This window comes from Streptomyces monomycini, assembly GCF_022271435.1.
Lineage (GTDB): Bacteria > Actinomycetota > Actinomycetes > Streptomycetales > Streptomycetaceae > Streptomyces > Streptomyces monomycini.
Genome location: NZ_JAFIQY010000002.1, coordinates 114,758 through 229,201, shown reverse-complemented (window position 1 = coordinate 229,201; position 114,444 = coordinate 114,758). Strand labels below are relative to the sequence as shown.

General features: G+C 71.9%; 99 protein-coding genes and 4 tRNA genes (2 of these 103 only partly in view). 70 read left to right on the top strand and 33 right to left on the bottom strand.

Annotation, left to right across the window (positions count from 1 at the left end):
- A protein-coding gene (locus JXZ78_RS03660; RefSeq protein ID WP_238782648.1) for an AfsR/SARP family transcriptional regulator crosses the window boundary here: on the top strand, nt 1-2,481 show its final stretch. The gene continues 2,979 nt to the left of window position 1, outside the view; 2,481 of the gene's 5,460 nt are visible here — the last part of the coding sequence; its start codon lies off the left edge, out of view; its stop codon occupies nt 2,479-2,481.
- Nucleotides 2,482-2,515: 34 nt separating this feature from the next.
- Here JXZ78_RS03660 and JXZ78_RS03655 read toward each other — a convergent pair whose 3' ends face one another.
- On the bottom strand, nt 2,516-3,349 hold the full coding sequence (locus JXZ78_RS03655) for an alpha/beta fold hydrolase (protein ID WP_030018285.1): 834 nt from the start codon (nt 3,347-3,349) through the stop codon (nt 2,516-2,518).
- 166 nt (nt 3,350-3,515) lie between these two features.
- Between JXZ78_RS03655 and JXZ78_RS03650 the strand changes: the two genes are divergently transcribed.
- Nucleotides 3,516-4,685: a cysteine desulfurase family protein gene (locus JXZ78_RS03650; RefSeq protein ID WP_030018286.1), complete on the top strand. Its 1,170-nt coding sequence runs from the start codon at nt 3,516-3,518 to the stop codon at nt 4,683-4,685.
- An 85-nt stretch (nt 4,686-4,770) separates the two neighbouring features.
- Here the strand turns inward: JXZ78_RS03650 and JXZ78_RS03645 are convergent, their stop codons facing one another.
- A complete protein-coding gene (locus tag JXZ78_RS03645; RefSeq protein WP_238782647.1) occupies nt 4,771-5,412 on the bottom strand; it encodes a hypothetical protein in 642 nt (213 codons plus the stop codon).
- Nucleotides 5,413-5,470: 58 nt separating this feature from the next.
- A complete protein-coding gene (locus JXZ78_RS03640; protein ID WP_030018288.1) occupies nt 5,471-6,160 on the bottom strand; it encodes an N-acetylmuramoyl-L-alanine amidase in 690 nt (229 codons plus the stop codon).
- A gap of 54 nt (nt 6,161-6,214) precedes the next feature.
- Here JXZ78_RS03640 and mnmA point away from each other — a divergent pair, with 54 nt between their 5' ends.
- Nucleotides 6,215-7,336 carry a tRNA 2-thiouridine(34) synthase MnmA gene (gene mnmA / locus JXZ78_RS03635; protein ID WP_030018289.1) on the top strand — a complete coding sequence of 374 codons (1,122 nt, stop codon included), beginning with the start codon at nt 6,215-6,217 and terminating at the stop codon, nt 7,334-7,336.
- A gap of 65 nt (nt 7,337-7,401) precedes the next feature.
- Here the strand turns inward: mnmA and JXZ78_RS03630 are convergent, their stop codons facing one another.
- Nucleotides 7,402-8,460, bottom strand: coding sequence for an aldo/keto reductase (locus JXZ78_RS03630; RefSeq protein ID WP_030018290.1), 1,059 nt, complete (start codon nt 8,458-8,460; stop codon nt 7,402-7,404).
- A 208-nt stretch (nt 8,461-8,668) separates the two neighbouring features.
- Here JXZ78_RS03630 and JXZ78_RS03625 point away from each other — a divergent pair, with 208 nt between their 5' ends.
- The gene (locus tag JXZ78_RS03625; protein ID WP_030018291.1) at nt 8,669-9,448 is read left to right on the top strand and encodes a VC0807 family protein; all 780 of its coding nucleotides are present in this window, start codon (nt 8,669-8,671) and stop codon (nt 9,446-9,448) included.
- On the opposite strand, the gene murJ is transcribed toward JXZ78_RS03625, so the two are convergent.
- Nucleotides 9,414-10,982, bottom strand: a complete 1,569-nt coding sequence (murJ, locus tag JXZ78_RS03620) for a murein biosynthesis integral membrane protein MurJ (RefSeq protein ID WP_030018292.1) — start codon at nt 10,980-10,982, stop codon at nt 9,414-9,416. The genes JXZ78_RS03625 and murJ overlap by 35 nt on opposite strands.
- Before the next feature lie 338 nt (nt 10,983-11,320).
- On the opposite strand from murJ, the gene gdhA reads away from it, so the two are divergent.
- The 10 genes from gdhA (at nt 11,321) to gatB (ending at nt 23,803) form a co-directional block, all read left to right on the top strand.
- Nucleotides 11,321-12,703: an NADP-specific glutamate dehydrogenase gene (gdhA, locus tag JXZ78_RS03615; RefSeq protein WP_050502109.1), complete on the top strand. Its 1,383-nt coding sequence runs from the start codon at nt 11,321-11,323 to the stop codon at nt 12,701-12,703.
- A gap of 82 nt (nt 12,704-12,785) precedes the next feature.
- Entirely contained in the window at nt 12,786-13,328 is a 543-nt protein-coding gene (locus JXZ78_RS03610) for an LOG family protein (protein ID WP_030018294.1), read from the top strand.
- Between the two features lie 102 nt (nt 13,329-13,430).
- Entirely contained in the window at nt 13,431-14,120 is a 690-nt protein-coding gene (locus JXZ78_RS03605) for an SDR family oxidoreductase (protein WP_030018295.1), read from the top strand.
- A 225-nt stretch (nt 14,121-14,345) separates the two neighbouring features.
- A complete protein-coding gene (locus JXZ78_RS03600) occupies nt 14,346-15,308 on the top strand; it encodes a methionine synthase (protein WP_050502121.1) in 963 nt (320 codons plus the stop codon).
- Nucleotides 15,309-15,339: 31 nt separating this feature from the next.
- The gene (ligA, locus tag JXZ78_RS03595; protein ID WP_030018297.1) at nt 15,340-17,556 is read left to right on the top strand and encodes an NAD-dependent DNA ligase LigA; all 2,217 of its coding nucleotides are present in this window, start codon (nt 15,340-15,342) and stop codon (nt 17,554-17,556) included.
- Between the two features lie 156 nt (nt 17,557-17,712).
- A complete protein-coding gene (locus tag JXZ78_RS03590) occupies nt 17,713-19,830 on the top strand; it encodes a putative bifunctional diguanylate cyclase/phosphodiesterase (protein ID WP_033037166.1) in 2,118 nt (705 codons plus the stop codon).
- A 405-nt stretch (nt 19,831-20,235) separates the two neighbouring features.
- Complete coding sequence (gatC, locus tag JXZ78_RS03585; protein WP_003984986.1) at nt 20,236-20,532, top strand: Asp-tRNA(Asn)/Glu-tRNA(Gln) amidotransferase subunit GatC; 297 nt, start codon at nt 20,236-20,238, stop codon at nt 20,530-20,532.
- Between the two features lie 5 nt (nt 20,533-20,537).
- Nucleotides 20,538-22,031 (top strand): Asp-tRNA(Asn)/Glu-tRNA(Gln) amidotransferase subunit GatA, encoded by a 1,494-nt coding sequence (gene gatA / locus JXZ78_RS03580; RefSeq protein ID WP_030018299.1) that lies wholly within the window; start codon nt 20,538-20,540, stop codon nt 22,029-22,031.
- Nucleotides 22,028-22,270: a hypothetical protein gene (locus JXZ78_RS03575; protein WP_030018300.1), complete on the top strand. Its 243-nt coding sequence runs from the start codon at nt 22,028-22,030 to the stop codon at nt 22,268-22,270. Before gatA ends, JXZ78_RS03575 begins: the two co-directional genes overlap by 4 nt.
- A 24-nt stretch (nt 22,271-22,294) precedes the next feature.
- A complete protein-coding gene (gene gatB / locus JXZ78_RS03570; protein ID WP_030018301.1) occupies nt 22,295-23,803 on the top strand; it encodes an Asp-tRNA(Asn)/Glu-tRNA(Gln) amidotransferase subunit GatB in 1,509 nt (502 codons plus the stop codon).
- Nucleotides 23,804-23,874: 71 nt separating this feature from the next.
- Here gatB and JXZ78_RS03565 read toward each other — a convergent pair whose 3' ends face one another.
- Entirely contained in the window at nt 23,875-25,644 is a 1,770-nt protein-coding gene (locus JXZ78_RS03565) for a chitinase (protein WP_030018302.1), read from the bottom strand.
- 343 nt (nt 25,645-25,987) lie between these two features.
- Here JXZ78_RS03565 and JXZ78_RS03560 point away from each other — a divergent pair, with 343 nt between their 5' ends.
- The gene (locus tag JXZ78_RS03560) at nt 25,988-27,661 is read left to right on the top strand and encodes an FAD-binding oxidoreductase (protein ID WP_030018303.1); all 1,674 of its coding nucleotides are present in this window, start codon (nt 25,988-25,990) and stop codon (nt 27,659-27,661) included.
- Nucleotides 27,662-28,099: 438 nt separating this feature from the next.
- Here JXZ78_RS03560 and JXZ78_RS03555 read toward each other — a convergent pair whose 3' ends face one another.
- A complete protein-coding gene (locus tag JXZ78_RS03555) occupies nt 28,100-28,375 on the bottom strand; it encodes a hypothetical protein (protein WP_238782646.1) in 276 nt (91 codons plus the stop codon).
- 238 nt (nt 28,376-28,613) lie between these two features.
- Between JXZ78_RS03555 and JXZ78_RS03550 the strand changes: the two genes are divergently transcribed.
- The 4 genes from JXZ78_RS03550 to JXZ78_RS03535 all read left to right on the top strand — a co-directional run bounded on the left by JXZ78_RS03550 (nt 28,614) and on the right by JXZ78_RS03535 (nt 35,434).
- Nucleotides 28,614-29,816, top strand: coding sequence for a helix-turn-helix domain-containing protein (locus tag JXZ78_RS03550; protein WP_030018305.1), 1,203 nt, complete (start codon nt 28,614-28,616; stop codon nt 29,814-29,816).
- Between the two features lie 190 nt (nt 29,817-30,006).
- Nucleotides 30,007-32,139 (top strand): phosphocholine-specific phospholipase C, encoded by a 2,133-nt coding sequence (locus tag JXZ78_RS03545; RefSeq protein WP_030018306.1) that lies wholly within the window; start codon nt 30,007-30,009, stop codon nt 32,137-32,139.
- A 256-nt stretch (nt 32,140-32,395) separates the two neighbouring features.
- A complete protein-coding gene (locus tag JXZ78_RS03540; protein WP_030018307.1) occupies nt 32,396-34,651 on the top strand; it encodes an MMPL family transporter in 2,256 nt (751 codons plus the stop codon).
- 165 nt (nt 34,652-34,816) lie between these two features.
- Entirely contained in the window at nt 34,817-35,434 is a 618-nt protein-coding gene (locus JXZ78_RS03535; protein ID WP_030018308.1) for a hypothetical protein, read from the top strand.
- 61 nt (nt 35,435-35,495) lie between these two features.
- Here the strand turns inward: JXZ78_RS03535 and JXZ78_RS03530 are convergent, their stop codons facing one another.
- The 3 genes from JXZ78_RS03530 to JXZ78_RS03520 form a co-directional block, all read right to left on the bottom strand.
- Entirely contained in the window at nt 35,496-35,729 is a 234-nt protein-coding gene (locus tag JXZ78_RS03530) for a DUF6191 domain-containing protein (protein WP_033037167.1), read from the bottom strand.
- Between the two features lie 117 nt (nt 35,730-35,846).
- Nucleotides 35,847-37,022, bottom strand: coding sequence for a PQQ-dependent sugar dehydrogenase (locus tag JXZ78_RS03525; RefSeq protein WP_030018310.1), 1,176 nt, complete (start codon nt 37,020-37,022; stop codon nt 35,847-35,849).
- A 146-nt stretch (nt 37,023-37,168) separates the two neighbouring features.
- On the bottom strand, nt 37,169-38,161 hold the full coding sequence (locus JXZ78_RS03520; protein ID WP_033037168.1) for an aldo/keto reductase: 993 nt from the start codon (nt 38,159-38,161) through the stop codon (nt 37,169-37,171).
- An 87-nt stretch (nt 38,162-38,248) separates the two neighbouring features.
- Between JXZ78_RS03520 and JXZ78_RS03515 the strand changes: the two genes are divergently transcribed.
- The 8 genes from JXZ78_RS03515 to JXZ78_RS03480 all read left to right on the top strand — a co-directional run bounded on the left by JXZ78_RS03515 (nt 38,249) and on the right by JXZ78_RS03480 (nt 50,365).
- A complete protein-coding gene (locus tag JXZ78_RS03515; RefSeq protein WP_030018312.1) occupies nt 38,249-39,211 on the top strand; it encodes a 2-hydroxyacid dehydrogenase in 963 nt (320 codons plus the stop codon).
- Between the two features lie 333 nt (nt 39,212-39,544).
- Nucleotides 39,545-42,568, top strand: a complete 3,024-nt coding sequence (locus JXZ78_RS03510) for a putative bifunctional diguanylate cyclase/phosphodiesterase (protein WP_033037169.1) — start codon at nt 39,545-39,547, stop codon at nt 42,566-42,568.
- Nucleotides 42,569-42,776: 208 nt separating this feature from the next.
- Entirely contained in the window at nt 42,777-44,642 is a 1,866-nt protein-coding gene (locus JXZ78_RS03505) for an acetolactate synthase large subunit (RefSeq protein WP_030018314.1), read from the top strand.
- 45 nt (nt 44,643-44,687) lie between these two features.
- A complete protein-coding gene (ilvN, locus tag JXZ78_RS03500) occupies nt 44,688-45,212 on the top strand; it encodes an acetolactate synthase small subunit (RefSeq protein ID WP_030018315.1) in 525 nt (174 codons plus the stop codon).
- Nucleotides 45,213-45,327: 115 nt separating this feature from the next.
- Nucleotides 45,328-46,326 carry a ketol-acid reductoisomerase gene (gene ilvC / locus JXZ78_RS03495; protein WP_030018316.1) on the top strand — a complete coding sequence of 333 codons (999 nt, stop codon included), beginning with the start codon at nt 45,328-45,330 and terminating at the stop codon, nt 46,324-46,326.
- 299 nt (nt 46,327-46,625) lie between these two features.
- The gene (serA, locus tag JXZ78_RS03490) at nt 46,626-48,218 is read left to right on the top strand and encodes a phosphoglycerate dehydrogenase (protein WP_030018317.1); all 1,593 of its coding nucleotides are present in this window, start codon (nt 46,626-46,628) and stop codon (nt 48,216-48,218) included.
- 251 nt (nt 48,219-48,469) lie between these two features.
- The gene (locus tag JXZ78_RS03485; protein ID WP_030018318.1) at nt 48,470-49,450 is read left to right on the top strand and encodes a PRC and DUF2382 domain-containing protein; all 981 of its coding nucleotides are present in this window, start codon (nt 48,470-48,472) and stop codon (nt 49,448-49,450) included.
- Between the two features lie 273 nt (nt 49,451-49,723).
- Entirely contained in the window at nt 49,724-50,365 is a 642-nt protein-coding gene (locus JXZ78_RS03480) for a TetR/AcrR family transcriptional regulator (protein WP_050502111.1), read from the top strand.
- Nucleotides 50,366-51,043: 678 nt separating this feature from the next.
- On the opposite strand, the gene JXZ78_RS03475 is transcribed toward JXZ78_RS03480, so the two are convergent.
- A complete protein-coding gene (locus tag JXZ78_RS03475; protein ID WP_030018320.1) occupies nt 51,044-52,357 on the bottom strand; it encodes a helix-turn-helix domain-containing protein in 1,314 nt (437 codons plus the stop codon).
- Between the two features lie 265 nt (nt 52,358-52,622).
- Between JXZ78_RS03475 and JXZ78_RS03470 the strand changes: the two genes are divergently transcribed.
- Nucleotides 52,623-53,549 carry a proline dehydrogenase family protein gene (locus tag JXZ78_RS03470; protein ID WP_030018321.1) on the top strand — a complete coding sequence of 309 codons (927 nt, stop codon included), beginning with the start codon at nt 52,623-52,625 and terminating at the stop codon, nt 53,547-53,549.
- Nucleotides 53,550-53,659: 110 nt separating this feature from the next.
- Entirely contained in the window at nt 53,660-55,291 is a 1,632-nt protein-coding gene (pruA, locus tag JXZ78_RS03465) for an L-glutamate gamma-semialdehyde dehydrogenase (protein WP_030018322.1), read from the top strand.
- Nucleotides 55,292-55,357: 66 nt separating this feature from the next.
- Here pruA and JXZ78_RS03460 read toward each other — a convergent pair whose 3' ends face one another.
- Entirely contained in the window at nt 55,358-56,014 is a 657-nt protein-coding gene (locus JXZ78_RS03460; RefSeq protein ID WP_030018323.1) for a Uma2 family endonuclease, read from the bottom strand.
- Nucleotides 56,015-56,374: 360 nt separating this feature from the next.
- Here JXZ78_RS03460 and JXZ78_RS40110 point away from each other — a divergent pair, with 360 nt between their 5' ends.
- Nucleotides 56,375-56,506 (top strand): hypothetical protein, encoded by a 132-nt coding sequence (locus JXZ78_RS40110; RefSeq protein ID WP_274535863.1) that lies wholly within the window; start codon nt 56,375-56,377, stop codon nt 56,504-56,506.
- A gap of 70 nt (nt 56,507-56,576) precedes the next feature.
- Here the strand turns inward: JXZ78_RS40110 and JXZ78_RS03455 are convergent, their stop codons facing one another.
- Nucleotides 56,577-58,148, bottom strand: a complete 1,572-nt coding sequence (locus JXZ78_RS03455; protein ID WP_030018324.1) for a purple acid phosphatase family protein — start codon at nt 58,146-58,148, stop codon at nt 56,577-56,579.
- A gap of 129 nt (nt 58,149-58,277) precedes the next feature.
- Between JXZ78_RS03455 and JXZ78_RS03450 the strand changes: the two genes are divergently transcribed.
- Nucleotides 58,278-59,318, top strand: coding sequence for a 3-isopropylmalate dehydrogenase (locus JXZ78_RS03450; protein WP_030018325.1), 1,041 nt, complete (start codon nt 58,278-58,280; stop codon nt 59,316-59,318).
- A gap of 318 nt (nt 59,319-59,636) precedes the next feature.
- Nucleotides 59,637-60,722, top strand: a complete 1,086-nt coding sequence (locus tag JXZ78_RS03445; RefSeq protein WP_030018326.1) for a branched-chain amino acid aminotransferase — start codon at nt 59,637-59,639, stop codon at nt 60,720-60,722.
- A 112-nt stretch (nt 60,723-60,834) separates the two neighbouring features.
- On the opposite strand, the gene JXZ78_RS03440 is transcribed toward JXZ78_RS03445, so the two are convergent.
- Entirely contained in the window at nt 60,835-61,248 is a 414-nt protein-coding gene (locus JXZ78_RS03440; RefSeq protein WP_033037170.1) for a hypothetical protein, read from the bottom strand.
- A gap of 8 nt (nt 61,249-61,256) precedes the next feature.
- Entirely contained in the window at nt 61,257-62,009 is a 753-nt protein-coding gene (locus tag JXZ78_RS03435; protein ID WP_030018328.1) for a hypothetical protein, read from the bottom strand.
- A gap of 344 nt (nt 62,010-62,353) precedes the next feature.
- Here JXZ78_RS03435 and JXZ78_RS03430 point away from each other — a divergent pair, with 344 nt between their 5' ends.
- The 5 genes from JXZ78_RS03430 (at nt 62,354) to cimA (ending at nt 68,856) form a co-directional block, all read left to right on the top strand.
- Nucleotides 62,354-63,403 carry an agmatine deiminase family protein gene (locus tag JXZ78_RS03430; RefSeq protein ID WP_030018329.1) on the top strand — a complete coding sequence of 350 codons (1,050 nt, stop codon included), beginning with the start codon at nt 62,354-62,356 and terminating at the stop codon, nt 63,401-63,403.
- A gap of 17 nt (nt 63,404-63,420) precedes the next feature.
- A complete protein-coding gene (locus JXZ78_RS03425) occupies nt 63,421-64,041 on the top strand; it encodes a TetR/AcrR family transcriptional regulator (protein ID WP_030018330.1) in 621 nt (206 codons plus the stop codon).
- 170 nt (nt 64,042-64,211) lie between these two features.
- Nucleotides 64,212-65,432 (top strand): TolB family protein, encoded by a 1,221-nt coding sequence (locus JXZ78_RS03420; protein WP_050502112.1) that lies wholly within the window; start codon nt 64,212-64,214, stop codon nt 65,430-65,432.
- Between the two features lie 149 nt (nt 65,433-65,581).
- Nucleotides 65,582-66,919, top strand: a complete 1,338-nt coding sequence (locus tag JXZ78_RS03415; protein ID WP_030018332.1) for an MFS transporter — start codon at nt 65,582-65,584, stop codon at nt 66,917-66,919.
- A 320-nt stretch (nt 66,920-67,239) separates the two neighbouring features.
- Nucleotides 67,240-68,856, top strand: a complete 1,617-nt coding sequence (cimA, locus tag JXZ78_RS03410) for a citramalate synthase (RefSeq protein ID WP_030018333.1) — start codon at nt 67,240-67,242, stop codon at nt 68,854-68,856.
- 88 nt (nt 68,857-68,944) lie between these two features.
- Here the strand turns inward: cimA and JXZ78_RS03405 are convergent, their stop codons facing one another.
- Nucleotides 68,945-69,580 carry a YceI family protein gene (locus JXZ78_RS03405; RefSeq protein WP_030018334.1) on the bottom strand — a complete coding sequence of 212 codons (636 nt, stop codon included), beginning with the start codon at nt 69,578-69,580 and terminating at the stop codon, nt 68,945-68,947.
- 238 nt (nt 69,581-69,818) lie between these two features.
- Between JXZ78_RS03405 and JXZ78_RS03400 the strand changes: the two genes are divergently transcribed.
- The 4 genes from JXZ78_RS03400 (at nt 69,819) to JXZ78_RS03385 (ending at nt 75,321) form a co-directional block, all read left to right on the top strand.
- Nucleotides 69,819-72,263: a polysaccharide lyase 8 family protein gene (locus tag JXZ78_RS03400; RefSeq protein ID WP_030018335.1), complete on the top strand. Its 2,445-nt coding sequence runs from the start codon at nt 69,819-69,821 to the stop codon at nt 72,261-72,263.
- 260 nt (nt 72,264-72,523) lie between these two features.
- A complete protein-coding gene (locus JXZ78_RS03395) occupies nt 72,524-74,107 on the top strand; it encodes an acyl-CoA carboxylase subunit beta (RefSeq protein WP_238782644.1) in 1,584 nt (527 codons plus the stop codon).
- Between the two features lie 106 nt (nt 74,108-74,213).
- Nucleotides 74,214-74,423 carry an acyl-CoA carboxylase epsilon subunit gene (locus JXZ78_RS03390; RefSeq protein WP_030018338.1) on the top strand — a complete coding sequence of 70 codons (210 nt, stop codon included), beginning with the start codon at nt 74,214-74,216 and terminating at the stop codon, nt 74,421-74,423.
- Nucleotides 74,424-74,655: 232 nt separating this feature from the next.
- Nucleotides 74,656-75,321 (top strand): DUF4360 domain-containing protein, encoded by a 666-nt coding sequence (locus tag JXZ78_RS03385; protein ID WP_030018339.1) that lies wholly within the window; start codon nt 74,656-74,658, stop codon nt 75,319-75,321.
- Here the strand turns inward: JXZ78_RS03385 and JXZ78_RS03380 are convergent.
- A complete protein-coding gene (locus tag JXZ78_RS03380; RefSeq protein WP_078624004.1) occupies nt 75,314-76,642 on the bottom strand; it encodes an MFS transporter in 1,329 nt (442 codons plus the stop codon). The genes JXZ78_RS03385 and JXZ78_RS03380 overlap by 8 nt on opposite strands.
- A 245-nt stretch (nt 76,643-76,887) precedes the next feature.
- On the opposite strand from JXZ78_RS03380, the gene JXZ78_RS03375 reads away from it, so the two are divergent.
- Nucleotides 76,888-78,672 (top strand): dihydroxyacetone kinase family protein, encoded by a 1,785-nt coding sequence (locus JXZ78_RS03375; protein WP_030018341.1) that lies wholly within the window; start codon nt 76,888-76,890, stop codon nt 78,670-78,672.
- Between the two features lie 77 nt (nt 78,673-78,749).
- Here the strand turns inward: JXZ78_RS03375 and JXZ78_RS03370 are convergent, their stop codons facing one another.
- The 4 genes from JXZ78_RS03370 to JXZ78_RS03355 all read right to left on the bottom strand — a co-directional run bounded on the left by JXZ78_RS03370 (nt 78,750) and on the right by JXZ78_RS03355 (nt 84,094).
- Entirely contained in the window at nt 78,750-79,346 is a 597-nt protein-coding gene (locus JXZ78_RS03370; protein ID WP_030018342.1) for a GTP-binding protein, read from the bottom strand.
- A complete protein-coding gene (locus JXZ78_RS03365) occupies nt 79,327-79,737 on the bottom strand; it encodes a DUF742 domain-containing protein (RefSeq protein WP_030018343.1) in 411 nt (136 codons plus the stop codon). Before JXZ78_RS03365 ends, JXZ78_RS03370 begins: the two co-directional genes overlap by 20 nt.
- Before the next feature lie 97 nt (nt 79,738-79,834).
- Nucleotides 79,835-80,248 carry a roadblock/LC7 domain-containing protein gene (locus tag JXZ78_RS03360; protein ID WP_030018344.1) on the bottom strand — a complete coding sequence of 138 codons (414 nt, stop codon included), beginning with the start codon at nt 80,246-80,248 and terminating at the stop codon, nt 79,835-79,837.
- Nucleotides 80,249-80,257: 9 nt separating this feature from the next.
- Nucleotides 80,258-84,094, bottom strand: coding sequence for a sensor histidine kinase (locus tag JXZ78_RS03355; protein ID WP_238782643.1), 3,837 nt, complete (start codon nt 84,092-84,094; stop codon nt 80,258-80,260).
- 611 nt (nt 84,095-84,705) lie between these two features.
- Here JXZ78_RS03355 and JXZ78_RS03350 point away from each other — a divergent pair.
- From JXZ78_RS03350 to gltX, 3 genes are all read left to right on the top strand, one after another.
- Nucleotides 84,706-84,960, top strand: a complete 255-nt coding sequence (locus JXZ78_RS03350) for a hypothetical protein (protein ID WP_033037172.1) — start codon at nt 84,706-84,708, stop codon at nt 84,958-84,960.
- An 87-nt stretch (nt 84,961-85,047) separates the two neighbouring features.
- A complete protein-coding gene (locus JXZ78_RS03345; protein WP_030018347.1) occupies nt 85,048-85,809 on the top strand; it encodes a fumarylacetoacetate hydrolase family protein in 762 nt (253 codons plus the stop codon).
- On the top strand, nt 85,802-87,280 hold the full coding sequence (gene gltX, locus JXZ78_RS03340; protein WP_030018348.1) for a glutamate--tRNA ligase: 1,479 nt from the start codon (nt 85,802-85,804) through the stop codon (nt 87,278-87,280). The genes JXZ78_RS03345 and gltX overlap by 8 nt, the downstream gene beginning before the upstream one ends.
- Before the next feature lie 87 nt (nt 87,281-87,367).
- Here the strand turns inward: gltX and JXZ78_RS03335 are convergent, their stop codons facing one another.
- The 3 genes from JXZ78_RS03335 to JXZ78_RS03325 form a co-directional block, all read right to left on the bottom strand.
- Nucleotides 87,368-87,607: a hypothetical protein gene (locus JXZ78_RS03335; RefSeq protein WP_030018349.1), complete on the bottom strand. Its 240-nt coding sequence runs from the start codon at nt 87,605-87,607 to the stop codon at nt 87,368-87,370.
- Complete coding sequence (locus JXZ78_RS03330) at nt 87,604-87,936, bottom strand: DUF6247 family protein (protein WP_030018350.1); 333 nt, start codon at nt 87,934-87,936, stop codon at nt 87,604-87,606. The genes JXZ78_RS03335 and JXZ78_RS03330 overlap by 4 nt, the downstream gene beginning before the upstream one ends.
- Before the next feature lie 143 nt (nt 87,937-88,079).
- Entirely contained in the window at nt 88,080-88,379 is a 300-nt protein-coding gene (locus JXZ78_RS03325; RefSeq protein WP_050502114.1) for a hypothetical protein, read from the bottom strand.
- A gap of 154 nt (nt 88,380-88,533) precedes the next feature.
- Between JXZ78_RS03325 and JXZ78_RS03320 the strand changes: the two genes are divergently transcribed.
- Genes JXZ78_RS03320 through JXZ78_RS03310 form a run of 3 tightly spaced genes read left to right on the top strand, consistent with a single transcriptional unit; the run spans nt 88,534 to nt 89,788 of the window.
- Entirely contained in the window at nt 88,534-89,373 is an 840-nt protein-coding gene (locus JXZ78_RS03320) for a helix-turn-helix domain-containing protein (protein ID WP_030018352.1), read from the top strand.
- On the top strand, nt 89,370-89,585 hold the full coding sequence (locus JXZ78_RS03315) for a DUF397 domain-containing protein (protein WP_308280969.1): 216 nt from the start codon (nt 89,370-89,372) through the stop codon (nt 89,583-89,585). The genes JXZ78_RS03320 and JXZ78_RS03315 overlap by 4 nt, the downstream gene beginning before the upstream one ends.
- Before the next feature lie 8 nt (nt 89,586-89,593).
- Nucleotides 89,594-89,788, top strand: a complete 195-nt coding sequence (locus tag JXZ78_RS03310; RefSeq protein ID WP_030018354.1) for a DUF397 domain-containing protein — start codon at nt 89,594-89,596, stop codon at nt 89,786-89,788.
- A gap of 87 nt (nt 89,789-89,875) precedes the next feature.
- Here the strand turns inward: JXZ78_RS03310 and JXZ78_RS03305 are convergent, their stop codons facing one another.
- The 3 genes from JXZ78_RS03305 to JXZ78_RS03295 form a co-directional block, all read right to left on the bottom strand.
- Nucleotides 89,876-90,094: a hypothetical protein gene (locus JXZ78_RS03305; protein WP_030018355.1), complete on the bottom strand. Its 219-nt coding sequence runs from the start codon at nt 90,092-90,094 to the stop codon at nt 89,876-89,878.
- 56 nt (nt 90,095-90,150) lie between these two features.
- Nucleotides 90,151-90,942, bottom strand: coding sequence for a hypothetical protein (locus JXZ78_RS03300; RefSeq protein ID WP_050502115.1), 792 nt, complete (start codon nt 90,940-90,942; stop codon nt 90,151-90,153).
- Nucleotides 90,943-91,418: 476 nt separating this feature from the next.
- Nucleotides 91,419-91,730, bottom strand: coding sequence for an alpha-amylase inhibitor (locus tag JXZ78_RS03295; RefSeq protein WP_030018357.1), 312 nt, complete (start codon nt 91,728-91,730; stop codon nt 91,419-91,421).
- 123 nt (nt 91,731-91,853) lie between these two features.
- Here JXZ78_RS03295 and JXZ78_RS03290 point away from each other — a divergent pair, with 123 nt between their 5' ends.
- The 5 genes from JXZ78_RS03290 (at nt 91,854) to JXZ78_RS03270 (ending at nt 93,051) form a co-directional block, all read left to right on the top strand.
- Entirely contained in the window at nt 91,854-92,579 is a 726-nt protein-coding gene (locus JXZ78_RS03290; protein WP_030018358.1) for an HAD family hydrolase, read from the top strand.
- Nucleotides 92,580-92,667: 88 nt separating this feature from the next.
- Nucleotides 92,668-92,739 (top strand) — tRNA-Gln (locus JXZ78_RS03285).
- A 39-nt stretch (nt 92,740-92,778) separates the two neighbouring features.
- Nucleotides 92,779-92,851, top strand: a tRNA-Glu gene (locus JXZ78_RS03280).
- 16 nt (nt 92,852-92,867) lie between these two features.
- Nucleotides 92,868-92,939 (top strand) — tRNA-Gln (locus JXZ78_RS03275).
- A 39-nt stretch (nt 92,940-92,978) separates the two neighbouring features.
- Nucleotides 92,979-93,051 (top strand) — tRNA-Glu (locus tag JXZ78_RS03270).
- Between the two features lie 77 nt (nt 93,052-93,128).
- Here JXZ78_RS03270 and JXZ78_RS03265 read toward each other — a convergent pair.
- Nucleotides 93,129-93,779, bottom strand: coding sequence for a MerR family transcriptional regulator (locus JXZ78_RS03265; RefSeq protein ID WP_030018359.1), 651 nt, complete (start codon nt 93,777-93,779; stop codon nt 93,129-93,131).
- 84 nt (nt 93,780-93,863) lie between these two features.
- Between JXZ78_RS03265 and JXZ78_RS03260 the strand changes: the two genes are divergently transcribed.
- Nucleotides 93,864-94,346 (top strand): DUF4188 domain-containing protein, encoded by a 483-nt coding sequence (locus JXZ78_RS03260; protein ID WP_208870108.1) that lies wholly within the window; start codon nt 93,864-93,866, stop codon nt 94,344-94,346.
- 101 nt (nt 94,347-94,447) lie between these two features.
- On the opposite strand, the gene ndgR is transcribed toward JXZ78_RS03260, so the two are convergent.
- Nucleotides 94,448-95,164 carry an IclR family transcriptional regulator NdgR gene (gene ndgR, locus JXZ78_RS03255; RefSeq protein WP_030018361.1) on the bottom strand — a complete coding sequence of 239 codons (717 nt, stop codon included), beginning with the start codon at nt 95,162-95,164 and terminating at the stop codon, nt 94,448-94,450.
- A gap of 172 nt (nt 95,165-95,336) precedes the next feature.
- On the opposite strand from ndgR, the gene leuC reads away from it, so the two are divergent.
- From leuC to JXZ78_RS03230, 5 genes are all read left to right on the top strand, one after another.
- Nucleotides 95,337-96,773 carry a 3-isopropylmalate dehydratase large subunit gene (gene leuC, locus JXZ78_RS03250; RefSeq protein ID WP_030018362.1) on the top strand — a complete coding sequence of 479 codons (1,437 nt, stop codon included), beginning with the start codon at nt 95,337-95,339 and terminating at the stop codon, nt 96,771-96,773.
- 7 nt (nt 96,774-96,780) lie between these two features.
- Nucleotides 96,781-97,374, top strand: coding sequence for a 3-isopropylmalate dehydratase small subunit (gene leuD, locus JXZ78_RS03245; RefSeq protein WP_030018363.1), 594 nt, complete (start codon nt 96,781-96,783; stop codon nt 97,372-97,374).
- Between the two features lie 135 nt (nt 97,375-97,509).
- The gene (locus JXZ78_RS03240; protein WP_030018364.1) at nt 97,510-97,755 is read left to right on the top strand and encodes an SCO5555 family protein; all 246 of its coding nucleotides are present in this window, start codon (nt 97,510-97,512) and stop codon (nt 97,753-97,755) included.
- Between the two features lie 125 nt (nt 97,756-97,880).
- Nucleotides 97,881-98,609, top strand: coding sequence for an HU family DNA-binding protein (locus tag JXZ78_RS03235; RefSeq protein WP_030018365.1), 729 nt, complete (start codon nt 97,881-97,883; stop codon nt 98,607-98,609).
- A 170-nt stretch (nt 98,610-98,779) separates the two neighbouring features.
- Nucleotides 98,780-99,007 (top strand): hypothetical protein, encoded by a 228-nt coding sequence (locus tag JXZ78_RS03230; RefSeq protein WP_030018366.1) that lies wholly within the window; start codon nt 98,780-98,782, stop codon nt 99,005-99,007.
- On the opposite strand, the gene cofC is transcribed toward JXZ78_RS03230, so the two are convergent.
- Nucleotides 98,988-99,674 carry a 2-phospho-L-lactate guanylyltransferase gene (cofC, locus tag JXZ78_RS03225; RefSeq protein WP_030018367.1) on the bottom strand — a complete coding sequence of 229 codons (687 nt, stop codon included), beginning with the start codon at nt 99,672-99,674 and terminating at the stop codon, nt 98,988-98,990. The two genes, JXZ78_RS03230 and cofC, sit on opposite strands and share 20 nt — an antisense overlap.
- Before the next feature lie 140 nt (nt 99,675-99,814).
- Between cofC and JXZ78_RS03220 the strand changes: the two genes are divergently transcribed.
- From JXZ78_RS03220 to JXZ78_RS03210, 3 genes are all read left to right on the top strand, one after another.
- The gene (locus JXZ78_RS03220; protein WP_030018368.1) at nt 99,815-100,645 is read left to right on the top strand and encodes a lysophospholipid acyltransferase family protein; all 831 of its coding nucleotides are present in this window, start codon (nt 99,815-99,817) and stop codon (nt 100,643-100,645) included.
- A complete protein-coding gene (locus JXZ78_RS03215; protein ID WP_030018369.1) occupies nt 100,642-101,643 on the top strand; it encodes an NAD(P)H-dependent glycerol-3-phosphate dehydrogenase in 1,002 nt (333 codons plus the stop codon). Before JXZ78_RS03220 ends, JXZ78_RS03215 begins: the two co-directional genes overlap by 4 nt.
- 123 nt (nt 101,644-101,766) lie before the next feature.
- Nucleotides 101,767-102,903, top strand: a complete 1,137-nt coding sequence (locus JXZ78_RS03210; RefSeq protein WP_030018370.1) for a D-alanine--D-alanine ligase family protein — start codon at nt 101,767-101,769, stop codon at nt 102,901-102,903.
- 27 nt (nt 102,904-102,930) lie between these two features.
- Here the strand turns inward: JXZ78_RS03210 and JXZ78_RS03205 are convergent, their stop codons facing one another.
- Together JXZ78_RS03205 and JXZ78_RS03200 are read right to left on the bottom strand one after the other, a co-directional pair.
- A complete protein-coding gene (locus JXZ78_RS03205) occupies nt 102,931-103,422 on the bottom strand; it encodes a DUF3515 domain-containing protein (protein ID WP_030018371.1) in 492 nt (163 codons plus the stop codon).
- A gap of 9 nt (nt 103,423-103,431) precedes the next feature.
- Nucleotides 103,432-103,665, bottom strand: a complete 234-nt coding sequence (locus tag JXZ78_RS03200; protein ID WP_030018372.1) for an Lrp/AsnC family transcriptional regulator — start codon at nt 103,663-103,665, stop codon at nt 103,432-103,434.
- Between the two features lie 209 nt (nt 103,666-103,874).
- Here JXZ78_RS03200 and JXZ78_RS03195 point away from each other — a divergent pair, with 209 nt between their 5' ends.
- Both JXZ78_RS03195 and thiD read left to right on the top strand, forming a co-directional pair.
- Complete coding sequence (locus JXZ78_RS03195; protein WP_030018373.1) at nt 103,875-104,858, top strand: thiamine-phosphate kinase; 984 nt, start codon at nt 103,875-103,877, stop codon at nt 104,856-104,858.
- 71 nt (nt 104,859-104,929) lie between these two features.
- Nucleotides 104,930-105,721 (top strand): bifunctional hydroxymethylpyrimidine kinase/phosphomethylpyrimidine kinase, encoded by a 792-nt coding sequence (thiD, locus tag JXZ78_RS03190; protein WP_030018374.1) that lies wholly within the window; start codon nt 104,930-104,932, stop codon nt 105,719-105,721.
- A 140-nt stretch (nt 105,722-105,861) separates the two neighbouring features.
- On the opposite strand, the gene rpmB is transcribed toward thiD, so the two are convergent.
- The gene (gene rpmB, locus JXZ78_RS03185; RefSeq protein ID WP_003984695.1) at nt 105,862-106,047 is read right to left on the bottom strand and encodes a 50S ribosomal protein L28; all 186 of its coding nucleotides are present in this window, start codon (nt 106,045-106,047) and stop codon (nt 105,862-105,864) included.
- A gap of 214 nt (nt 106,048-106,261) precedes the next feature.
- Between rpmB and JXZ78_RS03180 the strand changes: the two genes are divergently transcribed.
- The 6 genes from JXZ78_RS03180 to JXZ78_RS03155 all read left to right on the top strand — a co-directional run.
- Nucleotides 106,262-108,070, top strand: a complete 1,809-nt coding sequence (locus JXZ78_RS03180) for a DAK2 domain-containing protein (protein WP_167745390.1) — start codon at nt 106,262-106,264, stop codon at nt 108,068-108,070.
- An 83-nt stretch (nt 108,071-108,153) separates the two neighbouring features.
- Nucleotides 108,154-111,396, top strand: coding sequence for a helicase-related protein (locus tag JXZ78_RS03175; protein WP_030018376.1), 3,243 nt, complete (start codon nt 108,154-108,156; stop codon nt 111,394-111,396).
- Between the two features lie 108 nt (nt 111,397-111,504).
- Nucleotides 111,505-112,089 (top strand): 16S rRNA (guanine(966)-N(2))-methyltransferase RsmD, encoded by a 585-nt coding sequence (gene rsmD, locus JXZ78_RS03170; RefSeq protein ID WP_030018377.1) that lies wholly within the window; start codon nt 111,505-111,507, stop codon nt 112,087-112,089.
- 26 nt (nt 112,090-112,115) lie between these two features.
- A complete protein-coding gene (gene coaD, locus JXZ78_RS03165) occupies nt 112,116-112,595 on the top strand; it encodes a pantetheine-phosphate adenylyltransferase (RefSeq protein ID WP_033037174.1) in 480 nt (159 codons plus the stop codon).
- A 97-nt stretch (nt 112,596-112,692) separates the two neighbouring features.
- Nucleotides 112,693-113,829, top strand: a complete 1,137-nt coding sequence (locus JXZ78_RS03160; RefSeq protein WP_030018379.1) for a F0F1 ATP synthase subunit B — start codon at nt 112,693-112,695, stop codon at nt 113,827-113,829.
- Nucleotides 113,830-113,957: 128 nt separating this feature from the next.
- Nucleotides 113,958-114,444 carry the 5' portion of a YceD family protein gene (locus tag JXZ78_RS03155; protein ID WP_030018380.1) on the top strand. It continues 143 nt past the right edge of the window, so the window shows 487 of its 630 coding nt (coding positions 1-487); it begins with the start codon at nt 113,958-113,960; the stop codon falls past the right edge of the window.

Genomic DNA, 114,444 nt, shown 5'->3' with positions numbered 1-114,444 from the left:
GACGGCGGCTACGCGCTGCGCCGGACCGCCAGGACCGACCTCGACGTGGACCTGCGCCGGGCCGACGACCTGGTCGCCGTGGCCCGCGACGCCCGCGCGGCCCAGGACTGGGACAGCGCCAGGGACCTGCTGGACGCGGCCATCGCCCTGTGGCGGGGCGGCCAGCCCCTGGCGGGCCTGCCGGGGCCGTATCTGCGCGCGGAGTCCCGGCGGCTGGCCGACCGGCGGCGCACCCTGGTCGAGGACCGCACCGAACTCGAACTGCGCCTGGGCCGGCACGCCGCGGCGGAAGAAGCGCTGACCTGGCTGCTGTACCTGGACCCGGCCCGGGAGCGCACCCGTGAACTCCTCGCGCGCGCGCTGGCCCACGACGAGCAGGTCTCCCCGGGGCTGCGCAGCCTGCTGCGGGCCGGCCGGTACGGGCCCCGCCAGGACCGCACGGGCGGTGGCCGGACGGTGGAACTGGGACGGCTGGCGGATCACCTGACGCGGCAGCGGCCCACCGTACGCAACGTCGGCGTCATCTCCGGGGGCGCAGGCGTCGGCAAGACGAGCCTGGCGGCGCGGGTGGCCGACGCCGTGCAGGACCGCTTCCCGGACGGACGGCTGTACGCGATCATGCCCGCGGACGGCGATCCGGAAGCCGCGGTACCGCACCTCGCCGCCGTACTGCTGCGCCAACTCGGCTACCGGCACGAGGAGATCCCCGCCGACGCCGAGGAGCGGATGGCGTTCTACCGGTCGGCGATCGACGCGCTGCGCCTGGTCGTCGTCCTGGACGAGGTACGCGCGATCGGGCCCTTGCTGCCCCTGCTCCCGGACGTCACGGGCGCCGCACTGCTCGTCGGCCGCGACCGGCCGCCGGCCGGCCTGACCGGCGTCCTCTCCGTGCATCTGGAGTCCCTGAGCACCACCGACGCGCTGGAGGTCCTCGCACTGCGGGTGGGCGAGGAGCGGGTCGCGGCCCGCCGCGCGGTGGCGCGCGCGGCGCTCGAAGCCTGCGGCTGTTCGGAGGCCGCGGTCGAGGCGGTGGCGGCGGAACTGATGCTGGACGGCCCGGCGGACCGTACGGCGGCCGACATCATGATCAACAACACTGCGCTGCGCCTCACCCACGACCTCGACCCGCCGGCGCTCGCCACCTTCCGGCTGCTGGCGCTGCCGCACGGCCCCGATCTGCCGACCGCCGCCGTGGCCGCCCTGACGGGCACCGAACCCGCCGCCGCCCAGGCGCACCTGGAGACCCTGGCGCGCACCGGCCTGCTGAAGACCCCGGCCCCCGGCCGCTACCGGCACCGCGAGGCGCTCGCCTCGTTCGCGTACGAGGAACTGACCCGCCACACCGCGCCGGAGCACCGCGACGCCGCGCTGTCCCGGCTGCTCGACTGGTACCTCGCCACCGCCCACCGGGCGTACGGTCTCGACGCGCCCGGCGCTCTGCTGCTCGACCGGACCGTCCCGCCCGCGGAACCGGTTCCGGCCCTCCCGCTCGCGGACCGCGGTGCGGCGTCGGACTGGTGGGCGGCGAACGGGAGCGGAGCACTGGCCGTCGTCCGGCAGACGGCCGACCTGCGGTCCGGGGCGTACGTCGCCCGGTGCGCCGACACCCTTCTCCTCCTCGAACCGCTGCTCGGCACCGGGCTCTTCACAGGCCGGTACGAACAGGCCGCGGTGGCCGTGATCGCCCGCGTCGTCGCCGGTCGCGACCAGAAGCGCGCGGAGGCGCGCGCCCGGCTGGCCCGCGCCCGCGCCTGCCTCGCGGCCGACCGGTTCGCCGACGCGGAGGACGAGGCCCGCCGCGCGTACCGGCTGGGCCTCGACACGGGGGACCCGGTGACCAGCGGCCGGGCACCACTGGTGCGCGGTGTCACCGCGGTCGCGCTCCACCGGCCCGACGCCGAGCAGCACTTCATGCTGGCCAGGAGCCACTGCCAGGTGCAGGGCGACCGGCTGGGCGAGGCCGCCGTACTGGTGGAGCGCTCCCGGCTGTGCGTCCGCGACCGGGAGGCGGAGCGGGGCGTCGGGCTCGCCCGGCAGGGCGTGGACATCTACCGGGCCGCGGGCCAGGGGCTGCGGCTCGGCACGGGGCTGTACTTCCTCGCCGTCGCCCAGGCCGAAGCGGGCCGCCACGAGGAGGCGCTGGCCGCCCTGGAGGAGGCACTGCCCCTCTTGCAGGAGGCCGGACAGCGGCTCTGGACGGGTCTGGCCCAGCTGCGGACCGCCGAGTCCTGTCTGGCCACCAACTCGGCGGACGGTGCCGTACGGGCGGCGGAGGAGGCGGTACGCCTGTTCGCGGTGGCGGACGGCGGCCGGCGGGCGGCCGACGGGCTGAGCCTGCTGGCGCACGCGCTGGAGGCCCAGGGCCAGGCGAGCCGGGCCCAGGAGCGCTGGAGCGAGGCACTCACCCTGTACGAGACGCTGGACGTGCCCGGCTCCGGCGGGCCGCGGTTGCGGCCGCCGCTGGAGCCGGGAGGGGCGTAGGACTGGGCGGGGCGCAGGGCCAGGTGGGGCGTTCCTACGCCGTGAACGCCGCCAGCAGCGCCGTGAGTTCCGCGGGCGCGTCCTCCTGCACGAGGTGCCCGGCTCCGTCGACGAGATGCAGGCGGGCGCCGGGAATCATCGCCGCGAGGCCGGGTGCCAGTGCGACGGGGTTCCACGCGTCCTGCGCACCCCAGGCCACCAGCGTCGGCACCGAGACCCTGCGGTACTCCTCCCCCGTGAGGTCGGCGGTGACGTCCAGCCCGTTCTGCTCGATCTGCCGGTAGAAGGCGGGCTGCCCCTCCTCCGTGCACCACGGCTCGACGAGCTGTTCCAGGACGGCCGGGTGCATGCCGGGGCTGCTCGCGGACGAGATGTACTCCGTCACCAGCGCCCGGTGCAGGGCAGGAGGCAACTGCGTGAAGACGTCGGGGTGCTCGCCGAGCAGACGGTACGTGGCGGATCCCCAGCCGGGCAGGGTGGTCGGGCCGACGAGCGCGAGGCGCCGGTAGCGCGCGCCGTGCACGAGGTGGGCCCGCAGGGCCACGTAGCCGCCGAAGTCGTGGGCGACGACGGTGGGTTCCCGGCCGGTGAGCCCCCAGTGCGCGAGCAGTTCGGTGAACACCTCCGCCTGCCGGGGCAGGGACACGTCCTGGCCTGCGGCTTTCTCGGATGCGCCGTAGCCCGGCAGGTCCCAGACGTACACCTGGAACCGCGCGGACAGCGCCCGTGCGACACCCCGCCAGACGTACGAGGAGAACGGTGTGCCGTGCAGCAGGACCAGGGGCGGCGCCCCGTCCTCGCCGAGCGCGGTCCAGCGCACTTCACCGGAGGTACTGCGGTACGTACGGTCCAGACGCCACTGAGTCATGACCGTAAGCGTAGACACTCCTGACAGGGGTGTCGAGGGGGCGGGAGGCTCGCGGGACGGAGTGACGGGGGACGGGGTGACGGCGGGCCGGAAACCGGGGGAGTGCGGCCGAGCCCCCACGCGCCCGGCATGCGCCCCCGCGCCTGCTCGTAGAATCGTTCGCACCATGGTTTACCTCGACCACGCCGCCACCACCCCGATGCTCCCGGAGGCGGTGCAGGCGATGACCGCCCAGCTGACCGTCACCGGCAACGCGTCCTCGTTGCACGCCGCCGGCCGGCGGGCCCGGCGCACCGTCGAGGAGGCGCGGGAATCCCTCGCCTCCGCGCTCGGCGCCCGCCCCAGTGAGGTGGTCCTCACCGCGGGCGGCACCGAAGCCGACAACCTCGCGGTCAAGGGCCTGTACTGGGCCCGCCGGGACGCCGACCCGGCCCGTACCCGCGTCCTCGCCAGCCCCGTCGAGCACCACGCCGTCCTGGACGCCGTGGAATGGCTCGCCGAGCACGAGGGGGCGCGGGTCGAATGGCTGCCCGTCGACGGGTACGGACGGGTGCACGCCGACGCGTTCCGCGCGGCCGTCGCCCGTAACCCCGACGATGTCGCCCTGGCCACCGTCATGTGGGCCAACAACGAGATCGGCACGATCATGCCGGTCCGGGAACTGGCCGACGTGGCGGCGGAGTTCGGCATTCCGCTGCACGCCGACGCGGTCCAGGCGTTCGGGCAGCTGGAGGTCGACTTCGCGGCCTCCGGCCTGGCCGCGATGACCGTCTCCGCGCACAAGATCGGCGGCCCGTACGGCGTCGGCGCGCTGCTGCTGCGACGCGAGTACGCGCCCGTGCCCGTCCTGCACGGCGGCGGTCAGGAGCGGCAGGTGCGCTCCGGCACGCTGGACACCCCCGGCATCGCCGCGTTCGCCGCCGCCGCGCGGTACGCCGTCGGGCACCGCGAGGAGTTCGCCCGCGACATCGGCGCCCTGCGCGACGTCCTCGTCAAGGCGGTACGGGCCGCCGCACCGGACGCCGTCCTCGGCGGCGACCCCGACCCCGCGGGCCGCCTGCCCGCCAACGCGCACTTCTCCTTCCCCGGCTGCGAGGGCGACTCCCTGCTCCTCCTCCTGGACGCCCAGGGCATCGCCTGCTCCACCGGCTCCGCCTGCACCGCGGGCGTCGCCCAGCCCAGCCACGTCCTGCTCGCCGCGGGCATGGACGCCGACCTCGCGCGCGGCACGCTGCGCTTCTCCCTCGGCCACACCACCACCGAGGCGGACGTGGCGGCGGTGGCGGAGGCGATCGGTCCGGTGGTGGAACGGGCGCGGAGTGCGGGGCTGAGCTGAGGGCCGGGCTGGAGTTTCGGCAGAGGGGCTGGTGCCGGGCTGCGGGACGGGGCCGGGCAGGCAGGGCCCGTGGGGCCCAGGCGCGTCAGACCAGGTCGAGCGCGGCCTGGAGCAGCAGCCGCCAGGTCGGTTCGGCGCCGGTGCCGAAGGCTACGGCGAGGGTGTAGCCGATCGCGGCGTCCTCCCGCAGCGGCGGTGTCACGTCCGGGTGCCAGTCGGCCCAGACGTGCCCGGTGCCGTCCGAGGAGAAGTCCGCGATCCGGCGGCCCTCCTTGATCAGCCGGCTCCCGTTGGGCGAGTCCGGCAGGAGCCGGTACACGGCGCCGCCGTAGATCACCTCCACCCGGTGGGAGCGCCGGGTCAGCCGCCCCTTGCCGGGGGTGAGGTGCGCGGGCCGGCCGTCGACGGTCAGCCGCAGATACCCGCCGTCGCGGGTGCCGACCGGCACGTGCGCGGCCGCGGGCGCGCCTGCCGAGCGGCGCAGCTCGGCCGTCGCCACCCGGTCGCCCCGCACCGTGAGCAGACCGGTGGCGGCGTTCGGGGCCAGGTCCAGCAGGACCCGCCCGAAGACACGGTCCTCGGCGAGGCCGGGCGCGCTGGTGGTGCCGGTGCCGGTGCCGGTGCCGGGGCCGGTTCCACGGCCATTGCCGGCGCCAGCGCTGGGGCCGGTGCCGGTTCCGGTGCTGCGGTGCGCCGGCCCGGTGGCCGGGGCTCTGTCGTACGCCATGAGTGGTCCGTTCCACGAGGGGCGCCGCGCGGCGCCCGGACGCCCCGGCGGCCCCGCGTCACGCCTCCGGCGGGGAAGTCGGCCGGCGCAGCTCGGCACGCACCAGGTCCAGGTACAGCCTCCAGTTCCAGTGTGGCCCGGGATCGGTGTGATCGGTGCCCGGTACCTCCACATGGCCCACGATGTGCTGCCGGTCGGCGGGGAAGCCGTAGCGGCGGCAGATCCCGGCGGCCAGCCGCGCGGATGATGCGTACATGGCAGGGGTGAAGGACGCCGGGCGGTCCACGAAGCCCTCGTGCTCGATGCCGATGCTGCGCTCGTTGTACGCGCGGTTGCCCGCGTGGAACGCCACGTCCAGCTCGCGGACCGTCTGCGCCACCTGACCGTCCTTGCGCACCACGTAGTGCGCAGCCGCGCCGTGCAGCGGGCTCTGGAAGACCCGCAGCGCGTCCGTGTAGCCGCCCTGGACGACGTGGACGACGACCCGGTCTATGGAGTAGTCGTCCGGGCGGTCGGCCTGCCGCCAGTTCGCCGGGGCGGCCGGGACCCAGCGCGCGGGGCCGTGGTCCACCGCGCCGTCCGTCCGGGGTTTCTTGCGGCCCGGCAGCCGCCACCACCAGCGCAGCAGGTCGTCGTGCAGCGCGTACGCGGCGCCGCCCGCCAGCACCGTGCCCGCGCCGCCGAGCAGCAGGGCCCGTCTGCTGAAGCCCTGGCCCGCCGTCCGCCCGGATTCCCCCGCGTCTCCCATGCGCTGCACAACGCTTGGGAGGCTGTCGGTGGTTCCGTCTACCCTGGAGGGGTTATGACGACTGACGCTCCCCGCCGCCTCCGCGTGCTCGCCGCCATGTCCGGCGGTGTCGACTCCGCCGTCGCCGCCGCCCGTGCCGCCGAGGCGGGCCACGACGTGACCGGCGTGCACCTCGCGCTCTCCGAGAACCCGAAATCCTTCCGCACCGGGGCCCGGGGCTGCTGCACGATCGAGGACTCGCACGACGCGCGCCGCGCCGCCGACGTCATCGGCATCCCGTTCTACGTGTGGGACCTCGCCGAGCGCTTCCGTGAGGACGTCGTCGAGGACTTCTTCGCCGAGTACGAGGCCGGCCGCACCCCCAACCCCTGCCTGCGCTGCAACGAGAAGATCAAGTTCGCCGCGCTGCTGGACAAGGCGCTCGCCCTCGGCTTCGACGCGGTCTGCACCGGCCACTACGCCACGGTCGTGGAGCACCCGGACGGCAGCCGTGAGCTGCACCGCGCCTCCGACATGGCCAAGGACCAGTCGTACGTCCTCGGCGTGCTCGACGACCAGCAGCTCGCGCACGCCATGTTCCCGCTCGGCGACACCCTCACCACCAAGGCGGAGATCCGCGAGGAGGCCGCCCGGCGCGGTCTGTTCGTCGCCAAGAAGCCGGACAGCCACGACATCTGCTTCATCGCCGACGGCGACACCCAGGCCTTCCTCGCCAAGCGCCTCGGCACGGTCGAGGGAGACATCGTCGACGAGGCCGGCGCGAAGCTCGGCACCCACGAGGGCGCGTACGGCTTCACCATCGGCCAGCGCAAGGGCCTGCGCATCGGCACCCCCGCCCCGGACGGCAAGCCGCGCTACGTCCTGGACATCTCCCCGGTGGACAACACCGTCACCGTCGGTCCGGCCGAGGCCCTGGACGTGACCGCGCTCACCGCCGTCCGCCCCCGCTGGTGCGGCGCCGCGCCGACCGGCCCCGGCACGTACACCGCGCAGCTGCGGGCCCACGGCGGCGAGACCGAGGTCACCGCCGACCTGGTCGACGGCGAACTGCGCGTCGCCTTCACCGAGCCGGTCCGCGGCGTCGCCCCCGGCCAGGCCATCGTGCTGTACGACGGCACCCGGGTGGTCGGCTCGGCGACGATCGCGACGACGGAGCGGGTGCGCGCGGTCGCGTAGCGGACGGGACGCCCACCGCGCGGCATGCGGTAGGCAGCACGCGGTGGGCGTCGCGGTGCGCCGGGTCAGAGCACCCCGTGCACCGACCGCCGGTAGCCGGACCGCCGCTCCTCGATGGCGGTCCAGCGGTCGCCGTAGACGTTCTGGGTGATCCCGGGCTCCGCCAGGAAGTCGTGCGGGAAGCCCAGCGGTACGGCGCTCACCTCGTCCAGCCGCCGCAGCGCCGCCGCGTCCAGCTCGACGTCCACGCTCGCGAGGTTGTCGGCGAGCTGGCTCTCCTTGGTGGCGGCGATGACCGGGACGATGTTCCCTGGCTGCTGCCGCAGCCAGGCCAGCGCCACCTGCGCCGGGCTCCAGCCGCCCTGCTCGGCGACCTCCAGCACCGCCGAGATCGTCGCCTCCTCGTGGTCCGCCGCGCGGCCGTCGTCGCCGACCACGTCCAGCCGCCCGCGCTCACCGCGCCGGTACTTGCCGGTGAGCTTGCCCGCCGCCAGCGGGGCCCACGCCAGTACGGCCAGGTCGAAGGCGCGCGCCTGGGGCAGCAGCTCGCGCTCCGGCGTGCGCTCCAGCAGGCTGTAACGCAGCTGCGAGCCCGCGAACGCGGTCCAGCCGCGCAGCTCGGCCAGGGTGTTCGCCTGCGCGATCTCCCAGGCCGGCCAGTCGGACACCCCGACGTACAGCACCTTGCCCGACCGTACGACGTCGTCCAGCGCCCGCATGGTCTCCTCGACGGGCGTGAAGTGGTCCCGCGCGTGCACCCAGAGGACGTCGAGGTGGTCGGTGCGCAGCCGGGCGAGGCTCTGCTCCACCGACCGCACCAGGCTCTTGCGGTGACTGCCCGCCGCGTTGGGGTCGCCCGCACGGAACGCGCAGGTGTACTTGCTGGCGAGCACGAAGCGGTCCCGGCGGCCTTCGAGGAGCTTGCCGAGGATCTTCTCGGAGCTGCCGTCGGTGTAGTTGTTGGCGGTGTCGATGAAGTTGCCGCCGGCGTCGTCGTACGCGTCGACGATCCGCGCGCTGGTGTCCTCGGGGGCGCCCCAGCCCCAGTCCGAGCCGATGGTCATGGTGCCGAGGCTCAGCTCGCTCACCCGCAGACCGGTCCTGCCGAACAGTGTGTAACGCACGAAGAGTTCCCCTTCGGTGGTCGGGTCGTGCATCAGACGCTAAGAGCTGGAGGGCGCTCCAACGCAAGCACCTTGCCGTACGGGCGGCACCGGCGCACTGACAAATGTCATGGGGATGTGGGGACACGCGTGACTGCCAGGGCGGGCGGACCGAAGCGAAGCTGGAGACATCGTCAGGATGACGCGGCCAGCGACACGGAGGACCTCCATGAACGACAGTCAGGCCCCGCACGGCACGGCGGCCCGGACCGGGACCGGCAAGGGCAAGGCGGGCGGGTCCGGCGGGCAGCTGGAGGGCCCCCGGGCGCTGCTCCTGGACGCCGGCATCCCGATCGCGTCGTACTACGTTCTCACCGGTGTCTTCGGCATGAGCACCCTCGCCGCACTGGCCTGGAGCGGCGCCCTGCCCGCCGCGCGCTCCGTGTGGAGCCTGGTCAGGGAGCGCCGCTTCAACGCCATGGCGACGGTGATGACGGTGACCAACGTCGTCGGGCTGCTGCTGAGCCTGTTGGCGGGCGACGAGCGGCTGATGATGGCCAAGGACAGCGCCGTGAGCAGCACCTTCGGCCTGGCGGTGCTGGTGTCCGCGCTCATCGGACGGCCGATGCTGGCGCCGACGCTCAAGCCGTGGCTGACCCGGGGTGACGCGGCCATGGGCGCCGCGTGGGACCGGCTGACGGCCCGGTCGGCGCGGTTCCGGCGGGTGCAGAGCCGGCACTCCGCCGTGTGGGGCGCCGCCCTGCTGGGCGAGTGCGTGGCGCGGGTGATCGGCGCGTTCACGCTGCCGGTGGACACCATGGTGTGGCTGGGCACGGTGATGCTGGTCGTGGCCATCGTCGTCGCCACCGTGGTCAGCGGGATGGTCGGCATCCAGACGATGGTGCGGATGCTGGTGGCCGAGGTGGCCGCGGACACAGCGGCCGGAGCGGCGGCCGCCGCCCCGGCCCGCTCCGTCAGCGCAGCCCCGGCAGGGACCGCAGCTCGGTGATCCGCAGCGCGCGCGCCAGCAGCAGGAAGAGCAGCGCCATGGTCGCCGTCCCGGCGGCCAGGGCCAGCGCCGTGGACCAGAAGGCGTCCCCGGCGGCACCGGCACAGGCCTGGGCCGCCGCCCAGCCCACCGCCCCGGCGGCCAGCGCGGCACCGGTGAGCTTGCCGTACGTACGGCTCAGCCGGTGCCCGTCCAGCCGCCCTTCCAGGCGGCGGCGCAGCAGGTACGCGCTGGCCAGCAGCCCGACGCCGTACGCAACGGTGTACGCGGCGGCCATGCCGACGACCGCCCACCGGGCCGGCAGCAGCAGGTGGCAGGCGGTGGCGAGCGCGATGTTCACCCCGGAGATCCAGGCGGCCATCAGGAACGGTGTACGCGTGTCCTCGAAGGCGTAGAAGCCGCGCAGCAGCAGCGACTGGGCGGAGAACGGAATCAGGCCCAGCCCGAGGGCCTGGAGCATCTGCCCCAGCGGCACGGCGGATTCGGCACTGGCGGCGCCGTGCGCGTACAGCAGCTGCGCCATCTCGGGGCCGAAGGCCACGAAGAAGACGGCGGCCGGGACGATGACCGTGCCACTGACCCGCAGCGCGCGGGAGAGGTCGTCCCGCAGGTCGTCCAGGCGCCGTTCGGCGACCGCCCGGGTCATCCGCGGCAGGAGCGCGGTGATCAGCGAGACGGTGACGATGGACTGCGGCAGGCCCCAGATGTTCTGCGCATACGTGTACGAGGAGAAGCCGACGCCGGCCTTGGGCAGTTCCAGGTCGGCGGCCGTCGCGTAGTGCGTGACGACGGTCATCGAGACCAGGTTGGCCAGCACGAACAGCAGCGTCCAGCGCGCAGCATTGGCGCTCTTGCGCAGCCCGGTGCCGCGCCAGTCGAAGCGCGGCCGGAAGCGGAAGCCCGCCTCGCGCGCGTAGGGGATCAGCGCGAGTGCCTGGAGGGCGATGCCGAGCGTGGTGCCCACACCGAGCATCCGGACCTGCGCGTCGGTGATGTCCGCCACCGTCTCCGGGACGGTCAGCAGCCCGATGTACGCACCGAACATGGCGATCAGCACGACGTTGTTGAGCACCGGCGTCCACATCATCGCGCCGAACTTCCCGCGCGCGTTGAGCACCTGCCCCAGGATGCCGAACACGCCGTAGAAGAAGATCTGCGGCAGCAGGAACCGGGCGAAGACGACGGTCAGTTCGTAGGCGGCGTGGTTCTCCGGCGTGTCCGTCGTGTACAGGCTGACGATCTCGGGCGCGGCCCACACCGCGAGCAGCGTGCCGACACCGAGGACGGACAGGACGAGCGTGACCAGCCGCTGCTCGTGGGCGCGCCCGCCGTCCGGGTGCTCCACCCGGGCCCGTACGAGCTGCGGCACGAGCACGGCGTTCAGGGCGCCGCCGATCAGCAGCGTGTACAGGCTCATCGGGACGAGGTTGGCGGTGTTGTACGTGGTGGCCAGCAGCCCCGTACCGAGGGCGCCGGCCTGGAGGACGCCCCGGAACAGGCCGGTCGCGCGGGAGACGAGCGTGCCCGCGGCCATCAGGAGGGAGGAGCGGCGCAGACCGCCGGAGGCGGGCCCGTCACCCTTCGCCGCTCTGTGCTCTCCGTGCTCTCTTTGCCCGTGACCGTCCGCCCCTGCTGTTAATGCCGCCTCGGTCCTCGTATGCGCGTCGGGACGCGTTTCCTCCACCATGGCCGCAACCTAAACCCAAAGGTTTGCGCATCGCGACTTCCGCCCCGGTGGCCCCCGGCCGCCCGCGGGCCCCTAGGCTCGGCGGTAGCGACGGGACGCACAGGGGCCGCCCGGCCGGGTGCGGCGCCGTGCGCGTGTCCCGGTCCACCGGTGGCCCTTCGTCGGCGACGAAGGGAAGAGAAGACATGTCGACAGTTCATGCCGGTATCGGTACGGCCGGACGGAACTCAGCGGTCTCGCTGGAAGCGCTGCACCAGGAGCTGATCCGGCGCAACCCCGGGGAACCGGAATTCCACCAGGCCGCCCTCGAAGTGCTGCAGACCCTCGCCCCGGCGCTGGCGGCCCGCCCCGAGTACGCCGAGGCCAAGATCCTGGAGCGGATCTGCGAACCGGAGCGCCAGATCCTCTTCCGCGTGCCGTGGCAGGACGACTCCGGAGCCGTCCACATCAACCGCGGCTTCCGGGTGGAGTTCAACAGCGCCCTCGGGCCCTACAAGGGCGGGCTGCGCTTCCACCCCTCCGTCAACCTCGGCATCGTCAAGTTCCTCGGCTTCGAGCAGATCTTCAAGAACGCCCTCACCGGTCTGAACATCGGCGGCGGCAAGGGCGGCAGCGACTTCGACCCGCGCGGCCGCTCCGACGCCGAGGTGATGCGGTTCTGCCAGTCCTTCATGACCGAACTCCACCGCCACCTGGGCGAGCACACCGACGTCCCGGCGGGCGACATCGGTGTCGGCGGCCGGGAGATCGGCTACCTCTTCGGCCAGTACCGGCGGATCACCAACCGCTGGGAGGCCGGGGTGCTGACCGGCAAGGGCCTCGGCTGGGGCGGCTCCACGGTCCGTACGGAGGCCACCGGCTACGGCAATGTGCTCTTCACCGCCGAGATGCTGCGGCAGCGCGGCGAGGACCTGGACGGCCAGCAGGTAGTCGTCTCCGGCTCGGGCAACGTCGCCATCTACAGCATCGAGAAGGCCCAGGCGCTCGGCGCCAACGTGCTGACCTGCTCGGACTCCGGCGGCTACGTGATCGACGAGAAGGGGATCGACCTCGACCTGCTCAAGCAGGTCAAGGAGGCCGAGCGGGGCCGTGTGGAGCACTACGCGGACCGGCGCGGCGCCTCCGCCCGGTACGTTCCGGGCGGCCGGGTCTGGGACGTGGCCTGCGACGTCGCGCTGCCCTCCGCGACCCAGAACGAGCTGGACGCCGACGCCGCGCGCGTCCTCGTGCGCAACGGCGTCAAGGCCGTCTCCGAAGGCGCCAACATGCCGACCACCCCCGGCGCGGTGGCCCTCTTCCAGGAGGCGGGCGTGGCCTTCGGGCCGGGCAAGGCGGCCAACGCGGGCGGCGTGGCCACCAGCGCCCTGGAGATGCGGCAGAACTCCGGCCGCGAGTCCTGGGACTTCGAGCGCACCGAGGGCGAGCTGGCGGCGATCATGCGCGGCATCCACGACACCTGCTACGAGACCGCTGAGCGCCACGGCCTGCCGGGCGACTACGTGACGGGCGCGAACGTCGCGGGCTTCGAGCGGGTGGCGGAGGCGATGCTGGCGCAGGGGCTGATCTGACGGGCTGATCCGGGGTGGGCCGGTCCGAGGGCCCGCCCCGGCGCCCGGCCCACTGTCGGTACCGGCTCGTACAGTGGCCGGTATGAACATCTGTGTCTTCTGCTCCGCCGCCGACCTCGACGCCCGCTACACCGGACCCGCCCGCGAGTTCGCCGAGCTGATCGGCAAGGGCGGCCACGCCATGGTGTGGGGCGGCTCGGACAGCGGACTGATGAAGGTCATGGCGGACGGCGTGGAGGCGGCGGGCGGCCGGCTCGTCGGCGTCTCGGTGGACTTCCTCGCGCACAAGGTGCGGCCCGGGGTGGACGACATGGTGGTCACCAAGGACCTTGCCGAGCGCAAGGCCGAGCTGCTGGCGCGCGCCGACGCGATCGTCGTCATGGTCGGCGGCACCGGCACGCTCGACGAGGCCACCGAGATCCTGGAGCTGAAGAAGCACGGCCTGCACACCAAGCCCGTGGTGCTGCTGAACGCCGCCGGTTTCTACGACGGCCTCAAGGAGCAGTTCCAGCGCATGGAGAAGGAAGGCTTCCTGCCGCTGCCGCTCGCGGAGCTGGTCTTCTTCGCGGAGGACGGCGCCGGGGCGCTGGCCTACCTGGAGGAGCGGGCGGGCCTCCAGGGCTGAGACGGGAGCGGCGGCGGGGACCGGCGCCGAGGCGGAATGAATCATTCCGCTCCGCGCGGACGCGCCCGCGCCGTCCCGGTCCCCCTCGTTAGGATCGGGCCCATGGGTACGCACTTGATCACGGGCGCAGGATCGGGCATCGGAGCGGCGGTCGCGCGGCGGCTCGCCGGCCGCGGCGAGGAACTCTGGCTGCTGGCGCGCGACGCCGGCCGCGCCAAGGAACTGGCCGCGCAGTTCCCCGGCGCCCGCACGGTGGTCGGCGACCTCGCCACCCCCGAGAAGCTGGACTGGGCCTTCGGCAAGCAGTCGCTGCCGGACCGCCTCGACTCCCTGCTGCACATCGCGGGCGTCGTCGAACTGGGCGCCGTCGGCGACCTCGGCCCCAAGGCCTGGCAGCGCACCCTCGCCGCCAACCTGGTCTCGCCCGCCGAGCTGACCCGCCAGTTCCTCCCGCAGCTGCGGACCGCCAAGGGCCACGTCGTCTTCGTCAACTCCGGCGCCGGCCTGCACGCCCACGCCCAGTGGGGCGCCTACGCCGCCAGCAAGCACGGCCTGAAGGCGCTCGCCGACTCGCTGCGCGCCGAGGAGCACGGCAACGGTGTACGGGTGACCTCCATCTACCCGGGCCGCACCGCCACCCCCATGCAGGAGAACGTCTTCCGCCAGGAGGGCCGCGACTACGACGCCTCCCAGTGGATCGACCCGGAGTCGGTGGCCACGACCCTGCTGACCGCGCTCGACCTCCCGCGCGACGCGGAGATCAACGACCTGACGGTGCGGCCGGGGCGCTGAGCGGCTGCCGACGGGGCCGGGGGCCGCACCTTCCGGCCCGTCCGGCGATCGCGGACATCGGTGACGGACCCGGCCCGGCCGTCACCGCGGCCCCGGGCCCGGCGACCCACCCGGCCGCCCGTGGCCCAGGGCGAGACCACTTACCCTCGGACGGTGACCGAGAACAACGCCCCCACCCGCCTCGCCGGCAACGCCGGCACCGGCACCGCCACCGGCATCGGTTCGATGCCCGGCGGCGACGCCCGCGAGGCCGCCCGGACCGTCACCGGCTCGCTGGAGACCTTGCCGTACCTGCCGGAGCTGCCCGCCCGGGGGCCCGGCGCCGACATGATCGGCCGGACCGCCGGGCTCCTCGTCGAGGTGTACGCGCACGTGGAGCCGAGCGGCTGGCGGATCAGCGACCGGCCGGGCCGGGACACCCGGCGCGCCCGCTCCTGGATGGGCGAGGACCTGGACGCGCTGGAGGAGTTCACCCAGGACTACGCGGGTGACCTGAAGGTCTCGGCGGTCGGCCCGTGGACGCTGGCCGCCGCGCTGGAGCTGCGCAACGGCGAGGCGGCCCTCAGCGACCCCGGTGCCTGCCGGGACCTGACGGCGTCGCTGGCCGAGGGCCTGCGCGCGCACCTCGCCGACGTACGGCGGCGGGTGCCCGGCGCGCGTCCGGTGCTCCAGCTGGACGAGCCGTCGCTGACCGCCGTCCTCCAGGGCCGGATCAGGTCCGCGAGCGGCTACCGCACGCACCGCGCCGTGGACCGCGCCGTCGTGGAGGGCGCCCTGCGCGATCTGGTCGCCGTCGCCGAAGAGGCGGGCGCGCCGGTGGTCGTCCACTCCTGCGCCCCCGAGGTCCCGTTCGCCCTGCTGCGGCGCGCCGGCGTGCGCGGCATCTCGTTCGATTTCGGATTGCTCACCGAGCGTGAGGAGGAAGCGATCGGCGAGGCGGTCGAGGGCGGTACGACGCTGCTGGCGGGCGTGGTGCCGGGCGTGGACGGCCCATTGTCAGACCCTGCCGGTAGCGTCATGGGTGTCAGGACGCTGTGGCGCAGGCTGGGGCTGGCGCCGGGGACTCTCGCGGAGTCCGTGGTGGTCACCCCGTCGTGCGGGCTGGCGGGCGCTTCGCCCGCATATGCCCGCTCGGTGCTCGCCCACTGCGTCCGGGCCGCGAGATCGCTCGCAGACAACCCTGAGTGACGGCACTCAAGGACCACGGGAGGACGTAACGGTGGCCGGCGAACAGCACACGGCGGGGCACGCGGTGCCCGCGAAGGCGCGGGAAGAGCACGCCCAACTGGCCGAGCAGATCGAGGAGCACCGCTTCCGCTATTACGTGCGGGACGCCCCCGTCGTCAGCGACGCGGAGTTCGACAAGCTGCTGCGGTCCCTGGAGGCGCTGGAGGACAAGCACCCCGAGCTGCGCACCCCGGACTCGCCGACGCAGAAGGTCGCCGGGCAGTACGAGACCGAGTTCACCGAGGTCGCGCACCGCGAGCGGATGCTCTCGCTGGACAACGCCTTCGACGACGAGGAGCTGGCGGCCTGGGCCGAGCGGCTGGCGACGGAGCTGGGCGGCGACCCGAAGAGCGCCGGCTACCACTTCCTGTGCGAGCTGAAGGTCGACGGCCTCGCGGTCAACCTGACGTACGAGAAGGGCCGGCTGACCCGTGCCGCGACCCGTGGTGACGGCCGTACGGGCGAGGACATCACGCCCAACGTCCGCACGATCACCGAGATCCCGGACCGCCTGAAGGGTGACCGCGTCCCGGACCTGGTGGAGGTCCGCGGCGAGGTCTACTTCCCGATGGAGAAGTTCCTGGAGCTGAACGAGCGGCTGGTGGCCGACGGCAAGCCGCCGTTCGCCAACCCGCGCAACGCCGCCGCCGGTTCGCTGCGCCAGAAGGACCCCAAGGTCACGGCCACCCGCCCGCTGCACATGGTCGTGCACGGCATCGGCGCCCGCGAGGGCTTCGACATCGACTGCCAGTCGCACGCGTACGACCTGCTGCGCGAGTGGGGCCTGCCGACCGCCGACCACAACGAGGTCGTCGACTCCCTGGAGGCCGTGCGCGGGTTCATCAAGCGCTACGGCGACCCGGAGACCCGGCGCACGGCCGTCGCCCACGAGATCGACGGCGCCGTGGTCAAGCTGGACGAGATCGCCCTCCAGGGCCGTCTCGGCTCGACCTCGCGCGCGCCGCGCTGGGCGATCGCGTGGAAGTACCCGCCCGAGGAGGTCAACACCAAGCTGGTGGACATCCGCGTCGGCGTCGGCCGTACGGGCCGTGTGACGCCGTACGCGGTCGTCGAGCCGGTCACGGTGGCCGGCTCCGAGGTCGAGTTCGCCACGCTGCACAACCAGGACGTGGTCAAGGCCAAGGGCGTCTACATCGGTGACACCGTCGTGCTGCGCAAGGCGGGCGACGTGATCCCGGAGATCCTGGGCCCGGTGGTGGACCTGCGGGACGGCAGCGAGCGGGAGTTCGTGATGCCCGCCGAGTGCCCCGAGTGCGGTACGGCGCTGCAGCCCGCCAAGGAGGGCGACGTCGACCTGCGCTGCCCCAACGCCCGCTCCTGCCCCGCCCAGATCCGTGAGCGGCTGTTCTACCTGGCCGGCCGCAAGTCCCTGGACATCGAGAACTTCGGCTATGTCGCGGCCACGGCGCTCAGCCAGCCCCTGGAGCCGGCCGAGCCGCCGCTGAAGGACGAGGGCGACCTCTTCAGCCTCTCCATCGAGCAGCTGCTGCCCATCAAGTCCTACGTGCTCGACCCGGACAGCGGCCTGCCCAAGCGCGACCCGAAGACCGGCGAGGAGAAGGTCGTCACCTTCTTCGCCAACCAGAAGGGCGAGCCGAAGAAGAACGCCCTGGCCATGCTGGAGAACATCCAGGCGGCCAAGGAGCGCCCGCTGGCCCGCGTCCTGACGGGCCTGTCGATCCGTCATGTGGGCCCCGTGGCCGCCCAGGCGCTCGCCATGGAGTTCCGTTCGCTGGACCGGATCAGGGACGCGAGCGAGGAGGAGCTGGCGGCCGTCGAGGGCGTCGGCGCGACCATCGCCGCTTCGCTCAAGCAGTGGTTCGCCGAGGACTGGCACCGTGAGGTCGTGGAGAAGTGGCGGGCCGCCGGGGTCAGGATGGAAGAGGAATCCTCAGGAGACGAAGGCCCGCGTCCACTTGAAGGCGTCACCGTCGTTGTAACGGGCACACTTCAGTCACACACCAGAGATGGCGCGAAAGAAGCCCTGCAGCGTCTCGGAGCGAAGGTGACCGGTTCCGTTTCGAAGAAGACCGGTTTCGTGGTGGTGGGAGACAATCCTGGTTCGAAGTACGACAAGGCCATGCAGTTGAAGGTGCCTGTGCTAGACGATGACGGCTTCGCGGTGCTGCTGGAGCAGGGTCCCGATGAAGCACGAGCGGTAGCTGTCACTCCGCCTGAGGGCGAGTGAGGAGTCACCTCATCGGCGCATAGCAGATGGTTCCGGATGGCCGGGTCGCATTCGGGCAACCGCTGCCGATCGCTGCCCGCGGCGGCCTTCTGCGGCCTACTGTTGAGGTGTGCGCCTGCCGTGGCGCGGGCACAGCCGGCTGTGAGAGGTATCGGAATGAAACCGACCGACAGCGCCGCTCCGGCGTCGCGGCTCCGCCGGCTCGTCGTGCCCGCGCTGCCCGCGGCCGTCGTGCTGGTGGCGGGTACCGCGCTCGCGGCGGGAGTGATCCGCACGCTCGGCGCCGGCCGGGCCCTGTTCCCGGAAGGCGCCGTCGGCTGGGCCCTGGCGATCCTGACCGGTGTCATCGTGGGCCACCTCGTCGCCCTCGGCCGCGACCGCTGGTGGGGCGGCACGGGCTCGGGCGCGGCGCTGGCCCTCGCCGTCCTGCTGCTCTACGGCTGGGTGCCCGCCGCCCTGGTGAGCGTCGCCGTCGTGCTGCTGGTCGGCGCCGCGCGACGGCACCGCTGGCGACAGGCCCTGCTGCACGGCGCGGTGGACATCCTCGGGGTCGGCGCCGCGGCGCTGGGCCTCGCCGCCTTCCACGTCGTACCGACCGTCGAACACCCGTGGCAGCCCGCGGCCTGGGACCTTTCCGTACTGCCCGACATCCTGGTCGCGGCCGCCGCCTACCTGGTCGTCACCCGCGCCCTGCTCTGGTGCACGATGGCCTCGCGCAGCGGCAGCCTGCCCACCGTCGCCCGGACGGCCCTGGCCCGGCAGGCCCTGGTCGGCGTCGCGCTGATCGGCATCTCGCCGCTGATCGTGGTGGCCGCCGTGCACGCGCCGTTCCTGCTGCCGATGTTCGCCGTACCGCTGATCGCCCTGGACTCCACCCTGTGGATCGCCCGCGCCCGCGCCGAGGAGCAGCTGCGGGACCCGCTCACCGGCCTGCCCAACCGCCAGTGGCTGCTGGAGCGCACCTGGACCGCGCTGGACGACGCCGAGCGCATCGGCGCCCGTTCCGCCCTGGTCCTGATCGACCTGGACCGTTTCCGCTCGGTCAACGACACCCTCGGGCACCTCGCGGGCGACCGGCTGCTGCTCCAGATAGCCGACCGGCTGCGGCACGCGCTGCCGCGCGGCGCCGAGGTCGCCCGGCTCGGCGGCGACGAGTTCGCGGTCCTGCTGCCCACCGCGGACTCCCTGACCAGTGCCCAGCGGGTGGCCCGCAACCTGGTCGCGGCCCTCGGCTCGCCGCTCGACCTGGACGGACTCACCCTCGTGCTCGAAGCCAGCGCGGGGGTCGCGGTCTTCCCCGACCACGCCCTGGACGCCGAGGGCCTGCTGCGCCGGGCCGACGTCGCCATGTACCAGGCCAAGCGGGACCGCAGCGGCGTCGAGGTGTACGAGGCCAAGCGGGACGGCAACACTCCCGACCGGCTCGGCCTCCTGGGTGATCTGCGCCGCGCGCTGGACGCCGGCGACGTGGAGCTGCACTACCAGCCCAAGGTCGGCTTCGACGGGCACGTGGCCGGGCTGGAGGCGCTGGTCCGGTGGGTCCATCCGGAGCGCGGCCGGGTGCCGCCGGACGAGTTCATCGCCATCGCCGAGTCGTCCGGGCTGATGCCGCGCCTGACGGAGTACGTCCTGGAGACCGCGCTCGCCCAGGTGGCCCGGTGGCGCGCGTCCGGCCTGGAGGTACCGGTCGCGGTCAACGTCTCGCCGCGCGACGTGCACACCCCCGGCTTCGCCGGCGCGGTGGCCGCGCGGCTGGCCCGCCATCAGGTGCCGCCCGGCTCCCTCCAGTTGGAGATAACGGAACACGTCCTGCTGGAGGACCCGCAGCGGGCCGCCGACACGCTGGCCGGGCTGACCGGCCACGGCGTCAAGATGTCCCTGGACGACTTCGGCACCGGCTATTCGTCCCTCGTCCACCTGCGCCGCCTGCCGGTCAGCGAGCTGAAGATCGACCGCTCCTTCGTCGCCCGGCTCGCCGTGGACAACGAGGACGCCGAGATCGTCCGCTGCACCCTGGACCTGGCCCACTCGCTCGGCCTGCTGGTGGTCGCCGAGGGCGTCGAGGACGACGAGACCTGGGAGCGGCTGCGCGACCTGGGCTGCGACGCCGTACAGGGCTGGCTGGTCGCCGCCGCGATGCCGCCGGACGAGACCACCGCCTGGCTGCGGGCCCGCGGCGAGCGCGGCTGGCAGCGCGAGGCGGAGCGACCCGCCGTCGAACCCCGGCACGAGCGCGCCACGGCGGTCGAGGAAGCCGACCAGCGCGTCATCTGACCCATCTGCCCGGCCCGGCGCTCCCGGGCCCGGCCATCTGCCCGGCCTGGCGCTCCCGGGCCCGTCCCGCCCCGTCCCGTACGGCATGCGCCGCCCGGATCCCGTACGGCAAGCGCCTCCCGGCCCCGGCCCGCCCGCTCCCGTACGGCGCGGCCGCCCCGCACCCCTCGCAGGCCCCGCACGGGCCCCACGCACCCCCACCGCCACACCTCCGCCGCCCCTGCCCCCACACCTCCCGCGCCCCCGCCCCCACCCCTGGCGGCCGCCCGCCCCGCACGCCCCGTGCCCGCCTGCCCCGCGCGGTCCGTGCCCGCGACTGCGGGAATGCGTTTCGAACCCCCGTTGCGTACGCCATAGGATTGGCCCGGACAACACAGCCAAGACACTCACCCTGAGGATCGCTGCATGCCTGGCATCACGCGCGAGGAGGTTGCCCACCTCGCCCGGCTGGCGCGCTTGGAGCTGAAGGACGAAGAGCTCGATCACTTCGCCGGACAGCTCGACGACATCATCGGCGCGGTCGCCCGCGTCTCCGAGGTCGCCGACCAAGACGTACCGCCGACCTCCCACCCGCTGCCCCTGACCAATGTCATGCGCCCGGACGTGGTCCGTCCGTCGCTGACGCCCGAGCAGGCGCTGTCCGGCGCCCCGGCCCAGGAACAGCAGCGTTTCAAGGTGCCGCAGATCCTGGGGGAGGAGTGACCGACATGGCAGATCTGATCAAGCTCACCGCCGCCGAGACCGCGGCGAAGATCGCCGCCGGCGAGGTCACGGCCGTCGAGGTCACCGAGGCGCACCTGGCCCGCATCGAGGCCGTCGACGAGAAGGTGCACGCCTTCCTGCACGTGGACCGCGAGGGCGCCCTCGCCCAGGCCCGTGCGGTGGACGCCAAGCGCGAGCGCGGCGAGAAGCTGGGCCCGCTGGCCGGCGTCCCGCTCGCCCTGAAGGACATCTTCACCACGGAGGGCATTCCCACCACCGTCGGCTCGAAGATCCTCGAAGGCTGGATCCCGCCGTACGACGCGACGGTGACCAAGCGGCTCAAGGCCGCCGACGTCGTCATCCTCGGCAAGACCAACATGGACGAGTTCGCCATGGGGTCCTCCACCGAGAACAGCGCCTACGGCCCGACCGGCAACCCCTGGGACCTCACCCGCATCCCCGGCGGCTCCGGCGGCGGCTCCTCCGCCGCGCTGGCCGCCTACGAGGCCCCGCTCGCCATCGGCACGGACACCGGCGGCTCGATCCGCCAGCCCGCCGCCGTCACCGGCACGGTCGGCGTCAAGCCCACCTACGGCGCGGTCTCCCGCTACGGCATGGTGGCCTTCTCCTCGTCCCTCGACCAGGGCGGGCCCTGCGCCCGTACGGTCCTGGACGCGGCCCTGCTGCACGAGGCCATCGCCGGCCACGACGAGCTGGACTCCACCTCCATCGACGCGCCGGTCCCGCCGGTCGTCGAGGCGGCCCGCAACGGTGACGTCAAGGGCATGCGCGTCGGCGTCGTCAAGGAGTTCTCCGGCGAGGGCTACCAGGCCGGCGTCATGCAGCGCTTCAACGAGTCCGTCGAGCTGCTGCGCGAGCTGGGCGCGGAGATCGTCGAGATCTCCTGCCCGTCCTTCGACCTCGCGCTGTCGGCGTACTACCTGATCGCGCCCTCCGAGTGCTCCTCGAACCTGGCCCGCTTCGACGCCATGCGCTACGGCCTGCGGGTCGGCGACGACGGCACCCGGTCGGCCGAGGACGTCACGGCCCTGACCCGCGAGGCCGGCTTCGGTCCCGAGGTCAAGCGCCGCGTGATGCTCGGCACGTACGCGCTCAGCTCCGGCTACTACGACGCGTACTACGGCTCGGCGCAGAAGGTCCGCACCCTGATCACCCAGGACTTCGAGAAGGCCTTCGAGCAGGTCGACGTGCTGATCTCGCCGACCACGCCCACCACGGCCTTCCCGATCGGCGAGCGCGCCGACGACCCGATGGCGATGTACCTCGCCGACCTGTGCACGATCCCGACGAACCTGGCAGGCAACGCGGCCATGTCGCTGCCCTGCGGCCTGGCCCCCGAGGACGGGCTGCCGGTGGGGCTGCAGATCATCGCCCCTGCCATGGCCGACGACCGGCTCTACAAGGTCGGTGCCGCGGTCGAGGCCGCGTTCACCGCCCGTTGGGGGCACCCGCTGCTTGAGGAGGCACCGTCCCTGTGAGTGGAAAGCTTGCGAAGGCCAAGGGCTTCAAGAAGTCCAAGGCCGGTACGTATCTGTCCATCGGCACCACGCTGTTCGGTGCGGTGAGCGTCGTCAAGCAGGCGAAGGCGGCCAAGGGCGAGCAGGACCGGCTCCAGCTCCTGGACGCCGTCGTCTCCGCCGCCGCCATCGCCACCGGAGTCGCGCTGCTGATCCGCGATCTGCGTCGTCTCGGCGACGACGACGTGCTCGCGGGCTGAGCGGGACTGAGAGGTTAGTTTTCCGTGACCGTCACTGAACTGGTGTCGTACGAGGACGCGCTGACCACCTACGACCCTGTGATGGGTCTTGAGGTGCACGTCGAACTCGGCACCAAGACCAAGATGTTCTGCGGGTGCTCGACGTCCCTGGGCGCCGACGCCAACTCGCAGACCTGCCCCACCTGCCTGGGCATGCCCGGCTCGCTCCCGGTCGTCAACGCGGTGGGCGTCGAGTCCGCCGTCAAGATCGGCCTGGCCCTGAACTGCTCGATCGCCGAGTGGTGCCGTTTCGCCCGGAAGAACTACTTCTATCCGGACATGCCGAAGAACTTCCAGACGTCGCAGTACGACGAGCCCATCGCCTTCGACGGGTACCTGGACGTCCAGCTGGAGGACGGCGAGATCTTCCGCGTGGAGATCGAGCGCGCCCACATGGAGGAGGACACCGGCAAGTCGACCCACGTCGGCGGTGCCACCGGCCGTATCCACGGCGCGTCCCACTCCCTCCTCGACTACAACCGCGCCGGCATCCCGCTCATCGAGATCGTCACCAAGCCCATCCAGGGCGCGGGCGAGCGGGCCCCCGAGGTCGCCAAGGCGTACGTCGCCGAGCTGCGCGAGCTGATCAAGGCGCTGGGCGTGTCCGAGGCCCGTATGGAGATGGGCCAGATGCGCTGCGACGTGAACCTGTCGCTGCGCCCGAAGGGCGTCGAGAAGTTCGGCACCCGCTCGGAGACGAAGAACGTCAACTCGCTGCGGTCGGTCGAGCGGGCCGCCCGCTTCGAGATCCAGCGGCACGCGGCCGTGCTGTCCTCCGGCGGCACGATTGTCCAGGAGACCCGCCACTTCCACGAGGAGGACGGCTCCACCACCCCCGGCCGGATCAAGGAGGAGGCGGAGGACTACCGCTACTTCCCCGAGCCCGACCTGGTGCCGGTGGCCCCGTCCCGCGAGTGGGTCGAGGAGCTGCGCAAGGGCCTGCCCGAGCTGCCGCGCGTACGCCGTAACCGGCTGCGCGAGGAGTGGGGCGTCTCCGAGCACGACATGCAGTCGATCCTCAACGCCGGCGCCGTGGACCTGATCGTCGCCACCACCGAGGCCGGCGCGGACTCCGCCGCCGCCCGCAAGTGGTGGATGGGCGAGCTGGCCCGTCGCGCCAACGAGGACGGCACCGACCTCGCCGCCCTGGCCATCACCCCGGAGCAGGTCGCGCGGGTGGCGGCGCTGGTCGCCGAGGGCTCGCTCAACGACAAGCTGGCGCGCCAGACCATCGAGGGTGTCCTCGCGGGCGAGGGCGACCCGGACACCGTCGTCGAGAAGCGCGGCCTGAAGGTCGTCTCCGACGAGGGTGCGCTGGGCAAGGCGGTCGACGAGGCCATCGAGTCCAACGCCGCCATCGCGGACAAGATCCGTGGCGGCAAGGTCGCGGCGGCCGGCGCGCTGGTCGGCGCGGTCATGAAGGCCACCCGCGGCCAGGCCGACGCGGCCCGGGTCCGTGAGCTGATCTTGGAGAAGCTGGGCGTCGAGGGCTGACACCCGGTACGCGAGGGGCGGCACACCACCGGTGTGCCGCCCTTCTGCATGCCGTCCTTCTGCATGCCCTGCTACGGCAGGCTGTGCACGTGCGGTCCCACCGCGTTGGACCAGGCGTTGCCGGTCGCCGCGTCCCAGTTGGTGGACCAGGTCATGGCGCCGCGCAGGGACGGGTAGGTCTTGGCGGGCTTGAAGGAGCCGCAGCCGGTCCCCTTGGTGAGGCAGTCCAGCGCGCTGTTGACGACGCTGGGCGACACGTAGCCGCCGCCGGCGGCCCGGGTCGAGGCCGGAACGCCGATCCCCACCTGGGACGGGTCGAGGCCGCCTTCGAGCTGGATGCAGGCCAGCGCGGTGAGGAAGTCCACCGTGCCCTGCGAGTAGACCTTGCCGTCACAGCCGAGCATCGAACCGCTGTTGTAGTACTGCATGTTGACGACGGTGAGGATGTCCTTGATGTTCAGCGCGGTCTTGAAGTAGCCGCCCTGGGTGGACTGCATGTCGATGGTCTGCGGGGCCATGGTGATGACCAGCTTGCTGCCCGCCTTCTGGGACAGTGAGCGCAGAGCCTGCGACATGTAGGTGGGGTTGATGCCGTTCTCCAGGTCGATGTCGACCCCGTTGAAGCCGTACTCCTGCATCAGCGCGTAGGCACTGCTGGCGAAGTTGTTCGCCGAGGCGGCATCGTTGACGGAGATGGTGCCCTTCTCGCCGCCGACGGACAGGATGACGTTCTTGCCGGCCGCCTGCTTGGCCCGGATGTCGGCCTTGAACTGCGCGACCGTGTAACCGCCCAGGCCCGCCGTGTCGAGGTTGAAGGTGATCGCGCCGGGTGTGGTGGTGGCGTCGGCGAACGAGACCGCGATGATGTCGTAGTGGCCCGGCACATCGCTGATCTTCTGCACGGTCGCGCCGTTGTTGAAGTTCTGCCAGTAACCGGTGACCGCGTGCTTCGGCACGGAGGGGCCGGGGCCGCCGCCGTCCGGGGACGTGGTGGCGGTGACCTCGGCGGACTTGGCGGACTCGCCCGCCGCGTTGGTCGCGGCGACCTGGAAGCGGTACGCGGTGGACGGGCTCAGGCCGGTCACGGTGGCCGACGTGCCGGTGACCGCCTGGACCTTGGCGCCGTCGCGGTAGACGCTGTACCCGGTGGCGTACTTGGCCGGGCTCCAGGAGAGCGCCACGGAGGACGAGGTGACCGCGCCGGCGGTCAGCCCGGCGGGCGCGTCGGGAACCGGGTCGCCCGGGTCGCCGTTGCCGCCGCCGTCCGGCCCGAAGACGCTGATGTCGTCCGCGAAATAGGCGGACTGCCCGTACCAGCCGTGGGTGTAGACGGTGACCGAGGTGGTGGAGGGGCCGGTGGTGAAGGTGGTCTTCAGCTGCTGCCAGGTGGTGGCGCCGGGGGCCCAGGTGGACACGTCGGTGGTCCCGGTGCCGCTCGCGCCGAGATAGACGTACGAGCCCTGGACGTACGCGCTCAGCGTGTACGTGGAACCAGGCTTGACGGCCACGGTCTGCGAGCACCTGGCCTGGTCGGAGCCGGCCGGCGTGGCCTTCAGCGCCGAGGTGCCGCCGTGCACGGGGGAGGACACGGTGGCACCGGCGCCCGCCGAACACGTCCACCCGGAGAGCCCGGACTCGAACCCGGGGTTCTTGGCGTTGTTGACGTCGGCGGCGATACCCGGGGCACCGGGGGCACCGGGGGTGGCGGTGTGGGGAGCCGCCGAGGCGCCGGTCTGGGGGCCGGCGACGGTCAGGGCGGCAGCGGCCAGCCCGGTGCAGGCGGTGGTGAGCCACCGTCTGTGGCGGGAGCGGGGGGTGCGGGACATGAGGGGGTGCGGCATGGCGGTCTCCAAGTCCGGGGCCCGGAAGGGCCGTCCGCCCGGCCCGGAGGCGGGGCAGGCGTAGCGCACAAAATGGTCCAGACCAATGCGGTTGTCAAGAGTTCGTGAAGACTTCCGCGCGCGTTGGTGCGTCGCCGGCAGGGCGCGAACCGTTCTCCGGGAGGATGCGCGCCGCCCGTGTGCCCTCCTGAGGGAGGGGAGGCGGCACGCGGCGTACATCCTTCTCCCTAGGGGGCAGGTGGTCACCGTGGACGATGAACCAGCGCCCGGCGAGCCCGATGGTGGAGAGGTGCGACAACATCAACCACCACAGGAACCAGCCGAGTTACGGGGGAGCGTGCCCATGGGGGAAGTGAAGCGCCGGAGCCTGCTCGCGGGAGCGGCGGCGCTGGGGGGAACGGCCGCGGGGCTGGCGGCACCGGGCCTCGCGGCCGCGGCGACCGCACCGGCGGCACCGGCCGCCTCCGGCACACCGGACGCGACCGCCGCCGCGGCCGGCCGCCCGCCCGGAACCGGCCTCGTCACCCTCGGCCCCGACGACCCGCGCTACGCCTCCCTGACCAAGCGCGGCGCCAACGGCCGCTTCGTGGGCAAGCCCGACCACGTCCACGTCGTGAGCACCACCGAGCAGGTCGTCACCGCGGTGCAGCAGGCCGTACGGGACGGCAAGCGCATCGCCGTACGCAGCGGCGGCCACTGCTTCGAGAACTTCGTGGACGACCCGTCCGTCACCGCCCTGATCGACACCTCACCCATGCGAGCGGTTCATCACGACCCCGCTCGCCGGGCCTTCGCCGTCGAACCCGGCGCCCTGCTCGGTGAGGTCTACCGCGCGCTGTTCCTCGGCTGGGGCGTGACCATCCCGGCGGGCGCGACCGCCGAGGTCGGCGTCGGCGGACACGTCCTCGGCGGCGGGTACGGCACCCTCTCACGGCGGTACGGACTGTCCGTGGACCACCTGTACGCCGTCGAAGTCGTCGTCGTGGACCGCGACGGCAGGGCCCGCGCCGTGGTGGCCACCCGCGACCCCAAGGACCCGAACCACGACCTGTGGTGGGCGCACACCGGCGGCGGAGGCGGCAACTTCGGCATCGTCACCCGCTACTGGTTCCGCGACCCGCGGGCCCGGGGCGGCGACCCCGCCCAGCTCCTGCCCAAGGCCCCCGGGGCCCTGCTCAGCTTCGCCGCCACCTGGAACTGGAAGGACCTGGACGAGCGCGCCTTCTCCCGGCTGGTGCGCAACCACGGCGCCTGGTACGAGCACAACAGCGGGCCGGACTCCGCGTACAACGACCTGTTCAGCGTCCTCATGCTCAACTCCCGCAACAGCGGCACCGTCCTCATGGTGGGACAGCTGGACGCCACCACACCCGACGCCGAGCGGCGGATGCACGCCTATGTGGACGCCGTAGGACGCGGTGTGGGCGCCCGGCCCACGCTCGCCCACTCCGTCCGGCCCTGGCTGACGGCGGTGGCCCTCGTCCAGGAGAGCGAACCGGCCCCGTTCAAGGTCAAGTCCGCGTACCTCCGCAAGCGGTACACGGACCGGCAGATCGCCGCGCTCCACCGCCACCTGGCGGGCCCGGCGGGCAGCGAGGACGCGGTGCCCGAGGGCGTCACCGGTTCGCTGTGGCTGGTCTCGTACGGCGGAAAGGTCAACAGCGTCGCACCGGAGGCGACGGCGGTCGCCCAGCGGGACTCGATCCTCAAGGCGGTCTACATGACCGGCTGGGAGGGTGAGGAGGCGGCCGGGGCGGAACCCCTGGCGTGGCTTCAGGGCTTCTACCGCGACGTGTACGCGGACACCGGCGGCGTACCGGCCCCGAACGCCGTGAGCGACGGCTCGTTCATCAACTACCCGGACCGGGACCTGGCCGACCCGAAGCTGAACACCTCCGGCGTCCCGTGGCACACGCTGTACTACAAGGACCACTACCCACGGCTCCAGCGCGTCAAGGCTCGCTGGGACCCGCGGGACGAGTTCCGGCACGCGTTGTCCATCCGGCCGGCGCGGTGACGTGGGCCGCGCCCGGACCGCCGGCCGGCAGTCCGGGCGCGGGCGGTCAGCTGTTGCCGGGCAGGATGACGAAGCCTCGGGTGGGGCCGCCACCTTCTGTGAGTGTTCGGGCTGACCCGCTCCGGCCGCTCGACCTGTCCAGGGTGGGGGCGGCCGGAGCGGGGGCTCATCGGGGGGCCGGGAGCGGTGGGAGGGGCGCCTGGCCCTCGTTCAGTTCCAGGCGGCGTACGAGGGCCACGTCCTGGAACGTCCGGGCGAACGCCGGGTGTCCGGTACGGCCCGTGTGCGTCATCATCGCCAGGTCGGCCGCCTCCAGGTCGGTGGTCGCCGCCAGCGTCTAGAGGCATCCGCCGGTCAGGCAGCACGACGAAACGGTGACGTCGCTACGTGGGTGTGTGCCGATGGCGTGTTTCACGGCGCGGATCACGCTGCGGGTGCTCACGGGCGTACCGCCGGAGTGCCGACCGGCAGGCCCGTCACGCGTGGCTCGTGCGGGTGGTTGCGGATCTCCAGGGAACAGTCCACGGCCGCCGAACGGTCCGTACGGCCGTCCGCCGTGCCCTTGCCCGTCCGGTAGGCCCGTCGCCAGGCCGCGGCGAGGGCACACACCTTGCAGCCCTCGACCGGCGTCGGTTCGAGTGACGGGGCCCGCAGGGGGAGGACGACCGGCGGTTCCGGGTAACTGCGGTGCGAGGGGGAGTGGGCCCGGCTCATGGCCGGCTCCTGACCGGGCGAGTTCAGGCCGGGGCCCGAGCGCGCTCCCCGTCCTCCCCGCCCGCCCTCTGCGTTCCGGTCGTCTGCCGTACCTGCCGCGTACGCCTTCTTGTCGGGGGAAAAGTTCTCGACCATGGTTCCTCGCCGTTCCCTCGGTACTTGGTGGGGCGATCGTCGCGCGGGACCGGTGTGGCCACCAGCGGCCCCGTGTAGGCCAGGTGTCGGCCAGACTGGCTGCATGCGAAGCAGCATCGGGGCCAACATCCGGCGTGAGCGGGGCCGTTGTGGGTGGAGCCAGGAACGCTTGGCGCGTGAGATCTGCCGAGGTGCCGGGGTCGTGGGTGACCCGGTCGGCCGCCAAGAGGTCAGCCGTTGGGAGCAGGGGAAGCGCACGCCCCGTCAATGGCTGCCGTTCATCGCCGCCGCCCTCGGAGTGTCGGTGGACGCGCTCAAGGAGCCGCAGAAGGCCGACGAGCCACCCTTGCCGGCCCTGGCGGACTTCCTGCCCGACGGTGATCCCCTGGCCCCGCTCCGCGCCCGCGAGGGCCGGCGTGTCGGTCTGGGGCAGGTGGGTGACCTGCAAGAGCGCGTGCACGGGCTCCGGCTCGCGGACGACGTGCTGGCCGGGGGCGACCTGATCCGTCCCGCTCTGCGGGAACTCCGTGCCGCCGTACGGGTCTACAAGGAAGGCACCCACTCCGCAGAGGTGGGGCGCGCTCTCCTCGGGCAGATCGGCGAGTTGGCGCAGATCGCGGGCTGGATCGCCAGCGACGCCGGACAGCACGCGGATGCGGAGCGCGTGTACCGGCTCGGGATCAGCGCGGCGATGCAGGCGGACGACCGGACGCTGGCCGGGAACCTCGCTGGATCGCTGGCCTACCAACTGAGCAACACCGGCAGGGAGGCCGAGGGGGTCAGGCTGGCACGGGCGGCCCTCGAAGGAGCAGGGCCCGAGGCGCCCCCGAAGGCCCGCGCGCTGTACCTCGATCGGGTGGCATGGGCCCACACCAGGGCAGGGGAGGCCCAGCCCGCCATGCGAGCACTCGGGGAGGCCGGTGAAGCACTGGCGGCAGACAGTGCGGGAGCCGAGTCACCCGCGTACCTGTACTGGGTGGACGCCGGGGAACTGCGGGTCATGGAGAGCCGGGTCCACACGGAGCTGCGCCGGCCTCTGCGGGCGGTGCCCCTGCTGCGGGACGTGCTCAGCCGGTACGACACGACGCACACCCGGGAACTCGCCCTGTACCTGTCGTGGCTGGCCGTCGCTCTGGCCGACGCGAACGAACCGGAGGAGGCGGCAGCGACAGCGGAACGGGTGGTCTCGCTGAGCGCGGCCGTGACCAGTGACCGTACGGCTGCGCGGGTGCGGGTCGTGCTGGGCCGGCTGGAGGGCTACCGGGACGTGCCGGAAGTGCGGGCGGTACTCGACGGCGCCGCGTGAGTGCCGAAGGGGCGGGGCGCGGCCCGCCGCCGCACGAGCCCGCAACCGGAACCGGAACCGTCTGTTCTCGAACTTGTCACCCCGACACCTGTCGCCCGCCACCGCCCTCCACTACCGTCCCGCTCGCACCAGCCAATGGGCTGTATGGGAACCATTGCCCGACCGCGGGCAGTCGACTGGGAGGTCGAGCGTGGCATCCGAGGTATCTCGCAGACGGGTCATGGGACTTGGCGCGGCAGCGGCGGGCGCGGCCGCCGCCGCGTCCCTGCTGCCGCCGTCCCTTCAGCAGGCGCTGGCCGCCGGACCGGCCGCCGCCGAGCGCGGGCACGGGCACGGCCGGGGCGGCCTCGGAGACATCAGGCACGTGGTCGTGCTGATGCAGGAGAATCGTTCCTTCGACCATTACTTCGGGATGCTGCGCGGCGTACGCGGCTACGCCGACCGCAACGCCGTGCGGCTGCCCGGCGGCGACCGGAGCGTCTTCGAGCAGCCGGGCGCGCTCGGCATCGGCACCGTCCTGCCGTTCTCCGTCCGGGAAGCCGCGGCGGCACAGAAGAAGGACCTCCAGTACATCGGGGCGCTCAACCACGAGTGGGCCGGCGGCGCCAAGGCGTGGCGCGACGGGTGGATGGACAACTGGGTCACCGCCAAGACGGCCGCCACCATGGCCCACTACGACCGCCAGGACGTACCGCTGCACTACGAGCTGGCCGACACCTTCACCGTCTGCGACGCGTATCACTCCTCGATCCACTCCTCCACCAGCCCCAACCGCAACCACCTGGTCAGCGGCTGGACCGGCTTCGAGCCGGGCTCCGGCAAGCGCGCGGTGGGCAACGACGCCTACGCGGAGGACACCCACACCGGCTACACCTGGCCCACGTACGCCGAGCGCCTGGAGAAGGCCGGGCGCAGCTGGCGCGTCTACCAGGAGTGGGACAACTTCACCGACAACAACCTGGAGTTCTACGCCACCTTCAAGGCCGTCATGAAGAAGGCGCTGGCCAAGGTGGGCGGCGGCGTGCAGAACATGACCGCGTTCTACGGAAAGGTCGCCGCGGCCGGTGAGGCCGAGCGCAAGCGCTTGCAGGGGCTGCTGGACGAGGGGGTACGGGCGCTGAGCGCGGCCGACCGCAGTCTCTTCGAGCGCGCGCTGCGCCGCGGCGAGCCGGACTCCACGGCCACCGCCTTCGCCGCCGACGTCGCCGCGGGCAAGCTGCCCGAGGTGTCCTACATCGTCCCCTCCGCGGCGGACTCGGAGCACCCCGGCTCGTCCTCGCCGGTCGCCAGCGCCACCATCGTCTACAAGGTGCTCGACGCCCTCGGGAAGAACCCGGACGTGTGGCGGCACACCGCGCTGTTCCTGACGTACGACGAGAACGACGGATTTTTCGACCACGTACCGCCGCCGGTGCCCCCGAAGGGCACGGAGGGCGAGTTCTGGGACGGCAAGCCGACCGGGCTCGGGATGCGTGTACCGATGCTGGTGATCTCGCCCTGGTCGGTGGGCGGCTACGCCTGCTCGCAGGTCTTCGACCACACCTCGATCGTCCGCTTCCTGGAGCGCTGGACGGGCGTGCGGGAGCCCAACATCAGCGCCTGGCGGCGTACCGTCTGCGGCGATCTGACCACCGCCTTCGACTTCTCGCGCGGGCGCAGGCAGCCCGCCGTGGAGCGGCCCGGCGCGATCCCGCCGTTCAGCGGGCGCTGGGCGCCGCGCCCGCCGCGCGAGCAGCAGTTGCCGCGCCAGGAGCCGGGCACCCGGCCCGCGCGCCCGCTGCCGTACCAGCCCGACGCGGACGGCGCGTACGACGCGCAGGCGGCGCGCTTCCGGCTCGCGGTGCGCAACGGCGGCCGGGCGAGCGCGCACTTCGCGCTGTACCCGTACGCGGGGGAGTACGGCACGCCGCAGCACCGCGACGTGCTGGGCCGGGCCGACTGGGAGGTGCCCGTCAAGGACGGCGCGTACCGTTTCACCCTTACGGGCCCCAACGGGTTCCGCCGCGAACACGCGGGCACGGCCGCCGGCGCGGCCGCCGCGGTCCGGATCGGCACCCGCCTGGACGCGCACCGGCGTGAACTGCACCTCACGCTCGTCAACAAGGGGCGCACCGACCTCACCTTCACCCTGAAGCCGCTGGCGTACGGCGACGCCAAGGTGCGCGAGATCAGAGTGCGGGCCGGCAGCACCCGTACCGTCGCGCACTCCGCGGCGGCGGCGCACGGCTGGTACGACCTGGACCTGTCCGTCGCGCAGGACGCCTCCTTCCGCCGCCGCTTCATGGGCCACATCGAGAACGGGAAGGAGTCGGTCACCGGCTGAGCGGAGGCGGGCGGAACCGGCCGTCTTCCGGTCGCCTTCGGCTCCGGCCAGGTTCCGCTTCCCGTTCCCGTTGTGGGGAACTCCACAAAAGGGTCAAAGGATCTTTTCCTGCTGTCACTCTGCAAGAGGTACGGGCCCGCCGCCCCCTTCGTCGGCAGGCGGTGGTCCCGTGCTTCCCCCTCCATTACGCGTTCGGCACCACGGGTACATCCCGGGAGACATCGGCGCCTGACCCGGGAAGCAGACGAAGAGCTTGATGACCGCACTGACCCGGTGGTGCCTGCGGCGCCGCATCGTCGTGATCGTGCTCTGGCTCGCCGCCTTCGCGGGAGCCACGGCGGCCGCCGGAGTCGCCGGCTCCGCCTACTCCGACCACTACGACGTCCCCGGTACGGAATCGGGGCAGGCCGGAGCCCTGCTGGAGCGGGCCTTCCCGGACCGTTCCGGGGACCGCGACACGATCGTGTGGCACACGGAGACCGGCACCGTACGCGCGGGCGCCGTGCAGAAGGACCTCCAGCAGACCCTCGACACGATCGCCAGGCTGCCCGGGGTCGCGTCCGTACACAGCCCGTACGGGCCGCAGGGCGCCGGGCAGATCAGCCAGGACGGGCACACCGCCTACGCGGACCTCGCCTTCGACGCGCCCGCCGAGGACCTGGACAAGGCCCAGGTCCAGCGCGTCGTGGACACCGCCAGGGCCGCCGCGGCCGACGGACTCCAGGTGGAGCTGGGCGGCGCCGGCATCGCCGTCACCGAGTCGTCGGACGCCCAGCTCGCCGAACTGATCGGCCTCGGCGCCGCCGCCGTCGTCCTCTTCCTCGCCTTCGGCTCGCTCGCCGCCACGCTCCTGCCGCTCGTCACGGCGGTGGTCAGCGTCGGCACCGCCTCCGCGGGCATCACCCTGCTCGGCCACGCGATGACGGTGGCCGACTTCGCCCCGATGCTGGGCATGCTCATCGGCCTCGGTGTCGGGATCGACTACGCGCTTTTCATCGTGACCCGGCACCGCAGAGGGCTGAAATCCGGCCTCACCGTCCAGCAGGCCGCCGAGCGCGCGGTCAGCGTGTCGGGGCGTGCGGTGGTCTTCGCGGGGGCCACCGTCTGCATCGCCCTGCTCGGCATGCTCGTCCTGCGGCTGGGCTTCCTCAACGGCGTCGCCATCGCCGCCTCGCTGACCGTCGTCCTGACCGTCGCGGCCTCCGTCACCCTGCTCCCGGCCCTGCTCGGCGTCATCGGACCGCGGGCGCTGAGCCGGCGCGAACGGCGGCAGCTGGCCGCCGACGGGCCCCGCCCGGAGCCGCCGGCCGGGTTCGCGGCGTGGTGGTCCGGGTTCGTGGAGCGCCACCCGAAGCTGCTGGGGGCGGCCGCGGCCGTCGTCATGCTGATCCTCGCGCTGCCCACCCTGTCCCTGCACCTGGGCACCTCCGACCAGGGCAACAACCCCGCGACGAGCACCACCCGGCAGGCGTACGACCTGCTCGGCGAGGGCTTCGGGCCGGGCTCCAACGGGCCGCTGACCCTGGTCGGCGACCTCGACGGGGCCAAGGACCGGCTCGCCTTCGACCGGCTGCCGGACGAGCTGCGCGGCACACCGGGCGTGGCACAGGTGCGCGGGCCGGAGTTCGACGGCAGCGGCAGCACGGGCGTGATCACCGTCGTACCGGACGGCTCCCCGCAGTCCCGGCAGACCTCCGACCTGGTGGAACGGCTGCGCGCCGACGTCCTGCCGAAGGCCGGGGAGGGCACCAGCATGCGGGTCCACGTCGGCGGGGTGACGGCGAGCTACGACGACTTCGCCTCCGTCATCGTCGGCAAGCTGCCGCTGTTCGTCGGCGTCGTCATCGGACTGGGCTGCGTCCTGCTGCTCCTCGCGTTCCGCAGCATCGGCATACCGCTGAAGGCCGCCGCGATGAACATCGCGGCCGTCGCCTCGTCCTTCGGGATCGTGGTCGCGATCTTCCAGTGGGGGTGGGGGAGCGAACTGCTCGGACTGGGCAGCGCGGGCCCGATCGAGCCCTTCCTGCCCGTGATCATGGTCTCGGTCCTGTTCGGGCTGTCCATGGACTACCAGGTCTTCCTGGTCAGCCGGATGTACGAGGAATGGCGGCTGACCGGCGACAACCGCCGCGCGGTCCGCGTCGGACTTGCCGAGACCGGCCGGGTCATCAACTCGGCGGCCGTCATCATGATCGCGGTGTTCGCGGCGTTCGTGCTCAGCGGCGACCGCATCATCGCGATGTTCGGCATCGGCCTGGCGGCCGCCGTCGCCCTGGACGCCTTCGTGCTGCGCACCCTGCTCGTGCCCGCCCTGATGCACCTGCTCGGCGGCGCGAACTGGTGGCTGCCGGGGTGGCTGGAGCGGTGGCTGCCGCGGATCAGCATCGAGCCGCCGGCGGAGTCCTGCGTGGGGGCGGGCCCGGGCGCGGAGGGTGTGCCGCCGGTTCCGGTTGCGGTTCCGCTTGCCGTTCCGGGGGCGCGGCGGGGAGACGAGGGGCTGGTACGGAAGTAGCGGCCGGGCGCGTCGCCTCCGTACGCCGCGTAGCCCGCCTCCGTACGCTCCGTGGCCCGCCTCCGTACGCCCCGTACGGCTCTCCCGTCCGCCGGCGCGGCCGGTTTCCCCCGCGCCCCGGGGATTCTCATACGTCTCTCAGATCCGGCACCTACGGTCGCGCCCATGGACACCACCAAGACCGAAGAGCGCACCGACGACACGAAGGCCGACGAGGCCAAGGCGGCCACCGGGACGACGGAGGCCGACGGGGCGTCCGAGGCCGCCGAGACGGACGGGAAGAAGCCGTCCGGCGCCGCGGTCGACGCGGACACCCCGCTCGGCGCGGACGCCGACGAGGAAGACGGGGAGGAGGCCGCGGGCACCGAGGCGGCGCCCGCCGCCGCGACCGGTTCGGTGGCCTCCGGCGCCGGCTCCGTCGTCGCCGCGGGACTGGGTCTCGCCTCGCTCACCGGCACCTGGGTCGGCACGGTGCTGGCCGAGCGCCAGACGCTGCTCGGCCAGATCAAGCTGCAGACGGGCAAGGCCACCGACCAGATCGCCACCGTCTACGGCGCCCCCTGGCACACCCACGCCCTCGTCAACGCGATCTTCGCACTGCTCGCCGTCGTCGTCGCCGGCCTGGTCCTCCTGCGGCCCCGCTCGACCTGGATGCGAGCCGTGGCCTGGGGCGGCCTCGCCCTCGGCGTGCTGGGCCTGATCGTCTCCGCGGGCATGTACTTCGACCTGTTCGCGAGCATGCCCACCCTCCCCAAGGCCGGCGCCGGAACGCCCGGTTCCTGAGGCTCCGCACGAGGCGGCCGACCGCGTACGCGGCGAGCGGGCCCCGGATCCCGGCAGTATCTCAAGGCCGTACACGGCCGCCTGAGGGGCCGCCGGTCCGGGGCCCGGCCTGTGGCCCGTCCCGCGGCGGCTCCTGCTCCGGCAGGCGGACGGTGACCTTGCCCGAGGACAGGTCTATCGGCCCCTTGCCCGGATCGCTGTCGCCGGTGTCGGTGACCACCAGGGTCAGCCGGCGCCGTTCCTCGTCGGTGTGCTTGCGCCCCGGCGCGAACAGTTCCTCCACCAGGTTGAACATCCTGCCCCCTGACGACGCGGACGGCTCCGTACGACGAGTGTAGGCACCAACGAAGCGAAACGGGCGGGCCTGGCCGTACCTGGCCGTACCTGTGTTCACGGGGGCGAGTTCCTCCCGTCAGCTCACGTCCAGCCGCAGGATCCGGTCGTCGCTCTGCTTCGGCTCGCCGCGCCCGTCGGTGTTGCTGGTGACCAGCCACAGCCCGCCGTCCTGGGCCGTCACGACCGTACGCAGCCGCCCGTGCTCGCCCTGGAGGAACGCCTGCGGCTCCGCCGATGCCCGCCGCCCGGCGAGCGGGATCCGCCACAGCCGTTCGCCGCGCAGTCCCGCCATCCAGACCGAGCCCTCGGCGATCGCGATGCCGCTCGGCGAGGCGTCCGCCGTCTTCCACTGCGCCACCGGATCAACGAACCGGGTGTCGCCCCGGCCCTTGCCCTCGACCTCGGGCCAGCCGTAGTTCTTGCCCGGCTCGATCAGGTTCAGCTCGTCCCAGGTGTTCTGGCCGAACTCGGCGGCCCACAGGCGGCCCGCGCCGTCCCAGGCCAAGCCCTGCACATTGCGGTGTCCGTACGTGTACACCACCGAGTCGGCGTCCGGATTGCCGTGCACCGGCTCGCCGTCCGGCGTCATGCGCAGGATCTTGCCGCCCAGCGACTTCCGGTCCTGGGCGAGGCCGGTGTCGCCGGTCTCGCCGGTGCCCGCGTACAGCATCTTGTCCGGGCCGAACGCGATCCGGCCGCCGTTGTGGATCTGCCCCTTGGGGATGCCCTTCAGCACCGTGTCGGGGGCGCCCAGTTGACTGCCGGGCTGCTTCTTCGCGTCGTAGTTCAGCCGGGCGATACGGTTGTCGGACTCGGTGGTGAAGTACGCGTACACCTGAGGGGACCGGCCGAACGACGGCGCCACCGCGATCCCCAGCAGCCCGCCCTCGCCGCCCGGCGAGACCCCCGGCACCGTGCCGAGCTCGGTCTTCCGGCCGCCGTCCGCCGCCACCCGGAAGATCTTCCCGGTGTCGCGCGAGGACACCAGCAGGTCACCTCCGGGCAGCGCGGCCACTCCCCAGGGTGAGGTGAGGCCGGTGGTCAGGGTGCTGACGACCTTCGCCGAGCCCTGGGCGGGCGGCGCCGTGGCGGACGGGGAGGCCGGGGTGCCGCCCGGGGACGAAGCGCCGGGCGGGGCGGCGGACGAAGCGGCGCGGGAGCCGGCCGGGCCGGGGGCGCTCTCGCCGGAGCACCCCGCCGCCAGTAGCAGCGAGGCAGCGGCCAACACGGAGGTCACGGAGCGTCGTTGCACGGCGAAGTCCTTTCGTCGACGGAACCCGCCTTACGACACCACACCGCACCCCTCACGTCAGGCCCCCACTCCGGCCCGGCCGGGCTCGCGCGTCCCCATCCGGCCCGGCCGAACGCGTGCGTCCCGCCCGGCGCGTGTGGTGGCGCTCAGTCCCACGACCCCCGGGCCGGCGGCAGTGCCGCGATCTCCGCGAGGTCCCGGCGGTCCAGTGTCAGCCCGGCCGCCGCCGCGTTCTCGGCGGCCCAGCGTTCCTTCTTCGTCCCCGGTACGGGCACGACGTGCGGCCCCTGCGCCAGTACCCACGCCAGCGCCACCTGCCCCGGCGTGGCCCCGTGCCGCGCGCCCACCCGGCGCAGTCCGGCCACCACCGGCTGGTTGGCGGCCATCATCTCGGCCGTGAAGCGCGGGTGCCGGGCCCGTATGTCCTCCGGTTCGAAGCCCTGCCCCGGGGTCAGCGTGCCGGTGAGGAAGCCGTTGCCCAGCGGCATGGCCGCGAGGAACCCCACACCGCGCGTGACGCACCACGGCAGCAACGTCTCCAGTGCCTCCTTCGACCACACCGACAGCTCGGCCTGCACGCTGCTGACCGGGAACACCTGCTGGATGCGTTCCAGTTGCCGCAGTGTCCCGTCGTACAGCCGCGTGCCCCGGCGGCGTCCGGCGCGCGCGCCCACCGCGCACAGCCCCAGCGACCGCACCTTCCCGGCGGCCACCAGCCCCGCCATCGCGCCCCAGGTCTCCTCGATCGGTACCTCGGGGTCGGTGCGGTGCAGCTGATACAGGTCGATGCAGTCGGTCTGCAAGCGGCGCAGCGAGGCGTCGCACGCCCGCCTCACGTAACCGGGCCGCCCGTTGGCGACGATGTGCTGCTCGCCCACCAGGAGCCCGACCTTGGTCGAGACGAAGGCTTCGGCGCGGCGCTCCTTCAGGGCCCGCCCGACCAGCAGTTCGTTGGTGAACGGCCCGTACATGTCGGCGGTGTCGAGCAGGGTGCAGCCCTGGTCGAGCGCGGTGTGCACGGTGCGCAGCGAGGTCTCGCCGTTGCGCTGCGACTCGGTGTACCCCCAGCTCATCGGCATACAGCCGAGTCCGATTGCACCCACTTCGAGCGCTGTAGCACCGATTGTCCTGCGCTCCACGTGGTCGTGCCTCCATCCCCTCGCCCCCGATCAAGGGCCTGACCAAACTAACGTCTGAGGCCGGAGGGCATCGCATAGCCTCGGGCCATGGCACCAGCAGACCCGCGCACCGCCGCGAACGACGTATGGCTCCCGATCCCCGCCGACGAGGTCGGCGGACTGCCGGACGGCTTCGGCTACGTCCATTGGGACGCCGGGCCGGAGTTCCCCGCCGACCCCGCCCGCTGCGCCTTCTACGTGGTCCCGTACATGAAGGATCCGCAGGTGTGCCTACGCCCGCTGACGGAGATGACCGGGCTGCGCGCCGTGCAGACCCTGACCGCCGGCATCGAGCACATGCTGCCCGCCCTGCCCCGGCTGCCGCCGGGGACACACCTGTGCAACGCCCGCGGACTGCATGACGCCAGCACGGCCGAGCTGGCGCTCACCCTGACGCTCGCCTCGCTGCGCGGCATTCCGGAATTCGTCCGGGGCCAGGACGAGGAGCGGTGGCTCGGCGGATTCCGGCCCGCCCTCGCCGACAAGACGGTGCTCATCGTGGGGTACGGATCGATAGGCAGTGCGATCGAGGACCGGCTCACGCCCTTCGAGTGTGCGCGGGTGGCGCGCATTGCGCGCACCGCACGTGAGACCGTGCGCGGGCCCGTGCTTCCGCTCGCCGACCTGCCCGCCGAGCTGCCCGCGGCGGACGTCGTGATCATCGCCACGCCGCTCACCGACGCCACCCGCGGCCTGGTCGGGAGTGACTTCCTGGCCCGTATGAAGGACGGCGCGCTGCTGGTGAACGTGGCGCGCGGCGCCGTCGTCAACACGAAGGCGCTTCTGGCCGAACTCGAATCGGGGCGATTGCGGGCGGCCCTGGACGTCACCGATCCGGAACCGCTGCCCGCGGGACATCCGCTGTGGCACGCTCCCGGCGTGCTCGTCACTCCCCACGTCGGAGGCCCCAGCTCTGCCTTCCTGCCCCGCGCGAAGCGCCTCATCAGGGATCAGCTGACACGTTTCGCCTCCGGTGATCCCTTGTGCAACGTCGTGGCTACGGCCGGGTGAAACCTTCCCGGACCCCTTGCGGGTAGCTCTACGGGGCCGTACGACTGCACTGGGTATCCGCATCCCACTGACAGTCATGCTGCGTAGAGAGGCTATGTCCCTGAGTGACGAACCTGGTGTATCGTCCGAGCGGGGACAGCGCCGGGCAGTGCTGCGGCGCAGCGCGAAAGACCGGAACCGAGGGGGGCGACGGGCGATGTACGGCCGATGGACGACGCACGGGACAGGCACTCCGCAATCCCCCGGGGGGACACCTCCGGGTCCATGGGCGCGCCGGGCGCCGTGCGCGCACCGGCCACGACGATGTCGCGCGGTGGGCGGGAGGAGAGGGCGGTGAGCGCCACGGGCGCGGTCCTCGCCCGGCCGCCGGTGCAGACCGGCGGCGCACCGGGTGTGGTCCCGCAGGTCGTGCTCGCGGTCGTCTGCGGCGGTTACGCGGTGGGCGCCGCCCTGGGCTGGGGCTCTCCCGAACTGGCGCTCTTCATGGGCGACTTCGGCCTCAGCGTGGCCGCCTTCGCTGCGGCCGTCTCCTGTTTCCTGTACGCCCGCAGGCACCACGGCCGGTTTCGACCCGCCTGGCTGCTGTTCGCCGCCTCCTCCACGATGGCGGGGATCGGCAACGGCGTCTGGGGCTGGTACGAGGTCGTGCTGCGCGAGCCGGTGCCGAGCCCCTCGCTCGCGGACTTCTGCTTCCTGCTCTTCGCGCCACCTGCCATCGTCGGCCTGCTCGTGCTCGCCAAGAGGCCCGTTTCCAAGGCCGGCTGGGTGTGCCTGGGGCTGGACGCCTGGCTGATCGGCGGCTCGCTGCTGACGCTCTCCTGGAGCCTGGCGCTCGCGCACACCGCGCACTTCCAGGGCCAGAGCGTGCCGCAGGGCGCGCTCGCGCTGGCGTACCCGCTCCTGGACATCGTGCTGGTGAGCATGGTGCTCGCCCTGCACTTCAAGCGCTCCTCGGCGCACCGCTCGGCCATCAACACCGCCATCGCGGCGCTGGCCCTGACGGTGCTGTGCGACGCGCTGTTCAGCTCGCCGCTGCTGCGCGAGCACTACCGCTCCGGGCAGATCCTGGACGCCGGCTGGTTCGCCGGATCGATGCTGCTCACGTACGCGCCCTGGGTGGCCCGGCGGCTGCCCGGCGGCGACACCGCGGCGGCGGCTCCCGAGCGTGCCGCCCCCCGCACCCCGCCGGCCACGGGCACCCCCGCGGCCACCGCGGCGGCCACCCGGCCCATCGCGGGCTCGCTGGCCGCCCTCACCCCGTACCTGGCCGCCGCCGTCTGCACCCTGGGCATTCTGTACAACGTCCTGGACGGCCGCCGCATCGACCGCGTGGTGCTCTTCACCGGCTGCACGGTCGTCCTCGCCCTCGTCGTGCGCCAGGGCATCATGCTGCTCGACAACATCACCCTCACGCAGGAACTGGCCCAGAAGGAGAACCACTTCCGCTCGCTGGTGCAGGGCTCCAGCGACGTCATCATGATCGCCGCGCCGACCGGGATACTGCGCTACGTCAGCCCCGCCGCCACGGGGGTCTACGGCCGGGACGCGGAGGAGCTGATCGGCTCCGAGCTGGCCTCCCTCATCCATCCCGAGGACCTGGGGCGGGTGGTGCACGAGGTGCGCAGATTCCTCGCCGCCCGGCCCGAGGACGAACCGACCACCCGTATCGAGTGCCGCTTCCGCGCGGGTGAACACCGCGCGGGCGGCGAGAAGTGGCTCAACGTCGAGTCCACCGTCAACCGCCACCACGGCGGCCTCATCTTCAACTCCCGCGACGTCACCGAACGCGTCCGCCTCCAGGCACAGTTGCAGCACAACGCCTCGCACGACGCGCTCACCGACCTGCCCAACCGGGCCCTGTTCACCGAGCGGGTCAGCCAGGCGCTGACCGGCCGCCGCGCCACCGATCCGGGCACCGCCGTGCTCTACATCGACCTGGACGGCTTCAAGCAGGTGAACGACACCATCGGCCATCAGGCGGGCGACGAGCTGCTGATCCAGGCCGCCCGCAGACTGGCCGAATCCGTACGGGCCGGGGACACCGCCGCGCGGCTGGGCGGCGACGAGTTCGCCGCGCTGATCATGGGCGACGGCTCCCGCGACCACGCGGCGCGCGAGCACCGCATCCTGGAGGTCGCCGACCGGCTGCGCATCCGGCTCTCCGACCCGTACAAGATCGACGGCCGGGACGTACGGGTCGCCGCCAGCATCGGTGTCGCCTTCGCCGAGCCGGGCATCACCCCCGGCCCCCTGATGCGCAACGCCGACCTGGCGATGTACCGCGCCAAACAGGCCGGCAAGGGCTGCGTCAAGCTGTACGCACCACAGATGCAGGCCGACGTGGTGCACCGCGCCGAGCTGGCCACCAAGCTGCGCACCGCCCTGCACGACGGCGAGTTCGCGCTGCTCCACCAGCCCGTGGTGGAACTGGCCGGCGGCCGGATCACGGCGGTCGCCGCCCTGGCCCGCTGGCGCTCCGCCCAGGGCATACTCTTCACCCCCGCCGAGTTCCTGCGGGTCGGCGACCGCGGCCGGCTCAAGGAGGACGGCGACCGCACCGCCGAGCTGGGCCGCTGGCAGCTGGAGGAGGCGGTGCAGCAGGCCGCCGGCCGGCACCGGGCGGGCCATCCGGTCCCGGTGGCCGTCCGGATCTCCGCGCACCGGCTGCTCGACCGGGCGCTGCCGCCCAAGAGCATCGAGGCCCTGCTGTCCCGGCACGGCCTGCCGTCCGGGTCGCTGGTCCTGGAGCTGTCCGACACCGATCCGCGGATACCGCTGGAGGAGCTGGAGCGCCGCCTGGTCGCCCTGCGCCGCCTGGGGGTACGGATCGCCCTGGACGGCTTCGGCAGCGGCGCGGCCGCCATCGGAGCGCTGCGGCGGCTGCCCGTCGACGTGCTGCGGCTGGACCGGGACCTGGTCGACGGGGTGGTGGACTCTGCCCGGCTGCACAAGATCACCTCGGGGCTGCTGCGGATCGCCTCCGACCTCGGCATGCAGTCCGTCGCCGACGGCGTCGACCTGCCCGAGCAGATCGTCGCGCTGCGCTCCATGGGCTGTACGCACGGCCAGGGCATGGCCTTCTCCGGGCCGCTGGACGAGCACCGGCTGCGCCGCGCGCTGACGCAGGGCGGTTATCCGGTGCCGGGCCCGGGGAGCGAGGGCCGGGCGGTGGTGCTCAGCGGTACGGGCCTGCCGGTGCGTCACGTCAAGAAGGGGCGCGAACCGGTGTCACCCGGACGGGTGCTGGGCGAACTGCCCAGGCGGTTCGGGCCGGGGGACGGCCGGGACGGGGCGGAGGCCGCGCTGGCCAGGCCTCCGCTGCGCCCAAATAGTGAGACCTCCGTCCCACCCACTTGACACTCCCCTGGCAGCAGGGGGAGGGTCAGTTCCATGCGCACCCGAATTCTCGTACTTGGAAAGCGCGTCGGCTGAAGCTGGGTCACTCAAGAAACCCAGCGCTCCGCACCGGCGCGCTCCCCTCGCTTGCCTCACGGCACGAGGGGTTTTTTGTTGCATAACCACCCCCATACCCCACCAAAACCCTCAGCTTCGAGAAGAGACGCAGATGACCGAGCAGGCCACCGGGGCCCACCATCCGCAGCCGCGGGCCCGTAACTCCGGCGGAGCGCCCGCGACCGCCGTGGAGCACGTCACGGGCGCGCAGTCCCTCATCCGTTCGCTCGAAGAGGTCGGGGCCGACACCGTGTTCGGCATTCCGGGGGGCGCCATCCTCCCCGCGTACGACCCGATGATGGACTCCTCGAAGGTCCGCCACGTCCTGGTCCGCCACGAGCAGGGCGCGGGCCACGCCGCCACCGGCTACGCGCAGGCCACCGGCAAGGTCGGCGTCTGCATGGCCACCTCCGGCCCCGGTGCCACCAACCTCGTCACCCCGATCGCCGACGCCCACATGGACTCCGTCCCGATGGTCGCGATCACCGGTCAGGTCGCCTCCAAGGCGATCGGCACCGACGCCTTCCAGGAGGCGGACATCTGCGGCATCACGATGCCGATCACCAAGCACAACTTCCTGGTCACCGACGCGGCCGAGATCCCCCGCACCATCGCCGAGGCGTTCCACATCGCCTCCACCGGCCGCCCGGGACCGGTCCTGGTGGACATCGCCAAGGACGCCCTCCAGGCACAGACCACCTTCACCTGGCCGCCGCACACCGACCTGCCCGGCTACCGCCCGGTCACCAAGCCGCACGCCAAGCAGATCCGCGAGGCCGCCCGGCTGATCACCGAGGCCCGCCGCCCGGTCCTGTACGTCGGCGGCGGCGTGATGAAGTCCGGCGCCACCGCCGAACTGAAGGTGCTGGCCGAACTGACCGGCGCGCCCGTCACCACCACCCTGATGGCCCTGGGCTCCTTCCCCGACACCCACCCGCAGCACGTCGGCATGCCCGGGATGCACGGTACGGTCGCCGCCGTCACCGCCCTGCAGAAGGCCGACCTGATCGTCGCGCTCGGCGCCCGCTTCGACGACCGGGTCACCGGCAAGCTGGACTCCTTCGCCCCGTTCGCCAAGGTCGTGCACGCCGACATCGACCCGGCCGAGATCGGCAAGAACCGCGCGGCCGACGTGCCGATCGTCGGCGACGCCCGCGAGGTCATCGCCGACCTGGTCGTGGCCCTCCAGGCCGAGCACGCGGCGGGCCGCACCGGTGACTGCACCGCCTGGTGGAAGGACCTCGACCGCTGGCGCGAGACGTACCCGCTGGGCTATGGCCACCCCGACAACGGCAGCCTGGCCCCGCAGCAGGTCATCCAGCGCCTGGGCGAGCTGGCCCCCGAGGGCACGATCTACGCGGCGGGCGTCGGCCAGCACCAGATGTGGGCCGCCCACTTCATCGACTACGACACGCCGTCCACCTGGCTGAACTCCGGCGGCGCCGGGACGATGGGCTACGCCGTCCCGGCCGCCATGGGCGCCAAGGCCGGGCGGCCGGACCGTACGGTCTGGGCGATCGACGGCGACGGCTGCTTCCAGATGACCAACCAGGAACTGGTCACCTGCGCGCTGAACAACATCCCGATCAAGGTCGCCATCATCAACAACGGCGCCCTCGGCATGGTCCGCCAGTGGCAGGCCCTGTTCTACAACCAGCGCTACTCCAACACCGTCCTGCACAGCGGCCCCGAGGACTGCCTCGCCACGGCCGAGGTGGCCGGCGGCGGCACCCGCGTCCCGGACTTCGTGAAGCTGGCCGAGGCGATGGGCTGCGTCGCGATGCGCTGCGAGGACCCGGCCGAGCTGGACGCGGTGATCGCCAAGGCGAACGCGATCAACGACCGCCCGGTGGTCGTGGACTTCATCGTGCACGAGGACGCCCAGGTCTGGCCGATGGTCGCGGCCGGCACCTCCAACGACGAGGTCATGGCGGCCCGCGGGGTCCGCCCCGACTTCGGCGACAACGAAGACGACTGAGACGCCGGGACGCGAGACACGCGGATAGAAGAGAGAAGACCGACCATGTCCAAGCACACGCTCTCCGTCCTGGTGGAGAACACCCCCGGCATCCTGGCCCGGATCGCCGCCCTGTTCTCCCGCCGCGGATTCAACATCGACTCGCTCGCCGTGGGCGTCACCGAGCACCCCGACATCTCCCGCATCACCATCGTGGTGAGCGTCGAGTCGCTCCCGCTGGAGCAGGTCACCAAGCAGCTCAACAAGCTCGTCAACGTGCTGAAGATCGTCGAGCTGGAGCCCGGCGCCGCGGTCCAGCGGGAACTGGTGCTGGCCAAGGTGCGCGCCGACAACGAGACCCGCTCGCAGATCGTGGAGATCGTCCAGCTCTTCCGCGCCAAGACCGTCGACGTCTCCCCGGACGCGGTGACCATCGAGGCGACCGGCAGCAGCGACAAGCTCGAAGCGATGCTCAAGATGCTGGAGCCGTTCGGCATCAAGGAGTTGGTGCAGTCCGGCACCATCGCCATAGGGCGCGGCGCCCGCTCCATCACGGACCGCTCGCTGCGGGCCCTGGACCGCTCCGCCTGAGCCGTCCGCGCCCTCCCGGGGCCCTCCCGGACCGTATCGCGAGACCCCCGAACCTTTCCTCACGAGCCCGACGTAATGTGTCGGGCAACCAGCTAGATCCAAGGAGATACCCGAAGTGGCCGAGCTGTTCTACGACGACAACGCCGACCTGTCCATCATCCAGGGCCGCAAGGTCGCGGTTCTCGGCTACGGCAGCCAGGGCCACGCCCACGCCCTCTCCCTGCGTGACTCGGGCGTCGACGTCCGGGTGGGTCTGCACGAGGGCTCGAAGTCGAAGTCCAAGGCCGAGGAGCAGGGCCTGCGCGTGGTCAGCCCGGCCGAGGCGGCGGCGGAGGCCGACGTCATCATGATCCTGGTGCCGGACCCGATCCAGGCGAAGGTCTACGAGGAGTCCGTCAAGGACAACCTGAAGGACGGCGACGCGCTGTTCTTCGGCCACGGCCTGAACATCCGCTACGGCTTCATCAAGCCGCCGGAGAACGTCGACGTGTGCATGGTCGCCCCCAAGGGCCCGGGCCACCTGGTGCGCCGCCAGTACGAGGAGGGCCGCGGCGTGCCGTGCATCGCGGCCGTCGAGCAGGACGCCTCCGGCAACGCCTTCGCGCTGGCCCTGTCGTACGCCAAGGGCATCGGCGGCACCCGCGCCGGCGTCATCAAGACCACCTTCACCGAGGAGACCGAGACCGACCTCTTCGGTGAGCAGGCGGTGCTCTGCGGCGGTGCCTCGGCGCTGGTCAAGGCGGGCTTCGAGACCCTGGTCGAGGCCGGCTACCAGCCGGAGATCGCCTACTTCGAGTGCCTGCACGAGCTGAAGCTGATCGTGGACCTCATGTACGAGGGCGGCCTGGAGAAGATGCGCTGGTCGATCTCCGAGACCGCCGAGTGGGGCGACTACGTCACCGGCCCGCGGATCGTCAACGACGCCACCAAGGCCGAGATGAAGAAGGTGCTCGCCGAGATCCAGGACGGCACCTTCGCGAACAACTGGATGGCGGAGTACAACGCCGGCCTGCCCAAGTACAACGAGTACAAGAAGGCCGACGAGGACCACCTGCTGGAGACCACCGGCAAGAAGCTCCGCAAGCTGATGAGCTGGGTCGACGACGAGCAGTGAGCCGTACGGCACGGGGCCGTGGCAGCCGCCGCGGCCCCGTTCGCCGCGTCCGGCGCCCGGCCCCGCCCTGGTGTTGTCCACCGCGTCGCACCACGACCGGGTGATCCTTCCGAAACGGCGGATGAACGGCCGGGGGCCAGCACTACACTGCACACCACAAGCGCGTCAGGCTCACAGCGTCGTGCGTCTTCCACGCGGCTGCCCCCTTCACCGCCTTCGGCCGTCGGGACGGCCGTCCTCCCCCGTAGCCATCAGGGGCACGGGTGGGGCCCCCAGGACTAGTGAGGACTGAAGACCACGTGAGCTCGAAACCTGTCGTACTGATCGCCGAGGAACTGTCGCCCGCCACCGTCGACGCCCTCGGTCCGGACTTCGAGATCCGGCACTGCAACGGCGCCGACCGGGCCGAGCTGCTGCCCGCCATCGCCGACGTCGACGCGATCCTCGTGCGCAGCGCGACCAAGGTCGACGCCGAGGCCATCGCCGCCGCCCGCAAGCTCAAGGTCGTCGCCCGGGCCGGTGTCGGCCTGGACAACGTCGACGTCTCCGCCGCCACCAAGGCCGGCGTGATGGTCGTCAACGCGCCGACCTCCAACATCGTCACCGCCGCCGAGCTGGCCTGCGGCCTGCTGCTCGCCACGGCCCGCAACATCCCGCAGGCGAACACCGCGCTGAAGAACGGCGAGTGGAAGCGCAGCAAGTACACCGGCGTCGAGCTGTCCGAGAAGGTCCTCGGCGTGGTCGGCCTCGGCCGGATCGGCGTGCTGGTCGCGCAGCGGATGTCGGCCTTCGGCATGAAGATCGTCGCCTACGACCCGTACGTGCAGCCGGCCCGCGCCGCGCAGATGGGCGTCAAGCTGGTCACCCTCGACGAGCTGCTGGAGGTCGCGGACTTCATCACCGTCCACCTCCCCAAGACCCCCGAGACGCTCGGTCTGATCGGTGACGAGGCGCTGCACAAGGTCAAGCCGACGGTGCGCGTCGTCAACGCCGCGCGCGGCGGCATCGTGGACGAGACCGCGCTGGCCAGCGCCCTCAAGGAGGGCCGGGTGGCCGGCGCGGGCCTGGACGTCTACGCCAGCGAGCCCTGCACCGACTCCCCGCTGTTCGAGTTCGACCAGGTCGTCGCCACCCCGCACCTCGGCGCCTCGACGGGCGAGGCGCAGGAGAAGGCGGGCATCGCGGTCGCCAAGTCGGTGCGGCTGGCGCTGGCCGGTGAGCTGGTGCCGGACGCGGTCAACGTCCAGGGCGGCGTGATCGCCGAGGACGTCAAGCCGGGGCTGCCGCTGGCCGAGCGGCTGGGCCGGATCTTCACCGCGCTGGCCGGCGAGGTGGCGGTCCGCCTGGACGTCGAGGTGTACGGCGAGATCACCCAGCACGACGTCAAGGTGCTGGAACTGTCCGCGCTCAAGGGCGTGTTCGAGGACGTGGTGGCCGAGACCGTCTCGTACGTCAACGCCCCGCTGTTCGCGCAGGAGCGCGGTGTCGAGGTGCGCCTGACCACCAGCAGCGAGTCGGCCGAGCACCGCAACGTGGTCACGGTGCGCGGCACCCTGTCCGGCGGCGACGAGATCTCCATCTCCGGCACCCTGGCGGGCAACAAGAACCAGCAGAAGATCGTCGCGGTCGGTGAGCACTCCATCGACCTGGCGCTCGCCGACCACATGGCCTTCCTGCGCTACGGCGACCGCCCCGGCGTCGTCGGCACGCTGGGCCGCATTCTCGGCGAGGCGGGCATCAACATCGCGGGCATGCAGGTCTCGCGGGCCGACGCGGGCGGCGAGGCGCTGGTCGCGCTGACCGTCGACGACACGATCCCGGCGCCGGTGCTCGCCGAGATCGCCGACGAGATCGGCGCCACCTCGGCGCGCGCGGTCAACCTCGCGGACTGAGGTACGGCCGTACCCGTACCCCACCGGGCCCGGGCCCCGCTGCGGCGGGAGCCCGGGCCCGCTGCCGTGCGGGCGGGGGAGCAGTCGGCCCATCACCCGTTCGGCCTAGTGCGGACCGAAGCCGGACGCCCCGCAAACTCGCCGCCGAGCCGGTGTTCCGGGGGTTTTCCGACTCGCTGCGCGCTGCGCCGCGGCGCGCAATGGGAACTGCACGTGCCCCCTGCCGGCGCGTGCGGAAGGAGAGCGACGCCATGAACGCACCCCTGGGTGAGAACCTTCAGGACATGGCCGGAAAGAACGTGGTCGACCCGGAGGGCAACAAGGTGGGCTCGGTCCAGCAGATCTACCGGGACGACGCCACCGACGCGCCCGAGTGGATCACTGTGCGCACCGGCCTGTTCGGCATGAAGGAGACCTTCGTACCGCTCGCCGGATGCCGGCGGGTGGGCGACGAGCTGCAGGTCCCGTACACCAAGGAGCAGATCAAGGACGCCCCGCGGATCGACGCGGACGGGCACCTGGAACCGGCCGAGGAGGAACGGCTCTACCGGCACTACGGGATGTCCCGGCCGGGCACCGCACCGACCGGCACGGTCCCGGGCCGGACCACGACCGCCGGCGCCGGAATGGGCACCGCCGGTGCCGCCGGCGCGGCCGGAATGCGCCCGCCCGAGGAGCGCCGCCGGGAGCGGACCGAAACCGCGCCGCTGGCCGGCGCGGGGGCCGGGGCCGGGGCGATGGCCATGTCCCGCGGCCGGGAAGACGCCGCGCGGTCCAAGGAGCAGAACCCGGAGATGCTCATCTCCGAAGAGCACGTCGAGATCGGCACCGAGGCGCGCGAGAGCGGCCACGCCCGGCTGCGCAAGCACGTGACGACCGGCGAGGTGCACCGCTCCGTACCCGTCACCCACGACGAGGCACGCATCACGCGCGAGAAGATCAGCGAAGAGGACCGCCGCAAGGCGCGGGGCCGGCAGCCCAAGCTGGGCGAGGACGAGGTGGACGTCACGCTCTACGCGGAGCAGGTCGTCGTCAGCAAGGAGAACGTGCCCGTCGAGCGGATCCGGCTGGAGACCGAGCGGGTCACCGAGCAGCAGGAGGTCAACACCGAGGTCCACCGGGAAGAGGTGGAGTTCGACGACGGCAAGGGCACCGGGCGGCGCGACCGCCGGGGCCGTGGCCAGGGGCCCGAGCGGGGCCGCGGCGGTCCGGGCACCGAGCGGGACCGGTAGACCGCAGGCCCGCTGGGCGCCGCCGCTTGCGGCAGTCCGCCGCTCCACGGGCCCGGCCCGCCGCAGTCACCGCGCGGCGGGCCGGGTGCCGTACCGCCCTCGGCGGGCCGGGGTCCGAGCGCGCTGGGCTGTGCCGTACCGCCCTCGGCGGGCCGGGGGCCGAGCGCACTGGGCTCCGTACCACCGCAGGCAGGCGACGCTCCGCCCGTACGTCATGTGCCTGCCCGGTGCACCCCGTCCGGCGCCGCTGCCCGCCGGGCATAGGCTGACCGCATGGGACACCGTGAAGACCTGCTGGAAGGGGCCAAGCGCTGCCTCCTGGAAAAGGGGTACGCGCGCACCACCGCCCGCGACATCGTGGCCGCCTCCGGCACCAACCTGGCGTCCATCGGCTACCACTACGGCTCCAAGGACGTCCTGATGCGCCGGGCGCTGGTGGAGTCCGTCGAGGAGTGGGGCGCCGGGCTCGCCGGTCCGGAGGAGGCCGGCGGCGGGGAGCCGGCCGGTGATCCCGTGGAGCGCTTCGCGGCCGTGTGGGACCGCATCCTGCGCAGCTTCCTGGAGCAGCGCGACTTCGTGGCCTCCCAGGTCGAGGTGCTCGGCCTGCTGCCCCGCGACCCCGAACTGCGCGCGGCGCTGGCCACGGTCCTGCCGGAGGGCGGCGAAGGGCTGGTCGCGGTCTTCGAGAACGTACCGGACACCGAGGTGGACGCGGAGTCGGCGCGCGTCGTCGGCTCCTTCTACCAGGCGCTGCTCACCGGTCTGATGGTGCAGTCCCTGGTCTCCCCGGCGGCCCTGCCCTCGGGAGGCGACCTCGTGGAGGCGATGCGGCGGGTGCTCTCCGGCACGGTGCTGCCGGCAACGGGGCACGGACCGGAGGAGGAGCACACGGGCAGCGGAACGCCCGCCTCCTGACCGTACCCAGGCCGCCCGCAGGCCCGCTCGCCGCGCTCTGACCGCCCGCCTCCTGACCGTACCCGGGCCGCCCGCGGTCCCGGCCGACGGCCGCCCGTACTGGCCAACCGGCCGAGAGCGTTCGGTATTTGACCGCCCGCCACTTGTCCGGTCGCGCCGACGCGCTCTACGCTCGCCGTACGGACCAGGCAGCAGCTGCCGCCGGGCCCGGATCTCCCAGACCCAGAGGTCGCCGAGCAGTCCGCACCCAAGACCGGCCGGAGATCCGCGCCACGCAGCGAACACGCGCCTCCGGCCCCGCCCTTCCCGGCACATCTCAGCCAGGGGTCCTCCCGCGCGCCCCCGGCCCACCAGGAAGGGCGGACAGTGCCAGGCGAGGGGGAAGAGGAGCCCCGTCGCCCGGCAGTCGGCCGCCGCCGGTTCCGGTTCTTCTCCCGGCGGCGGCCGCATCTTCAGCGGACGCCCCGCGCTCGCGGTGCGCACCTTCGCTCCACGGGTACCGGCCGCAGAGTCTCATCGTCCGTCCGGACCCGCCGTCTGTCCAGTACTCAACAAAAGCCTGTTGGCGGACGCCCGCGCACAGCGCCGGCCGTCACCCGGCCCGTGCCCGGCCGGCCGCCCGCCGCGCGGGCACCGGCCGTGCCGCCGACGCCCACGGATCCGCGGGTGGCGGACGCCTCACAGCCGTGCCGTCTTCAGCGCCATGTGGAGCAGCAGGCGGTCGCCGCCCTCGTCCAGGTCGAGGCCGGTCAGCTTCTCGACGCGGCCGAGCCGGTAGTACAGCGTCTGCCGGTGGATGCCGAGCGCCTGGGCCGCGCGGCCCGCCTGCCCCGCGCAGTCGAGGAACACCTCGGCGGTACGGGCGAGTTCACTGTGCGCGGGGGTCAGCAGCGGCCGTACCGGCGGGTCCGGTTCGACCGACGGCAGGCCCGTCAGCAGGCGGTACGCGCCGATGGTGTCCCACTCGGCCACCGGCCCCAGCCGGGGTTCGGCGCGCGCGGCCCGCGCCGCGGCCAGTGCCTCGTGCCAGGCGGTGGGCAGACCGGCCAAGTCCCGTACGGGCGTGCCGAGTCCGGCGGCGCCGGGCAGCGTACGGGCATCCGTCCCGCCCGGCGCCGGCCCGCCGCCCGCGCGTGGTGAGCGCAGCAGGTGCTCGGCCACCGTATGGGCCGCGGCGAGGGCCGCCGGTGAACGCAGCCGTACGAGAGCCGCCAGCGACGGAGCGTCGGCGGTCGCCCGCATCGGCGGAACGGGGGCGGAGCGCCGCCCTCCGGAAGCGGCCGGCGTGCCACTCGGGGCCGCCGGGCCCGGCGGCTCCTCGGCCGCCCCGTTCGCAGCGGGCAGCGCGCAGGCGGCCAGCAGCCCCGGCAGGTTCGGCAGCGGTGCGTGGTCGGTCTCCGGCACGTCCCACGGCGTCACCGCGACCACCAGCAGGGGTGCGTCCGCCGCTGACCGCAGCCCGTCGCGCAGCGCGGCTGCCGCGGCGGTGCGCTCCGTGGGACGCGAGACCAGCAGCGTGCGCAGCAGGTCGCCCAGTTCGGCGCCCGCGCGGGCCTCCGCCGCCAGCAGGGCGCCGATGCCGGAGGCCGACTCCATCGCCTGTTCGATACGGGGGTCCGGCGGCGCGCCGCCCCCGCCCAGCTCCAGATCGGTCAAGTGGCCGTCGTCCAGCAGCCAGACGTACCCCTGGACGATGCCGCGGTGGCGTACGGGCAGGCAGATCCGGCCCTTGAAGACCCCGGCCGCCGGATCGGGCGGGATGCGCAGCGCCGTCTTCGCGCGGGCGATGCCGAACGCCTCGAACCAGGCCCGCACCGCCGCCGTCGAGCGGCGCTGGAGGATCGAACGGGTCCGTACGGGGTCCATGACCAGGTCGTCGTCGCCCTCGTGCGCGCCGAAGGCGATCAGGCCGAAGTCGCGGTCCTCCAGGGTCGCCGGGGCGCCGAGGGCGGCCGAGATCTCGTCCACGAGCTGCTGGTAATCGCCCCGCATAGGCCGCGTGACTCCTTTCCGACGGCGCCCCCGAACCGTACGGCCGTTGCCGTCCGTGCGGCCACCGGGGAGGGTGGGCCCTCCGGTGCCGTTGTGGTCCCCCTCCATTGTCATACATCTGTCTGAGATCCCGGCCACGAAGGCCAGACAGCTGTCGATGGCCGCGAACTGGCGAGATCCTTAAGTTTCAGGTGGCTCATCTCGCCGTCGCGCCCGCCTGCCAGGCGCCCGCCCGGCTTGTCATCTTGAATCGTGGAGGTGCCCCGTGCTGGGTCCCGTGCTTCTCGCAGCAGCCCGCAGCGACAGCATCCGCCGAGTCGTCTCGGCGGCCCCGGTCACCCGTCCGGTCGTCGACCGGTTCGTGGCCGGTGAGCGGCTGGACGCGTCGATGGCCGTCGTGCGGTCCCTGGCGGACCGCGGGATGGAGGTCACCCTCGACCATCTCGGTGAGGACATCACCGACCCGGCCGAGGCACTGCGCAACCGCGACGCCTACCTTCAGCTGACCGCCGCCCTCAAGGACCTGGGCCTCGGCGGGCGCGCCGAGATGTCGGTCAAGCTCTCCGCCTTCGGACAGGCGCTGCCCGGCGGCCACGAGCTGGCCCTGAAGAACGTCACACCGGTCGTCGAGGCCGCCGCCGAGGCCGGTACGACGGTCACCCTGGACATGGAGGACCACACCACGGTCGACTCCACCCTGGCGATCCTCGGCGAACTGCGCGCCCGCTTCCCGCAGACCGGCGCGGTCCTGCAGTCCTACCTCTTCCGCACCGAGGACGACTGCCGGGCGCTCGCCGGGGAAGGATCCCGCGTGCGCCTGGTCAAGGGCGCCTACAAGGAACCCGCGACGGTCGCGTTCCAGGACAAGCGGGAGGTCGACAAGGCGTACGTACGCTGCCTGAAGATCCTCATGGCCGGCGAGGGCTACCCGATGGTCGGGTCGCACGACCCGCGCATGGTGGCGATCGGCCAGGAACTGGGCCGCCGGTTCGGCCGCAAGCCCGCCGACTACGAGTTCCAGATGCTGTACGGCATCCGTGAGACCGAGCAGGAACGCCTGGTCACCGAGGGTCACCGGATGCGTGTCTACATCCCGTACGGCACGGACTGGTACGGCTACTTCATGCGCCGCCTCGCCGAGCGCCCCGCCAACCTCGCGTTCTTCCTGCGCTCGCTCGTCACCAAGAGCTGAGCCGGGCGGCCGGCCCCGCGGCCGGACCGCACGCACCGGGCCGCCGCACGCGGCCCGGCGCCCCACAACTTGACGCACCCGCACACCCCCGACCGAAGGAGACGGCCGACATGGACGCCGTGACCCACGTCCCCGCCCCGTACAACGAGCCGGTGCACGGCTACGCCCCCGGCTCCCCGGAGCGCGCCCGCCTGGAGGCCAAGCTCAAGGAGCTGGCCGGCAACCCGATCGACCTGCCGATGACCATCAACGGCGAGAAGCGGATGGGCGGCGGCGAGCGCTTCGACGTCGTGCAGCCGCACAACCACCAGGCCGTCATCGGTACGTACGCCAACGCCACCCGCCAGGACGCCCAGGACGCGATCGACGCCGCCTTGGCCGCCGCCCCGGCCTGGCGCGCCATGTCCTTCGACGACCGCGCCGCGATCCTGCTCAAGGCCGCCGACCTGCTGTCCGGGCCGTGGCGCGAGACCATCGCCGCCTCCACGATGCTCGGCCAGTCCAAGACCGCCCAGCAGGCCGAGATCGACGCGCCCTGCGAGCTGGTGGACTTCTGGCGCTTCAACGTCCACTTCGCGCGCGAGCTGCTCCAGGAGCAGCCGCCCATGCAGCCGAACGGCGTCTGGAACCGCCTGGACCACCGCCCGCTGGAGGGCTTCGTCTACGCGATCACGCCCTTCAACTTCACCGCCATCGCCGGCAACCTGCCGACCGCGCCCGCCCTGATGGGCAACGTCGTCGTCTGGAAGCCGTCGCCCACGCAGACCCACTCCGCGATCCTGCTCATGCAGCTCCTGGAGGAGGCCGGCCTGCCCAAGGGCGTCATCAACCTGGTGACCGGCGACGGCAAGGAGGTCTCCGAGGTCGCGCTGCCGCACCCGGAGCTGGCCGGCGTCCACTTCACCGGCTCCACCGCCACCTTCCAGTACCTGTGGAAGGCGGTCGGCGAGAACATCACGAACTACCGCTCGTACCCGCGCCTGGTCGGCGAGACCGGCGGCAAGGACTTCATCGTCGCCCACCCGACCGCGGACCCGGCGATCCTGAAGACGGCCGTCACCCGTGGCGCGTTCGAGTACCAGGGCCAGAAGTGTTCGGCCGCCTCCCGCGCCTACATCGCCCGCTCCACCTGGGAGAACGGCTTCAAGGACGACCTGGTGGCGGAGGTCGAGGGCCTCACCATGGGTGACGTCAGCGACCTGTCGAACTTCATCGGCGCCGTCATCGACGACCGCTCCTTCGCCAAGAACAAGGCCGCGATCGACCGCGCCAAGCAGGACCCGACCTGCGAGATCGTCGCGGGCGGCAGCTACGACGACTCGGTCGGCTACTTCGTGCGCCCGACCGTGATCGCCTGCTCGGACCCGGAGAACGAGGTCTTCAAGACCGAGTACTTCGGCCCGATCATCGCCGTCCACGTCTACGAGGACGCCGACTTCGACGCGATGCTGGAGCAGATGGAGTCCGCCTCGGCGTACGCCCTGACCGGCGCCGTCCTCGCCCAGGACCGCCAGGTCCTCGTCGCGGCGTCGGAGAAGCTGCGCTTCGCGGCCGGCAACTTCTACCTCAACGACCGCCCCACCGGCTCCATCGTCGGCCAGCAGCCCTTCGGCGGCGGCCGCGCCTCGGGCACCAACGACAAGGCGGGCTCGAAGTTCAACCTGCTCCGCTGGATGTCGCCGCGCGCCATCAAGGAGACGATGGTCGCCCCGACGGACTACCGCTACCCGCACATGGGCTGACGCGGTAGCCATGCCACGCCGACGGCCCGGCGCTCCCTTGGCGGGGGTGCCGGGCCGTCGGCGTCGTCAGCCGTCGCCGCGCGGGGACCCGGTGATCGCCTCACCGATGACGAAGCCCTTGGCGGGGCCTTCGGGGATGGCGATGTCGGTGCCGTAGGGGACGCGGTGTTCGGCGGCGTAGTCGGCCCTGTCGGGTACTGGGGAGGTGAATACGGTGACGGTGCCTCGGAGGTCGTGGTCGTCGACCAGGACATAGACGGGAATGCCTGCACGAGCGTAGTCGCGGCGTTTGCGGACGCGGTCGCGGCTGATGCTGTTGTGGCCGGGGGAGACCACTTCAACGGCCACTTCCACGGCGGACGCTTTGACGCCGACGCCGTGTTCGATGACGTCCTTCGCCTCGGCATCCTCAAGAGCAATGATCACGTCGGGAATCCAGACCTTGCGGCCGTGGATCACATTGACGTCTTGGTGGCCCGCGTACGGTCCATCGCCCAGGTATCTGTCGGCGGCGCGGCGCAGTTTGTTGGCGATCTGACTGTGCGCGTAACAGCCTGTTGGCGACACCTCGATGAACCCCTCGACGATCTCAGCGTGGAAGCCCTCGGGGAGTTCCATGGCTTCCCACGCCTGCCACAGGACCTCGTCCAGCTCCGGCCCAGGCGGGACCTGGTCGGTCGTTCCCGTGTCAGCCCAGGGGACCTCGTGCGCGACAGCGGTCATGGCGTACCACCTCCTCCTCAAGTGTGGGCGCGCCCGGCCCCGTGGCACAAGCGACATCGTCACGCTACGCAGCCGTGTCTCCTCGACGGGACCGATCAGCAGACGATCACTCGAACGAGCACCTCAGGCCATAGCCCGTCTCAGATAGTAGGAAGGCCAAGTAATTGTGCAGACAGCACGGCGATGCTGGCTTAGCTTTGTAGGAGCCGAACGTTCCGCTCCATCGAGCGGCGGAGCGGGTGCGGCCCGGTGCGTGTGGGCAGGTGATCCCTGCTGACGCCGTGGCCCCCGCGTTGGTCGGCTGTTTCCGGAAGGACGCTTCCGTTCATCTTCTCGGGGCTTTGGCATTGGAGGCGCATCATGACCAAGACCGCTGTCCGCAGGATCCGTCACTCCGCCCGTGCGACCGGCGAGGCCGACCGCAAGAACGCCGCCGCGGCGCTCCAGCGGGCACTCGACCGCCGGGACAACGGCGGCTCGACCGGGCACTGAGCCCGGGGCCGCCCGGGCGGGCGGGGGTGCGGCGCGCCGAGCGCGCGGGCACACCCGCCCGTGCCCGCGCTCAGCGGCGCCGCGTGACCTCGAAGCGGTCGATGCTCTCGCCGGACTCGGCGAGGGCCGTCACCTTCATCCGGGGCCGGTGCCCCGGCAGCACCTCGACCGCGATGAAGGAGTAGCCGGTGTAGCGGACCCGCGACCACTGCACGGCTTCCTTGACCTTCACCTTGCCCTCGGCCCAGTGGTACGTGTCCACGTGGTCGAGGTCCTTGACGTGGCCCTCGTAACTGTCCGGCACCGGGAAGTCGTACAGCGACTTGCCCGCGCCGCCGGCCGTGACGTACACGATGCCTTCGCGCGAGGAGTCCACCGTCTCGCCGATGGGCATCTTCTTGGAGACCCGGCCGCCCTTGATGGCGTCGGTCCGCTCGTAGACGTGGTTGTGGCCGTTGACCACCAGGTCCACCTGGTGCTTCTCGAAGAGCGGCAGCCAGGCGTCGCGCACCCCGCCCTCGGAGGCGTGCGCGTTGGTGGTGGAGAAGGCGCAGTGGTGGAAGAAGACGACGATGAAGTCGATCCCCCGCGTGGCGCGCAGCTCGCCGAGCCTGCGGTCCAGCCACTTCGTCTGCTTGCCGTCGGTGACGCCGAGGTTGGCGGGGATCTCGTACGAGACGTCGTTGGCGTCGAGCGCGACGACGGCGACGTTCCCGTACGTGAAGGAGTAGACGCCCGGCGCGTTCTCGGCGTCCGGACCGTTGCCCGGCAGGCTCCAGCGCGCGTTCTGACCGCCGTATCCGTTGGGGGAGTACCAGGCCTCCATGTCGTGGTTGCCGGTGGTCACCATCCACGGCACGGTCTTGGCCACCGACTCGGTCTGCGCGAGGAACTGGTCCCACTGGCGCGCGTCGTAGGTGTCGTGCTCGGTGCCGCTGCCGTCCGGGTCGGCGTAGCAGATGTCGCCGGCGTGCAGGTGGAAGGCCGGGTTCTGGCCCAGGATGAGCTGGTCGTTGGCGAGGGCGTGGTAGCTGACGCCCTGGTCGCCGAAGGCGGTGAAGACGAAGCGCTCGGCGCGGGCCGGGGCGGTGCGGAAGGTGCCGAGGGTGCCGAAGTGGCGGGAGTCGGCGGGATCGAAGCCGTCGTGGCCGACGCCGTAGTAGTACGTGGTGCCGGGACGCAGGCCGTCGAGCGCGGCGTGCAGGTAGTACTGGTCCACCGCGGGCAGCTTCTTGCTCAGCGCGGGCGTGTGCAGGTCCCGTACCTCGGCGTGGATCTTGCGGCTCAGGTCCCAGGGGCGCAGTCCCACGCGCAGGAACGGGCGCTTGACCGCGAACGGCACCTGCCACGAGACGCGCATCTGGTGCCTGGGGTCCGCGCCGAAGGCCAGGTGCCGGCCGAACGGCGCGACCAGCGAACCGTGCACGGCGCCGGTGGCGGGGGAGGAGAGCAGGGTGGGGGAGGGGGCGGCGGCCTGGGCGGGCCCCGCCAGCAGCCCGCCGCCCGCGACGGCGCCGGCGGTCACGGCGGAGGTGCGCAGCAGACCCCGGCGGGTCAGCTTCGTGCGGAGGTACTCGTGCTGCTCGGGCATGCTCATCCGGCCGGCGAGCGGTTCGGGGATGCCCACGCGTGGTGTGTCCATGGAGCGCAACGTCGCATCACTGTCCGACCGGGCGGGGCCCTGCGGGTGAACGGCAGGTGTCCGACTGCCCGCCTGTCCGTATCCCGGACACAACGTGTCAACCACTGGGACAGCGAGTAGGGTCCAGCCATGTCTCGCAGCATTCGCCTCGCAGTGATCCCCGGTGACGGTATCGGCCAGGAGGTCGTGGCCCAAGGGCTGAAGGTCCTCGGCGCGGCCCTCCCGCAGGACGTCAAGCTGGAAACCAAGGAGTACGACCTCGGCGCCCGGCGATGGCACGCCACCGGCGAGACCCTGCCGGACGCGGAGCTGGAGTCGCTCAAGGAGCACGACGCGATCCTGCTCGGCGCGATCGGCGACCCGTCCGTACCGTCCGGAATCCTGGAGCGCGGCCTGCTGCTCAAGCTGCGCTTCGCCTTCGACCACTACGTCAACCTGCGCCCCTCCAAGCTCTTCCCGAACACCGCGACGCCGCTGGCCGGCCGCCCCGACATCGACTTCGTCGTCGTCCGCGAAGGCACCGAGGGCCCGTACACGGGCAACGGCGGCAGCCTGCGCACCGGCACCCCGCACGAGGTCGCCACCGAGGTCAGCCTGAACACCGCGTACGGCGTGGAGCGGGTGGTCCGGGACGCGTACGAGCGGGCCGACGCGCGGCCGCGCAAGAAGCTGACGCTGGTGCACAAGAACAACGTCCTGGTGCACGCCGGCCACATGTGGAAGAAGATCTTCGACACGGTGGGCGAGGAGTACCCCGAGGTCACCACCGACTATCTGCACGTCGACGCCGCGACGATCTTCTTCGTCACCCAGCCCGAGCGGTTCGACGTGATCGTCACCGACAACCTCTTCGGCGACATCCTCACCGACCTCGCCGCTGCCGTCACCGGCGGCATCGGCCTGGCCGCCTCCGGGAACATCAACCCCACGGGCGCCTTCCCGTCCATGTTCGAGCCGGTGCACGGCTCGGCACCGGACATCGCGGGCACCGGCAAGGCCGACCCCACGGCCACCGTCCTGTCCACCGCCCTCCTCCTGCGGCACCTCGGGTACGACGCCGAGGCGGCCCGCATCGAGGAGGCCGTCGCCGCCGACCTCGCGGAGCGGGGCGAGACCCCCCGCACCACCGACGAGACCGGCGACGCCCTCGCCGCACGAGTAGCGGGCTGAGGCCCGCCGCTCGCCGAGCGAACACGCGCTGACCGACAGCGCCGGGCCGCACCTCTGCCCGGCGCTGTCTGTCGCGTAGGTCCGCGACTGTGCTACCGCCGGGTTGGGTGCGACCATCGACCCCTGGCAGGCGCACACGGATCCGCCTTCGGACCACGGCGTCCCACCCTCGCCGCACCACGGCATTTCCGTCCCCGGTACCTCGGGAGCGATAATCGAACGTGGAGCCGCTGTACGAGGGGAAATACCGGACGTCCTGTACCGACAAGGACTTCGTGAGCGCGGCCCCACAACCTCACCGGTGAAGGACACGCACTCATGACGACGCCCACGATCGAGCTCAAGCCCTCCTCCCACCCGCTCTCCGACGCGGAACGGGAGCGGGCCCTGGCCAGCCCCGGCTTCGGCCGTTACTTCACCGACCACATGGTGACGATCAAGTGGACCGAAGGCCGCGGCTGGCACGACGCCCAGCTGGTGCCGTACGCCCCGCTGTCCATGGACCCGGCCAACATGACACTGCACTACGCGCAGACGATCTTCGAGGGTCTGAAGGCCTACCGCCAGCCCGACGGCACCGTCGCCACGTTCCGCCCGGACGCCAACGCCCGCCGCTTCCAGGCCTCCGCCCGCCGCCTGGGCATGCCGGAGCTGCCCGTCGAGACGTTCGTCGAGGCCTGCGACGCCCTGGTCAAGCAGGACAAGAACTGGGTGCCGACCAACGGCGAGGAATCGCTCTACCTGCGCCCCTTCATGATCGCGAGCGAGGTCGGGCTGGGCGTCCGGCCCGCCAACGAGTACCTGTTCATCGTGATCGCCTCGCCGGCCGGCGCCTACTTCACCGGTGGCGTCAAGCCGGTCTCCGTCTGGCTCTCCCAGGAGTACGTGCGCGCCGTGCGCGGGGGCACCGGCGCCGCCAAGACCGGCGGCAACTACGCCGCCTCCCTCGTCGCCCAGGCACAGGCCGCCCAGCACGGCTGCGACCAGGTCGTCTGGCTGGACGCCCTGGAGCGCCGCTGGATCGAGGAGATGGGCGGCATGAACCTGTACTTCGTGTACGGGAACAAGATCGTCACCCCGGAGCTGTCCGGCTCCCTCCTCCCCGGCATCACCCGCGACTCCCTCCTGAAGATCGCCACCGACCTGGGCTACGAGGCCACCGAGGGCCGCATCTCCGTCGAGGACTGGAAGGCCGCCACCGAGGACGGCTCCCTGACCGAGGTCTTCGCCTGCGGCACCGCCGCCGTCATCACCCCCGTCGGCTCCGTCAAGTCCGAGGCCGCCTCCTGGACCGTCGGCGACGGCAAGCCCGGCGAGGTCACCATGAAGCTCCGCAAGGCCCTCCTGGACCTCCAGACCGGCGCCACGCCTGACACGCACGGCTGGATGCATCCGCTGGGCTGATCCCGGCATCTGATCATCGAACGGCCGCCCGGCATCTTGCCGGGCGGCCGTTCGCCGTTCCGGCCCGAAAGCGGCCCGGCCCCGGCATGGGGAGAGGTGCCACGGAGGTGTCTCAGGTGTGCGTACGCAGATATCGGTGAATGGCTTCAATATCGGCGTGGTCTTTCTCCCGGGCCAGCCGCGTCTTCCACTCCAGCACTCTTTTGAGCGGGGAGAAATTCAGGCCGCAGATTACATCGGCTTCTTCGATCAGCTCGTCGACGCTGTAATCGAACCAGCCGTTCAGTACCTCGACGTCCCCGGCGAAGAAGAGGACATGATCGACGTACCCCAGCGGGGCAGGGACCGGTTCAGCCAGACTGACCGCCCTTTTCCAGGCGGCTCCCCGGGCCACGACATCGAGATCCCCGATGCCCGGCTTGATGTCGTGCGCCAGTAGAGGCCCGCTGCCGGCGATGACGAAATCGGCCGTACGGAGATTCAGCGATCCCAGTTTGCGGAACAGCGGGTGTCCGAGCAGATTCATGCTGACCCTCAAAGCGGTGACAGTCCCAGGGCAATCCTGGTCGCACAAGATATCAGCAGGGCCGATCCCACGCTCGCCAATGTTCCCACCAGGTAATAGTCACCCACCAGTTTCCCGCCCTGACTGGCTCCCGGGGCGCGGATGAAGGACTTCGCCGCCACGACCAGCGCGGCCGCCTCCGGTTTGCCGGACACCAGGAACGCGAAAAGCAGTACCCGTTCGAGCCAGCCGATATGTGCTGCCGCGGCAATGAATTCCCGTACCTCGATACTGAGTTCCCCGGACGTTATGCGGCTCTCGATGTGGTCGATCTGAGGTTTCACGATCCAGGCGACGGTGCGCTGAGAACCGAATACGGTGGTCAGCCCGCCGGAGAGGAAGATCCACACCTGGTCGTTCCGCAGGGCGGCTGCGAGCCACCCGGACGCGATACCGATACCGGTATAGGTGTAAACCGCTGCCGCGGTGAGGAGTGCCACGATCCCGGCATAGGTGGAGGCGGTGAAAGAAGGCAGTGATATCGAGACGCGGTACGAGCCTGGCGGCCACGGCCTGGACAGGAGGGCCAGGGCGAAGCTGAGTAAGGCCGTCGCGCCCAGCAAGGCCACCACTTCGAGGGAAGGGCCGGTCGGCAGGAGCGCCAGCGAGGCATAGACGAGCGAGAAGAGGACGGCGTGCCAAGGCAGTTTCTTGTGCCAGTGCAAACCTGCCGGTACGGCCAATGCGGCGATCAAGGAGAAGGCGACCCGCTGTGCTTCCATGCGTCCCTCCACCGCTGATGCCGAAGCCCGGGAGTTCTCGCTGCGCCCCTCGCGTCATGTCGCACGGAGGCCTTACGCATCGCTGCCCAGGTGCAGGGCGAGCCATGCCGGGGTGAGGTGGCGCTGTCGTGCGGTGCATGGCGTGTCCGTGCGTTTGAGTACTGCTCTATGTGGCCTAGGTCGATGCGGCATCTGTTGCTTGGATCCTGCGGCAAATCGAGTTAGAGTGCCGCACTAAAGAGGCGGTACGCGATGCCACGCACAAGCCGCGGGGCGGTCCGGACGGGGGCCGCCCCGCTCCACCCCGGCCCGCCGCCCTGCCCCGAGCCCGGAGGATTCCGCCCATGACCACCCCCGCCGCCGACGGTTTCCGTATGCCTGCCGAGTGGGATCCGCACGAGCGGACCTGGATGGCCTGGCCCGGGCCCAACGCCACCTTCGGCGAGGACGGTGGCGAGACGCTGGAGCGGGCTCGCCGGGCCTGGGCCGGGGTGGCCCGGGCCGTGCGCCGGTTCGAGCCGGTCACGGTGGTGGCGGGTGCCGGGCAGGCGGGCGGGGCGCGGCAGTTGCTCGGGGCGGGGATCGAGGTGGTCGAGCGGCCGCTGGACGACGCGTGGATGCGGGACATCGGGCCGACCTTCCTGACGGACGGGGAGGGCCGGCTGGCCGCCATCGACTGGATCTTCAACGGCTGGGGCGGTCAGGGCTGGGCCCGCTGGGAGCGGGACGCCGGGATCGGCGGGTACGTGGCCGGGCTGGCCGGGGCCCGTACGTACCGGTCGTCGCTGGTCAACGAGGGCGGCGGGCTGCATGTGGACGGCGCGGGCACGGTCCTGCTGACGGAGACCGTGCAGCTCGACCCCGGACGTAATCCAGGGCGGACGAAGGAGGAGGTCGAGGCGGAGGTGCACGTCGGCCTCGGCACCACGAAGGCGGTCTGGCTGCCGCGTGGACTGACCGCCGATTACGGGCAGTTCGGCACCCGCGGGCACGTGGACATCGTCGCGGCGTTCGCCCGGCCCGGCGTCGTCGTCGCGCACACCCAGCCCGACCCGGCCCACCCCGATCACGAGGTGTGCAAGGAGATCGTCGGGCTGCTGCGCTCGTCGGCGGACGCGCGTGGCCGTCCGCTGGAGGTGGTCGAGGTGCCCGCGCCGACCGTCGTCGAGGTGGAGGGTGAGCTGGTGGACTACTCGTACATCAACCACTACCTGTGCAACGGCGGCGTGGTGCTGTGCGCCTTCGGCGACCCGCGCGACGAGGAGGCGGCCGCGATCTTCCGGCGGCTGTTCCCGGAGCGGACGGTGACGCCGGTCGACGCCCGTACGATCTTCGCAGCGGGCGGTGGCATCCACTGCATCACCCAGCAGCAGCCCAAGGTGGGCACAGTGTGACGTTCCCGGAGGTTCCCGTGCCCGGACCGGTCCGACGGCCGCGGCGGCGGCTCACCCAGCCGCGCGAGCAGGTCCTCGCCGCCGCCATGGCCACCATCGCCGAGTCGGGCCTGGACCGGCTGACCATGGCCGGGCTGGGCCGCGAGGTCGGGATGAGCAGCGGGCACATCCTCTACTACTTCGGTACGAAGGACGAGCTGCTGCTCCAGACCCTCCAGTGGAGCGAGGAGCAGCTCGGCGCACGGCGGCGGGCCGCGCTGGCGCAGCGAGTTCCGGCGCGCGAGCGGCTCGATGCGCTGGTGGAGCTGTACCTGCCCGAGGGACACCGGGACCCGCGCTGGACCCTGTGGCTGGAGGTGTGGAACCGCTCGCAGAACGCGGACGACGAGACCCGCGAGCGCCAGCTCGACCTGGAACTGGCCTGGCACCGCGATCTGGTGGCGCTGCTGGTCGAAGGCGCCTCGAAGGGCGAGCTGCGGGCCGTGGACGCGGAGCGCTTCGCCACGCGTACGCGCGCGCTGTTGGACGGCTTCAGCACCCATCTCGTCGTCGGGCTGCCGGGCCTGGACCGGCAGCAGGTGCTGTGGCACGTGGGGGAGTTCCTGGATGAGGCGCTGAGCCCCGGGGGAGAGGCGTGACCGCAGACATCCGACACCTGGCCCCGGTTGTACGGAAAAGAGCGTATTGATCCTGTCGCGGCTGATGCGGTTGTATCCCTTGGCGCTCCGGCGCAGGGCCGGAGGCGGTGTTTCCGGGGGGAAACATGGGCGAGCGGGCGAACCGCGGCAGACGTGCGTTATCAGGGGCCGTGGCGGCCTCCGCCCTCATCGGGGTGGTGGCGCTGAGCGGTGCCTACGCGTCCCCGGTGGCGGCGGGTGGCCACGGGGCCCGTACCGAGCGGGTGAACACCGCGCCCGACGGCTCGGAGGCGGTCGGCGGCGGTTCGTTCAACGCCGCGATCAGCTCCGACGGCCGGTACGTCGCCTTCGACTCGGAGGCCGACAACCTCGTGCCGGGCGACGACAACGACGGCACCCTCGTGCACGACGTCTTCCTGCGCGACCGCCGCACCGGCACCACCCGCCGTCTCAACGCCCCGCTCGGCCCCGGCAACGCCGACTTCGCCACGATCAGCGCGGACGGCCGGTACGTGGCCTTCAATGCCGAAACGAACGGGACGTACCACGTGTACGTCCATGAGATCCGTACCGGGCGTCTGGAACGCGTCGATCTGGACCTGGACGCGGGCTTCACCGGTGGCGAGACGCCCGCGCTCAGCGCCGACGGCCGCTACGTCGCCTTCTTGGGCCGGCAGGCCACCGACCCGCCGCCGAACGAGGAGTCCGGCCGGATCTACGTACGCGACCGCAAGACCGGGACGACCCGCCGCGCCAGCAGGGTCCCCGCCAAGGAAGGACGCGGCTACGACTCGCCGCGCATCAGCGCGGACGGCTCCAAGGTGGCCTACCGGGAGCGCAGCCGGCGTGGCGGCGGCCCCGGCGGCGAGCGCGACTGGGCCGACATCCACCTCGCCGACCTGCGCACCGGCGAGCAGCGGCAGATCGACACCACCGCCGACGGCCGCCCCGCCACCTCCGGCTCCACCGACCCGCTGCTCAGCGCCGACGGCCGTACCGTCGCCTTCAACTCGTCGGCCAAGAACATCGTGCCGGTGCCCGATGAGGCTCGCTCGTACGTCTTCGTACGGGACGTCCGCAGCGGTGCGATCCGGCGGGTGGACGGCATCGACGGCAACCAGTACGCCACCGCGGACGCGATCAGCCCGGACGGCCGGCGCCTGCTGCTGCGCTACTCCGGCGTCGCGTACGGGCTGTACGTCAAGGATCTGAGGACGGGGAAGGACACCCTGGTCAGCCCCGGCACCGACGGCAAGCCCCGGGCGGCGGCCGCCGGACCCGACGGGATGACACCGGACGGCCGCGAAGCCGTCTTCGAGTCGCACCTCGACGACCTGGTCCCCGGCGACACCAACTACGAGACCGACGTGTTCCTGCGGCACGTCCGCTGAGGGGCGGCGCTGCCGTACGCATCCGTACGCATCCGGTCGCGGAGACGTGTTCGTACGCCGCTCGCCCGCATACCCCGCAGGTAACGAAGCGTGATCGTTGCCCGCTGAACTCTTGCCGCGGCGGGCGGCGTCGGCGACCGTGATCCGTCATGGGACGAGAGCAGTGGAAGAAGATCTGGGTCGGTTCGGCCGGCAACATGGTCGAGTGGTTCGACTGGTTCGTGTACGCCAGTTTCGCGGTGTACTTCGCCGACTCCTTCTTCCCGAAGGGGAACGACACCGCCAACCTCATGAACACCATGGGGATCTTCGCGGTCGGCTTCTTCATGCGGCCGGTGGGCGGCTGGGTGCTCGGCCGGGTCGGTGACCGCAAGGGCCGCAAGGCCGCGCTGACCCTCACCGTCACGCTGATGTCCGCCTCGGCCATCCTCATCGCCGTCGCGCCGACCTACGCGGTGGCCGGGTACGGCGGCGTCGCCGTCCTGCTCGTCGCCCGCATGCTGCAAGGACTCTCGGTCGGCGGCGAGTACGCGGCCAGCGCCACCTACCTCACCGAGGCGTCCGCCCCCGGGCGGCGCGGCTTCGCCTCCAGCTTCCAGTACGTGTCCATGACCGCGGGCCAGCTCCTCGGACTCGGCCTGCAGATCGTCCTCCAGCGCACCATGTCCGAGGACGCCTTGCACAGCTGGGCCTGGCGCATCCCGTTCATCATCGGCGCGCTCGGCGCGGCCATCGTCTTCTACCTGCGGCGCAACATGCTGGAGACGGAGGTGTACGCGCAGGACGACAGCGCGCAGAACGACCCCGACCGCGGCACGCTCAAGGCACTGTGGGCGCACCGGCGCGAGGCGTTCCTGGTCATCGCCCTCACCATGGGCGGCACCGTCGCGTACTACACGTACACGACCTACCTCACCAAGTACCTCTCCGGCAGCGCCGGCCTGGACAAGCCGACCGCCTCCCTGGTCAGCTTCTGCGCCCTGTTCGTCTTCATGTGCGTCCAGCCGCTGGCGGGCCGGCTCTCCGACCGCATCGGCCGCCGCCCGCTGCTGATCACCTTCGCGGTCGGCTCCACCTTCCTGACCGTGCCGATCATGACGCTCCTCAAGCACGCCGGCAGCTTCTGGCCCGCCCTCGGCCTGGCGCTGCTCGCGCTGCTCGTCGTCACCGGCTACACCTCGATCAACGCCTGCGTGAAGGCCGAACTCTTCCCCACCGGCATCCGCGCCCTCGGTGTCGCCCTCCCGTACGCCATCGCCAACGCCCTCTTCGGCGGCACCGCCGAGTACGTGGCCCTGTGGTTCAAGAAGGGCGGCATCGAATCGGGTTACTACTGGTACGTGGCAGGCTGCGCGGCGGTCTCGTTGATCGTCTACATCACCATGCGCGAGACGAAGACGATTGACCTGAACAGGGTGAAGCAGGCGGAGGAGGAGGGCGCACCTCTTCCCGCGCAGTCGGCCAACTCAAGCCCGTCGGGCGTTTGAGGACACAGGACCGGCCACCCCGGTGGGCCCGCACTGTGAGACACCCGGCCACCCCCCGGGAACATGTGGCAGGATGCCAGCATGCTCCCGTTCGCCACGATTATTGGCAGCAGGCGCGCCGGTCCGCAGTGACCGCCCGTACCCACCGAGTGCGGCGCGGTCACCGTCGCCCCAGACCCGCGCGCAGACCTCTCGCATCCGCGAGAGGTCTTTTCGTTTCCGGCCCACCTTCCGCCGGAGGCGGAGCGCGCGGGACCATGAGGGGGCGGTGGAACCGGTCATTCCGGTAAACCGAGACCCCGACAGGAGCCAGACCAGCCATGACGGACGCACCCGAACCCGAACCCGCGTTGTCCGACGCCTTCCACGTCTTCGACACGACGCTGCGCGACGGAGCCCAGCGCGAGGGCATCAACCTGACCGTCACGGACAAGCTGACCATCGCCCGGCACCTGGACGACTTCGGCGTGGGCTTCATCGAGGGCGGCTGGCCCGGCGCCAACCCCCGGGACACCGAGTTCTTCGAGCGGGCCCGTACGGAGATCGGCTTCCGGCACGCCCAGCTGGTCGCCTTCGGCGCCACCCGCAAGGCGGGGGTGCGGGTCGAGGACGACCCGCAGGTGGCGGCGCTGCTGGACTCGCAGGCGCCGGTCGTGACGCTGGTCGCCAAGTCGCACGTACGGCACGTGGAGCTGGCGCTGCGCACCACGCCGGAGGAGAACCTCGCGATGGTGCGGGACACCGTGGCCCACCTGCGGGCGCACGGCCGCCGGGTCTTCCTGGACTGCGAGCACTTCTTCGACGGGTACGCCCTCGACCCGGCCTACGCCAAGCAGGTCGTCCGGACCGCGAGCGAGGCCGGCGCCGACGTGGTGGTCCTCTGCGACACCAACGGCGGCATGCTCCCCGCGCAGGTCGCGGCCGTCGTGCGGACCGTGCTGGCGGACACCGGGGCGCGCCTGGGCATCCACGCCCAGGACGACACCGGCTGCGCGGTGGCCAACACCCTTGCCGCCGTGGACGCGGGCGCCACGCACGTGCAGTGCACCGCGAACGGCTACGGCGAGCGCGTCGGCAACTCCAACCTCTTCCCGGTCGTGGCCGCCCTGGAGCTGAAGTACGGGCGCCAGGTGCTGCCCGAGGGGAAGCTGGCCGAGACCACCCGCATCTCGCACGCCATCGCCGAGGTCGTCAACCTCACGCCCTCCACGCACCAGCCGTACGTCGGTGTCTCCGCGTTCGCGCACAAGGCCGGGCTGCACGCCTCCGCCATCAAGATCGACCCGGACCTGTACCAGCACATCGACCCGGCGCTGGTCGGCAACAGCATGCGGATGCTGGTCTCCGACATGGCGGGGCGCGCCTCCATCGAGCTCAAGGGCAAGGAGCTGGGCTTCGACCTGAGCGGCGACCGGGAGCTGGTCGGCCGGGTCGTGGAGCGGGTCAAGGAGCGCGAGCTGGCGGGGTACACGTACGAGGCTGCCGACGCCTCCTTCGAGCTGCTGCTGCGCGAGGAGGCGGAGGGGCGGCCGCTGCGGTACTTCCGGGTGGAGTCGTGGCGGGCGATCGTCGAGGACCGGCCGGACGGCACGCACGCCAACGAGGCGACGGTGAAGCTGTGGGCCAAGGGCGAGCGGCTGGTGGCCACCGCCGAGGGCAACGGTCCGGTGCACGCGCTGGACCGGGCGCTGCGGGTGGCGCTGGAGCGGATCTATCCGCAGCTGGCCGGGCTGGAGCTGGTGGACTACAAGGTCCGCATCCTGGAGGGCCGGGTGGGCACCGGTTCGATCACCCGGGTGCTGGTGTCGACCAGCGACGGGCAGGGGGAGTGGTCCACGGTCGGTGTCGCCGAGAACGTCATCGCCGCGTCGTGGCAGGCACTGGACGACGCGTACGCGTACGGGCTGATGCGGGCCGGGGTCGAGCCGCAGGAGTAGCCCGCGGCGCGCGGGAGTGACCGCGGCCCCGCACCGGTCCTTGGGGGAGGTTCCGGTGCGGGGCCGCGGGGTTCACCGGGCCTTCGGCTCAGACGGCGGCCTTCACCGCGGAGATGTCGAAGGTGAGCTTGACCTTGTCGCTGACCATCACGCCGCCGGTCTCCAGCGCCGCGTTCCAGGTCAGGCCCCAGTCGGAGCGCAGGATCTCGGCGCTGCCCTCGAAGCCGACGCGCTCGGCGCCGTACACGTCGGTGGCCGTGCCCTGGAACTCCAGGTCGATGGTGAGCGGCCGGGTGACATCCTTGATCGTCAGATCGCCGGTGATCCGGTAGGTGTCGCCGCCGACGCGCTCGGCGGCGGTGGAGCGGAACGTCATCAGCGGGAAGGTGTCGGCGTCGAAGAAGTCGGCGCCGCGCAGGTGGGCGTCGCGGTCGGCGATGCCGGTGTCGACGGAGGCGATCGTGACGTCCACGGCGGCGGTCGAGCGGTCCGGGTCGGCGCCGTCCAGGTGGAGGGTGCCCTCGTGGGTGCCGAAGGCGCCGCGGACGTTGGTGACCATGGCGTGCCGGACGGTGAAGCCGATCCGGCTGTGCGCCGGGTCGATGGTGTAGTCGCCGGTCAGGGCGGCGAGGGCCGGGTCGGCGTCGAGGACGGCGGCGGGCCGCTGGGCGGTGGTGCGGCCGGCGTCCGTGGCCGTGGCGCGCTTGCGGGTGAACAGAGCCATGGCTCCTCCTCGGAAGTGGGGTTGTTAAAACTTCAACGAGATTGAGCGTAGCGCGATCTAGTTCAAGTTTCAACAGTTCAGTGTCGGGGAGTGATGCGGGGTGTCCCAGGGCGGGCCCGCCCTGGGCGGCAGACCTGTCATGGCCATTGTCGGAGCGCCGGAGCCCGTGCTAGACCGTCGGACACCGTTGCACCAGACCGCATCCGTACGCACTCGACGTTCACGGAGAGGACGGACCGTGCCGCCTTCCCCCGTCTGGTCCCGCCGGGGCTTCCTCGGCTTCTCCGGAGCGGGCGCGCTCGGCCTGGCGCTGACGCCCGCGCTCACCGGCCCGGCCGCCGCCGCGCCCGCCGCCGACGGCGATCCGTACGAGACCCTGCGCCGCCGCTGGCTCGGCATCCAGCTCGGCACCGGCTTCGACCCCGCCGCCGAACCGTACGCCGCCCGCCTGAAGGAGACCGGTGAACTGGCCCGTGGCTTCCGCGCGGCCATGCGCCCGGCCGCCGGCTCGCTCTGGCCGGACAGCCCCTTCGACCCGCCGGCCGGCATCACCCGCAGCTACAGCCGGCTCGCCACCATGGCCCGGGCGTACGCCCAGCCCGGCACCGGCCTGACCGGGGACGCCGCCCTCGCCGCCGACGTCGTCAAGGGACTGGACCATGTGCACGACACGGTCTACCACGCGGGCACGGCGCGGTACGGCAACTGGTGGGAGTGGCAGATCGGCAGCCCCCGCCTCCTCCTGGACACCGTTGTGATGCTGTACGGGCAACTCGGCGCGGACCGGCGGTCCCGGTACCTGGCCGCCGTCGACCACTTCGTCCCGGACGGCATGCTCGGCGACTACACCGGCACCAGCACCGGCGCCAACCGCGTCGACCTGTGCCGCGTCGTCGCGCTGCGCGGCGTCCTCGGCCGCGCCCCGGCGAAGATCACGCTGGCCCGCGACGCGCTGTCCCCGGTCTTCCCGTACGTCACCAAGGGCGACGGCCTGTACGCCGACGGCTCCTTCGTCCAGCACACCTGGGTCGCCTACTCCGGCACCTACGGCTTCGTCCTCCTCGACGGACTCGGCCGCCTCTTCACCCTGCTCGCCGGGACCGACTGGGCCGTCACCGACCCGCAACGCCAGATCATCTTCGACAGCGTGGAACACGCCTACGCGCCCCTGCTCTACAACGGCCTGACGATGGACAGCGTCAACGGGCGCGCCGTCAGCCGCGGCTACCTGCGGGCCGACGAGCGCCGGGTGATGCGCAGTGACCACTTCCATGGACACGCCCTGGTCGCCGCCGTCGCCCTCCTGGCGGAGGCGGCGACCGCGCGGGAGCGGGAGCGCTGGCAGGCGATGGTCCGGGGCTGGATCCGGCGCGACACCAGCTACCCGGTGCTCGCCGACCGGCAGTACGAGATCGCCGACCTCGCCCGCCTCAAGGGGCTCGCGGACGACGGCGGCCCGGTCGCCCCGGAGCCGGTCGGCCACCGGCTCTTCCCGGCCATGGACCGGGCCGTGCACCGCCGCCCCGGCTGGGCCGCGGGCCTCGCCATGGCCTCGGACCGCATCACGTACTACGAGAACGGCAACGGCGAGCACCCGCGCGGCTGGCACACCGGCGCCGGAATGCTCTACTGGTGGGGCCGGGACTTCGCGAACGACCAGTACACGGACGCCTTCTGGCCCACCGTCGACCCGTACCGCCTGCCCGGCACCACCGTGTCCGCCAAGCGGCTGGCCGACAACGAAGGCGGCGGCTGGGGCCTGCCCAAGCCCGCCGCGCGATGGGTGGGCGGGACCACCGACGGCGAGTTCGCCGCGGCCGGGCAGGACGTGCGCGGCCTGTCCTCCACCCTGCGCGCCAAGAAGTCGTGGTTCTTCGCCGCGGACTGCGTGATCTGCCTGGGCGCGGGCATCACCTCCCGCGACGGGGTGCCCGCCGAGACGGTCGTGGACAACCGCAACCTGGGCGCGTCGGGGAAGCCCGTGCTGACGGTCGACGGTGTGCGGCGGCCCGCCGCGCCCGGCCGCCCGCTCGCCTTCCCGCGCGCCCGCTGGATCCATCTGGCCGGGCACGGCGGGTACGTCTTCCCCCGTGTTCCCGGTGGTGCGGAAACGGTCCCGCACGCGCTGCGCGACATCCGGACGGGCGCGTGGAGCGACATCAACACCGGCGGCTCGCCCGAACCGTTCACCCGCCGCTATCTGACCCTGTGGCTCGACCACGGCACCGACCCGGCGGACGCCACGTACGCGTACCTGCTGATGCCCGGAGCGGGCCCGCGCGCCCTCGCCGCCCGGGCCGCCGACCGCCACTGGCTGACCGTCCTCGCCAACACCGGCGAACGGCAGGCGGTCGCCGTCCCCTCGCTCGGGCTCACCGCCGCCACCTTCTGGCAGGCCGGGTCGGCCGGCGGCCTGACCGTCTCGGCGCCCGCGAGCGTGCTGCTGCGCGAGCGGCCGGCGCGGACCGCGCACGCGGGGCACGGCGGCCGGACGGCGTCACTGTGCGTGGCCGAGCCGCCGCGCACCGGGAAGCCGTTCGAGGTGGTCTGGGACCGCCCGGTCCGCGCGGTGCTCGCCGCCGACCCCTCCGTCACGGTCCTGGCGACCGCTCCGGCCCTCCGGCTGCGCGTCACTCCAGGCACCGCCTGCACCACCCACACCTGTACGGTCGCCCCGCGCTGACCGGCCGTTCTGCCTGGCCACGGCGCCGCCGGCGCGCCGATCGAGGCGCCGCGGCGCCCGGTCAAGCAGCGGACTGCCACAACGCCGCACCGTCACGTTTTGTCGGGCCCATACATATCGCTGGGGCCCTCCGGCGTGCGCACGGGGGCCGACGCAGGCCGCGTGCAGGACGCTTCTGTCCTGCCTGCCCACCAAATCGCTTCCGACGTTGTACGAAACCGACATCGGTTCCGGAGGGTCCGGCCACGTACCGTCGATACATGACCACTGTCGAAGATGTGCCCGCCGAGGCGAACGACGCCCGCGGGCGGGTCGCCGAGCTGCACGCCATCCGCGAGCAGGCCCGGCGCGGCCCCAGCGAGCGGGCGACCGAGGCGCAGCACGCCAAGGGCAAGCTCACCGCGCGTGAGCGGATCGAGCTGCTGCTGGACGAGGGTTCCTTCCGGGAGGTGGAGCCGCTGCGGCGGCACCGGGCCACCGGGTTCGGCCTGGAGGCCAAGAAGCCCTACACCGACGGTGTGATCACCGGCTGGGGCACCGTGCACGGCCGGACCGTGTTCGTCTACGCCCACGACTTCCGGATCTTCGGCGGCGCGCTGGGCGAGGCGCACGCCACGAAGATCCACAAGATCATGGACATGGCCATCGCGGCCGGTGCCCCGCTGGTCTCCCTGAACGACGGCGCCGGCGCCCGTATCCAGGAGGGCGTCTCGGCGCTGGCCGGGTACGGCGGCATCTTCCAGCGCAACACCAAGGCGTCCGGCGTCATCCCGCAGATCAGCGTGATGCTCGGCCCGTGCGCGGGCGGCGCGGCCTACAGCCCCGCCCTGACCGACTTCGTGTTCATGGTCCGCGAGACCTCGCAGATGTTCATCACCGGCCCGGACGTGGTGCGCGCGGTCACCGGCGAGGAGATCACCCAGAACGGCCTGGGCGGCGCCGACGTGCACGCCGAGACCTCGGGCGTGTGCCACTTCGCCTACGACGACGAGCAGACCTGCCTCGAAGAGGTCCGCTACCTCATCTCCCTGCTGCCCTCGAACAACCGGGAGAACCCGCCGTCGGTGGCGTGCGAGGACCCCGCCGACCGCTCCGGTGACACGCTGCTGGACCTGGTGCCGGCCGACGGCAACCGCCCCTACGACATGCGCGCGGTGATCGAGGAGCTGGTCGACGACGGCGAGTTCCTGGAGGTCCACGAGCGCTGGGCCACCAACATCATCGTGGCGCTGGCCCGGATGGACGGCGAGGTCGTCGGCCTGGTCGCCAACCAGCCGCAGTCGCTGGCCGGTGTGCTGGACATCGAGGCGTCCGAGAAGGCCGCCCGCTTCGTGCAGATGTGCGACGCGTTCAACATCCCGATCGTCACGCTGCTGGACGTGCCCGGCTTCCTGCCCGGCGTGGACCAGGAGCACGGCGGCATCATCCGGCACGGCGCGAAGCTGCTGTACGCGTACTGCAACGCCACGGTGCCGCGGATCTCGGTGGTGCTGCGCAAGGCGTACGGCGGCGCGTACATCGTCATGGACTCGCAGTCCATCGGCGCGGACCTGACCTACGCCTGGCCCACCAACGAGATCGCGGTGATGGGCGCCGAGGGTGCCGCCAACGTCATCTTCCGCAAGCAGATCGCGGAGGCGGACGACCCCGAGGCGATGCGGGCGCGGATGGTCAAGGAGTACAAGTCCGAGCTGATGCACCCGTACTACGCGGCCGAGCGCGGCCTGGTGGACGACGTGATCGACCCCGCCGAGACCCGCGAGGTGCTCATCCGCTCCCTGGACATGCTCCGCAACAAGCACGCGGACCTGCCCGCCCGCAAGCACGGCAACCCGCCCCAGTAGGGCGCGCGAGCCCGCCTCCGAGAGGCGCGCAAGCCCGCCCGGCTCGGCACGACAGCCCCACCGACCGGCTTCCCCGACCGGACCTTTCGCAGACCGGAGAAACGACGTGACCACTCCCGTTCAGACCAGCCCCATCCGCGTGGAGAAGGGCGAGGCCAGCGAGGAGGAGCTGGCGGCGCTGACCGCCGTCCTGCTCGCCCGCGCCGCCCACCGCCCGGAGGCCGCCGCGCCGGGCCGCCGCCGCGCCACCGCCGCGCGCTGGCGCCGGCTGGAGCGCCAGCACGGCTTCCGCGGCGCCGGCAGCTGGCAGCGCTGAGCAGCAAGTCACCCGGGCCCGGTACTCGATCCGAGTACCGGGCCCGACTGCTTTCTTCGCGGGTCGTACGCCGTTGCTGCGACGGCCGAAAGAAGGCGTAGGTTCGCACCGACTCCGGGGCCGGGAGCTGTCCAATCCGTGATCCCCGTGCTGACATGCGCTCGTCATTGCGCTCCCGGCGTCCACCCCCGGGCCCCGGGAGCCGATCGCAGGACGACCGGAAGGAAAGCCCATGCTCCGCACACTGGGTGTCGGTGCCGCCGCGGCATCGCTGCTGCTCCTCGCCGGGTCGGCGTCCCCCGCCTCCGCACAGGCCTCGCCCCGGTACGGCGAAGAGGCGCCGCCGACCGGCCAGATCACCATCACGGTCGCCACCGTCAACGGCTCGGGCTGCCGGCCGGGCAGCGCCGCGGTGGCCGTCGCGCCCGACAACACGGCGTTCACCGTGACGTACAGCGAATACCTCGCCCAGGCGGGCAAGGACACCAGACCCACGGACTCCCGCAAGAACTGTCAGATCGCGCTGAACGTCCACGTCCCCCAGGGCTTCACCTACGCGATCGCCAAGGCCGACTACCGCGGCTACGCCCAGCTCGCGCCCGGCGCCGTCGGCCTGGAACAGGCGGGCTACTACTTCCAGGGCAGCTCAGAGACGGCCCGCAAGAGCCACCGCTTCACCGGCCCGTACGACGCCAACTGGCAGTCCTCGGACGAGACCGGGATCGACGCGCTGGTCTACGCCCCCTGCGGCGAGAAGCGTTACTTCAACATCAACACCGAGCTGCGGGTGGACGCCAAGGGCTCCGACCCCAAGCTGACCAGCTACATGGCGATGGACTCCACCGACGGCAGCATCAACACCAAGTACCACTTCGCGTGGAAGCAGTGTCCTAGGTAGCAGCCGCGTCGGCGGCGGCCCGTACGGCCCCGGGGTCCGCGTGCACCGGTGTGCGCGGACCCTCCGGTTCCGCCGGGCCCTCCGGCCGCTCCGGCACCTTGAGGTACAGCGTCAGGGCGGCGGAGACGACGTACAGCGCCGCGAAGACGATCACGACACCGCCCGGGCCGAGCGGGCCGAGGAAGACGCTGACGATGGCCGGCCCGACGAAGGCCGCGCCGCCCGCTCCCAGGTTGAGCAGGGCCATCGCGCCGCCCTTGTGCTCCGGCGCGAGGGCCGGGATCAGGGCCGAGATGGGTACGAATCCGGCCAGCGTGATGCCGTACAGCACGCCCATGGCGATCGCCGCCGGGTAGTTGCCGCCGACGGCCTTCGGCACGAAGTAGAGCGTCAGCGTGGTGACCGCGCAGCCGAGGCCGCCGAACGAGGCGATGGTCCGCCGCCAGCCGATCCGGTCGCCGATCGCGCCGAAGAGCAGGTTGCACAGCACGTTGGTGCCGTAGATGACGGCCAGCAGGGTCAGCCAGCGGCCCTGCCCGAACCCCAGCTCCGAGCCGAAGAAGGCCGGCAGGAAGACCAGGAAGCCGAACTCCGGGGCCGTGTTGATGACGCGCACGACGCAGCCGACGGCGACCTTCGGGTGCGTCCACGCGATGGACAGGCTGGACAGCAGCGACTGCACCGGACGCACCTCCGGCGGCGCCAGCCGGGCGTACCCGGTGCGCTCCGGGACGCCGAGCAGACAGCAGGCGCCGCCCAGGACGATGATGCCGAGCGCCACCCACAGGGTGCCGAACTGGCCGAACCAGGGGTTGGTGACCCCCGCGACGAGCGAGCCGAGGGTGGGCAGGCCGCCGGTGAAGGCGACGTAGAACCAGCCGACCGCGGTGCCCATCCGGGCCGTCGGCGCGGTCGCGGTGATCCACACGAGGAAGCCGAAGGCGAAGAGCGGGTAGCCGAAGCCGCGCAGGCCGTAGAAGACCAGCATCAGGGGATAGTTCTGCGGGCCCAGGGCGAAGGCCAGGAAGAGCACGTCGAAGACGACCCACACGGCCAGCCCCAGCTGCATCACCCGGCGCGGCCCCCACAGGTCGGACAGGGCGCCGGACAGCCAGGACGCGAGCATGACGGTCACGCCGTACGCCGTGATGACGTACGAGGCGTGCACCTCGGTGCCCGCGCCGTGGTCCGCCATGTACGGGGCGATGAAACCCGACTCCACGCCGTCGCCCACCATGAACAGCAGCACGCCGAGATAGCCGAGGACCAGCGGGCCCGGGATGCCGAGCCGGTCGGGGAGCGGGAGCTTCGGTGGGGCCATGGCCTGCCTCCGTGCGGTGCGATGCGGCGGTGCGTGCGGTGCATGCGGGGCGTGCGGGGCGCACCGGCGGTACGTGCGGTGTGATGCGAGCAGCATGAATCCTGTGAACTTCACATGCAAGATGTGATGCAGGCCTTTCTCAGGCGCCTTTCGCACACCTTGGGCTGCCATTTACGCCAGAAGGGGTGACGGATATGTGATCCGGGTGTTAAATCCAACAGGGACGAAACAAAGGAGTGAGCCCGATGACCACCACCCCCGCAGCCGGCCCCGGCCACGACCCCGGAACCTTCCGCGAGGACTGGCTGGAGGGCCTGGCCGACGCCTACGCCCGCACGGTGCGCCGGGTCCCGGACACGTTCGGGGTGGTCGGACGGCACGCGCCGCGCCCCGGCAAGGTCGCGGTCGTCATCGGCGGCGGTTCCGGTCACTACCCCGCCTTCGCCGGGCTCGTCGGCCCCGGCCTCGCCGACGCGGCGGCCGTCGGTGACGTCTTCGCCAGCCCCAGCGCCGAACAGGTCTACCGCACCGCACGCGCCGCGGACGGCGGCGCCGGTGTCCTCTTCAGCTACGGCAACTACGCCGGGGACGTCATGCACTTCGGCCTCGCCGCGCGCCGCCTGGCCGCCGAAGGCGTCGACGTCCGTACGGTCCTGGTGACCGACGACGTCGCCAGCGGGCCGCCGCCGGTCGCGGGCCGGGAGGCCGACCCGTCCCGCGACCGGCGCGGGGTGGCCGGCGACTTCTTCGTCTTCAAGGTGGCCGGCGCGGCCGCCGAACGCGGCGACGACCTGGCGGCCGTCGCCCGCGCGGCCGAGCACGCCAACGCGATGACCCGCACCTTCGGCGCCGCGTTCGCCGGCTGTACGCTCCCGGGCGCCGGCGAGCCGCTGTTCATCGTCGACGCGGGCACCACCGAACTCGGCATGGGCATCCACGGCGAACCCGGCCTGCGCACCACCCGCCACCTCACCGCCGCCGAACTCGCCGACGCGCTGGTCGACAACCTCCTACAGGAACTCCCCGAGCCGCCCGCCGGGAACGACGGCCGGGCCGCCGTCCTCCTCAACGGCCTGGGCCGCACCAAGTACGAGGAGATGTTCGTCGTCTACCGGCAGGTCAACCGCCGCCTGCGCGCCGCCGGACTGCGCCCGCACCGCCCGGAGGTCGGCGAGTTCGTCACGTCCTTCGACATGGCGGGCGTCTCCCTGTCCGTCATGCTCCTGGACGACGAACTCGCCGCGCTCTACGACGCGCCCTGCGACACCCCCGCCTTCCGCAGCCTCCCGGGCGAGCACCCGGAGGCCGCCGACCTCCGCCCGTCCGTACCCGCACAGGCCGCCGCCTCAGCCGCACCTGCGGCCGCTCCCTCGGGCGCCGTGGACGCCCTCACCACCGACCTCCCCGCCACCGCGGCCCTCCAGGCCGCCCTCGACCTGATCGCCGCCCACGAGGACGAGCTGGGCCGCCTGGACGCCGTCGCCGGGGACGGCGACCACGGCATCGGCATCGTCCGGGGCCTGCGCGCCGCCGTCGGCGCGGCCCGTGCGGCAGAACCGGGGCCGCCCGCCGATCCCCGCTCGGCGGGCGCCGCGCTGCTGGCCGCCGGTCTCGCCCTGGCCGACGCCTCGGGCGGCGCGTCCGGCGCCCTGTACGGCACGCTGCTCGCCGAGACCGGCGCCGTCCTCACCCGCGCCGGCGGCTACTCCACCGCCCTGCTCGCGGACGCCGCCGATGCCGCGCAGCGGGCCCTCTCGGAGCTGGGCGGCGCCCGGGTCGGGGACAAGACCATGCTCGACGCGCTGGACCCGTTCCGCGCCGAACTCCACGCCCGCGCCGACGAACCCCTGCCCGGCGCCTGGAAGGCGGCCGCCCAGTCCGCCACCCGCGCCGCGGCCGCCACCGCGGACCTCACCCCGTCGCGCGGCCGCGCCGCCCGGATGGGGCCGCTGGGCCACGGCCACCCGGACCCGGGAGCGACCTCACTGGCGCTGCTGCTCACCGCCACCGCCGGCCACCTGAACCGGTAACCCGCCCCCTCGCAGCGCGAAGCCCCCGCACCGAGAGGTACGGGGGCTTCGCGCGTGGTCGCCGCGGGCCGGGCCGGTCAGCGCAGGCGGGCCATGAGAGCGTGCTCGACCAGGGTGATGAGGGCGCTCTTGGCCTCGCTGCGGTGGCGGGCGTCGGTGGTGATGATCGGTGCGTCGGGGCCGATCTGGAGGGCCTCGCGGACCTCTTCCGGCGTGTACGGCTGGTGTCCGTCGAAGCCGTTGAGGGCGATGACGAAGGGCAGGCCGCTGTTCTCGAAGTAGTCGACCGCGGCGAAGCAGTCGGCGAGGCGCCGGGTGTCGACCAGGACGACCGCGCCGATGGCGCCGCGGACCAGGTCGTCCCACATGAACCAGAAGCGGTCCTGACCGGGCGTACCGAAGAGGTACAGGATCAGGTCCTGGTCCAGGGTGATGCGGCCGAAGTCCATCGCCACCGTGGTGGTGGTCTTGTCCTGGACGTGGCTCAGGTCGTCGATCCCCGCCGAGGCGGAGGTCATCACGGCCTCCGTACGCAGCGGGTTGATCTCCGAGACGGCCCCGACGAACGTGGTCTTGCCCACGCCGAAGCCGCCCGCCACCACGATCTTCGCCGAGGTGGTGGATCTGCCGCCCTGAGCGGCGGCCGCGGCGCCGTCAGAGCTTGCGAAGTCCACTGAGCACCCTTTCCAGCAGCGTCACGTCGGGCGTACCGCCGGCCTCGCCACTGCCGCCCGGCTGGTGGATCGCCACCATGCCGGCCTCCGCCAGGTCCGCGACCAGGATCCGGGCCACGCCCAGCGGGATGTGCAGCAGCGCCGAGATCTCGGCGACCGACTTCACCTCGCGGGTCAGATGGCAGATGCGCTGGTGCTCCGGCAGCAGGCCGGGCAGCTGGGACGGGTCGGCGGTCGTGCTGACCAGCGCCTCGATGGCGAGCTGGTAGCGCGGCCGGGTCCGTCCCCCGGTCATGGCGTACGGGCGGACCAGCGGCTGGTCACCTTCGCCCCCGTACGGCGCTTGGCTGTAGGCGCCGTACGGGCCGGGCGAGGCAGGTGGCGGGGTCATGGGGTCCTCCGGACGGGACAACTGACTGTCGTCGGGTTGGGCCGGTGGGGGGTGCGGCACGGTGGTCGGTGGGTCGGGTCGTGACGTTCGGCGGGACTCAGTGCAGCAGGCTGCCCTGGAGTTCGGCGCGCAGGTCGGGCGTCAGCACGGTGCCCGCGCGGTCGACCAGCAGGGCCATCTCGTAACCGACGAGGCCGATGTCGCACTCGGGGTGCGCCAGTACGGCCAGCGACGATCCGTCGGAGACGGACATGATGAAGAGGAAACCGCGCTCCATCTCCACCACGGTCTGGTTGACCACGCCGCCCTCGAAGATGCGGGACGCACCGGAGGTCAGCGAGGTCAGCCCCGAGGCCACCGCCGCCAACTGATCGGCGCGGTCGCGGGGAAAGCCGTCGGACATGGCGAGGAGCAGTCCGTCCGCGGAGACCACCACCGTGTGGGACACACCGGGGGTGTTGTCCACGAAGTTGGTGATCAACCAGTTCAGATTCTGCGCCGCCTGGCTCATCGGACTCAACTAACGCTCCTGCTGGTGAGTGGGGTCGACAATGCCGTGGTTGCCGGTGGAGGCGTTCTCCTCGGCCCGGTAACGGCCTTGCTGGATACCCCGACGAAGATTGGTCAGACGGCCGCGCACGTCGTCGGGCGCACGCGAGACCTGCGGACCGGTCTGGTGGGACTGCTGCTGCGCGGTGCCGGCGACCAGGTTGGCGCGCGGCACCCGGCGGGGCAGCCCGGAGGTGGTGACGCCGCCCGCGGCGGGCTGGCGGATCTGCTCCGCCTGCCGCCAGCGCTCGTCGTTGGGCGAGGCACGCCACTGGCCCTGCTCACCCTGGGCGCGGCCGTCGGCGGCAGCACCGTCGAAGAGCGAGCCGGACGTACCGGCGGACGCGCCGCCGGCGGCGGCACCGGGCTCGCGGCGCGGCAGCGGCGGTGCCTCGGAGTGCTCGGCCGACGGGGCCGAGGGCTCGTCGGCGGCCTGCTGCGGCACGCCGGCCGCGGCGGACGCCGGGTGGCTGAACCAGTTGGACTCGATGGTGTCGAAGATCGGCGTACGGCCGTCACCGGGACCGGCGGGCGAACCGCCGCCGAGCAGGTCACCGGAGCCGCCGTCCTGGCGCTGCCGCTCCTGCGGCGGCACCGCGAACTCGCCGGTGCCCTGCTGCGATCCGTCCCGCAGGCCGTCGGGGAGGGCGAACTCGCCGGTGGTACCGGCACCCTGCTGCGGCGCGCCGCCGAAGGCGTTGCCGCCCTCGAAGGCACCACCGCCCGCGAAGGCGCTGCCCGCGGCCGCGTCCTGACCGTTGGCCCCGTACGCGGTGTCGCCGTACTCGCCGAAACCGCCGCGCCCGTCGTCCGGGCGGGCGAACTGCCCGGTGTCGCCGGGGCCCTGCGGCGACTCGCCGCGCAGGTCGGCGGGCAGCTCGTACTGACCGGTCGCCTGGTCGTCGCGCTGCGGCGCGCCGGAACCGAAGGCGTCCGGGCGGACGGCCTCGCCGGTGTCGGGACGGGCGAACTCGCCGGTGTCGCCGGGACCGCGGCCGGTCCGGCCGCCGTCCGCGCCGGGCGGCGGGGCGTCGAAGTCGGGACGGGCGAACTCCGCCGTGTCACCGGGGCCGCCGGCCGCCGGGCGGGCGAAGCCGCCGGTGGTCTCCGGCTCCTCGTGGCCGCGCGGCCGGTCCTGCTCCTGGCGGGGCGTCATCGGCCAGTCGTCCGAGGCGCCGCGCTCACGGCGGGCACCCCAGCTCGTGGTGTTCGGCTGCGACGGGCCGCCGGCGGCGTCCGCGCCGCCGGTCAGCTCACCGGCCGGGCCGCGCTGCGGCAGCTCCGCGCGCTCGTCACGCCGGGGCGCGCCCGTCGGGGGAGCGACCGTCGGCATCTGCGAAGTGTCACCGGCACCGGCGCCCGTGTTCGCACCGGCCGGCGTGCCACGGGTCGGCAGCGCCGGACGACCGTCGCTCAGCTGGCCGGTGTTCGGGGTGCTCCTGGAGGGCCCGGCGGGCGGGTTGCCCGTACGGCCGGCGGGCGCGCCGAACGCACCGGCACCCGGACCGCCCTGGCCACCCGGACCGCCGCGGCCCGGCAGCGCCGGACGCACGCCGCCCGCGCCGACCTGGCCGCGCGGCTGCAGACCGGCGAGGCGGTTGGCGGAGGCGTTCGGGGTGTGGGGCGCGGGGGCGCCTTCGACGGCACCGGCACCCGGCCCGCCCTTGCCGCCCGGCTGCGGCTTCTTGCCGCCCTGGGCGACGTCGACCGGCAGCATGACCAGCGCCGTCGTACCGCCCGAGTCGGACGGCCGCAGCTGGATGCGGATGCCGTGCCGCAGCGACAGGCGGCCGACCACGAACAGACCCATGCGGCGGGAGACCGAGACGTCCACCGTCGGCGGGCTGGCCAGCCGCTCGTTGATCGCGGACAGGTCCTCGGGGGACAGGCCGATACCGGTGTCGTGGATCTCGACCAGCACGCGGCCGTCGGGCAGCGCGTGACCGGTGACCTTGACCTTGGTCTGCGGGGAGGAGAACGAGGTGGCGTTCTCCAGCAGCTCGGCGAGCAGGTGCACGAGGTCGTTGACGACCCGGCCGGCGACCTCGGTCTGCGGTACGGCGCTCAGTTCGATGCGCTCGTACTGCTCCACCTCGGACGCGGCGGCGCGCAGCACGTCGACCAGCGGGACCGGGCGCGTCCAGCGGCGGCCCGGCTCCTCGCCCGCGAGGACGAGGAGGTTCTCACCGTTACGGCGCATACGGGTCGCGAGGTGGTCCAGCTTGAACAGCGAGGAGAGCTGGTCCGGGTCGGCCTCGCGGGACTCCAGTTCGGAGATGAGCGAGAGCTGGCGCTGGATGAGGCCCTGGCTGCGGCGCGAGAGGTTGGTGAACATCGCGTTGACGTTGCCCCGCAGCAGCGCCTGCTCGGACGCCAGGCGGACGGCTTCGCGGTGCACGTCGTCGAAGGCCGCGGCCACTTTGCCGATCTCGTCCCGGCTGTGCACGCCGACGGACTCCACGGAGGTGTCCACGTCCTGCGGGTCCGCCTCGGACAGCTGCTTGACCAGCTCGGGCAGGCGCTCCTGGGAGACCTTCTGCGCGGTGTCCTGAAGACGGCGCAGCGAACGCACCATGGACCGGGACACGACGAACGCGCCGACCAGCGAGATGCCGAGGACCAGCAGGATCAGCGCACCGCTGAGGATGGCCTCCTGGGTCGCCTCGTTGCGCAGCTCGCGGGACTTCTGCTCCATCTGCGAGAGCAGCGAGCTCTCGATACGGCCCATCTCGTCGATCTTGACGGTGTCCGTGTCGTACCAGTCGAGGTACTTGTAGTCCTCGCTGTGGATACCGCCGTCGCTGGCGAAGGCCCGGTGCGCGAAGGCGACGGCCGCCTTGATGTCGTCGTTGTTGCCGTCCAGACCCTTGGTGAGGTCGGTGGCGCCGGTGTAGATCTGCGAGAAGCGGTCGCGGGCCGCCTTCTCGTTGTCCTCGGCGGTACGGCCGGCCAGCCGGTCGTTGGAGGACAGCTGCGGGCTGCCCTTGTGCGCGAGGCCGGCACTGACCAGCGCGCGCTGCATCGACGCGTATTCCTTGGCGGAGGAGAACGCCGCGAGCGCACGGGTGCTGCGGATCATCTCCGGGTTGCTGGTCGCCTGGGCCATGTCCTGGGACAGCGCGAGCAGCGAGGTGATCAGCTGGTTGTAGCTGCTGACCGTACGGGCGGCGTTGTCGCCGTCCTTGTACGCGTTGTTGCGGATCTCGTTGAGGGTGTTCAGCTGGCGCCCGATGTCCAGCAGGGTCGCCTGCACGCCGGCCATCGTCGGGTCGTCGCGCTGGACGTCTCCGGTGGCCTTGTTGAACGCCTGCTTGGCCCGGTCGGTCGCCTCACGCGGGGCGACGACGCTGGCGTCGTCCTTGACGTTGCCGGTGCCGGCGATCGGACCCGCCGACTTGTCCCGCTCCGTCTGGAGGGCGTCGGCCAGCTCGGTGGCCTGCCGCGTCATCTCGGTGAGCAGCTGCATCTTGTCGAGCTGGTCGATGTTCTCCAGCGACGTGTTGATGCGCATGCCGCCCAGCGTGGTCGCGGCGATGACGGGGAGCGCCAGCAGGGAGACCAGGCGGGTGCTGATGCGCCAGTTGCGCATGGCTATTCGCGCGCCGGGGCCGCTCGGCTCCTTGGCGCCCTTCGACGGTTTGGGCGAGCCGCCGTCGGCGGAGTCACCCCCGGCCGCCGGGCCGGGGCCCTGGCCATGCTGGGGCGAGGCGGCGCGGTCACTTCCGCCGCGCAGCTCCGGGTCCGCCGCAGCTTCCCCTTGGCCCTGGCGGGCCTGGGGAGACCCGTCCCTCTTGAAACGTCCCTGCACTAGCGTCGCAACCTCTGGACCAGGCGTCCCTCCGCGTGAACGGCGGGACGGTTGTCGAGTCGTAGGGGACCGCGGCCCCCGTGTGGCGGTCGTGAGTGACCGGCGAGCTGCCCTCTCTGGCCGAGAGAGCGGCACCACCGCGCGGCGCTTCGCTGCGCCCCCTGCGCGCCGTCCGGCTGAAACCTGCGGCGGTCCGTGGAATTCCAGCACAGTGCCGGATCTCCAACAAGGGCGGTGCCGTCCCCTGTGACAAGCGTGACGCAATGTACGGAACACGTCACAACACGTAGAGAGTGACGCTGTCGATAACGGACTAATGCCCGCGAGTCACCCGCGGGCACCTCCTGTCCCAGGTGCGGTGATCGGGAGCGGAACATGGGCTTCAATCCAGCAATGTCCGTTTCGCCCCTGGATGTTGATCATGAGAAATGCGGCATTTGTCACACACTTCGTGAGCAAACTCACAGGCGGCGTGTCGACTTTCCCGGAGTCGCTCGGGGAATAGCGCGCATAGCCTGACGCTTTACACAGTTGCCCGAAATGACAAGGCCGCAATCCTCCGGACGCGGGGCAGCGGCCTTGCTCCCCGACCCCACGCGAGGCATGAAGCAGTGAAGACCACGATGATGTTCCGCAACATAGCCAACCCGCGGCGCACCACCCTCGCCCACCTCAAGGACGCCGACGACCTCCAGAGCGCCGCGGCCGAGGCCCCGGAGCACGCCGTCGAGCTGCCCACCCAGACCGCCAACCCCCGCCGCACCGTCCTCATGGACGCCCCCGCGCCGCAGACCGTGCCCGCGCAGGCCGCCGCCGCGCAGACCGTGTCCGCGCAGACCGTGTCCGCGCAGGACACGGCCGTCTGACCCCGGGGCAAGCGGGCCCGCCGCGCCCCCCGCGATAGCCTGGAGTGTCAACTCCGGCCAGTGATCTATGAGGGGCAGCGGCAACCCGTGCGCATCGCCAGATTCTCCATCGACGGCAACGTCGGCTTCGGCGTCCTCGACGGCGACGACATCGACGTCATCAAGGGACACCCCTTCGCGGAATTCGAGCGCTCGGGTCACAAGGTCCCCCTCGACAAGGTCCGCCTGCTGCCCCCGGTCCTGCCCAACAAGGTCGTCGCGGTCGGCCGCAACTACGCCGAACACGCGCGCGAGCTGGGCAACGAGGTCCCGGACGTGCCGGTCACCTTCTTCAAGCCCTCCACCTCGGTGGTCGGCCCCGGCGACCCCGTCGTGTACCCCTCCTTCTCCCAGGAGGTGCACCACGAGGCGGAGCTCGCCGTCGTCATCGGCCGCATGTGCCGCGAGGTCCCCCGCGAGCGCGCCAAGGACGTGATCCTCGGCTACACCTGCGCCAACGACATCACCGCCCGCGACGTGCAGAAGCGCGAGGCGCAGTGGGCACGGGCCAAGGGCTTCGACACCTCCTGCCCGCTCGGCCCCTGGGTCGAGACCGAGCTGGACCCCAGCGACCTGACCATCATGTGCACCGTCAACGGCGAGCAGCGCCAGCTCGGCCGCACCAGCGAGATGGTCCGCTCCGTCGAGGACCTGATCGTGCACATCACCGAGGCGATGACGCTGCTCCCCGGCGACGTCGTCCTCACGGGCACCCCGGCCGGGGTCGGCCCCCTCCAGGACGGCGACGAGGTCGCCGTCCACATCGAAGGCATCGGCACTCTCACCAACAAGGTGATCAAGCGTGGCTAACGCGACCCCCGTCCGCGTCCGTTTCTGTCCCTCCCCGACCGGCAACCCCCACGTGGGCCTGGTCCGCACCGCCCTGTTCAACTGGGCCTACGCCCGGCACACCCAGGGCACCATGGTCTTCCGCATCGAGGACACCGACGCGGCCCGCGACTCCGAGGAGTCCTACAACCAGCTGCTCGACTCGATGCGCTGGCTGGGCCTGGACTGGGACGAGGGCCCCGAGATCGGCGGCCCCCACGCGCCGTACCGGCAGTCGCAGCGCATGGACCTCTACAAGGAGATCGCGCAGAAGCTGCTGGACGCCGGCCACGCGTACAAGTGCTACTGCTCCACCGAGGAGCTGGACGCCCGCCGCGAGGCTGCCCGCGCCGCCGGCAAGCCCTCCGGGTACGACGGCAAGTGCCGCGCCCTGACGGCCGACGAGATCACCGGGTACGAGGCCGAGGGCCGCGAGCCGATCGTCCGCTTCCGGATGCCGGACGAGCCGATCACCTTCACGGACCTGGTCCGCGGCGAGCTGACCTTCACCCCGGAGAACGTCCCCGACTACGGCATCCTCCGCGCCAACGGCGCGCCGCTGTACACCCTGGTGAACCCGGTCGACGACGCCCTGATGGAGATCACCCACGTCCTGCGCGGCGAGGACCTGCTCTCCTCCACCCCCCGCCAGGTGGCCCTCTACAAGGCCCTGATCGAGCTGGGCGTCGCCAAGTACGTCCCCCACTTCGGCCACCTCCCCTACGTCATGGGCGAGGGCAACAAGAAGCTCTCCAAGCGCGACCCGCAGGCGTCCCTGAACCTGTACCGCGAGCGCGGCTTCCTCCCGGAAGGCCTCCTGAACTACCTCTCCCTCCTCGGCTGGTCCTTCTCCGCCGACCAGGACGTCTTCAGCATCGACGAGATGGTCGCGGCCTTCGACATCGCCGACGTCAACGCCAACCCGGCCCGCTTCGACCTGAAGAAGGCCGAGGCGATCAACGCCGACCACATCCGCCGTCTCGCCCCCGAGGCGTTCGCCGAAGCCTGCCGCCCCTGGCTCCAGGCCCCCCACGCCAACTGGGACCCGGCCGACTTCGACGAGACCGCCTGGCAGGCCATCGCCCCGCACGCGCAGACCCGCCTCACGGTCCTCTCCGACATCACCGCCAACGTCGACTTCCTCTTCCGCAAGGAGCCGGTCGAGGACGAGGCGTCCTGGACCAAGGCGATGAAGGGCGACCCGGTGGCTCTGCTCACCACGGCTCGCGAGAAGCTGACCGGCGCCGACTGGTCCAGCCCCGACTCCCTCAAGGAGGCCGTCCTGGCCGCCGGCGAGGCCCACGGCCTCAAGCTCGGCAAGGCCCAGGCCCCGGTCCGCGTGGCCGTGACGGGCCGCACGGTCGGCCTCCCGCTCTTCGAGTCCCTGGAAATCCTGGGCAAGGAGCGCACGCTGGCGCGCATCGACGCGGCACTGGCGAAGCTGGGCGCGTAACCGCGCGGCTTCACGTCGTACGCCGAAGGGGCGGCCACCGGGTATCGGTGGCCGCCCCTTCGGCGTGGCGTGTGTGGTGGGGCCGGGTCACGCGGCCACGAGGTCGATGACGTTGATCACGACGTGCGTGTTGGACACCACGTACTGGATGAAGCCGCCCTCGAAGGTGGCCGACCAACTGTTGTCCCGATGGCTCTTGGCGGGCGCGCCGAACGGGTTCAGGCTGAGCCGTTTCTCCAGCTCCTCCAGGGAGGCCCGCTGCGCGGCGCCCAGGGCTGCCTTGCACCGTGCGGCGCGGTCCGCGTACCTGATGACGTAAGCGGTCATGGACACCTGCCGACGTCGATCGGATTGTTCTCGGCGTCGTACGCGTTGCCCTCGGCGTCCCGGAAGACCATGCCTTCCGTGTCCCCCTCCGCCAGGCGCTTGGCCATCTGCTCCACCTGATCCAGGTAGCCGGGCGTCGCGCACGCACAGGCGAAGGGGAACCACTTGTCGACCACCCGGTCCAGCTCCGCCCGGTCGAACTCCGCCGCCGCGCTGAGCCAGTCCTGCTCGAAGTACTGGAGCCAGTCCGGGCGCCGCTGCAACGCCGTACGGATCGCGTCCGGAGTCCGCTCGCAGGCGTCCCGATCCACTTCGATCTCTCTGTCCATGGCCGGCGACCTCCGGTACGTATAGGCAGGGCGGGACTCACGGTAGGCGGCGCCGGGGCGCGCATCCAGGAAATCAGGGCTTCCGTGCCCCGACGGACGGATGGTGTCCGGCGATGGTCGGATCGGTCCGTTCGGCCGGGCCCTCATGCCCCCGGCCAGACGACGCTCCCGAGACTCCCCGGCCGCATCGACACGAACCGTGCCGCCCGCTCCGGCGCCGCCACCGACATCCGGAAACCGGAGCCCACGGCGGCGACATCCGCCCGCCCGTCCTCATAGGCGAGCCCCCAGGCGGCGACGCGGGCGTCCCGCATGCCGCAGATGCCGAACTCCTCGACTACGGCGAAGAGGCGGGGCGCGGTGGCGTCGACCAGGTCCTGGACCTCTTGGCCGAAGCCGTCAGGTGGGTCGGGGAGGGACGGGGGTGGGGATACGGTGGTCATGTGAAGTCTCCTGTCATCGCTAGGAGTTGATGACTCAACGTTAGCCACTTCGTGATAGCTCTATCTCGAAGAAGCTGATAGTCATTGGGATTTCACTGGTGTGGGGTACGTCTTGCACACGCGTGCACCGAGAGGGGGTCCCTTGGCGACAGCTATGCCGCCGACATTGCGGCAGCGCCGCCTGGGCGCCGAACTGCGCAAACTGCGGGAGCAGGCCGGGCTGACATCTACGGAGGCCGCGGCTAGGGTCGGCATCCAGCAGGCCCGCATGAGCATGATCGAGGCCGGGCGGTACGGGGTGAGTGCGGACCGGGTATGGGCCATAGCTCGCAGCTACGCGTGTGATGACGTCGCGCTCGTCGAAGCCTTGGGAAGTATGACGGGGCGCAGGGGGCGCGGTTGGTGGGACGAGTACCGGGAGCTACTGCCCGCTTCATTGGTCGAGGTCGCGGAGATGGAACACGAGGCCAGGGCGGTGAGGGTCGCCGTTGTGGTGGCCATGCCCGGCCTCTTGCAAACGGCAGAGCACGCTCGCGTGTCGTACGGCCATTACGTGCCCACCCTCCGCCCGTACGAGATCGAGCACCACGTCGCTTTCCGCGTCAGACGCCAAGGCGTTCTGGGCGGGAAGTCACCCACGCCCTACACGGCGATCATCCACGAGGCCGCGCTACGCATGGGGATCGGCGGCGCGGAGGTGGTGCGGGCCCAACTGCATCACCTGATCGAGATGGGGGAGCAGGACAACGTGACCGTCCTGACGATTCCCTTCGAGCGCGCTGACTTTCCCGCGGCCGGTCAACCGATCACCTACGCATGCGGGCCGATGCCGCAGCTCGACACGGTTCTGCTGGACTCCGATCACGGTTGCGAGTTCCTCTATGCGCAGGCACAGCTTGCTCGGTACCGGACAGTGCTGGACCGTATGGAGCGCTGCGCCCTCAGCCCTGCCGAAAGCCGCGCGTTCATCCACAAGATCGCCAAGAGTCTGTGAGTGGCCTGACGATGTGCACCTATCAGTGGCAGAAGTCTTCCTACAGCAACGCTGGGGCCAATTGCCTCTACGTCGCGACTGCCCCCGACGGCAGCCTCCGGATGCGGGAGAGCGACGAGCCGGAGGTGGTTCTGTCGATCGCCCGCGAAGGGCTGGCTGCGTTCGTGACGGTCATCAAAGAGAGCGGTGTGGAACGAATCGCGAAGGGGTGAAGCCCAGCATGTCCCGTCTGACCTGGCAGAAGTCCTCGTACAGCAACGCGGCGGTGAATTGCGTGAACATCGCCGCCGCCCCCGACGGCACCGTGCGCCTCCGGGAGAGCGATGATCCGGATGTGATCCTGGCGGCCACCCGTGGTGAGCTGGCCGCCTTGCTGGCGGTGCTCAAGGGGAGCGGTGCGGATGGCATGTCCTAGCCAGGGTTTGTCGCTGACCCGATCGAGACCGGTCCACTCCTGGCATCTGCCTCGGCTGATGTGAGGTGCGGCCCGGTCTCGATCGGGTCAGCGTGTGGATCGCCGCTTGGCCACGTATCGGGCGACTCGGGTGGCGCCCATGAGTACTGGTGCCGCGATGATCCCTCCGGCCAGGCCCCACAGGACGCTGGCTACAAAGGACTGGTCGCCCAGGCTGAGGCCGAGGATCACTCCCAGTCCGCACAACACCGCGAGCGAGACGGTCCGCTCAGCGCTGGGGTGCCGACTCTCCGTGCCGTCTGTCATGTCGGTGCTCCTCACAGGCCATGTCGTCCGGGATCGAGGGAAGAAGGCAACGGCTGTCAGCTGAAAAGGCCGCTGATCGCCCCGGCGACGCCACCGGCCACACCTGATGCGACAGCTCCGGGGAGGCACCCGACTCCCCCGGCGAGGGCGCCGGCCGCACATCCGCCGACCAGGCCGGCGGCCGTTCCCTTGGCCGCATCGTTCAGCCACTTGGGGTCGGCGACGACGGGGAATGCCGTGGAGTCCGCGATCCGTACCGACTGGACGAGGGTGTTGCCGTCGACGCGGTAGCTGGTGGGTACGGGCTTGCCGTTGGCGTCCTTGGCCCAGGGGGTGGTGAAACCGCCGAGGAAGGTGCCGTTCTTGGCGATGGCGGCGACCGCGCCGTTGTCGAGCATGACCAGGCGGGCGCCGGCGGGAAGGCCGACGTCGTAGCGCTGTTCGCGCGGGGCGGTGACGTCCTTGAGGACGGCCAGGGCGCGAATGCCGCCGTCGGTGGTGGGCTGGACGGCGAGGTCGGTGGCCTCGGCTGCGCCGGGGTAGACGGTGGTGTTCTTGCCGGCCTTGGCGCCGGTGACGTTCTTGGTGCCGGGAAGGGCGATGGATACGGCGTCACCCGTCGCGGTGCCGGCCTTGGCGTCCCCGGTGGAACGCTGGGGGATCGTGGTGCCAGGGGCTGGGGTCAGAGCGATGTCGGTGGTGCCGGTGGCCTTCTCGACCAAGGCCGCGGTCTGCTCGGCCGGGGAAGGGATGTCACCGGCGAAGGCGGCGGGGGCGACCCCGAGTGTGAGTGCGGTCGCGCTGATGGTGACGAGGATGGTGCTGGCTATGCGCTGGCGGTGGTTCATGAAGACCCTTCGTAGGCAGATTCACAAGGCTCTGGCGCCACTGTGGTTGGCATATGCCAGGAGTAGTGACCGTGAGCCTGGCATATGCGGTTCGGCCAGCAAAGGTTGAACAGGTGATTACCCCGGAAGTCGGGGCTTTGGTCCTAGAGCTTGTGAGCCGTACGGCTGGGCCGGCTGTCGATGAGGCCCAAGTGATGGGCATGGCAGCCGGGACTTTGGTCCCGGGCTCGCGAACAGGACTGACCGGGCCCGCTGAGTGGAGAGGTGAGGTTCAGTGCGTCCCGCCTGGTCTGGCGGGAGTCCTCGTACGGCAACGAGGGTGTGAACTGTCCGGCGTTGCCGGTTCCTCGCCACGGTCAAGGGACGCGGGGTGTCGCCCTCCCCTACGTAACCGCTAAGCGCGCAGGGCCCCGGCGGGCCGAACCCCGCCCGCCGGGCCTCACGTCACCTTCGGACCTTCGGCGCGCGAGCGCGCCTCAGCACACCTCGACGCGCTTGTACTTGCCCCACTCGCTGTGGTGGCGGTAGCTGGCGCCGTTCGCGAGGGTGTGGCAGTCGAACGGGCCGAACGAGCCGACCACGCGGACGCGCATTTTCTTGCCGCAGGTGTTCTGGACGCGCGCCTCCCAGTAGCGGCCCACCACGGTGTAGACGTTGCGCTTCACGCACGCGGGCGCCGTACCGTTCGCGGACGCCGGTGCGGCGGTCACCAGGCTGCCGAGTCCCAGGCCGGCCACGGCCAGGCCCACCACGGCGGCGCGCTTCATGTCGATCACTGTGTCGATCACTCCCCGTTGGATTCCTGCCGGGCGCGAAGGGCGCCCTGGCAGGGCGACAGCATGCCATGGCCTTGACGTGAGCAGGGCGAAAACTCGGGTGCTCGCGCGGCCCGTCCGGGTACCGTCGGTTTCATGACCATCGAGGCCGTCCTCTGGGACGTGGACGACACCCTCTTCGACTACACGGGGTCGGACCGCGTGGGAGCCCTGCGGCACATCGAGGCGGAGGGGCTGCTCGGGCGGTACGCGGACGCCGAGTGCGCGCTCGGGCGGTGGCGGGAGTGCATGGAGGTCGCCTTCGGGCGGTTTCTGGCCGGGGAGGTGGGGTTCCTGGAGCATCGTAGGGAGCGGGCGCGGGCCTTCCTCGGGACGGTGCTGAGTGATGACGAGGCGGACGCCTGGTTCGGGCGGTACGTCGCGCTGTACGAGGCGGCCTGGGCGCTCTTTCCGGATTCCGTGCAGGCGCTGACGGACGTGGCGCCGCTGGCCCGGCAGGGGGTGCTGTCGAATTCGTCCGTCGCCAACCAGGACCGCAAGCTGCGGGCGCTCGGCATACGCGAGCACTTCGAGGTGGTGCTGTGCGCCGACGAGCTGGGGCACGCGAAGCCGGCGGCGGGGGCGTTCCTGGCGGCCTGTGACGCGCTGGGGCTGGCGCCGGAGCGGGTGGTCTACGTGGGGGACAAGCTGGACGTGGACGCGATCGGCGCGCGCGACGCCGGGCTGGGCGCGATCTGGGTGGACCGGGCCGGTACGGAGGGTGCGGTGCCGGACGGGGTGACACGGATCGGCGGGCTCGCCGAGCTGCCCGGGCTGGTGCGCGGCCTTATCGGTTTTGGAGCGTCGTCCACCTTCGGGTAATGTTCTTTCTGCGCCGCCCGGGCAGGGCCGAAAGGCCGGGCCGGGAAGCGCAAGCCGAACAAAACCCCTGGCGGGGGTTGCGTTCCGGTGGGCTATGGTGTAATTGGCAGCACGACTGATTCTGGTTCAGTTAGTCTAGGTTCGAGTCCTGGTAGCCCAGCAAGAGACCTCCCGAGGTCTCTTGATCATGCAGTATCAGGCCCCCGTTGTGTAGCGGCCTAGCACGCCGCCCTCTCAAGGCGGTAGCGCCGGTTCGAATCCGGTCGGGGGTACTGGTCTATACCACCATGGGCTATGGTGTAATTGGCAGCACGAGTGATTCTGGTTCATTTAGTCTAGGTTCGAGTCCTGGTAGCCCAGCGCGAAATCGCAGGTCAGCCTGTGGTTCTGCAAGTGCAAGCCCCCGTTGTGTAGCGGCCTAGCACGCCGCCCTCTCAAGGCGGTAGCGCCGGTTCGAATCCGGTCGGGGGTACGCGACGAAGAGGCCCTTCCCCAGTCGGGGAAGGGCCTCTTCGCATGGGAGGGCCCCACGCGCCACGGGGCCCGGCGTCACGAGGAGTCGCCTCTGAACCGGCGGTGTGATTCCTCCGCCTCCGCCAGCCGCCGCAGGCTCAGCAGGACCGGTTCGAGCAGTACGGTCAGCGCCACCGCGGCCTCCACCTGCTCGGCCGGCGTCTCGTACTCCTCCACCAAATCCAGGTCGGCGACGGCCAGTTGGCCCGCGATCCGGGCGTACGGCAGCACGTTCTCGACGGTGTGCGGATAGCCGAGCCGGGCGAGCGCGGCCAGCGCGTTCACCAGCATCCCGTAGGCGGGGGAGACCGGCCCCACCTCCAGCCCGTACTGCCAGCCCAGGCGGCGCATCAGCTCGTCGGCCGTCCGGCGGGCGGCGGTGGTCTCCGGGGCTTCCTGTGCCGGGCCGGGAGGGTGGGGGAGGGCCCACACGGCCGCGCCGAGACGCATGTGGTGGTCCAGCGAGTCGTCCTCGACGGCGGCCAGCACCTCGCGCGCGGTGGCCACCGGCATCTTCCCGACCTGGACCAGCGCCCGCACCAGGCGCAGCCGGCGCAGGTGGGCGTCGCCGTACTCGGCCGTGGTGGCGGTGATCCGCTCGCCGGGCGGAAGCAGCCGCTCCCGGAGGTAGTACTTGATCGTGGCGGTGGGTACCCCGCTGCGCTCACTCAGTTCCGCCAGTCGCATCCGCTTGCGCCTTCCCTTGGAGAGTGTCACTATCCAAGCATGGATAGTGCCGCTATCCAAAGAATGGAGAGCAGGGGGATCGTCATGGGTGACAAGGTCGTGCCGGGGCGCATGGTGGCGGACGCCGACGGGGAGGTGGTCGTCTTCATGGTCGGTATGCGCATCAACAAGCTCCGGGCGGTGCGCAGTTGGCTGCCCGCGCTGCGTGCGATGCCGCGGATGATCAAGGAGTTGGTGCGCGAGCCGGGCGCCGGGATGCTCGGCTACCGGGTGCTGAACGGCGGGCCGCGCGTCTTCACCGTCGTCCAATACTGGGAGTCGCGCGAGAAGTTGTACGCCTACGCCTCCGACCCGGACATGCGGCACCGCCCCGCGTGGGCGGCGTTCAACCGCCGCGCGCGGAGCGGCGAAGGGGCGGTGGGGATCTGGCACGAGACCTATGTCGTGCCGGCGGGCGCGTACAGCACGATCTACAGTTCGATGCCGCCGGACGGGCTCGGTGCCGCGTACGGCGTCGCCGCGCCGGGCCGTCGTGGGGCGCTCAGCGCGCCCGTGAGCGCGGTGTAGTCACGCCGTGACGTGGCTGACCGGCCGGTGCGGGCGTCGGCGGCCGCACCGGCCGGTCGGTGTTCTTGCAGGTCAGCGGGGTAGGGGAGGGGGCCGGCGGGTCAGCCCGTACGCCGCAGTGCCTCGCTGAGCCGGGCCGCCGCGTCGATGACCGCCTGGGCGTGCATCCGGCCCGGGTGGCGGGTCAGCCGCTCGATCGGTCCGGAGACCGAGACGGCGGCGACCACGCGGTTCGACGGGCCGCGTACGGGGGCGGAGACCGAGGCCACACCCGGCTCCCGCTCGCCGATCGACTGCGCCCAGCCCCGGCGCCGTACGCCGGACAGCGCGGTGGCCGTGAAGCGGGCGCCCTGGAGGCCGCGGTGCAGGCGCTCCGGCTCCTCCCAGGCCATCAGGATCTGGGCGGCCGAGCCGGCCTTCATGGGGAGCGTGGAGCCGACCGGGACGGTGTCCCGCAGTCCGGACAGCCGTTCCGCCGCGGCCGCGCAGATCCGCATGTCGCCCTGGCGCCGGTAGAGCTGCGCGCTCTCGCCCGTCACGTCGCGCAGGTGCGTGAGCACCGGTCCGGCCGTGGCCAGCAGGCGGTCCTCGCCGGCCGCGGCGGCCAGTTCCGACAGCCGCGGGCCGAGGATGAACCGGCCCTGCATGTCCCTCGCCACCATCCGGTGGTGTTCCAGTGCCACGGCCAGCCGGTGTGCCGTGGGTCGTGCGAGCCCGGTCGCCGTGACCAGCCCGGCGAGGGTGGCCGGACCGGACTCCAGAGCGCTCAGTACCAGAGCTGCCTTGTCGAGAACGCCGACGCCGCTAGAGTTGTCCATGCAACGATACTCGCGTCTCACAGTGTGAAACGCAAGTTCAATTTTCCTGGGAAGCCGCCAATCTGTAGTCGCGGCCCCCGACCAGGGCCCGGCACGGCGTCCGGATTCGGGGGAGAGGCGCCGCGTACACAGTCGAGTTGGGCCGGCAATGCGGCCGGCCGGAGGGAAAGCGATGGCACGGACACTCGCGGAGAAGGTCTGGGACGACCACGTCGTCCGGCGCGCCGAAGGCGAGCCCGACCTCCTCTTCATCGACCTGCACCTGCTCCACGAGGTGACCAGCCCGCAGGCGTTCGACGGCCTGCGCAAGGCCGGACGGCCGGTGCGGCGCACCGACCTCACCATCGCCACCGAGGACCACAACACCCCCACCCTCGACATCGACAAGCCCATCGCCGACCCGGTCTCGCGCACCCAGCTGGAGACGCTGCGCAAGAACTGCGCGGAGTTCGGCGTCCGGCTGCACCCGCTCGGCGACGTCGAACAGGGAGTCGTCCACGTAGTGGGACCGCAGTTGGGACTGACCCAGCCGGGCACCACCGTGGTCTGCGGCGACAGCCACACCTCGACCCACGGCGCCTTCGGCGCGCTGGCCTTCGGCATCGGCACCAGCCAGGTCGAGCACGTGCTGGCCACCCAGACGCTGCCGATGGCGCCCTTCAAGACCATGGCCGTCACCGTCGAGGGCGAGCTGCCCGACGGCGTCACCGCCAAGGACCTGATCCTCGCCGTCATCGCCCGGATCGGCACCGGCGGCGGCCAGGGGTACGTCATCGAGTACCGCGGCGAGGCCATCGAGAAGCTCTCGATGGAGGCCCGGATGACCATCTGCAACATGTCCATCGAGGCGGGTGCCCGGGCCGGCATGATCGCCCCCGACGAGACCACCTTCGCCTACCTCCAGGGCCGCGACCACGCGCCCCAGGGAGCCGACTGGGACGCCGCCGTGGCGTACTGGAAGACCCTGCGCACCGACGACGACGCGGTCTTCGACCACGAGGTCGTCGTGGACGCCTCCGAGCTGGCCCCGTTCGTCACCTGGGGCACCAACCCGGGCCAGGGCGCACCCCTTTCGGCGGCCGTCCCCGACCCCGCTTCGTACGAAGACGCATCGGAGCGCTTCGCCGCCGAAAAGGCCCTGGAATACATGGGGTTGACGGCCGGTCAGCCGCTGCGCGACATCCGTGTGGACACCGTCTTCGTAGGTTCCTGCACCAACGGGCGCATCGAGGATCTGCGCTCCGCCGCCGAGATCGTACGGGGCCGCCGGGTCGCCGACGGCGTACGGATGCTCGTCGTACCGGGCTCGGTGCGGGTCTCCCTCCAGGCGGTCTCGGAGGGCCTCGACAAGGTCTTCACCCAGGCCGGTGCCGAGTGGCGGCACGCCGGCTGCTCGATGTGCCTCGGGATGAACCCGGACCAGCTGGCGCCCGGCGAGCGTTCCGCCTCGACCTCCAACCGCAACTTCGAGGGGCGGCAGGGCAAGGGCGGCCGCACCCACCTGGTCTCGCCCCAGGTCGCCGCCGCAACGGCGGTTCTCGGCCATCTGGCATCGCCGGCCGACCTGTCCGACGCCGACGCCGACGTACGCACGCCCGCGGGAGTCTGAAACCACCATGGAAGCTTTCACCACGCACACCGGCCGGGCCGTCCCGCTGCGCCGCAGCAACGTCGACACCGACCAGATCATCCCGGCCCACTGGCTCAAGAAGGTCACCCGCGACGGCTTCGAGGACGGGCTCTTCGAGGCCTGGCGCAAGGATCCGGGCTTCGTGCTGAACCAGGAGGCGTACCGGGGAGCGACCGTCCTGGTGGCCGGACCCGACTTCGGCACCGGCTCCTCGCGTGAGCACGCGGTGTGGGCCCTGCAGAACTACGGCTTCAAAGCCGTCATCTCCTCGCGTTTCGCCGACATCTTCCGGGGCAACTCGCTGAAGAACGGACTGCTGACCGTGGTGCTGCCGCAGGAGACCGTCGAGGCGCTGCAGCAGCTCGCCGAGGCGGACCCCGCGGCCGAGGTCACCGTCGACCTCGTCGGCCGGCAGGTCCGGGCGCCGGGCATCACCGCAGGGTTCGAGCTGGACGAGAACGCGCGTTGGCGGCTGCTGGAGGGACTGGACGACATCAGCCTCACCCTTCGGGAGGAGGAGGCCATCGCCGGGTACGAGGCGAACAGGCCGTCGTTCAAGCCGCGTACGGTAGTAGTCTGACCTCGGGTTTTTTGGCTCAAAGCCTTATTGCGTACGATGCGCCCCTTGCTAGTTGGCAGGGGGCGCATCGGCGTGTGAAGGCTGCCGTTGAGGCCCCGTGAAGCGACAACTCGCCGCAGATGGCACAATTAGCGCATGGAACGCGACGACCAACTCGAGCTCTACGGTCTCGTCGCCGACCGACTCAAGGACGCACACACACGAGTGCGGACACTGCAAGTCCCGGAGGGCGTACGCATGGCGCTGACCCGGAAGCTGCTCGTCATCACGGCGGCGGCGAAACACGATCTGGCGGACGCGGCAAGGCGTCTGGAGTGGTTCATGAACGACCTCGACGAGGGTCGCTTTCCCGTAGACGTGCACGCCGATGGAACTCCGTGAAGGTCGAGTTCGTTGCGGCACAAGGGTGATTAGCCCGTTTCGTGTTTGATTTGCGGTATATATCTGCCTAACGTGCGAAAAGGCTTGAACACTTTCGTTCCAGCAATGTCTCCGAAGGGGAAGACGTGAACAAGGCGCAGCTCGTAGAAGCCATTGCCGACAAGCTCGGCGGCCGTCAGAACGCCGCGGACGCGGTGGACGCGGTACTGGACGCAATCGTCCGTGCAGTTGTCTCCGGCGACCGCGTATCGGTCACCGGATTCGGTTCGTTCGAGAAGGTGGACCGTCCGGCCCGCTACGCCCGCAACCCGCAGACGGGTGAGCGGGTCCGGGTCAAGAAGACCTCGGTGCCCCGTTTCCGTGCCGGTCAGGGCTTCAAGGACCTGGTCAGCGGCTCGAAGAAGCTCCCGAAGAACGACGTGGCCGTGAAGAAGGCACCCAAGGGCAGCCTCTCGGGCGGTTCTTCCACCCGTACGACGGCCAAGGCCGCCACCAAGAAGGCCACCGCCAAGAAGACCACGGCGAAGAAGACCACCGCCACCACCGCCAAGAAGGCCACGCCGGCGAAGAAGACCACCGCCACGGCGAAGAAGGCCACCGCCACCGCCGCCAAGAAGGCCACCCCGGCGGCGAAGAAGGCCACGGCCACCACGGCGAAGAAGTCGGCGGCCAAGAAGACCACGGCCACCGCCGCCAAGAAGGCCACCCCGGCCAAGAAGGCCACCACCACCGCCAAGAAGGCGACGGCCAAGAAGACCGCGCCCGCCACCAAGGCGACGGCCAAGAAGGCCCCGGCCAAGAAGACCACGGCCCGCAAGACCACCGCCAAGAAGACCACCGCCCGCAAGCGGTAATTCAGCAGCGGCGACGCCACGCGTCGGGCCGGACTCCCCTCGGGGAGCCCGGCCCGCGGTGTGTCCCGGACCGCCCGCCCGATGTGTGGCACGGCCCCGGACGCCGTGTGCCGCCCCGGACGCGGTGTGCGGCGCGGCCCCTGCGCCGTGTCCCGTCTAGGCTGGTCACCATGCAGGCCACCGCGTACACCTACGACGCCCAGACCCGCTCCGGCAGCGTGCTGCTCGACGACGGCACCCCGCTGCCCTTCGACGCCGCGGCCTTCGACGCGGGCGGCCTGCGGCTGCTGCGGCCCGGCCAGCGGGTCCGTATCGACGTCGAGGTCATGGACGACGCCGGTGACGGCAAGGAGAAGGACGGGCGCCGTATCGTTCTCGTCACCCTCCAGACGTTCTGAGACCTTCCGCCACCGCGCGGGCCCGTATCCGCGGCACACAGCGGGCGGTGTACTGCCCCACACCCAGCTCCAGCGCGGCCCGCAGATCCTCCCCAGTGTCCACGTCCCGGCGTACGGATTCGGTGTCCGGCAGCACGATCTCCCGCGCCCCCGATTCGCGGTGACGCGCCCGGGACGGCCCCCCGAAAGCGGGTGCCAATTCCACTCCCGGCGCCGCGCACAGCAGTGTCGTCCCGATTTCCGCCGCATCCGCGAGAAATGCCCGGGGAAATGCCGAGGCGGCCGACAGCACCCGGCCCAGTTCCGCGGGGCGCAACGCCGGGAGATCCGCGTTGAGTGCTGCCACGGCCGCGGCGGCGCGCCGCCGGCGCACCAGGCCCGCGCCGTACGCGAGTGCCGCGTTCAGGCCGCGGCCCGGCACGTCGGCGACGACGCGCGCTCCGAGGGCCGCCAACCGCTCCCCGGCCACCGGATCGTCCGTGACAACCGCCACATCCACGACGTCTTCGCAGGCCAGCGCAGCCGTCACGGTGTCCAGCGCGAACGCCAGTGCCAACTGGGGCCGGAGCTCCTCCCCCGCCGCCCGGGACAGCCTGCTCTTCGCCCGTACCAGGGGTTTCAGCGGTACGACCAGGCTCCAGCCCACGTCCGCTCCGTCTCTTCGCATCGCCCTCATTCTCACCCGGCGTCACCGCCATCCGTGAGCGGCGGGGTTACGGTGTTCTCGACATAGCGGGTACCTGGGGCGACACTTGTGCGGCTGCCGGGTCGCAGCAGCTCAGCAGATCCCACAAGGAGGGTGTCCCAGTGTCCCGCCGCAGAATCGGCTTCTGGTACCGCTTGGCCGCGGTCATCTGCAAACCGCCGCTCCTGGTTCTGTTCAAGCGGGACTGGCAGGGAATGGAGCACATTCCCGCCGACGGCGGATTCATCACCGCGGTCAACCACAACTCGTATCTGGACCCGCTGTCGTATGCGCACTACCAGTACAACACCGGCCGGGTCCCGCGATTCCTCGCCAAGTCCGGGCTCTTCAAGGGCGGCTTCGTCGGCCTCATGATGCGCGGCACCGGCCAGATCCCCGTCTACCGGGAATCCGCCGACGCCGCGGTGGCCTTCCGCGCCGCCGTGGCCGCCATCAACAAAGGCGAATGCGTCGCCTTCTACCCCGAGGGCACCCTCACCCGCGACCCCGACATGTGGCCCATGCAGGGCAAGACCGGGGCCGCCCGCGTGGCGTTGCTCACCAAGGCACCGGTCATCCCGGTGGCGCAGTGGGGCGCCAACGAGGTCATGCCGCCGTACGCCAAGGAGAAGAAGCTGCGGCTCTTCCCGCGCAAGACCCTGCGGGTCAAGGCGGGGCCGGCGGTCGACCTGAGCGAGTTCTACGGCAAGGAGCCCACCGCCGAGGTGCTGCGCGAGGTGACCGACAAGGTCATGGCCGCGGTCACCGCGATCCTCGCCGAGGTGCGGGACGAGCCGGCGCCGGCCGAACCGTACGACCACCGCAAGGACGCCGTCCGGCGCAGCCGGGCCCGCCGGGAGCAGCAGGCCGCCGAGCGGGCGCGGAAACTGGACGAGCAGGGCGTGAAACTGGACGATCAGGCACCGAAGACACAGGAGGATGAAGGCAAGTGACGCGCTGCGCCGTCTACGGCACGGGGTCCTGGGGCACCGCATTCGCGATGGTGCTCGGTGACGCGGGCTGCGAGGTGACGATGTGGGGCCGCAGAGCGGGCCTGGTCGACGCCGTCAACACCGGCCGCACCAATCCCGACTATCTGCCGGACGCGGAACTGCCCGCGTCCGTACGGGCCACCACCGACCCCGCGGAAGCCGCGCACGGCGCCGATTTCACCGTCCTGGCCATCCCCTCGCAGACGCTGCGCGAGAACCTCACCGCCTGGGCGCCGCTGCTGCCCGCCGACACCGTCCTGGTCTCCCTGATGAAGGGCGTCGAACTGGGCACCGCCAAGCGGATGAGCGAGGTCGTCGAAGAGGTCGCCAAGGCCCCGGCCGAGCGGGTCGCGGTGCTGACCGGCCCCAACCTCGCCAAGGAGATCGCCGCCCGGCAGCCCGCCGCCGCGGTCGTCGCCTGCGCGGACGAGGCCGTGGCCCGGCGCCTCCAGGCCGCCTGCCACACCCCGTACTTCCGCCCGTACACCAACACCGACGTGGTCGGCGCGGAGCTGGGCGGCGCGGTCAAGAACGTCATCGCGCTGGCGGTCGGCATGGCCGGCGGCATGGGCCTGGGCGACAACGCCAAGGCCTCCCTGATCACCCGCGGCCTCGCCGAAACCACCCGGCTGGGCCTGGCGATGGGCGCCGACGCGCACACCTTCGCCGGCCTCGCCGGAATGGGTGACCTGGTCGCCACCTGCTCCTCGCCGCTGTCCCGCAACAACACCTTCGGCGCCAACCTCGGCCGCGGCATGACGCTGGAGGAGACCATCGCGGTCACCAAGCAGACCGCGGAGGGCGTCAAGTCCTGCGAGTCGGTACTGGATCTCGCCCGCCGGCACGGCGTCGACATGCCGATCACCGAGACGGTCGTGGACATCGTCCACGAGGGCAAACCGCCGCTGGTGGCCCTCAAGGAACTGATGTCGCGCAGCGCCAAGCCCGAACGGCACTGAGGCCCCGGGCGCGCTGTCCCGGGACCGGCCCCGGCCCCGGCCCCGCCCGGCCGCGGGACCCGCGGCGGCTCCCGGGGCCGCGGCACTGCCTCCTCCTGGGGCAGCAGGTACGCTCAACGCGATATGAGCAGCGAGACCCCTTACCAGAAGCCCCGCGTCGCCGTCGTGTTCGGCGGGCGCAGCTCCGAGCACGCCATCTCCGTGGTCACCGCGGGCGCCGTGCTGGCCGCCATCGACCGCGAGAAGTACGACGTGCTGCCCATCGGCATCACGACCGACGGACGGTGGGTGCTGACCGCCGACGCCCCGGAGCGGATGGCCATCACGGACCGGAAGCTGCCGGACGTGGCGGAGCTGAGCGAATCCGCCGGGGGCGCCGTCGTCCTGCCGGTGGACCCGACCAGCCGCGAGGTCGTCTACAGCGAGCCGGGCGCGGTGCCCAAGGCGCTCGGCGAGGTCGACGTCGTCTTCCCGGTGCTGCACGGTCCGTACGGTGAGGACGGCACCCTCCAGGGCCTCCTGGAGCTGTCCGGCGTGCCCTACGTGGGCTCCGGGGTGCTCGCCTCGGCGGTCGGCCAGGACAAGGACTACATGAAGCGGGTGTTCACCTCCTTCGGGCTGCCGGTCGGTCCGTACGAGGTCGTCCGCCCCCGCGAGTGGGAGCAGGACCCCGCGGCGGCCCGCAAGAAGATCGTGGACTTCGCCGGGGAACACGGCTGGCCGCTGTTCGTGAAGCCCGCCCGCGCCGGCTCCTCCATGGGCATCACCAAGGTGGACGACGTCTCCGGCCTGGACGCGGCCGTCGAGGAGGCCCGCCGTCACGACCCCAAGATCATCGTGGAGTCGCTGCTGACCGGCCGGGAGATCGAGTGCGGCGTCCTGGAGTTCGAGGACGGCCCGCGCGCCAGCGTCCCCGCCGAGATCCCCCCGGTCTCCGACCACTCCTTCTACGACTTCGAGGCCAAGTACATCGACTCGGCCAGCGGCATCGTGCCCGCGCCGCTCACCGCGGAGCAGACCGCACGCGTCCGGGAACTGGCCGTGGCGGCCTTCGAGGCGGCCTCCTGCGAGGGACTGGTACGCGCCGACTTCTTCCTCCAGGACAACGGCGAGTTCGTGATCAACGAGATCAACACGCTGCCCGGCTTCACGCCCATCTCGATGTACCCGCGGATGTGGCAGGAGAGCGGCGTCGGCTACCCGGAGCTGGTCGACCGGCTGATCCAGGCGGCGCTGCGGCGCTCCACCGGCCTGCGCTGACCCCCGGACCGTGCCCGGCCGGTGTCCTCAGACCCCGGCCGGCACCGTCGTACGGACGGCGTCCGCGAGGTCGGTGAGCACATCGACCTCCGGGGCGTACTTCCCCGGCACACGCACCTCGACGTACGTCTTGCGCAGCACGGTCGTGAAGCGGTATCCGTCGTCCTGCTTCTCGAAGAGCCACTCCACACCGTTGACTTCCGCCGCGTCCGCACCGGGGTTGTAATGTTCACTCCCGGGCGTCAGCACGGCGGGCTTGCGTACCCCGCAGCGCAACCGGACGGCGGGATCGCCCCAGACGGCGGTGAAGTCCGAGACCGGGTCGGCGGTGCCCCGCTCCAGCCCGTCCACGGTCCGCGGCAACTCCTTCTGGAGCGCCCGGCACTGCCGCGCGGAGTCGCCCTCGGGCGCGGGGGCGGCGACGGGGACCGAGGACGAGCAGCCCACCGCGGCGAAGGCCACGGTGAGCAGGGCCGGAACCAGCAGCCGGCGCGACGAGGAGATCACCCGGCCGAGCATACGGGGGAGCTAGAGATGGACCACCGGGCAGGTCAGGGTGCGGGTGATGCCGTCCACCTGCTGCACCTTGGCGACCACCATGCGGCCGAGTTCGTCGACCGTGTCGGCCTGGGCCCGCACGATCACGTCGTACGGGCCGGTGACGTCCTCGGCCTGGATCACGCCGGGGATCTTGGCGATCACTTCCGCCACGGCCGACGCCTTGCCCACCTCGGTCTGGATCAGGATGTACGCCTGTACCACGGGACCTCCAGGGCGGCTTCGAGGATCATGTGGGAAGAAGGGACGCCACGGTACCGCGTCGGCGCGCGCGCCGGGGAGACCCGCGCGGGGAACGCGACGCGCGGCGCGGGGACCGGCCGCCCCGGGGGAGCGGGAGCCGGACACGCGGTGACGGAGTACGGATCGGCAGCGCAGTACGGATCGTCCGTACGCATCGGAAGGGCAGCAGCATGAAGGGCACCGTGGGCGAGCTGGGAGAGTTCGGGCTGATCAGGGAGCTGACCTCCCGGCTCACCGCCACCCCGGCCGTACGGATCGGTCCGGGCGACGACGCCGCGGTGGTCACCGCGCCCGACCGCAGGGTCGTGGCCAGCACCGACGTACTCCTCGAAGGGCGGCACTTCCGCCGCGACTGGTCCACCGCCTACGACGTGGGCCGCAAGGCCGCCGCGCAGAACCTGGCCGACATCGCCGCCATGGGAGCGGTGCCCACCGCCATCCTGCTCGGCCTGGTCGTGCCCGCCGAACTGCCCGCGACCTGGGCGACCGAGCTGATGGACGGGCTGCGCGACGAGTGCCAGGTGGCGGGCGCCGCCGTGGTCGGCGGCGACGTCGTACGCGGCGACACCATCACCGTCGCCATCACCGCCCTGGGTGACCTGCGCAACCAGGAACCGGTCACCCGATCCGGTGCCCAGCCGGGCGACGTCGTCGCCGTCACCGGCTGGCTGGGCTGGTCGGCGGCCGGCTACGCGGTCCTCACCCGCGGCTTCCGCTCCCCGCGCGCCTTCGTCGAGGCGCACCGCCGCCCCGAGCCCCCGTACCACGCGGGCCCCGCCGCGGCCGGTCTCGGTGCCACCGCCATGACGGACGTCAGCGACGGCCTGGTCGCCGACCTCGGCCACATCGCCGAGGCCAGCAAGGTCCGTATCGACCTGCGCTCGGGCCAGATCGACATCCCCTCGCAGATGTCCGACATCGGTACGGCGGTCGGCGTGGACCCGATGCAGTGGGTGCTCAACGGGGGCGAGGACCACGCCATCGTGGCGACGTTCCCGCCGGACGTGAAGCTGCCCGCCCGCTGGAAGGTGATCGGCGAGGTGCTGAACCCGTCGGCGCTGCCGCAGGTGACGGTGGACGGGGCGCCGTGGTCCAGTGCGGGCTGGGACCACTTCGGCGAGGACGGGGACGGCGATCCGGCGGCCGGTGCCTGAGGGCGCCGGGGGACGGTCCGCTTCCGGGGGACCACGGAGGGCCCGGAAGGCGCCCCGGTAGATTCGCCGGTATGCGCACACCTCCACGCGTCCTGACCGTCGCCGGGTCCGACTCCGGCGGCGGCGCGGGCATCCAGGCCGACCTGAAGACGATGCTGGCGCTCGGCACGCACGGCATGAGCGTGCTGACCGCCGTCACCGCGCAGAACTCACTCGGCGTGCAGGGCGCGTGGGAACTGCCCGCCGAAGCCGTACGGGCCCAGTTCCGCAGCGTCGTCGACGACATCGGCGTCCAGGCCGTCAAGACCGGGATGCTGTCCTCACCCGAACTGGTCGAGACCGTCGCCGCCCTGCTCGCCGGGGTGTCCGCGCCGGTCGTCGTCGACCCGGTCGGCGTCTCCAAGCACGGCGACGCCCTGCTGGCCGCCTCCGCGCTGGACGCCGTCCGCACCAAGCTGCTGCCGACGGCCACCCTCGCCACCCCCAACCTCGACGAAGTGGCACAGCTCACAGGCGTACGGGTACGGGGCGAGGCGGATCTGCCGCGCGCCGCCGCCGCGGTTCTCGGTTTCGGACCGCGCTGGGCGCTGATCAAGGGCGGCCACCTGGCGGGCGACGCCGTCGACCTGCTCACCGACGGCACCGAGGAGCACTGGCTGCGCGCCCCGCGGCACGACAACCGGCACACCCACGGCACCGGCTGCACCCTCGCCAGCGCCGTCGCCGCCCGGCTCGCCCTGGGGGACACGGTCCCGGAGGCCGTGGCGGCGGCCAAGGAGTACGTCACCGGCGCCATCGCGGGCGGCTTCCGCCTGGGGGCGGGGATCGGGCCGGTGGATCACGGGTGGCGGCTCAGGGCGTAGGCGGGCCCGCGCGTCGGGGAGCAGGAAGGCCCGCGCGCCCGCCGCACGGGCCGCCTCCGTACGCGGGTACGGCAAAAAGCCGGCCCACCGAGGTGGACCGGCTTTCAGGCAACCGGCGGGGCTGCGCTTCGACTAGGACGTCAGCGCGAGACCTTGCCGGCCTTGATGCACGAGGTGCAGACGTTGAGCCGCTTCGGCGTGCGCCCGATGACCGCGCGCACCGTCTGGATGTTGGGGTTCCAACGACGGTTGGTACGGCGGTGCGAGTGGGAAACGCTCTTGCCGAAGCCCGGCCCCTTGCCGCAGACGTCGCAGTTGGCAGCCACGGGTCACTCCAAAGACTTCAGATGCACTTACGGTGAATCCCGACGAGCGGAGTGCATTGAACCGACCCGATTCGCCAGGAGAGGAATGGCCCGATTCGCATCGGGCAACCGGAGCAGCATACAACGACCGCTCCCGTAGAACGAAACTACCATGAGCGCCCCGGCCCCCGCCCCGGCCGCCGGGTCCCCGCGCCACTACTGTGCGGTGGATCGCATGACCGAGCCGAGCCCACCGAGGGCCGCTGGCCGAGGAGGACGAACGGTGCCGCACCCGCTCGACGCCGATGCGGTACGTACCTGGTGCGCCCTCGCGCTGACGGCCCTGGGCCGCGAGCGCGAGCGGATCGACGCGATCAACGTCTACCCCGTGGCCGACGGCGACACCGGCACCAACCTGTACCTGACCGTGGAGTCCGCGGCCCGCGCGGTCGAGGCCGCCTTCGACGGACACGGCGCCTCGGGCACCGCACCGGACCTGGCCGACGCCGTCGGCGCCATGGCACACGGGGCGCTGATCGGCGCCCGCGGCAACTCCGGCACGATCCTCGCGCAGCTGCTGCGGGGCATGGCGGAGATCCTGGGGTCCGGGTCCGGGTCCGGCTCCAGGTCCGGCTCCGGGGACGAGGACGGGGCCGAGGCTGGGCCCGGCGGCCCGGCGGCCGTGCTGAAGCAGGCCCTGCGGCGGGCGGCCGAATCGACGTACGAGGCGGTGGCGCACCCCGTGGAGGGCACGGTCCTCACGGTCGCCACCGTGGCCGCGCAGGCGGCGGAGCGGGCCGACGGGACCCCGGCGGCGGTCGCCCGGGCCGCGTACGAAGGGGCGCGAGCCGCCCTGGAGGCGACACCGGGGCAGCTGGCGGTACTGGGCCGGGCGGGCGTCGTGGACGCGGGCGGCTGCGGCCTGGTCGCCCTGCTGGGTGCGCTGGCCGGGGCGCTGTCCGGAGAGGTGCCGACCGCGGCGATCACCGTACGGCCGGACGCGCCCGTGCCGGTGGCCGGCGGCTGCCCGGCGGCGGAGGGGGCCGGGCAGGCCTCCGAGGAGGCGTGCAGCGAGGGCACGGCCCCGGTCGGCCCCCACGGCAACGACGCCGACCCGGACGGGCCCGCCTTCGAAGTGCTCTACCTCCTGGAGGCCGACGACCCCGCCGTGGCCCGGCTGCGCACACGGCTGGACGCCCTCGGCGACTCCCTGGTGGTCGTCGGCGGCGACGGCCTGTGGAACGTGCACGTCCACGTGGACGACGCGGGCGCCGCCGTCGAGGCGGGCATCGAGGCGGGCCGCCCGTACCGCATCCGCATCACCCACTTCGGGGCGCCGGACAGCGGCGGCCGGGGCCCCCGCCGCCGCGCGCCCGAGCCCGCGGCGCGCGCCGTGGTGGCCGTGGTGCCGGGCGACGGGCTCGCCGGCCTGTGCGCCGAGGCGGGCGCGACGGCGGTGACCGTACGCCCCGGGGAGCCGCCCGCCAGCGGCGAGCTGGTGCAGGCCATCCGGCAGGCGAACGCCCGCGAGGTGATGCTGCTGCCCAACGACCCCGAACTGCGGCACACGGCGGCGGCAGCGGCCGAGCAGGCCCGTACCGAAGGCGTACGGGTCGCCCTGATCCCCACCCGCGCCGCCGTCCAGGGCATCGCCGCGCTGGCCGTGCACGAGCCCGCCCGCAGCTTCGACGAGGACATGGTGGCCATGACCTCGGCCGCGGGCGCCACCCGCTACGCGGAGCTGGCCGTCGCCGAACGCCAGTCCTGGACGATGGCCGGCGTCTGCCAGGCCGGCGACGTCCTCGGCCTCATCGACGGGGACGTGGTGGTGATCGGCTCCGACCTGGCCGCGACCGCGGTGACCGTCCTGGACCGGATGCTCTCCGCGGGCGGGGAAATGGTGACGCTCGTCCTGGGCGCGGATTTCCCCGATTCCCTCGCGGAACGCCTGGAAAGGCACGTACGGGAACGCCACCTGGCCGTGGACACCGTCGTCTACGAAGGCGGGCAGCGCGGCGCGCCCCTTCTCATCGGCGTCGAATAACGCCCCGGAAGGGGGTGCGGAAATCCGTACCGTCCCGGCGGAATTCCGGGGCCTGCCGCCGGTTGTCAGTGGCGTGGTGTGCAATGGTCATCGTGTCCGCGCTCGACGAACCCCTGAAGAAGATTCTCGGTGGCACCACCGCCAAGGTGATGGCCGAGCATCTCGGTCTGCACACGGTCGGCGACCTGCTGCACCACTATCCGCGGAAGTACGCGGAGCGCGGTGAGCTGACCCGGCTCTCCGACCTGCCGCTGGACGAACACGTCACGGTCGTCGCGCGGGTCGCGGACGCCCGTGTCCTGAAGTTCAACAACGGCCGCGGCCAGCGCCTGGAGGTGACCCTCACCGACGGCAGCGGCCGCCTCCAGCTCGTCTTCTTCGGCAAGGGCATCCACAAGCCGCACAAGGACCTGCTGCCCGGCCGCCGCGCGATGTTCGCGGGCAAGGTCTCGGTCTTCAACCGCAAGCTGCAACTGGCCCACCCCGAGTACGCGCTGCTGGAAGGTGAGGGCGGAGAGTCCGGCGAGTCCGGGGAGGAGGCCGTGGACGCCTTCGCCGGCCGCCTCATGCCGATCTACCCGGCCTGCCAGCAGATGGCCTCCTGGAAGATCACCAAGGCCGTCGACGCGGTGCTGCCCAGCGCCCGCGAGGCACTCGACCCGCTGCCGGAGGCGCTGCGCGCGGGCCGGGCCCTGCTGCCGCTCCCGGACGCCCTGGAGAAGGTCCACCGCCCGCGCACGAAGGCCGACATCGAGGACGCCCGCTCCCGGCTCAAGTGGGACGAGGCCTTCGTCCTCCAGGTCGCCCTCGCCCGCCGCCGCATGGCGGAAACCCAACTCCCCGCCACTCCGCGCCCGTTGACCCCCGGCGGCCTGCTCGACGCCTTCGACGCGAAACTCCCCTTCACCCTCACCGAAGGCCAGCAGAAGGTCAGCCGTGAAATCTTCGGCGATCTGGCGACGGACCATCCGATGCACCGGCTTCTTCAGGGGGAAGTCGGTTCCGGGAAGGCCCAGCCGCTCGATGCCTCGGTGCTCACCCCTCAGGGGTTCCGCCGCATGGGCGACATGGCTCCTGGCGACGAGGTGGTGGTGCCCAACGGTGACATCGCGGTGCTGGACGGGGTCTTTCCCCAGGGGGAACGGGACGTCTGGCGTCTCGTGCTGTCCGACGGGAGCACGGTCGAGTGCGATGACGAGCACTTGTGGATCGTCGCGACCAGTTGCGCATGGGACCGTGGCGAACGGCCGAAGGTGATGACGACCCGGGAGATCCGGCACGACACTTTCCAGGCCGACGGCTCGTCCAAGTGGTACATCGCGCCCGCGGGAGTGGCGGACCTCGAAGGCGGCGCTGAGCGCCCGCTGGACCCGTACCTGATGGGGCTCCTTCTGGGAGTCGGTTCCTTCCGGCACCACCTGCGGTTCTCCAGCATGGACGAAAGCCTTCTGGGGGCGGTCGCCGCCGCGGTGGCTCCGGCCTGCGAACTGGTCTCCGTACCGGGGGAGAACCGCGACCACACCCTTCGTATGACGGGCCCGGAGGACGGGACGCGCCGCAACCCCGTAATCCAGGCCCTGCGCGGACTGGGTCTGTGGGGTGCCTCCTCGCACACGAAGTTCGTGCCCCCCGGCTACAAGAACGCACCGGTCAAGGACCGACTGGCTCTCCTGCAAGGACTCATGGACGCGGACGGCACGGTCCAGAAGACGGGCCTGGCCGTCTCCTTCTGCGCGGCCTCCCGGCAGCTCGCCGACGATGCCGCATGGCTGGTGCGCTCGCTGGGCGGCCGAGCGCGGGTCCTGCCCGGGCGGGAAGACTTCGACGTATCCGTGGCGCTGCCCGATGAGTACCCGCCGTTCCGGCTGGCGCGAAAGGCGGAACGGATGCGGGGGCGTCCGAAGTGCGCCACGTTCCGCCGCGGCATCCGAGCCGTCGAGTACGTCGGCAGGAAGCCGGTCCAGTGCATCAGCGTCGCGCACCCGAGCCATGCGTACGTGACCGACCATTTCACCGTCACGCACAACACCATGGTGGCCCTGCGCGCCATGCTCGCCGTCGTGGACACCGGCGGGCAGGCGGCGATGCTCGCGCCCACCGAAGTGCTCGCCCAGCAGCACCACCGGTCCATCACGGAGATGATGGGGGAGCTGGCCGAGGGAGGAATGCTGGGCGGCGCCGAGCACGGCACGAAGGTGGTGCTGTTGACCGGGTCGATGGGCGCCGCCGCCCGCCGCCAGGCCCTGCTGGACCTGGTCACGGGCGAGGCCGGGATCGCCATCGGCACCCACGCGCTGATCGAGGACAAGGTCCAGTTCCACGACCTGGGCCTGGTCGTCGTCGACGAGCAGCACCGCTTCGGTGTGGAGCAGCGGGACGCGCTGCGCGGCAAGGGCAAGCAGCCGCCGCATCTGCTCGTCATGACGGCCACGCCCATTCCCCGTACGGTCGCGATGACCGTCTTCGGCGACCTGGAGACCTCCGTACTGGACCAACTCCCCGCCGGGCGCTCGCCGATCGCCAGCCATGTCGTGCCTGCCAAGGACAAGCCGCACTTCCTGGCGCGGGCCTGGGAGCGGGTGCGTGAGGAGGTCGAGTCCGGCCACCAGGCGTACGTGGTCTGCCCCCGCATCGGTGACGAGGAGGAGGCACCGAAGGGCAAGGGCGCGAAGAAGAAGGAGGGGGAGGACACGGCGGCGGGCGAGGACAAGCGGCCCCCGCTGGCCGTCCTGGACGTCGCCGCGCAGCTCACCAAGGGGCCGCTGGCCGGGCTGCGCGTCGCGGTGCTGCACGGCCGGATGCATCCGGACGACAAGGACGCGGTGATGCGCCGGTTCGCGGCCGGCGAGGTGGACGCGCTGGTGGCGACCACCGTCATCGAGGTCGGGGTGAACGTGCCCAACGCCACCGCCATGGTGATCATGGACGCGGACCGGTTCGGCGTCTCCCAGCTGCACCAGCTGCGCGGCCGGGTCGGCCGCGGCTCGGCCCCCGGCCTATGCCTGCTGGTCAGCGAGATGCCCGAGGCCAGCCCCGCGCGGGCCCGGCTCGCCGCGGTGGCCGGCACCCTGGACGGCTTCGAGCTGTCCCGTATCGACCTGGAGCAGCGCCGCGAGGGCGACGTCCTCGGCCAGGCCCAGTCCGGCGCCCGTACGTCCCTGCGGATGCTCGCCGTCATCGAGGACGAGCAGGTCATCGAGGCTGCCCGGGAGGAGGCCACCTCGGTGGTCGCCGCCGACCCGGAGCTGACCGGATATCCGGAGCTGCGCATCGCCCTCCAGGCCCTGCTGGACGCCGAGCGCGAGCAGTATCTCGACAAGGGGTGACCGGGCGCGGGGCCGGGTGGCGCGGCCCCGTCCCGTCCGACGCCATATCGTGGGGAGTGGTCCGCGCAGGCGGGCCGCCCCACCCGCAGCGCGAAGGACTTCAGAACCATGACCCGCGTGATCGCCGGCACGGCCGGCGGCCGGCGCCTGGCCGTGCCCCCCGGCAACGGCACCCGCCCGACCTCCGACCGGGCGCGCGAGGGCCTGTTCTCCACCTGGGAGTCGCTGGACGGCCCGCTGACCGGCGCCCGGGTGCTCGACCTGTACGGCGGCTCCGGCGCCGTGGGCCTGGAGGCGCTGTCCCGCGGTGCCGCGCACGTCCTGCTGGTCGAGGCCGACGCCCGCGCCGTCCGCACCATCCGCGACAACGTCCGCACCCTCGGTCTGCCGGGCGCCGAGGTGCGTGCCGGCAAGGCCGAGCAGGTGATCGCCGGGCCGGCCCCGGACGAGCCGTACGACGTGCTCTTCCTCGACCCGCCGTACGCCGTCACCGACAGCGATCTTGAGGAGATCCTGCTCACACTCCACCGGCAAGGCTGGTGCGCCGAGGAGGCACTCGTCACCGTGGAGCGGAGCACCAGAGGCGGTCCGTTCCCCTGGCCTGCCGGGTTCGGGCCCATCCGGTCCCGGCGCTACGGCGAGGGAACGCTTTGGTACGGTCGCGCCGCTTCGACGTGCGACAACGCGTCATGACCGGACCGGAGAGCGAGGAACCTCAGTTGCGCCGCGCAGTCTGTCCGGGGTCGTTCGACCCCATCACCAACGGGCATCTGGACATCATTGCCCGGGCCTCCAGGCTCTACGACGTCGTGCACGTCACCGTGATGATCAATCAGGCCAAGAAGGGCCTGTTCTCGGTCGACGAGCGGATCGACCTGATCCGCCGGGCCACCGCCGAGTACGGCAACGTCCAGGTCGAGTCCTTCCACGGCCTGCTCGTCGACTTCTGCAAGCAGCGCGACATCCCCGCCATCGTCAAGGGGCTGCGGGCGGTCAGCGACTTCGACTACGAGCTGCAGATGGCCCAGATGAACAACGGTCTCTCCGGCATCGAGACCCTCTTCATCCCCACCAGCCCCACCTACAGCTTCCTCTCCTCCAGCCTGGTCAAGGAGGTCGCGGCCTGGGGCGGCGACGTCTCGCACCTCGTGCCGCCCTTCGTCCTGGAGGAGCTGACCAAGCGGCTCGGTACCGAGTGACGCCCTGACCTTCCGTCAGCAGGTGTCGGCGCGGGGCGCTGTGGACGTACAGTCGTCCCCGTTCCGTCGTACCGACCCGGGAAGTGGCGAGTCCAAGGTGGACGTGCAGAAAAAGCTCGACGAGATCGTCCGGACCGTCGGCAGCGCCCGGTCCATGCCCATGTCGGCCTCGTGCGTGGTCAACCGCGCCGAGCTGCTCGCCATGCTGGAGGAGGTGCGGGCCGCGCTGCCCGGGTCGCTCGCGCAGGCCCAGGAGGTGCTCGGCGACCGTGCGCAGATGGTCGAGGAGGCCCGTGCCGAGGCGGAGCGGATCATCGAGTCCGCCAACGCCCACCGCGGCTCGCTGATCTCCGACACCGAGGTCGCCCGGCAGTCCCAGGCCGAGGCCGACCGCATTCTGGCCGAGGCTCGCCGGGAGGCCGAGGAGGTCCGCGCCGAGGCCGACGACTACGTGGACAGCAAGCTGGCCAACTTCGAGGTCGTCCTCACCAAGACCATCGGCTCGGTCGACCGCGGCCGCGAGAAGCTGCTCGGCCGCGCGCCGGGCGAAGGCGGCCACCAGGACGAGGACGGCGTCCAGGCGCCCGAGCCCAGCGCCGACCCGCAGACACTCAAGGAGCGGGCCGACCGGTACGTGGACGCCAAGTTCGGCGCCTTCGAGGCCGTCCTGACCAAGACCCTGGAGGCCGTCGGCCGCGGCCGGCTCAAGCTCCAGGGCGCCCGCCCGACGGACGAGCTGGGCGGTCTCGCCGCCGCGTCCGACGGCCTCCACCCGGGCCACACCGGCGACGCCGAGTACCTGGCCGGGCTCGCCGAGCTGGCCGACCCCGTACCGCCGCAGCCGCAGGCCCCGCCGCAGCCCGCCGTGCCGCTCCAGGCGCAGCCCGGAGTCCAGCAGGGCCCCTACCCCGATTACCACGACTACGCCGCCGGGGGTTACCAGCAGCAGGACGCCTACGGCTACCAGCAGGCCTCGTACGCACAGCAGGACCCGTACGGCTACGGCTGGCAGGATCCGCAGGCCCAGCAGCACCAGCATCAGCAGCACCAAGAGCAACAGCAGCACCAGCAGCCCTACGACCCGAACGCGGCCTACCTCCAGCAGCCCCAGTCGTCCGGGCAGGACCCGGCGGGCAGGGCGGCGCAGCCCGCCGCCCTCGACGAGACCAGCCTCTTCGACACGAGCATGATCGATCTGGACCGGCTGCGGCAGTACGAGGAGGGGCGTCAGTAGCGGATTGGGCCTATCGGGACCGTTCCAGTATCCTGGCTCTTCGGTCGCGTGTACGTTCGCGATCTCTGCTGCCCGGTTGCCTGTCGGTGACGGGGTGGCTCGTACGTCAGCGTAGAAAGCAGGAAGCCATCAACGCCCGCCTCGACCACCGTTCCCCGCTCGTGTTCGACACGCGCGATCTGGGACGCCGTCCCGGCGCGCTGCAGCGGCTCTCCCGCACCGTCGAGGCCCCCAGGGACCTCGGCAACGAGGTCATCGGAGTGCCCGTGGGCGCGCCGGTGGAACTCGACTTCCGCCTGGAGTCCGTCATGGACGGGGTGCTTGTCACAGGCACCGGCCGTGCATCGGTCCAGGGGGAGTGCGTAAGGTGTCTGGAGCCGCTGGAGCGCGAGCTCGTAGCGGACTTCCAGGAGATGTTCTCCTACCCCGACGCCGACGCCAGGACCCGCACCGCGGAGCCCGGCGACGACGCCGAGGAAGAGGAGGACACTCTCTTCCTCGAGGACGACCTGTTCGACCTCGAACCCGTGCTGCGCGATGCGGTGGTGCTCGCACTGCCGATGCAGCCGGTGTGCCAGGACGACTGCCCGGGCCTGTGCTCCCAGTGCGGAGAGC

Bases quoted from the DNA above. Each gene is read 5' to 3' on its own strand.
- JXZ78_RS03655 (WP_030018285.1), bottom strand. From the start codon at position 3,349: ATGACTCAGTGGCGTCTGGACCGTACGTACCGCAGTACCTCCGGTGAA.
- JXZ78_RS03650 (WP_030018286.1), top strand. From the start codon at position 3,516: ATGGTTTACCTCGACCACGCCGCCACCACCCCGATGCTCCCGGAGGCG.
- JXZ78_RS03645 (WP_238782647.1), bottom strand. From the start codon at position 5,412: ATGGCGTACGACAGAGCCCCGGCCACCGGGCCGGCGCACCGCAGCACC.
- JXZ78_RS03640 (WP_030018288.1), bottom strand. From the start codon at position 6,160: ATGGGAGACGCGGGGGAATCCGGGCGGACGGCGGGCCAGGGCTTCAGC.
- mnmA (WP_030018289.1), top strand. From the start codon at position 6,215: ATGACGACTGACGCTCCCCGCCGCCTCCGCGTGCTCGCCGCCATGTCC.
- JXZ78_RS03625 (WP_030018291.1), top strand. From the start codon at position 8,669: ATGAACGACAGTCAGGCCCCGCACGGCACGGCGGCCCGGACCGGGACC.
- murJ (WP_030018292.1), bottom strand. From the start codon at position 10,982: ATGGCCGCGGGCACGCTCGTCTCCCGCGCGACCGGCCTGTTCCGGGGC.
- gdhA (WP_050502109.1), top strand. From the start codon at position 11,321: ATGTCGACAGTTCATGCCGGTATCGGTACGGCCGGACGGAACTCAGCG.
- JXZ78_RS03610 (WP_030018294.1), top strand. From the start codon at position 12,786: ATGAACATCTGTGTCTTCTGCTCCGCCGCCGACCTCGACGCCCGCTAC.
- JXZ78_RS03605 (WP_030018295.1), top strand. From the start codon at position 13,431: ATGGGTACGCACTTGATCACGGGCGCAGGATCGGGCATCGGAGCGGCG.
- JXZ78_RS03600 (WP_050502121.1), top strand. From the start codon at position 14,346: ATGCCCGGCGGCGACGCCCGCGAGGCCGCCCGGACCGTCACCGGCTCG.
- JXZ78_RS03590 (WP_033037166.1), top strand. From the start codon at position 17,713: ATGAAACCGACCGACAGCGCCGCTCCGGCGTCGCGGCTCCGCCGGCTC.
- gatC (WP_003984986.1), top strand. From the start codon at position 20,236: ATGCCTGGCATCACGCGCGAGGAGGTTGCCCACCTCGCCCGGCTGGCG.
- gatA (WP_030018299.1), top strand. From the start codon at position 20,538: ATGGCAGATCTGATCAAGCTCACCGCCGCCGAGACCGCGGCGAAGATC.
- JXZ78_RS03565 (WP_030018302.1), bottom strand. From the start codon at position 25,644: ATGCCGCACCCCCTCATGTCCCGCACCCCCCGCTCCCGCCACAGACGG.
- JXZ78_RS03560 (WP_030018303.1), top strand. From the start codon at position 25,988: ATGGGGGAAGTGAAGCGCCGGAGCCTGCTCGCGGGAGCGGCGGCGCTG.
- JXZ78_RS03555 (WP_238782646.1), bottom strand. From the start codon at position 28,375: ATGAGCCGGGCCCACTCCCCCTCGCACCGCAGTTACCCGGAACCGCCG.
- JXZ78_RS03550 (WP_030018305.1), top strand. From the start codon at position 28,614: ATGCGAAGCAGCATCGGGGCCAACATCCGGCGTGAGCGGGGCCGTTGT.
- JXZ78_RS03540 (WP_030018307.1), top strand. From the start codon at position 32,396: ATGACCGCACTGACCCGGTGGTGCCTGCGGCGCCGCATCGTCGTGATC.
- JXZ78_RS03535 (WP_030018308.1), top strand. From the start codon at position 34,817: ATGGACACCACCAAGACCGAAGAGCGCACCGACGACACGAAGGCCGAC.
- JXZ78_RS03530 (WP_033037167.1), bottom strand. From the start codon at position 35,729: ATGTTCAACCTGGTGGAGGAACTGTTCGCGCCGGGGCGCAAGCACACC.
- JXZ78_RS03515 (WP_030018312.1), top strand. From the start codon at position 38,249: ATGGCACCAGCAGACCCGCGCACCGCCGCGAACGACGTATGGCTCCCG.
- JXZ78_RS03505 (WP_030018314.1), top strand. From the start codon at position 42,777: ATGACCGAGCAGGCCACCGGGGCCCACCATCCGCAGCCGCGGGCCCGT.
- ilvN (WP_030018315.1), top strand. From the start codon at position 44,688: ATGTCCAAGCACACGCTCTCCGTCCTGGTGGAGAACACCCCCGGCATC.
- JXZ78_RS03485 (WP_030018318.1), top strand. From the start codon at position 48,470: ATGAACGCACCCCTGGGTGAGAACCTTCAGGACATGGCCGGAAAGAAC.
- JXZ78_RS03480 (WP_050502111.1), top strand. From the start codon at position 49,724: ATGGGACACCGTGAAGACCTGCTGGAAGGGGCCAAGCGCTGCCTCCTG.
- JXZ78_RS03475 (WP_030018320.1), bottom strand. From the start codon at position 52,357: ATGCGGGGCGATTACCAGCAGCTCGTGGACGAGATCTCGGCCGCCCTC.
- pruA (WP_030018322.1), top strand. From the start codon at position 53,660: ATGGACGCCGTGACCCACGTCCCCGCCCCGTACAACGAGCCGGTGCAC.
- JXZ78_RS03460 (WP_030018323.1), bottom strand. From the start codon at position 56,014: ATGACCGCTGTCGCGCACGAGGTCCCCTGGGCTGACACGGGAACGACC.
- JXZ78_RS40110 (WP_274535863.1), top strand. From the start codon at position 56,375: ATGACCAAGACCGCTGTCCGCAGGATCCGTCACTCCGCCCGTGCGACC.
- JXZ78_RS03455 (WP_030018324.1), bottom strand. From the start codon at position 58,148: ATGGACACACCACGCGTGGGCATCCCCGAACCGCTCGCCGGCCGGATG.
- JXZ78_RS03450 (WP_030018325.1), top strand. From the start codon at position 58,278: ATGTCTCGCAGCATTCGCCTCGCAGTGATCCCCGGTGACGGTATCGGC.
- JXZ78_RS03445 (WP_030018326.1), top strand. From the start codon at position 59,637: ATGACGACGCCCACGATCGAGCTCAAGCCCTCCTCCCACCCGCTCTCC.
- JXZ78_RS03440 (WP_033037170.1), bottom strand. From the start codon at position 61,248: ATGAATCTGCTCGGACACCCGCTGTTCCGCAAACTGGGATCGCTGAAT.
- JXZ78_RS03435 (WP_030018328.1), bottom strand. From the start codon at position 62,009: ATGGAAGCACAGCGGGTCGCCTTCTCCTTGATCGCCGCATTGGCCGTA.
- JXZ78_RS03430 (WP_030018329.1), top strand. From the start codon at position 62,354: ATGACCACCCCCGCCGCCGACGGTTTCCGTATGCCTGCCGAGTGGGAT.
- JXZ78_RS03415 (WP_030018332.1), top strand. From the start codon at position 65,582: ATGGGACGAGAGCAGTGGAAGAAGATCTGGGTCGGTTCGGCCGGCAAC.
- cimA (WP_030018333.1), top strand. From the start codon at position 67,240: ATGACGGACGCACCCGAACCCGAACCCGCGTTGTCCGACGCCTTCCAC.
- JXZ78_RS03405 (WP_030018334.1), bottom strand. From the start codon at position 69,580: ATGGCTCTGTTCACCCGCAAGCGCGCCACGGCCACGGACGCCGGCCGC.
- JXZ78_RS03395 (WP_238782644.1), top strand. From the start codon at position 72,524: ATGACCACTGTCGAAGATGTGCCCGCCGAGGCGAACGACGCCCGCGGG.
- JXZ78_RS03385 (WP_030018339.1), top strand. From the start codon at position 74,656: ATGCTCCGCACACTGGGTGTCGGTGCCGCCGCGGCATCGCTGCTGCTC.
- JXZ78_RS03380 (WP_078624004.1), bottom strand. From the start codon at position 76,642: ATGGCCCCACCGAAGCTCCCGCTCCCCGACCGGCTCGGCATCCCGGGC.
- JXZ78_RS03375 (WP_030018341.1), top strand. From the start codon at position 76,888: ATGACCACCACCCCCGCAGCCGGCCCCGGCCACGACCCCGGAACCTTC.
- JXZ78_RS03365 (WP_030018343.1), bottom strand. From the start codon at position 79,737: ATGACCCCGCCACCTGCCTCGCCCGGCCCGTACGGCGCCTACAGCCAA.
- JXZ78_RS03360 (WP_030018344.1), bottom strand. From the start codon at position 80,248: ATGAGCCAGGCGGCGCAGAATCTGAACTGGTTGATCACCAACTTCGTG.
- JXZ78_RS03335 (WP_030018349.1), bottom strand. From the start codon at position 87,607: ATGACCGCTTACGTCATCAGGTACGCGGACCGCGCCGCACGGTGCAAG.
- JXZ78_RS03330 (WP_030018350.1), bottom strand. From the start codon at position 87,936: ATGGACAGAGAGATCGAAGTGGATCGGGACGCCTGCGAGCGGACTCCG.
- JXZ78_RS03325 (WP_050502114.1), bottom strand. From the start codon at position 88,379: ATGACCACCGTATCCCCACCCCCGTCCCTCCCCGACCCACCTGACGGC.
- JXZ78_RS03320 (WP_030018352.1), top strand. From the start codon at position 88,534: ATGCCGCCGACATTGCGGCAGCGCCGCCTGGGCGCCGAACTGCGCAAA.
- JXZ78_RS03310 (WP_030018354.1), top strand. From the start codon at position 89,594: ATGTCCCGTCTGACCTGGCAGAAGTCCTCGTACAGCAACGCGGCGGTG.
- JXZ78_RS03305 (WP_030018355.1), bottom strand. From the start codon at position 90,094: ATGACAGACGGCACGGAGAGTCGGCACCCCAGCGCTGAGCGGACCGTC.
- JXZ78_RS03300 (WP_050502115.1), bottom strand. From the start codon at position 90,942: ATGAACCACCGCCAGCGCATAGCCAGCACCATCCTCGTCACCATCAGC.
- JXZ78_RS03290 (WP_030018358.1), top strand. From the start codon at position 91,854: ATGACCATCGAGGCCGTCCTCTGGGACGTGGACGACACCCTCTTCGAC.
- JXZ78_RS03265 (WP_030018359.1), bottom strand. From the start codon at position 93,779: ATGCGACTGGCGGAACTGAGTGAGCGCAGCGGGGTACCCACCGCCACG.
- JXZ78_RS03260 (WP_208870108.1), top strand. From the start codon at position 93,864: ATGGGTGACAAGGTCGTGCCGGGGCGCATGGTGGCGGACGCCGACGGG.
- ndgR (WP_030018361.1), bottom strand. From the start codon at position 95,164: ATGGACAACTCTAGCGGCGTCGGCGTTCTCGACAAGGCAGCTCTGGTA.
- leuC (WP_030018362.1), top strand. From the start codon at position 95,337: ATGGCACGGACACTCGCGGAGAAGGTCTGGGACGACCACGTCGTCCGG.
- leuD (WP_030018363.1), top strand. From the start codon at position 96,781: ATGGAAGCTTTCACCACGCACACCGGCCGGGCCGTCCCGCTGCGCCGC.
- JXZ78_RS03240 (WP_030018364.1), top strand. From the start codon at position 97,510: ATGGAACGCGACGACCAACTCGAGCTCTACGGTCTCGTCGCCGACCGA.
- JXZ78_RS03230 (WP_030018366.1), top strand. From the start codon at position 98,780: ATGCAGGCCACCGCGTACACCTACGACGCCCAGACCCGCTCCGGCAGC.
- cofC (WP_030018367.1), bottom strand. From the start codon at position 99,674: ATGCGAAGAGACGGAGCGGACGTGGGCTGGAGCCTGGTCGTACCGCTG.
- JXZ78_RS03210 (WP_030018370.1), top strand. From the start codon at position 101,767: ATGAGCAGCGAGACCCCTTACCAGAAGCCCCGCGTCGCCGTCGTGTTC.
- JXZ78_RS03205 (WP_030018371.1), bottom strand. From the start codon at position 103,422: ATGCTCGGCCGGGTGATCTCCTCGTCGCGCCGGCTGCTGGTTCCGGCC.
- JXZ78_RS03195 (WP_030018373.1), top strand. From the start codon at position 103,875: ATGAAGGGCACCGTGGGCGAGCTGGGAGAGTTCGGGCTGATCAGGGAG.
- thiD (WP_030018374.1), top strand. From the start codon at position 104,930: ATGCGCACACCTCCACGCGTCCTGACCGTCGCCGGGTCCGACTCCGGC.
- JXZ78_RS03180 (WP_167745390.1), top strand. From the start codon at position 106,262: ATGACCGAGCCGAGCCCACCGAGGGCCGCTGGCCGAGGAGGACGAACG.
- JXZ78_RS03175 (WP_030018376.1), top strand. From the start codon at position 108,154: ATGGTCATCGTGTCCGCGCTCGACGAACCCCTGAAGAAGATTCTCGGT.
- rsmD (WP_030018377.1), top strand. From the start codon at position 111,505: ATGACCCGCGTGATCGCCGGCACGGCCGGCGGCCGGCGCCTGGCCGTG.